This is a genomic window from Rhodococcus sp. SBT000017 (assembly GCF_003688915.1).
Classification (GTDB): domain Bacteria; phylum Actinomycetota; class Actinomycetes; order Mycobacteriales; family Mycobacteriaceae; genus Rhodococcoides.
Genome location: NZ_REFU01000001.1, coordinates 2,297,746 through 2,410,066, shown reverse-complemented (window position 1 = coordinate 2,410,066; position 112,321 = coordinate 2,297,746). Strand labels below are relative to the sequence as shown.

118 protein-coding genes, 4 tRNA genes, 1 pseudogene and 1 riboswitch (2 of these 124 running past the window's edge) are annotated in these 112,321 nt (G+C 64.9%); of the genes and pseudogenes, 63 read left to right on the top strand and 60 right to left on the bottom strand.

The window, feature by feature from the left end:
- Together AYK61_RS11035 and AYK61_RS11030 are read right to left on the bottom strand one after the other, a co-directional pair.
- Window positions 1-218, bottom strand: partial view of a CG0192-related protein gene (locus tag AYK61_RS11035; RefSeq protein ID WP_121870823.1) — the start only. It extends 349 nt beyond the left edge of the window; the window shows 218 of its 567 coding nt (coding positions 1-218); its start codon is at window positions 216-218; its stop codon lies off the left edge, out of view.
- Between the two features lie 25 nt (window positions 219-243).
- Entirely contained in the window at window positions 244-1,656 is a 1,413-nt protein-coding gene (locus tag AYK61_RS11030; protein WP_121872666.1) for an MDR family MFS transporter, read from the bottom strand.
- Window positions 1,657-1,718: 62 nt separating this feature from the next.
- Between AYK61_RS11030 and AYK61_RS11025 the strand changes: the two genes are divergently transcribed.
- Together AYK61_RS11025 and AYK61_RS11020 are read left to right on the top strand one after the other, a co-directional pair.
- Window positions 1,719-2,603 carry a phosphoribosylaminoimidazolesuccinocarboxamide synthase gene (locus AYK61_RS11025; RefSeq protein ID WP_121872665.1) on the top strand — a complete coding sequence of 295 codons (885 nt, stop codon included), beginning with the start codon at window positions 1,719-1,721 and terminating at the stop codon, window positions 2,601-2,603.
- Window positions 2,600-4,729 (top strand): S9 family peptidase, encoded by a 2,130-nt coding sequence (locus tag AYK61_RS11020; RefSeq protein WP_121870822.1) that lies wholly within the window; start codon window positions 2,600-2,602, stop codon window positions 4,727-4,729. The genes AYK61_RS11025 and AYK61_RS11020 overlap by 4 nt, the downstream gene beginning before the upstream one ends.
- A gap of 40 nt (window positions 4,730-4,769) precedes the next feature.
- On the opposite strand, the gene AYK61_RS11015 is transcribed toward AYK61_RS11020, so the two are convergent.
- On the bottom strand, window positions 4,770-5,444 hold the full coding sequence (locus tag AYK61_RS11015; protein ID WP_121870821.1) for a response regulator: 675 nt from the start codon (window positions 5,442-5,444) through the stop codon (window positions 4,770-4,772).
- The gene (locus AYK61_RS11010; RefSeq protein ID WP_259468010.1) at window positions 5,441-6,994 is read right to left on the bottom strand and encodes a sensor histidine kinase; all 1,554 of its coding nucleotides are present in this window, start codon (window positions 6,992-6,994) and stop codon (window positions 5,441-5,443) included. Before AYK61_RS11010 ends, AYK61_RS11015 begins: the two co-directional genes overlap by 4 nt.
- A 176-nt stretch (window positions 6,995-7,170) precedes the next feature.
- On the opposite strand from AYK61_RS11010, the gene AYK61_RS11005 reads away from it, so the two are divergent.
- The 5 genes from AYK61_RS11005 (at window position 7,171) to AYK61_RS10985 (ending at window position 11,659) form a co-directional block, all read left to right on the top strand.
- Window positions 7,171-8,568: a cation:dicarboxylate symporter family transporter gene (locus AYK61_RS11005; RefSeq protein WP_121870820.1), complete on the top strand. Its 1,398-nt coding sequence runs from the start codon at window positions 7,171-7,173 to the stop codon at window positions 8,566-8,568.
- 130 nt (window positions 8,569-8,698) lie between these two features.
- Complete coding sequence (locus tag AYK61_RS11000) at window positions 8,699-9,208, top strand: glutathione peroxidase (RefSeq protein ID WP_374700635.1); 510 nt, start codon at window positions 8,699-8,701, stop codon at window positions 9,206-9,208.
- A 55-nt stretch (window positions 9,209-9,263) separates the two neighbouring features.
- The gene (locus tag AYK61_RS10995; RefSeq protein ID WP_121870818.1) at window positions 9,264-9,965 is read left to right on the top strand and encodes a DUF2334 domain-containing protein; all 702 of its coding nucleotides are present in this window, start codon (window positions 9,264-9,266) and stop codon (window positions 9,963-9,965) included.
- A 173-nt stretch (window positions 9,966-10,138) separates the two neighbouring features.
- Window positions 10,139-10,957: a hydroxyethylthiazole kinase gene (thiM, locus tag AYK61_RS10990; RefSeq protein WP_121870817.1), complete on the top strand. Its 819-nt coding sequence runs from the start codon at window positions 10,139-10,141 to the stop codon at window positions 10,955-10,957.
- A 231-nt stretch (window positions 10,958-11,188) separates the two neighbouring features.
- Window positions 11,189-11,659: an LppP/LprE family lipoprotein gene (locus AYK61_RS10985; protein ID WP_237669468.1), complete on the top strand. Its 471-nt coding sequence runs from the start codon at window positions 11,189-11,191 to the stop codon at window positions 11,657-11,659.
- Window positions 11,660-11,687: 28 nt separating this feature from the next.
- Here the strand turns inward: AYK61_RS10985 and AYK61_RS10980 are convergent, their stop codons facing one another.
- Window positions 11,688-12,326, bottom strand: coding sequence for an MBL fold metallo-hydrolase (locus tag AYK61_RS10980; RefSeq protein WP_121870816.1), 639 nt, complete (start codon window positions 12,324-12,326; stop codon window positions 11,688-11,690).
- A 100-nt stretch (window positions 12,327-12,426) separates the two neighbouring features.
- On the opposite strand from AYK61_RS10980, the gene purS reads away from it, so the two are divergent.
- From purS to AYK61_RS27265, 5 genes are read left to right on the top strand one after another with little or no spacing between them, the layout of a single operon-like run.
- Window positions 12,427-12,678, top strand: a complete 252-nt coding sequence (gene purS, locus AYK61_RS10975) for a phosphoribosylformylglycinamidine synthase subunit PurS (protein WP_121870815.1) — start codon at window positions 12,427-12,429, stop codon at window positions 12,676-12,678.
- Complete coding sequence (gene purQ, locus AYK61_RS10970) at window positions 12,675-13,352, top strand: phosphoribosylformylglycinamidine synthase subunit PurQ (RefSeq protein WP_121870814.1); 678 nt, start codon at window positions 12,675-12,677, stop codon at window positions 13,350-13,352. Before purS ends, purQ begins: the two co-directional genes overlap by 4 nt.
- 36 nt (window positions 13,353-13,388) lie before the next feature.
- Window positions 13,389-13,739, top strand: coding sequence for a VOC family protein (locus AYK61_RS10965; RefSeq protein WP_121870813.1), 351 nt, complete (start codon window positions 13,389-13,391; stop codon window positions 13,737-13,739).
- Window positions 13,740-13,746: 7 nt separating this feature from the next.
- A complete protein-coding gene (locus AYK61_RS10960; RefSeq protein WP_121870812.1) occupies window positions 13,747-14,076 on the top strand; it encodes a hypothetical protein in 330 nt (109 codons plus the stop codon).
- Complete coding sequence (locus tag AYK61_RS27265) at window positions 14,073-14,246, top strand: hypothetical protein (protein ID WP_183130237.1); 174 nt, start codon at window positions 14,073-14,075, stop codon at window positions 14,244-14,246. The genes AYK61_RS10960 and AYK61_RS27265 overlap by 4 nt, the downstream gene beginning before the upstream one ends.
- Before the next feature lie 164 nt (window positions 14,247-14,410).
- On the opposite strand, the gene AYK61_RS10955 is transcribed toward AYK61_RS27265, so the two are convergent.
- From AYK61_RS10955 to AYK61_RS10945, 3 genes are all read right to left on the bottom strand, one after another.
- Entirely contained in the window at window positions 14,411-15,160 is a 750-nt protein-coding gene (locus AYK61_RS10955; RefSeq protein WP_121870811.1) for a hypothetical protein, read from the bottom strand.
- Between the two features lie 25 nt (window positions 15,161-15,185).
- Window positions 15,186-15,404, bottom strand: coding sequence for a hypothetical protein (locus tag AYK61_RS10950; protein ID WP_147458310.1), 219 nt, complete (start codon window positions 15,402-15,404; stop codon window positions 15,186-15,188).
- Window positions 15,405-15,472: 68 nt separating this feature from the next.
- Complete coding sequence (locus AYK61_RS10945) at window positions 15,473-15,679, bottom strand: hypothetical protein (protein WP_121870809.1); 207 nt, start codon at window positions 15,677-15,679, stop codon at window positions 15,473-15,475.
- A 701-nt stretch (window positions 15,680-16,380) separates the two neighbouring features.
- Between AYK61_RS10945 and AYK61_RS10935 the strand changes: the two genes are divergently transcribed.
- Together AYK61_RS10935 and AYK61_RS10930 are read left to right on the top strand one after the other, a co-directional pair.
- Window positions 16,381-16,617 carry a hypothetical protein gene (locus AYK61_RS10935; RefSeq protein WP_121870807.1) on the top strand — a complete coding sequence of 79 codons (237 nt, stop codon included), beginning with the start codon at window positions 16,381-16,383 and terminating at the stop codon, window positions 16,615-16,617.
- Window positions 16,618-16,670: 53 nt separating this feature from the next.
- Complete coding sequence (locus AYK61_RS10930) at window positions 16,671-16,970, top strand: hypothetical protein (protein ID WP_121870806.1); 300 nt, start codon at window positions 16,671-16,673, stop codon at window positions 16,968-16,970.
- 38 nt (window positions 16,971-17,008) lie between these two features.
- Here the strand turns inward: AYK61_RS10930 and AYK61_RS27805 are convergent, their stop codons facing one another.
- The gene (locus AYK61_RS27805; protein WP_259468009.1) at window positions 17,009-17,143 is read right to left on the bottom strand and encodes a hypothetical protein; all 135 of its coding nucleotides are present in this window, start codon (window positions 17,141-17,143) and stop codon (window positions 17,009-17,011) included.
- 227 nt (window positions 17,144-17,370) lie between these two features.
- On the opposite strand from AYK61_RS27805, the gene AYK61_RS27260 reads away from it, so the two are divergent.
- Window positions 17,371-17,532, top strand: coding sequence for a hypothetical protein (locus AYK61_RS27260; RefSeq protein WP_179273649.1), 162 nt, complete (start codon window positions 17,371-17,373; stop codon window positions 17,530-17,532).
- Between the two features lie 275 nt (window positions 17,533-17,807).
- Here AYK61_RS27260 and AYK61_RS27800 read toward each other — a convergent pair whose 3' ends face one another.
- Window positions 17,808-17,930, bottom strand: a complete 123-nt coding sequence (locus AYK61_RS27800; RefSeq protein ID WP_259468008.1) for a hypothetical protein — start codon at window positions 17,928-17,930, stop codon at window positions 17,808-17,810.
- Between the two features lie 271 nt (window positions 17,931-18,201).
- On the opposite strand from AYK61_RS27800, the gene AYK61_RS10920 reads away from it, so the two are divergent.
- Window positions 18,202-18,642, top strand: coding sequence for a glycosyltransferase (locus AYK61_RS10920; protein ID WP_183130236.1), 441 nt, complete (start codon window positions 18,202-18,204; stop codon window positions 18,640-18,642).
- A gap of 30 nt (window positions 18,643-18,672) precedes the next feature.
- On the opposite strand, the gene AYK61_RS10915 is transcribed toward AYK61_RS10920, so the two are convergent.
- Window positions 18,673-19,581, bottom strand: a complete 909-nt coding sequence (locus AYK61_RS10915; RefSeq protein WP_183130235.1) for a hypothetical protein — start codon at window positions 19,579-19,581, stop codon at window positions 18,673-18,675.
- 67 nt (window positions 19,582-19,648) lie between these two features.
- On the opposite strand from AYK61_RS10915, the gene AYK61_RS10910 reads away from it, so the two are divergent.
- Window positions 19,649-20,914, top strand: a complete 1,266-nt coding sequence (locus AYK61_RS10910) for a M18 family aminopeptidase (RefSeq protein ID WP_183130431.1) — start codon at window positions 19,649-19,651, stop codon at window positions 20,912-20,914.
- 339 nt (window positions 20,915-21,253) lie between these two features.
- Here AYK61_RS10910 and AYK61_RS10905 read toward each other — a convergent pair whose 3' ends face one another.
- Window positions 21,254-22,018, bottom strand: a complete 765-nt coding sequence (locus tag AYK61_RS10905; RefSeq protein WP_237669113.1) for a nucleoside phosphorylase — start codon at window positions 22,016-22,018, stop codon at window positions 21,254-21,256.
- Window positions 22,019-22,120: 102 nt separating this feature from the next.
- On the opposite strand from AYK61_RS10905, the gene purL reads away from it, so the two are divergent.
- The 10 genes from purL to purM all read left to right on the top strand — a co-directional run bounded on the left by purL (window position 22,121) and on the right by purM (window position 35,629).
- Window positions 22,121-24,412 carry a phosphoribosylformylglycinamidine synthase subunit PurL gene (purL, locus tag AYK61_RS10900; protein ID WP_121870802.1) on the top strand — a complete coding sequence of 764 codons (2,292 nt, stop codon included), beginning with the start codon at window positions 22,121-22,123 and terminating at the stop codon, window positions 24,410-24,412.
- A gap of 101 nt (window positions 24,413-24,513) precedes the next feature.
- Entirely contained in the window at window positions 24,514-26,241 is a 1,728-nt protein-coding gene (locus tag AYK61_RS10895) for an alpha/beta-hydrolase family protein (RefSeq protein ID WP_237669116.1), read from the top strand.
- The gene (locus tag AYK61_RS10890) at window positions 26,238-26,831 is read left to right on the top strand and encodes a CPBP family intramembrane glutamic endopeptidase (RefSeq protein ID WP_121870800.1); all 594 of its coding nucleotides are present in this window, start codon (window positions 26,238-26,240) and stop codon (window positions 26,829-26,831) included. Before AYK61_RS10895 ends, AYK61_RS10890 begins: the two co-directional genes overlap by 4 nt.
- A gap of 2 nt (window positions 26,832-26,833) precedes the next feature.
- The gene (locus tag AYK61_RS10885) at window positions 26,834-27,220 is read left to right on the top strand and encodes a sterol carrier family protein (protein WP_121870799.1); all 387 of its coding nucleotides are present in this window, start codon (window positions 26,834-26,836) and stop codon (window positions 27,218-27,220) included.
- A gap of 126 nt (window positions 27,221-27,346) precedes the next feature.
- The gene (gene purF / locus AYK61_RS10880) at window positions 27,347-28,927 is read left to right on the top strand and encodes an amidophosphoribosyltransferase (RefSeq protein ID WP_121872661.1); all 1,581 of its coding nucleotides are present in this window, start codon (window positions 27,347-27,349) and stop codon (window positions 28,925-28,927) included.
- A gap of 141 nt (window positions 28,928-29,068) precedes the next feature.
- On the top strand, window positions 29,069-30,712 hold the full coding sequence (locus tag AYK61_RS10875) for an ABC transporter substrate-binding protein (RefSeq protein ID WP_121872660.1): 1,644 nt from the start codon (window positions 29,069-29,071) through the stop codon (window positions 30,710-30,712).
- Window positions 30,713-30,808: 96 nt separating this feature from the next.
- The gene (locus tag AYK61_RS10870) at window positions 30,809-31,804 is read left to right on the top strand and encodes an ABC transporter permease (protein ID WP_183130429.1); all 996 of its coding nucleotides are present in this window, start codon (window positions 30,809-30,811) and stop codon (window positions 31,802-31,804) included.
- Entirely contained in the window at window positions 31,804-32,772 is a 969-nt protein-coding gene (locus tag AYK61_RS10865; protein ID WP_183130234.1) for an ABC transporter permease, read from the top strand. Before AYK61_RS10870 ends, AYK61_RS10865 begins: the two co-directional genes overlap by 1 nt.
- Entirely contained in the window at window positions 32,769-34,436 is a 1,668-nt protein-coding gene (locus AYK61_RS28160) for an ABC transporter ATP-binding protein (RefSeq protein ID WP_121870797.1), read from the top strand. The genes AYK61_RS10865 and AYK61_RS28160 overlap by 4 nt, the downstream gene beginning before the upstream one ends.
- Before the next feature lie 92 nt (window positions 34,437-34,528).
- Entirely contained in the window at window positions 34,529-35,629 is a 1,101-nt protein-coding gene (gene purM / locus AYK61_RS10855; RefSeq protein WP_032376541.1) for a phosphoribosylformylglycinamidine cyclo-ligase, read from the top strand.
- An 88-nt stretch (window positions 35,630-35,717) separates the two neighbouring features.
- Here purM and AYK61_RS10850 read toward each other — a convergent pair whose 3' ends face one another.
- From AYK61_RS10850 to AYK61_RS10840, 3 genes are all read right to left on the bottom strand, one after another.
- Window positions 35,718-35,912: a DUF3073 domain-containing protein gene (locus tag AYK61_RS10850; protein WP_008719426.1), complete on the bottom strand. Its 195-nt coding sequence runs from the start codon at window positions 35,910-35,912 to the stop codon at window positions 35,718-35,720.
- 247 nt (window positions 35,913-36,159) lie between these two features.
- Window positions 36,160-36,834, bottom strand: coding sequence for an MOSC domain-containing protein (locus AYK61_RS10845; protein ID WP_121870796.1), 675 nt, complete (start codon window positions 36,832-36,834; stop codon window positions 36,160-36,162).
- The gene (locus tag AYK61_RS10840; RefSeq protein WP_121870795.1) at window positions 36,831-37,961 is read right to left on the bottom strand and encodes a folate-binding protein YgfZ; all 1,131 of its coding nucleotides are present in this window, start codon (window positions 37,959-37,961) and stop codon (window positions 36,831-36,833) included. The genes AYK61_RS10845 and AYK61_RS10840 overlap by 4 nt, the downstream gene beginning before the upstream one ends.
- A 102-nt stretch (window positions 37,962-38,063) precedes the next feature.
- On the opposite strand from AYK61_RS10840, the gene AYK61_RS10835 reads away from it, so the two are divergent.
- The 6 genes from AYK61_RS10835 (at window position 38,064) to AYK61_RS10810 (ending at window position 46,217) form a co-directional block, all read left to right on the top strand.
- A complete protein-coding gene (locus AYK61_RS10835; RefSeq protein WP_121870794.1) occupies window positions 38,064-39,362 on the top strand; it encodes a dicarboxylate/amino acid:cation symporter in 1,299 nt (432 codons plus the stop codon).
- Window positions 39,363-39,396: 34 nt separating this feature from the next.
- Window positions 39,397-40,263, top strand: a complete 867-nt coding sequence (locus tag AYK61_RS10830) for an aminodeoxychorismate lyase (protein WP_121870793.1) — start codon at window positions 39,397-39,399, stop codon at window positions 40,261-40,263.
- Between the two features lie 131 nt (window positions 40,264-40,394).
- Window positions 40,395-41,906, top strand: coding sequence for a cytochrome ubiquinol oxidase subunit I (locus AYK61_RS10825; protein ID WP_121872658.1), 1,512 nt, complete (start codon window positions 40,395-40,397; stop codon window positions 41,904-41,906).
- A 9-nt stretch (window positions 41,907-41,915) separates the two neighbouring features.
- Window positions 41,916-42,953 (top strand): cytochrome d ubiquinol oxidase subunit II, encoded by a 1,038-nt coding sequence (gene cydB, locus AYK61_RS10820; RefSeq protein ID WP_121870792.1) that lies wholly within the window; start codon window positions 41,916-41,918, stop codon window positions 42,951-42,953.
- Window positions 42,950-44,638, top strand: coding sequence for a thiol reductant ABC exporter subunit CydD (cydD, locus tag AYK61_RS10815; RefSeq protein ID WP_121870791.1), 1,689 nt, complete (start codon window positions 42,950-42,952; stop codon window positions 44,636-44,638). Before cydB ends, cydD begins: the two co-directional genes overlap by 4 nt.
- Window positions 44,631-46,217, top strand: coding sequence for an ATP-binding cassette domain-containing protein (locus tag AYK61_RS10810; protein ID WP_121870790.1), 1,587 nt, complete (start codon window positions 44,631-44,633; stop codon window positions 46,215-46,217). The genes cydD and AYK61_RS10810 overlap by 8 nt, the downstream gene beginning before the upstream one ends.
- A gap of 193 nt (window positions 46,218-46,410) precedes the next feature.
- Here AYK61_RS10810 and AYK61_RS10805 read toward each other — a convergent pair whose 3' ends face one another.
- Window positions 46,411-47,052, bottom strand: coding sequence for an FABP family protein (locus AYK61_RS10805; protein WP_121872657.1), 642 nt, complete (start codon window positions 47,050-47,052; stop codon window positions 46,411-46,413).
- A 384-nt stretch (window positions 47,053-47,436) separates the two neighbouring features.
- On the opposite strand from AYK61_RS10805, the gene AYK61_RS10800 reads away from it, so the two are divergent.
- On the top strand, window positions 47,437-48,942 hold the full coding sequence (locus AYK61_RS10800; RefSeq protein WP_121870789.1) for a cutinase family protein: 1,506 nt from the start codon (window positions 47,437-47,439) through the stop codon (window positions 48,940-48,942).
- 78 nt (window positions 48,943-49,020) lie between these two features.
- On the opposite strand, the gene AYK61_RS10795 is transcribed toward AYK61_RS10800, so the two are convergent.
- The 5 genes and pseudogenes from AYK61_RS10795 to AYK61_RS10775 form a co-directional block, all read right to left on the bottom strand.
- A complete protein-coding gene (locus AYK61_RS10795) occupies window positions 49,021-49,326 on the bottom strand; it encodes a DUF1416 domain-containing protein (protein ID WP_121870788.1) in 306 nt (101 codons plus the stop codon).
- A gap of 1 nt (window position 49,327) precedes the next feature.
- Entirely contained in the window at window positions 49,328-50,164 is an 837-nt protein-coding gene (locus tag AYK61_RS10790; protein ID WP_068049880.1) for a sulfurtransferase, read from the bottom strand.
- 38 nt (window positions 50,165-50,202) lie between these two features.
- On the bottom strand, window positions 50,203-50,679 hold the full coding sequence (locus AYK61_RS10785; RefSeq protein WP_121872656.1) for a DUF4395 domain-containing protein: 477 nt from the start codon (window positions 50,677-50,679) through the stop codon (window positions 50,203-50,205).
- Between the two features lie 253 nt (window positions 50,680-50,932).
- Entirely contained in the window at window positions 50,933-51,352 is a 420-nt protein-coding gene (locus AYK61_RS10780) for a thioredoxin family protein (RefSeq protein WP_121870787.1), read from the bottom strand.
- Window positions 51,349-52,127, bottom strand: a pseudogene (locus AYK61_RS10775) (LmeA family phospholipid-binding protein). The gene AYK61_RS10780 and the pseudogene AYK61_RS10775 overlap by 4 nt, the downstream one beginning before the upstream one ends.
- Window positions 52,128-52,257: 130 nt before the next feature.
- On the opposite strand from AYK61_RS10775, the gene AYK61_RS10770 reads away from it, so the two are divergent.
- The 6 genes from AYK61_RS10770 (at window position 52,258) to pstB (ending at window position 58,077) form a co-directional block, all read left to right on the top strand.
- Window positions 52,258-53,019: a response regulator transcription factor gene (locus AYK61_RS10770; protein ID WP_121870786.1), complete on the top strand. Its 762-nt coding sequence runs from the start codon at window positions 52,258-52,260 to the stop codon at window positions 53,017-53,019.
- On the top strand, window positions 53,020-53,925 hold the full coding sequence (gene mshD / locus AYK61_RS10765; protein WP_121870785.1) for a mycothiol synthase: 906 nt from the start codon (window positions 53,020-53,022) through the stop codon (window positions 53,923-53,925). It abuts the gene before it with no gap.
- A gap of 203 nt (window positions 53,926-54,128) precedes the next feature.
- The gene (gene pstS / locus AYK61_RS10760; RefSeq protein WP_121870784.1) at window positions 54,129-55,226 is read left to right on the top strand and encodes a phosphate ABC transporter substrate-binding protein PstS; all 1,098 of its coding nucleotides are present in this window, start codon (window positions 54,129-54,131) and stop codon (window positions 55,224-55,226) included.
- 87 nt (window positions 55,227-55,313) lie between these two features.
- Window positions 55,314-56,351 (top strand): phosphate ABC transporter permease subunit PstC, encoded by a 1,038-nt coding sequence (pstC, locus tag AYK61_RS10755; protein WP_121870783.1) that lies wholly within the window; start codon window positions 55,314-55,316, stop codon window positions 56,349-56,351.
- Window positions 56,352-56,354: 3 nt separating this feature from the next.
- Window positions 56,355-57,263, top strand: coding sequence for a phosphate ABC transporter permease PstA (gene pstA / locus AYK61_RS10750; protein WP_121870782.1), 909 nt, complete (start codon window positions 56,355-56,357; stop codon window positions 57,261-57,263).
- A gap of 37 nt (window positions 57,264-57,300) precedes the next feature.
- The gene (gene pstB / locus AYK61_RS10745) at window positions 57,301-58,077 is read left to right on the top strand and encodes a phosphate ABC transporter ATP-binding protein PstB (protein WP_121870781.1); all 777 of its coding nucleotides are present in this window, start codon (window positions 57,301-57,303) and stop codon (window positions 58,075-58,077) included.
- A 154-nt stretch (window positions 58,078-58,231) separates the two neighbouring features.
- On the opposite strand, the gene phoU is transcribed toward pstB, so the two are convergent.
- The 5 genes from phoU to AYK61_RS10720 form a co-directional block, all read right to left on the bottom strand.
- The gene (gene phoU / locus AYK61_RS10740; RefSeq protein ID WP_121870780.1) at window positions 58,232-58,906 is read right to left on the bottom strand and encodes a phosphate signaling complex protein PhoU; all 675 of its coding nucleotides are present in this window, start codon (window positions 58,904-58,906) and stop codon (window positions 58,232-58,234) included.
- Window positions 58,907-58,972: 66 nt separating this feature from the next.
- Window positions 58,973-60,895 (bottom strand): LCP family protein, encoded by a 1,923-nt coding sequence (locus AYK61_RS10735; protein WP_121870779.1) that lies wholly within the window; start codon window positions 60,893-60,895, stop codon window positions 58,973-58,975.
- 118 nt (window positions 60,896-61,013) lie between these two features.
- Window positions 61,014-62,153, bottom strand: a complete 1,140-nt coding sequence (dusB, locus tag AYK61_RS10730; protein ID WP_121870778.1) for a tRNA dihydrouridine synthase DusB — start codon at window positions 62,151-62,153, stop codon at window positions 61,014-61,016.
- 94 nt (window positions 62,154-62,247) lie between these two features.
- Window positions 62,248-63,204, bottom strand: coding sequence for an acyl-ACP desaturase (locus tag AYK61_RS10725; protein WP_121870777.1), 957 nt, complete (start codon window positions 63,202-63,204; stop codon window positions 62,248-62,250).
- Between the two features lie 543 nt (window positions 63,205-63,747).
- The gene (locus AYK61_RS10720; RefSeq protein ID WP_121870776.1) at window positions 63,748-63,981 is read right to left on the bottom strand and encodes a hypothetical protein; all 234 of its coding nucleotides are present in this window, start codon (window positions 63,979-63,981) and stop codon (window positions 63,748-63,750) included.
- 226 nt (window positions 63,982-64,207) lie between these two features.
- On the opposite strand from AYK61_RS10720, the gene AYK61_RS10715 reads away from it, so the two are divergent.
- Entirely contained in the window at window positions 64,208-64,516 is a 309-nt protein-coding gene (locus AYK61_RS10715) for a hypothetical protein (protein ID WP_121870775.1), read from the top strand.
- Window positions 64,517-64,537: 21 nt separating this feature from the next.
- Here AYK61_RS10715 and AYK61_RS10710 read toward each other — a convergent pair whose 3' ends face one another.
- The 3 genes from AYK61_RS10710 to AYK61_RS10700 all read right to left on the bottom strand — a co-directional run bounded on the left by AYK61_RS10710 (window position 64,538) and on the right by AYK61_RS10700 (window position 66,903).
- Complete coding sequence (locus tag AYK61_RS10710) at window positions 64,538-65,281, bottom strand: DUF2335 domain-containing protein (protein ID WP_121870774.1); 744 nt, start codon at window positions 65,279-65,281, stop codon at window positions 64,538-64,540.
- Window positions 65,282-65,506: 225 nt separating this feature from the next.
- A tRNA-Lys gene (locus tag AYK61_RS10705) sits at window positions 65,507-65,582 on the bottom strand.
- 67 nt (window positions 65,583-65,649) lie between these two features.
- Window positions 65,650-66,903 carry a lipase family protein gene (locus AYK61_RS10700; protein WP_121870773.1) on the bottom strand — a complete coding sequence of 418 codons (1,254 nt, stop codon included), beginning with the start codon at window positions 66,901-66,903 and terminating at the stop codon, window positions 65,650-65,652.
- A 665-nt stretch (window positions 66,904-67,568) separates the two neighbouring features.
- Between AYK61_RS10700 and AYK61_RS10695 the strand changes: the two genes are divergently transcribed.
- The 6 genes from AYK61_RS10695 to AYK61_RS27610 all read left to right on the top strand — a co-directional run bounded on the left by AYK61_RS10695 (window position 67,569) and on the right by AYK61_RS27610 (window position 69,761).
- Entirely contained in the window at window positions 67,569-68,237 is a 669-nt protein-coding gene (locus AYK61_RS10695; RefSeq protein WP_121870772.1) for a TetR/AcrR family transcriptional regulator, read from the top strand.
- A gap of 79 nt (window positions 68,238-68,316) precedes the next feature.
- Window positions 68,317-68,389: transfer RNA gene (locus tag AYK61_RS10690), tRNA-Glu, on the top strand.
- A gap of 124 nt (window positions 68,390-68,513) precedes the next feature.
- Window positions 68,514-68,587 (top strand) — tRNA-Asp (locus AYK61_RS10685).
- 56 nt (window positions 68,588-68,643) lie between these two features.
- Window positions 68,644-68,720, top strand: a tRNA-Phe gene (locus AYK61_RS10680).
- 84 nt (window positions 68,721-68,804) lie between these two features.
- Entirely contained in the window at window positions 68,805-69,374 is a 570-nt protein-coding gene (locus AYK61_RS10675; RefSeq protein ID WP_121870771.1) for a DUF6584 family protein, read from the top strand.
- Window positions 69,375-69,458: 84 nt separating this feature from the next.
- Window positions 69,459-69,761, top strand: a complete 303-nt coding sequence (locus tag AYK61_RS27610; protein WP_220709110.1) for a hypothetical protein — start codon at window positions 69,459-69,461, stop codon at window positions 69,759-69,761.
- A gap of 30 nt (window positions 69,762-69,791) precedes the next feature.
- Here AYK61_RS27610 and AYK61_RS10665 read toward each other — a convergent pair whose 3' ends face one another.
- Together AYK61_RS10665 and AYK61_RS10660 are read right to left on the bottom strand one after the other, a co-directional pair.
- A complete protein-coding gene (locus AYK61_RS10665) occupies window positions 69,792-70,091 on the bottom strand; it encodes an ANTAR domain-containing protein (RefSeq protein WP_121870770.1) in 300 nt (99 codons plus the stop codon).
- Between the two features lie 90 nt (window positions 70,092-70,181).
- Entirely contained in the window at window positions 70,182-70,766 is a 585-nt protein-coding gene (locus AYK61_RS10660) for a helix-turn-helix domain-containing protein (protein WP_121870769.1), read from the bottom strand.
- Between the two features lie 99 nt (window positions 70,767-70,865).
- Between AYK61_RS10660 and AYK61_RS10655 the strand changes: the two genes are divergently transcribed.
- Entirely contained in the window at window positions 70,866-71,984 is a 1,119-nt protein-coding gene (locus tag AYK61_RS10655; protein ID WP_259468005.1) for a hypothetical protein, read from the top strand.
- On the opposite strand, the gene AYK61_RS10650 is transcribed toward AYK61_RS10655, so the two are convergent.
- From AYK61_RS10650 to AYK61_RS10630, 5 genes are all read right to left on the bottom strand, one after another.
- Window positions 71,911-72,861 (bottom strand): pseudouridine synthase, encoded by a 951-nt coding sequence (locus tag AYK61_RS10650; RefSeq protein WP_121870768.1) that lies wholly within the window; start codon window positions 72,859-72,861, stop codon window positions 71,911-71,913. The genes AYK61_RS10655 and AYK61_RS10650 overlap by 74 nt on opposite strands.
- A 90-nt stretch (window positions 72,862-72,951) precedes the next feature.
- Entirely contained in the window at window positions 72,952-73,947 is a 996-nt protein-coding gene (locus tag AYK61_RS10645; RefSeq protein WP_121870767.1) for an NADP-dependent oxidoreductase, read from the bottom strand.
- A gap of 10 nt (window positions 73,948-73,957) precedes the next feature.
- Window positions 73,958-74,383, bottom strand: coding sequence for an organic hydroperoxide resistance protein (locus tag AYK61_RS10640; protein ID WP_037187450.1), 426 nt, complete (start codon window positions 74,381-74,383; stop codon window positions 73,958-73,960).
- A complete protein-coding gene (locus AYK61_RS10635; protein WP_121870766.1) occupies window positions 74,380-74,838 on the bottom strand; it encodes a MarR family winged helix-turn-helix transcriptional regulator in 459 nt (152 codons plus the stop codon). Before AYK61_RS10635 ends, AYK61_RS10640 begins: the two co-directional genes overlap by 4 nt.
- A gap of 99 nt (window positions 74,839-74,937) precedes the next feature.
- The gene (locus AYK61_RS10630; protein WP_121872654.1) at window positions 74,938-76,002 is read right to left on the bottom strand and encodes an iron-siderophore ABC transporter substrate-binding protein; all 1,065 of its coding nucleotides are present in this window, start codon (window positions 76,000-76,002) and stop codon (window positions 74,938-74,940) included.
- 251 nt (window positions 76,003-76,253) lie between these two features.
- Here AYK61_RS10630 and AYK61_RS10625 point away from each other — a divergent pair, with 251 nt between their 5' ends.
- Window positions 76,254-77,345 (top strand): 3-deoxy-7-phosphoheptulonate synthase, encoded by a 1,092-nt coding sequence (locus AYK61_RS10625; RefSeq protein WP_121872653.1) that lies wholly within the window; start codon window positions 76,254-76,256, stop codon window positions 77,343-77,345.
- On the opposite strand, the gene AYK61_RS10620 is transcribed toward AYK61_RS10625, so the two are convergent.
- On the bottom strand, window positions 77,342-77,962 hold the full coding sequence (locus AYK61_RS10620) for an alpha-ketoglutarate-dependent dioxygenase AlkB (RefSeq protein ID WP_121870765.1): 621 nt from the start codon (window positions 77,960-77,962) through the stop codon (window positions 77,342-77,344). The two genes, AYK61_RS10625 and AYK61_RS10620, sit on opposite strands and share 4 nt — an antisense overlap.
- A gap of 59 nt (window positions 77,963-78,021) precedes the next feature.
- On the opposite strand from AYK61_RS10620, the gene AYK61_RS10615 reads away from it, so the two are divergent.
- Window positions 78,022-78,447, top strand: coding sequence for a VOC family protein (locus AYK61_RS10615; protein WP_121870764.1), 426 nt, complete (start codon window positions 78,022-78,024; stop codon window positions 78,445-78,447).
- On the opposite strand, the gene AYK61_RS10610 is transcribed toward AYK61_RS10615, so the two are convergent.
- Window positions 78,440-79,465 (bottom strand): AraC family transcriptional regulator, encoded by a 1,026-nt coding sequence (locus AYK61_RS10610; protein WP_121870763.1) that lies wholly within the window; start codon window positions 79,463-79,465, stop codon window positions 78,440-78,442. The two genes, AYK61_RS10615 and AYK61_RS10610, sit on opposite strands and share 8 nt — an antisense overlap.
- Window positions 79,462-80,634, bottom strand: a complete 1,173-nt coding sequence (locus AYK61_RS10605; RefSeq protein ID WP_121872652.1) for a pyridoxal phosphate-dependent aminotransferase — start codon at window positions 80,632-80,634, stop codon at window positions 79,462-79,464. The genes AYK61_RS10610 and AYK61_RS10605 overlap by 4 nt, the downstream gene beginning before the upstream one ends.
- A 62-nt stretch (window positions 80,635-80,696) precedes the next feature.
- On the opposite strand from AYK61_RS10605, the gene AYK61_RS10600 reads away from it, so the two are divergent.
- On the top strand, window positions 80,697-81,683 hold the full coding sequence (locus AYK61_RS10600; protein WP_121870762.1) for an LLM class F420-dependent oxidoreductase: 987 nt from the start codon (window positions 80,697-80,699) through the stop codon (window positions 81,681-81,683).
- A 16-nt stretch (window positions 81,684-81,699) separates the two neighbouring features.
- Here AYK61_RS10600 and AYK61_RS10595 read toward each other — a convergent pair whose 3' ends face one another.
- From AYK61_RS10595 to AYK61_RS10585, 3 genes are all read right to left on the bottom strand, one after another.
- Complete coding sequence (locus AYK61_RS10595) at window positions 81,700-82,368, bottom strand: DUF3239 domain-containing protein (RefSeq protein ID WP_121870761.1); 669 nt, start codon at window positions 82,366-82,368, stop codon at window positions 81,700-81,702.
- A gap of 39 nt (window positions 82,369-82,407) precedes the next feature.
- Entirely contained in the window at window positions 82,408-84,063 is a 1,656-nt protein-coding gene (locus tag AYK61_RS10590; protein ID WP_094639782.1) for a DNA repair helicase XPB, read from the bottom strand.
- Between the two features lie 88 nt (window positions 84,064-84,151).
- Entirely contained in the window at window positions 84,152-86,443 is a 2,292-nt protein-coding gene (locus AYK61_RS10585) for a helicase-associated domain-containing protein (protein ID WP_121870760.1), read from the bottom strand.
- 61 nt (window positions 86,444-86,504) lie between these two features.
- Here AYK61_RS10585 and AYK61_RS10580 point away from each other — a divergent pair, with 61 nt between their 5' ends.
- Window positions 86,505-86,693, top strand: coding sequence for a hypothetical protein (locus AYK61_RS10580; protein ID WP_008719333.1), 189 nt, complete (start codon window positions 86,505-86,507; stop codon window positions 86,691-86,693).
- A gap of 77 nt (window positions 86,694-86,770) precedes the next feature.
- On the opposite strand, the gene AYK61_RS10575 is transcribed toward AYK61_RS10580, so the two are convergent.
- The 3 genes from AYK61_RS10575 to AYK61_RS10565 all read right to left on the bottom strand — a co-directional run bounded on the left by AYK61_RS10575 (window position 86,771) and on the right by AYK61_RS10565 (window position 88,463).
- Window positions 86,771-87,382 carry a resuscitation-promoting factor Rpf1 domain-containing protein gene (locus AYK61_RS10575; RefSeq protein WP_121870759.1) on the bottom strand — a complete coding sequence of 204 codons (612 nt, stop codon included), beginning with the start codon at window positions 87,380-87,382 and terminating at the stop codon, window positions 86,771-86,773.
- An 8-nt stretch (window positions 87,383-87,390) separates the two neighbouring features.
- Window positions 87,391-87,598, bottom strand: a riboswitch (cyclic di-AMP (ydaO/yuaA leader).
- 269 nt (window positions 87,599-87,867) lie between these two features.
- A complete protein-coding gene (locus AYK61_RS10570) occupies window positions 87,868-88,242 on the bottom strand; it encodes a YccF domain-containing protein (protein WP_037187421.1) in 375 nt (124 codons plus the stop codon).
- 2 nt (window positions 88,243-88,244) lie between these two features.
- Complete coding sequence (locus AYK61_RS10565; RefSeq protein WP_037188795.1) at window positions 88,245-88,463, bottom strand: hypothetical protein; 219 nt, start codon at window positions 88,461-88,463, stop codon at window positions 88,245-88,247.
- Window positions 88,464-88,661: 198 nt separating this feature from the next.
- Between AYK61_RS10565 and AYK61_RS10560 the strand changes: the two genes are divergently transcribed.
- Window positions 88,662-89,078, top strand: coding sequence for a cold-shock protein (locus AYK61_RS10560; RefSeq protein ID WP_008719325.1), 417 nt, complete (start codon window positions 88,662-88,664; stop codon window positions 89,076-89,078).
- Between the two features lie 13 nt (window positions 89,079-89,091).
- On the opposite strand, the gene AYK61_RS10555 is transcribed toward AYK61_RS10560, so the two are convergent.
- Genes AYK61_RS10555 through AYK61_RS10545 form a run of 3 tightly spaced genes read right to left on the bottom strand, consistent with a single transcriptional unit; the run spans window position 89,092 to window position 92,172 of the window.
- On the bottom strand, window positions 89,092-89,604 hold the full coding sequence (locus AYK61_RS10555) for a DUF2771 domain-containing protein (RefSeq protein ID WP_121870758.1): 513 nt from the start codon (window positions 89,602-89,604) through the stop codon (window positions 89,092-89,094).
- The gene (locus tag AYK61_RS10550; RefSeq protein WP_183130232.1) at window positions 89,601-91,337 is read right to left on the bottom strand and encodes an MFS transporter; all 1,737 of its coding nucleotides are present in this window, start codon (window positions 91,335-91,337) and stop codon (window positions 89,601-89,603) included. The genes AYK61_RS10555 and AYK61_RS10550 overlap by 4 nt, the downstream gene beginning before the upstream one ends.
- A gap of 4 nt (window positions 91,338-91,341) precedes the next feature.
- A complete protein-coding gene (locus AYK61_RS10545) occupies window positions 91,342-92,172 on the bottom strand; it encodes a glutaminyl-peptide cyclotransferase (protein ID WP_237669815.1) in 831 nt (276 codons plus the stop codon).
- Between the two features lie 41 nt (window positions 92,173-92,213).
- Here AYK61_RS10545 and AYK61_RS10540 point away from each other — a divergent pair, with 41 nt between their 5' ends.
- From AYK61_RS10540 to AYK61_RS10530, 3 genes are read left to right on the top strand one after another with little or no spacing between them, the layout of a single operon-like run.
- Entirely contained in the window at window positions 92,214-93,194 is a 981-nt protein-coding gene (locus AYK61_RS10540) for a DUF3027 domain-containing protein (protein ID WP_121872650.1), read from the top strand.
- Window positions 93,195-93,217: 23 nt separating this feature from the next.
- Window positions 93,218-95,920, top strand: coding sequence for a sacsin N-terminal ATP-binding-like domain-containing protein (locus AYK61_RS10535; protein WP_259468004.1), 2,703 nt, complete (start codon window positions 93,218-93,220; stop codon window positions 95,918-95,920).
- Window positions 95,910-96,461 (top strand): phosphatase PAP2 family protein, encoded by a 552-nt coding sequence (locus AYK61_RS10530; protein WP_237669561.1) that lies wholly within the window; start codon window positions 95,910-95,912, stop codon window positions 96,459-96,461. Before AYK61_RS10535 ends, AYK61_RS10530 begins: the two co-directional genes overlap by 11 nt.
- On the opposite strand, the gene AYK61_RS27020 is transcribed toward AYK61_RS10530, so the two are convergent.
- Both AYK61_RS27020 and AYK61_RS10525 read right to left on the bottom strand, forming a co-directional pair.
- Entirely contained in the window at window positions 96,430-96,621 is a 192-nt protein-coding gene (locus tag AYK61_RS27020) for a hypothetical protein (RefSeq protein WP_128646438.1), read from the bottom strand. The two genes, AYK61_RS10530 and AYK61_RS27020, sit on opposite strands and share 32 nt — an antisense overlap.
- Window positions 96,622-96,714: 93 nt before the next feature.
- On the bottom strand, window positions 96,715-96,954 hold the full coding sequence (locus AYK61_RS10525) for a DUF2530 domain-containing protein (protein WP_374700643.1): 240 nt from the start codon (window positions 96,952-96,954) through the stop codon (window positions 96,715-96,717).
- 106 nt (window positions 96,955-97,060) lie between these two features.
- On the opposite strand from AYK61_RS10525, the gene AYK61_RS10520 reads away from it, so the two are divergent.
- Genes AYK61_RS10520 through AYK61_RS10510 form a run of 3 tightly spaced genes read left to right on the top strand, consistent with a single transcriptional unit; the run spans window position 97,061 to window position 100,322 of the window.
- Window positions 97,061-98,512: an NCS2 family permease gene (locus tag AYK61_RS10520; RefSeq protein ID WP_121870755.1), complete on the top strand. Its 1,452-nt coding sequence runs from the start codon at window positions 97,061-97,063 to the stop codon at window positions 98,510-98,512.
- A 52-nt stretch (window positions 98,513-98,564) separates the two neighbouring features.
- Window positions 98,565-98,993: a MarR family winged helix-turn-helix transcriptional regulator gene (locus AYK61_RS10515; RefSeq protein WP_037188786.1), complete on the top strand. Its 429-nt coding sequence runs from the start codon at window positions 98,565-98,567 to the stop codon at window positions 98,991-98,993.
- Window positions 98,994-99,050: 57 nt separating this feature from the next.
- Entirely contained in the window at window positions 99,051-100,322 is a 1,272-nt protein-coding gene (locus AYK61_RS10510; RefSeq protein ID WP_121870754.1) for an MFS transporter, read from the top strand.
- Between the two features lie 7 nt (window positions 100,323-100,329).
- On the opposite strand, the gene AYK61_RS10505 is transcribed toward AYK61_RS10510, so the two are convergent.
- The 5 genes from AYK61_RS10505 to AYK61_RS10485 are packed head-to-tail and all read right to left on the bottom strand — an operon-like array spanning window position 100,330 to window position 104,030.
- Window positions 100,330-100,935, bottom strand: coding sequence for a response regulator transcription factor (locus AYK61_RS10505; RefSeq protein ID WP_121870753.1), 606 nt, complete (start codon window positions 100,933-100,935; stop codon window positions 100,330-100,332).
- A complete protein-coding gene (locus AYK61_RS10500) occupies window positions 100,932-102,062 on the bottom strand; it encodes a sensor histidine kinase (protein ID WP_121872647.1) in 1,131 nt (376 codons plus the stop codon). The genes AYK61_RS10505 and AYK61_RS10500 overlap by 4 nt, the downstream gene beginning before the upstream one ends.
- Window positions 102,063-102,100: 38 nt before the next feature.
- Complete coding sequence (locus AYK61_RS10495; RefSeq protein WP_121870752.1) at window positions 102,101-102,874, bottom strand: ABC transporter permease; 774 nt, start codon at window positions 102,872-102,874, stop codon at window positions 102,101-102,103.
- The gene (locus AYK61_RS10490) at window positions 102,871-103,806 is read right to left on the bottom strand and encodes an ABC transporter ATP-binding protein (protein WP_121870751.1); all 936 of its coding nucleotides are present in this window, start codon (window positions 103,804-103,806) and stop codon (window positions 102,871-102,873) included. Before AYK61_RS10490 ends, AYK61_RS10495 begins: the two co-directional genes overlap by 4 nt.
- Window positions 103,803-104,030, bottom strand: a complete 228-nt coding sequence (locus AYK61_RS10485) for a hypothetical protein (protein ID WP_183130231.1) — start codon at window positions 104,028-104,030, stop codon at window positions 103,803-103,805. Before AYK61_RS10485 ends, AYK61_RS10490 begins: the two co-directional genes overlap by 4 nt.
- Before the next feature lie 432 nt (window positions 104,031-104,462).
- Between AYK61_RS10485 and AYK61_RS10480 the strand changes: the two genes are divergently transcribed.
- Window positions 104,463-104,960 carry a hypothetical protein gene (locus AYK61_RS10480; RefSeq protein WP_128644874.1) on the top strand — a complete coding sequence of 166 codons (498 nt, stop codon included), beginning with the start codon at window positions 104,463-104,465 and terminating at the stop codon, window positions 104,958-104,960.
- A 74-nt stretch (window positions 104,961-105,034) separates the two neighbouring features.
- The gene (locus tag AYK61_RS10475; protein ID WP_128644873.1) at window positions 105,035-106,162 is read left to right on the top strand and encodes a hypothetical protein; all 1,128 of its coding nucleotides are present in this window, start codon (window positions 105,035-105,037) and stop codon (window positions 106,160-106,162) included.
- Between the two features lie 57 nt (window positions 106,163-106,219).
- Here AYK61_RS10475 and AYK61_RS10470 read toward each other — a convergent pair whose 3' ends face one another.
- The gene (locus AYK61_RS10470) at window positions 106,220-107,419 is read right to left on the bottom strand and encodes a GNAT family N-acetyltransferase (RefSeq protein WP_121870748.1); all 1,200 of its coding nucleotides are present in this window, start codon (window positions 107,417-107,419) and stop codon (window positions 106,220-106,222) included.
- 76 nt (window positions 107,420-107,495) lie between these two features.
- Here AYK61_RS10470 and AYK61_RS10465 point away from each other — a divergent pair, with 76 nt between their 5' ends.
- Window positions 107,496-108,299 carry an RNA methyltransferase gene (locus tag AYK61_RS10465; protein WP_121870747.1) on the top strand — a complete coding sequence of 268 codons (804 nt, stop codon included), beginning with the start codon at window positions 107,496-107,498 and terminating at the stop codon, window positions 108,297-108,299.
- Window positions 108,296-108,565: a DUF2537 domain-containing protein gene (locus AYK61_RS10460; RefSeq protein WP_121870746.1), complete on the top strand. Its 270-nt coding sequence runs from the start codon at window positions 108,296-108,298 to the stop codon at window positions 108,563-108,565. Before AYK61_RS10465 ends, AYK61_RS10460 begins: the two co-directional genes overlap by 4 nt.
- Before the next feature lie 104 nt (window positions 108,566-108,669).
- Here the strand turns inward: AYK61_RS10460 and AYK61_RS10455 are convergent, their stop codons facing one another.
- The 4 genes from AYK61_RS10455 to serC all read right to left on the bottom strand — a co-directional run.
- Window positions 108,670-109,422 (bottom strand): DUF6928 family protein, encoded by a 753-nt coding sequence (locus AYK61_RS10455; RefSeq protein WP_237668992.1) that lies wholly within the window; start codon window positions 109,420-109,422, stop codon window positions 108,670-108,672.
- 92 nt (window positions 109,423-109,514) lie between these two features.
- The gene (sepH, locus tag AYK61_RS10450; RefSeq protein ID WP_121870744.1) at window positions 109,515-110,414 is read right to left on the bottom strand and encodes a septation protein SepH; all 900 of its coding nucleotides are present in this window, start codon (window positions 110,412-110,414) and stop codon (window positions 109,515-109,517) included.
- Between the two features lie 112 nt (window positions 110,415-110,526).
- A complete protein-coding gene (locus tag AYK61_RS10445; protein WP_121870743.1) occupies window positions 110,527-111,198 on the bottom strand; it encodes a rhomboid-like protein in 672 nt (223 codons plus the stop codon).
- 91 nt (window positions 111,199-111,289) lie between these two features.
- A protein-coding gene (serC, locus tag AYK61_RS10440) for a phosphoserine transaminase (protein ID WP_121870742.1) crosses the window boundary here: on the bottom strand, window positions 111,290-112,321 show its 3' portion. The gene runs 90 nt beyond the window's last position; 1,032 of the gene's 1,122 nt are visible here — the last part of the coding sequence; its start codon lies off the right edge, out of view; it ends in the stop codon at window positions 111,290-111,292.

Genomic DNA, 112,321 nt, shown 5'->3' with positions numbered 1-112,321 from the left:
CTGCGGTACGTCAGGGGTACCTGAAACACGGTGCCCGACGTCGAACGCAGGAGATGTGTCTCGATACCGACCTCGCCGTCGGGATCGTCGAATCGATACGTAGCCACGGCCTCGAGTCCGGTGATGTCCCGACGGGCAGACCACTCCTGAGTCGGAAGCCACGCTGCGATGGCGTCCAGTTTCGATGGAACGAGCGTCGCCTGATGAATGAGGGCCATGCCGCAAAAGCTACCGAAAGGGACGCTATCGGGTCGGTTCCGCTCCACGCTTGGGCATGAACAGTGCCGCGACGGCCATCACCGCTGCCGCCGCCAGGACACCCAGAAAGACCGGATGGATGGCGTCGGACAGTTGTTCGGGGCTCGGGTCGTCGGAGATGCGTGAGTTGACGATGGCACCGAACACCGCGACCCCGACTGCGCTGCCGATGGAGCGGGCGAACATGTTGGTCGAGGTCGCGACGCCGCGCTCGGACCACTCGACGCTCGACTGGGCGGCGATGAGAGTGGGGCTGGCGATCAGGCCCATACCGAGGCCGATCACGAAGCACACCGCGCCCACCTGCCACACCTGTGAACCGGCACCGAGGCCGGTGGCGAATGCCGCTCCGACGACCGCGATGGAGGCACCGATGAGCGCCGTGGTGCGGAAACCGAACCGGAGGTACACCCGTCCGGAGAGGGATGCTGCGATGGGCCAGCCGAGCGTGAGGGTGGACAGCGCGAAGCCGGCAACGATCGCGCCGGTGCCGAGCACGCCCTGCACGAACGTCGGAACGTACGAGGTCAAGCCGAGGATCAGAGCGCCGACGAGCAGCGAAATGGTACTGCTGACCACCAGGACCCGACGCGTGAACACCCACAGCGGCAGGATCGGCTCCTCGACTTTGGTCTGAACCACTGCAAAAGCGGCCAGCAAGGAGACTCCGGCGGCGAAGATAGCGATGCTGACGGGGGAGTTCCATGCCCAGGACTGTCCGCCCTCGAGCAGCCCGAGCAGCACCATCGCTGCGCCCACCGTCAGCAGGCCGGCACCGAGGTAGTCGATCTTGGGTTTGGTGCGTTCGACAGCTCCCTCGTCGAACTTGCGCCACAGCATCACCGCGGCCAGCGCGCACAGCGGGATGTTGACGAAGAAGATCCAGCGCCACGTCAGGAACTCGGAGAAGACACCGCCGAGTGCCGGGCCCAGTACCGAGGACATCGCCCAAACGCTGGCCAGGTAGCCCTGCACCTTGGCGCGCTCGGCCAGGGTGTAGATATCGCCGGCGATGGTGATGGCCATCGGCTGCACGGCACCAGCACCGAGGCCCTGGACCGCCCGGAAGGCGATCAGGGCGGGCATGCTCCAGGCCAGGCCGCACAGGATGGAGCCGAGCAGAAACACCGCGATGCCGAACAGCATGATCTTCTTGCGGCCGAACAGGTCTGCCAGTTTGCCGTACAGCGGCACCGATACCGCCTGCGCCAGAAGATAGATGGAGAACAGCCACGGAAACTGCGTGAACCCGCCCAGGTCGTCGACGATGGACAGCACCGCCGTGGCGATGATGGTCGCATCGAGGGCGACCAGAGACGTGCTGAGCATCAGCGCAACCAGTATCGGTCCGCGTTCGGAGCGGAATCCGACATCCGACGTCGTGTTGTTCGTTGCCACGGCTACCAGTCTGATGCCTGCCGGCACCCTCGCGGCCACCGGCCCAGATAGTGTTGAACACCGTGCGACCATCACTGAGTAGCTACGAGCATCTGGCCGGCGGCAAGGTCCGCGATCTGTACACGATCGACGACGCGCATCTGTTGCTCGTCGCGAGCGACCGAATCTCGGCCTACGACCACATCCTCGACACCCCGATTCCGGACAAGGGGCGCGTGTTGACGGCCATGAGCGTGTTCTTCTTCGAGGAACTCGGCGGCGTCAACCATCTGGCCGGCGATCCGCTCGACGAACGCATTCCCGCCGAACTACTCGGCCGCGCCCTGGTGGTGAAGAAGCTGAACATGGTGCCGATCGAATGCGTCGCGCGCGGCTACCTCACCGGATCCGGGTTGGCGGACTACAACGCGACCGGAGCTGTGTGCGGCGTGCAGCTTCCCTCCGGGCTCGTGGAATCCAGCAAGCTCGGCGAGGCGATCTTCACCCCCGCGTCCAAGGCCGAACTGGGCTATCACGACGAGAACATCACCTTCGACCAGGCCGTCGAGCAGGTCGGTGCCGAACTCGCGTTCAAGTTGCGCGAGGACACCATCGAGATCTACTCGCGCGCAGCCAACTTCGCTCTGGAACGCGGAATCATTCTCGCGGACACAAAGTTCGAGTTCGGTACCGATGCCGACGGCAACCTCGTCCTCGCCGACGAGGTTCTCACCCCTGATTCCTCACGCTACTGGCCTGCCGATTCGTACCAGGAAGGTCGCGTCCAGCCCAGCTTCGACAAGCAGTTCGTCCGCGACTGGTTGACGGGCGAATCCGGCTGGGATCGCAGCTCCGACACTCCACCGCCACCGTTGCCCGACGACATCGTCGCCGCAACCCGCAGCCGCTACATCGAGGCCTACGAGCGCATCTCGGGCCTGAACTTCGACGATTGGGTCACGCCATGACGATCACCCCACCCGTTGCCAAGAAGGTGCCGCACGAGCGCACCCATCACGGCGACACGTTCATCGACAACTACGAGTGGTTGCGCGCCAAGGAAGATCCCGAGGTGATCGCCTACCTCGAAGCCGAGAACGCCTACACCGAGCAGCAGACTGCAGGTCTGGAGTCGTTACGCGACAAGATCTTCGACGAGATCAAGTCGCGAACCCAGGAGACCGACCTGTCCGTGCCGACGCGGATGGGGCAGTGGTGGTACTACTCGCGCACCGTAGAGGGACAGTCCTACGGGCTTCAATGCCGTTGCCCCGTCGACTCTGCCGACGACTGGACTCCGCCCACGCTCTCGTCCGATGTGGAGGTTCCCGGTGAGCAGATCCTGCTCGACGCCAACGAAGAAGCGAAGGGCCACGACTTCTTCTCCCTCGGCGCGTTCTCGATCAGCCTCGACGGCACGCTGCTGGCGTATTCCACCGACACCGAGGGCGACGAGCGCTACACGCTGCGCTTCAAGAACCTCGAGACCGGCGAGCTGCTCGCCGACACCATCGAGAACGTCGCGCCCGGAGCTACCTGGACGGCCGACGCCACCCACGTGTTCTACCTGACGGTCGACGAATCCTGGCGTCCCGATACCGTTTGGCGGCACACCCTCGGCAAGTCGGGTGATGTCAAGGTCTTCCACGAGCCAGACGAAAGTTACTGGGTCGGTTTCGGTTCCACCCGTAGCGAGAAGTACCTGATGATCTGGGTCGGCTCGAAGATCACCTCCGAGTGCCTCGTGCTCGAATCCACCGATCCCGAGGGCGAGTTCCGCGTCGTACTGCCGCGTACGGACGGTATCGAGTACAGCATCGAACACGCTGTCGTGGCCGGCGAGGATCGCTTCCTCATCACCCATAACGGCTCGGTCAACGGCTGGGGTACCGAGGGGGAGAAGGCCGAGAACTTCCTGCTCGCCGAGGCCCCGGTCTCCGACCCTCTCGATCAGCGCATTCTGGTTCCGCATCGCGCCGACGTTCGGGTCGAGGACATCGACGCGTTCGCCGGTCACCTGATCTTCACGTATCGGCGAGAAGCCTTGACCCGCATGGCGATCTGGCCCTTGACCGGCGAGGGGTACGGCGAGTACCGCGAGCTCGAGTTCGACGAGGAGCTCTACTCCGTCGGGGCCGGCTCGAACCCCGAATGGGATCAGCCGCTGCTGCGGATGGTCTACACCTCGTTCATCACTCCCGGGCAGGTCTACGACCTCGACATCGCCAGTGGCGAACTGCTGCTCCGCAAGTCGCAGCCGGTTCTGGGGAAGTTCGACGCCGCGGACTATGTGCAGCATCGTGAGTGGGCCACTGCGCCGGACGGAACTCAGGTCCCGCTGTCGGTGATCCGGCGCAAAGACGTGCCCGACGGCCCCGCGCCGACGCTCCTCTACGGCTACGGATCGTACGAGGCCTCGATGGATCCGTCGTTCTCGGTCGCTCGGTTGTCGTTGCTCGACCGCGGCATCGTCTTCGTCGTCGCACACGTGCGCGGCGGTGGTGAAATGGGTCGGCACTGGTACGACAACGGCAAGACGCTGAAGAAGAAGAACACCTTCACCGACTTCATCGCTGCCGCACAGCATCTCATCGACACCGGACGGACCTCACCGAAACACCTGGTCGCCGACGGCGGCAGTGCTGGCGGACTGCTGATGGGAGCGGTGGCCAACATGGCACCGGAGCTGTTCAACGGCATCCTCGCCAACGTTCCGTTCGTCGATCCGCTCACCTCCATCCTCGACCCGTCACTGCCGCTGACGGTCATCGAATGGGACGAATGGGGAAACCCGTTGGCCAGCAAGGAGGTGTACGACTACATGAAGTCGTACAGCCCTTACGAGAACGTCGAGGCCAAGGACTACCCGTCGATCCTGGCGATCACGTCCATCAACGACACCCGCGTTCTGTACGTCGAGCCCGCGAAATGGGTTGCTGCACTGCGAGCAACGAAGACCGGTGACTCGGACCTGTTGCTCAAGACCGAAATGAGCGCCGGACACGGCGGAGTCAGCGGACGCTACGAGAAATGGAAAGAGGCGGCCTTCGAGTACGCCTGGATCGTGAGAGCGGCTGGCGCCGCAGTGGCGTGATCAGGTGCCCTCTGGGGCACTTGACCGCACCACTGGCGCGTCAGCGCCACACGTAGCGGACCTGCGGTCGCCCGGCCTTACCGTATTCGGTGTGCCGGGTGACCAGTCCGTCGTCGGCCAGTCGTTCGAGGTAGCGCCACGCCGTCACTCGGGACACTCCGACGACCTTGGCGGCCTCGGATGCATTGAGTCCGTCGGCCGCCTCCTTGATGCTCGCGGTGATGCCGTCCATCGTCTGCGGGGCAATGCCCTTGGGTGTCGAGACGCGTTCGTCGGCCGTGCGTAGATGCGCCATGGCACGGTCGATGTCGCGCTGACTGGAAGCGTTCTCGCCGGCAGGCAACGCGGCATGGAATTCGCGATAGCGCTCGAGCTTGTCGCGGAACGCAGCGAACGTGAAGGGCTTGAGCAGATACAGCACGATGCCGTGTGCCACTGCCGAACGCACCACCGACAGGTCCCGCTCGGAGGTGATGGCGATGACGTCGAGGCTCGGCCGCAGACCGCCGAGCGCGGCGGCCACGTCGATGCCGCTGGCGTCGGGCAGGCCGATGTCGAGCAACACCAGATCGACGGCCTCGGTACTGGCGAAGCGCATGGCCGAAGCGCCGGTATGCGCCACCCCGGCCACCTCGAAGCCTGGGGTGCGCTCGACGTACGTCTTGTGGGCCTCGGCGATCAGCGGTTCGTCGTCGACGATCAGCACCCGGATCACGAGGCAGCTCCCGGAATGGTCGCAACCAGGACCGATCCGTACGTCACTTCCGAGGTCAAGGTGCCTCGATGGCGCGTGATCACCTGGGTCACCAGGGCGAGGCCGAGCCCGCGGGAGCCGGACTTGGTCGAGTAGCCGCGCCGCAGAGCAGCTTTGAGCGTTTCGGGCGGCATTCCCGGACCGCTGTCGGCGACCCGGACGACGAGTTCACCATCGGCGTCGCGGACCGTCACTTCGACCCAGGGCTGGTCGGATTCTTTCGAGGCATCGATGGCATTGTCTATCAGATTGCCTACCAGCGTGACCAATTCACGTGCCGTGAGCACACCCTCGTGCTCCATCGCCGTGTCGTCGGTGATCGTCAGTTCCACGCCCTGCTCGGCGGCCTGACTGACCTTGCCCAGCAGCAGCGCAGCGAGCGCAGGTTCGCTCACCGCGTTCATCAGACGATCGATGAGGGCCTGCGAGAGTTCCAGATCGGCCGTCGCGAATTCGACTGCCTCCTCGGGTCGGCCGAGCTCGACCATGGTGATGACGGTGTGCAGCCTGTTCGCCGACTCGTGAGCCTGCGAACGCAGCGACTCCGCGAAGCTGCGCACCGAGTCCAATTCACCCATCAACGAACGCAATTCGGTCTGATCGCGAATCGTCAGCACATTGCCCAGGCGTCGGCCCTCCCACATCACCGGATCCTGATTGACGACGAGTACGCGATCCTTCGTCAGATGCAATTCGCCGCGCACGATGCCGGTGTCCATCTGCTGCATCGACTCCGGCAACGACGCGAACGAGACCGGGCCCTCGGGTAGATCGAGGAGCCGTCGGGCCTCGTCGTTGACCAGCTCCGCTTCGTCGCCGCGGCCGAACACCAACAAGCCTTCACCGATCGAATGCAGCACCGCGTCGTGATGCTCGTACATCGTGCGCAGTTCCGCCGGTGCCATTCCCAGTGTCTGACGCCTGAGCCGGCGGCTGAGCAGCGTCGATCCCGCTGCGGCGACGACGAAGGCGGCGAGCACGACCCCGATGATGAGAGGGAGGCCCTGGATGAACTGATCACTGATCTTCTGGCGAGTGACGCCGGCGGAGACGAGGCCGACGATCTCACCTTCCGTATCTGTGACCGGGGTGACCGACCGGATCGACGGCCCGAGTGAACCCACGTACGTCTCGGTGAACGTCTCGCCCAACAAGGCGCGATCGATGTTGCCGCTGAACGGTTTACCGATCAGGTCGACGGTCGTGTGCGTGAAACGGGTCCGATCCGGTGCCATGACGACGATGAAATCGACACCCGTGACCTGACGGATCTTCTCCGTTTCCGGCTGCAGACGCGACGTCGGATCGTCGGATTCGATCGCAAGAGGCGTCGACGGTTCGTTGGCGATGCTCACGGCCACTGCCGTGACTTCGCGTCGGGTCGCGTCGTCGCTGTTGGACCGTTCGTTGAGCACCGTCAGGATGCCGCCGGCGAACACGACGACGCCGATGACGACGAGCTGCAACACCAATACCTGGCCGGCGACACTCAGCGGACGTTTGGCGGACAACGGATTCCTTTCGCGCAAGAACAGTCGGTGTGAACGAAATGAACGTATAGGTGACTCCAGTCACGGCGTCGAGCAACATCATCTCTCAGCAGGCGTGATCCACCTCACTCCACTCCCAGTAGTCACGAAGTCAGCCAATTCGACTCGCGCTTCACCAGAAACCAGAAGGAACATTCATGACAACCATCGATGCCGAGCGGTTCGACAATCCGCCCACCGAGCCCAAGAAGAAGCGCGACAAGACTCACTGGCTCTACATCGCCGTGATCATTGCCGTGATCGCAGGTGTGGCCGTCGGCCTGCTGTGGAAGGACTTCGGCGTCGAGCTGGCAGTTCTCGGCACTCTGTTCGTCAGCCTGATCAAGATGATGATCAGCCCGGTCATCTTCTGCACCATTGTCCTCGGCATCGGATCGGTCCGCGCCGCAGCCAGCGTCGGCCGAGTCGGCGGACTGGCACTGGCGTACTTCCTCACCATGTCGACCATCGCGCTCGGCATCGGCATGGTCGTCGGCAACCTGATCCAGCCCGGTGACGGCCTGAACATCCCCGTTGCGGGCGCAGGTTCGGAGTATGCGGCCGACGCCGAAGCCGCGGGCGGCACGATGGACTTCATCGCCGGCATCATTCCGACGTCGCTGTTGTCCTCGCTCACCGCAGGTTCGGTTCTGCAGACACTCTTCGTCGCCATCCTGGTCGGCTTCGCGTTGCAGGCCATGGGCAAGAGCGGCGAAGGCATCCTCAAGGGCATCGGCGCAGTACAGAAGCTCGTCTTCCGCATCCTGACCATGATCCTCTGGCTCGCCCCGATCGGTGCGTTCGGTGCCATCGCCGGTGTCGTCGGCAAGACCGGCTTCGACGCCGTCATCCAGCTCGGCACCCTGATGCTGGCGTTCTACATCACCTGCTTCATCTTCGTCTTCTTCTTCCTCGGCCTGATCCTGAAGTTCGTCTCCGGATTCTCGATCTTCAAGCTGGTCAAGTACTTGGCCCGTGAGTACCTGCTCATCGTCGCCACCAGCTCGTCCGAGTCGGCCCTGCCGCGTCTGATCGCCAAGATGGAGCACGTCGGAGTCGAGCGCACCACCGTCGGCATCGTCGTCCCCACCGGCTACTCGTTCAACCTCGACGGAACCGCGATCTACCTGACGATGGCCTCGATCTTCATCGCCGACGCCATGAACCTGCCTCTCTCGCTCCCCGAGCAGTTCTCGCTCCTACTCTTCATGATCATCGCCTCGAAGGGTGCGGCAGGAGTCTCGGGAGCAGGTCTGGCCACGCTGGCCGGAGGTCTGGAAAGCCACGCGCCTCAGCTCCTCGACGGCGTCCCGATCATCGTCGGAATCGACCGCTTCATGTCCGAGGCCCGCGCAGTGACCAACTTCTCCGGCAACGCCGTCGCCACGCTGCTGGTCGGCACCTGGACCAAGACCATCGACAACGATCGGGTCAACACCGTTCTCGACGGCAAGCTGCCGTTCGACGAGGAGACCATGGTCGACGACCACCTCCCCGAGGACGATCGACCTGCCGACAAGCAGGTCATCATCGAAAAGTCCGCCGCCAAGGCGTAATACCTGCCGGGCGCCGCGCATCCCCCCGTCGCCCGGTTCGGAAGAACGCAAGTACGACCCCGCCACCAGCGGGGTCGTACTTGCTTTTGTACGTCGGTTCCATTCTGTCGGTACTCACAGGTAAGTTCGGGTGATGACTGAAGTTCAGAACATCGGCATCAACACGCTGGGTGGTGCGCCCACCTCGCTCGACGAGTACGCCGGACGGGCCGTGCTCGTGGTCAATGTCGCATCCAAGTGTGGACTGACCCCGCAGTACGAAAAGCTCGAGAAGCTCGCCAACGACTACTCCTCTCGCGGCCTTTCGGTCGTCGGAGTGCCCTGCAACCAATTCGGTGGCCAGGAACCCGGTACCGCAGAGGAGATCGAAACCTTCTGCTCCACCACGTACGGCGTCACCTTCGCGATGACCGAGAAGGTCGACGTCAACGGTGACAACCAGCACCCGTTGTACGCCGAGCTGACCAAGACCGAAGACGCCGAAGGCAAGTCCGGAGACGTCCAGTGGAACTTCGAGAAGTTCCTGATCTCGCCCGACGGCGTCGTCACCAACCGTTTCCGTCCGCGCACCGAGCCGGACGCCCCCGAGGTGCTCGCAGCGATCGACAAGATCCTGCCGAAGGAAACGATGTCCGTTTAGCTTCTGTCTGCATCGACTTCGAGCCTCGTTCACGCTGGTGTGCGAGGCTCGAGTCATGTCTGGACGCCTGATCGTGTCGGTGAGCGGTATCAAGAACGACACCTACGAGCACGCCGCCGAATTCGCGCGGATCCTGGACGGACGAGGCGTCCCGCTGTCCCTGCTCGTCGCGCCTCGGTTGAAGGACAAATACCGTCTCGCAGCGGACGTGCCCACCCAGGAATGGCTGCGGACGCGACGCGACGGAGGCGACGCGATCGTTCTGCACGGCTACGACCAGGCCGCAACGAAGCGTCGCCGCTCCGAGTTCTCCGCACTGCCGCGTCACGAAGCCCGACTTCGACTGATGGCCGCGGACCGCGTCATGGAACAGACCGGCCTGCGCACCCGGGTGTTCGCCGCTCCGCGCTGGATTGCCTCACCCGGTGCGGTCGAGGCACTTCCAGACGCGGGATTCCGAATGTTGGCTGCGTTGAACGGTATTCACGACCTCGACCGTGACGGCACCGTTCGCGCCCGGGTATGGGGAATCGGCGAAGGATTCAAAGCCGAGCCCTGGTGGTTCAAGGCACTGGTACTCGGCGCAGGCCGCACCGCCCGCCGTGATGGAGTGGTGCGTCTGGCCATCAGTGCCAAGCAACTCGGACGGCCCGGACCGCGACAGGCAATCCTCGATGCCATCGACCTCTCCCTGCACCACGGAGCCGAGGCCGGGGTGTACGAATGGACCCCACGATCCAAAGCCCGCGTGGCATAGCGGACCGCTTCGCTCGCTCTCGCGTCAATGGACCCTTGCACGGTCCAGACGTATGCAAAGTGCCATCCACGCGGACCTCGTAGGTGTGTGAATGGCACTTTGCAGCGCCCAGACGTGTGCAGTGGTCCATTGACGCGAACGGGGTGGGGGCGGGCGGTCGTAGACTCGGTTCGATGAGTGCCATGAGCGTGACCCTGGATGACATCGCCGACGCACATCGACGTCTGCGCGATCGCAATCCGCTGGTCCAGTGTCTGACCAACACCGTGTCGGTTCAGTTCGTCGCGAACGCACTGTTGGCCGCAGGCGCGGCTCCGGCGATGGTGGACAACCCCGAGGAAGCGGCGGGCTTCGCCGAGATCGCCGACGCGGTGCTGATCAACCTCGGAACGCCGACGGCCGCCCAGGTGGAAAGTGCTCACCTGGCGTCGGCCGCAGCGAGGGCAGCGGGGAAGCCATGGGTGCTCGATCCGGTGGGAGCGGGCGGTCTGCCGTGGCGAACCCAGGTGGCCGTAGAGCTACTTACCAACCGGCCCAGCGTCATTCGCGCGAACGCGTCCGAGGTCATGGGACTGGCGGGCGCTGAGGGTGGATCGCGAGGGGTGGATTCGTCTGCACACGTGGCAGATTCGGTCGATGCGGCCCGGTCGCTGCTCGATCGATCGGACGTGGTGGCGGCATCGGGGGAGACTGATCACATTCTCGGCCCGGATGTCATGGTGAAGGTCGGCGGCGGAAGTGCACTGCTGCAGCGGGTTACCGCAACCGGTTGCGCGCTCGGTGCGCTCGCTGCCGCCTACTGCTCGGTCTCGCCGAATGCGCTGATCGGTGCAGTCGCGGCGCACGCGCATGTCGCGGTGGCGTCGGAGATCGCTGCGCGGTCGACATCGCGGCCGGGGTCCTTCGCTGCCGCATTCCTCGACGGACTGGACTCGGTCGACGAGTCGACATTGCGTGAATTGGTTCGGCTCGACATCGGCTGGCCTGAATGACGCGCGCTCCAGTGTGCAACTGGTGCTCCACTGTGCCGAAATTTCCGCGGGAATGTCGCGAAATGTGCGCGTAGTGGTGCGAAAAATGCTGATCGCCTGGATGTAACGGCGAAACGACTTCTACTCCTCGTAGTCAGTGCAACAGCCCTCGTCGCGTGCGGCGGAGCGGAGCAAGGAACCCCGTCGGCAGCACCGTCCTCGGCCGTTCCGGCAACCACCCAGGCGAGTCCGGTGCCGGTGACACCCGACCCGGCCCCCGTCACCGAAGGAACGCAGCCGCAGCGGACGCCACCAGAGGAGGCCAGCGACCTGATTCCCATGGGTACGTCGGAAGCCGAGCCACTGTGCCTGGATCTGACGTGGGGGCAGGTACCGCAGGCCGTGGACTCGCTCCCGCTCGTGTTCGCAGATTCACCGTGGGTCGCTACCGACATGGGCGATCCCTGTGCGTCGTTCACCTGGGTCGAAGCTCTGCCGTACGGCGCGACGGTCAGCTCACCGACACATCTGCTGTTCTTCCACGACGCTGAGTACCTCGGCACTGCGACGTCGGAGCCGTACGGGTTCACGTCGGTGGCGGCCCAGTCCGCCGACACGATCACAGTGAGTTACCGCTGGCCACTCGCCGCTGACGCCAATGCGAACCCGACCGGCGGACCGGCCACGATCGACTACCGCTGGGACGGGACGCAGGTGACATGATCGGCACTCTCCCGCCTGAGGTCACCGGTTAGATCGAGACGGACGATTCCTCGGGAAGCTCGCGGATTTCGGCGTCGGACATCTCCTTGAAGCGGCCGTAGTAGATGCCCCTGGCCTGCTCCGCGACGATGGCCTGGTGGATGGGAAATGCCATCCTCGGGGCCACTGCGCGCAGAAATTCGACGGTCTCGGAGATTTTCGACCACGGCGCGGCTGCGGGAAGCGCGAGTACCTCGACCTGCTGCTCGGGGACGAACAGCGAGTCGCCCGGGTGGAACAGCTGACCTGGATTCTCCGGCGTGCCGAGCAGGTAGCCGGTGTTGTCGATCTCCGGCAGTTCGGGGTGGATGACGGCATGGGTGCCGCCGACGCCGGTGACCGTGATGCCGCCGACGGCGAAGGCTTTGCCTGCGGGAGCCGGCGTCCACTGGCCACCGAGTTGGCCCGCGGTCATCGGATCGGCGTGCAGTGCCGCTCGCGGATTCGCCTTGACGAGCGCGGGAAGTCGTTGCAGGTCAACGTGATCCGGGTGCTGATGGGTGACGAGGATCGCGTCGAGTCCGGTGATGCCCTCGAACCCGTGCGAGAACGTGCCGGGATCGAACAGCACGGTGGTGCCGTTGAGTTCGACGAGAACGCAGGAATGTCCGAAGTGTGTCAGCCGCATGGACCCCACAGTAAGCGCGGTTTCGCGCCTCCCGCCAGGGCTGCGTAGACTCCCACCTGCCGGTAACTGTCTTGCTGTACGTATTTCAAGGAGCGCTTTCGTGGCCCGAGTCGTTGTCGATGTCATGCCCAAGGCCGAGATTCTCGATCCGCAGGGTCAGGCGATCGCAGGAGCGCTCGGCCGTCTGGGGATCTCCGGCGTGTCCGACGTCCGCCAGGGCAAGCGTTTCGAACTCGAGGTCGACGATTCCGTCGACGACGCCGAGCTCGAGAAGATCGCAGAATCACTGCTGGCCAACACCGTCATCGAGGACTGGACGGTCACTCGGGTGTCGGTCGAGCCCGTCGCATGAGCGCCCGCGTAGGTGTCATCACCTTCCCCGGAACCCTCGACGACGTCGACGCCTCCCGCGCGGTCACCCTCGCCGGTGGCGAAGCCGTCAGCCTGTGGCACGCCGACGCGGACCTGAAGAACGTCGACGCGATCGTCGTTCCCGGCGGATTCTCGTACGGCGACTACCTCCGGGCCGGCGCTATCGCGCGTTTCGCCCCCGTGATGGAGTCCGTCGTCAAGGCGGCCGAAGGTGGAATGCCGATCCTCGGCATCTGCAACGGTTTTCAGGTGCTCTGCGAAGTGGGCCTGCTGCCCGGCGCTCTGACCCGCAACGAGGGCCTGCATTTCGTGTGCCGCGATCAGTGGCTGAAGGTGGAGAATTCCGATACCGCGTGGTCGTCGCGATACGAGCCCGGTGCCGAGATCCTGATTCCGGTGAAAAATGCCGAGGGTCGGTTCCAGGCACCGCAGGATGTGCTCGACGAGCTCGAGGGTGAGGGCCGGGTGGTCTTCCGCTACAGCGGCAGCAACCCGAACGGATCGCAGCGCGGGATCGCTGGCATCTCTTCGGCAAACGGTCGGGTCGTCGGTTTGATGCCGCACCCCGAACACGCCACCGAGCCGCTGACCGGACCGAGCGACGACGGCCTTGGCATCTTCTACTCGGCGCTGGACACGATCGTCAACGCCTGACCCGAACTTGTCGGTGGCGGCGGTTACTGTGCCGCCATGACACTGACCTTGGGCATGATCACGTTCGACACCACCGATCCGGAACCGCTCGCACACTGGTGGGCGGCGCAGGTCGACGGCACGATCGTGGAGGAGAACGACGGCTGGTTCTTCGTCGTCGAACTCGCTGCGGCACCGTACCGAATGGCGTTTCAGAAGATCGACGACCCGACGCCCGGCAAGAATCGCGTCCACCTCGACATGACCACCGCTGACCTCGATGTCGAGGTCGCGCGCCTGGTCGAGGCGGGTGCGAGTGAAGTTGCGCAGCACACCATGGGCGACTTTCGCTGGGTGACGCTGAGCGACCCCGACGGCAACGTGTTCTGCGTGTCCGGGTCGCACTGAGCATCGAATGCCGGCCCAGGCATGGGTGACTCTGGTGGTGGGCGTCCTCGCCGTCGTCGGAGTCGCTCTCACCATTCGTCAGCGCACCGTCGCCGACAAACGAGCGCAGGCATGGTCAAGGATCACCTGGTGCCTCGAGCGCACCACCAGCGCCGACCCCGCCGAAGCCGAACTCGGATGGGATATCTACGCCACCGTCACCGACTCACCGCTCATCACCACCACCGAGCAAGACGTCCTCGTCGCCGTGGCCGACCGATCCACCCGGCGTGCACTGGCGGAACCCGACGAAACCGAGGACACTGACAACCAGAACGAGCTGGAGGACCCACGATGACCACCGCTGAAACCCGCAAGACCTGGACCGCGACCGAACGGCGCAGTGTCGCTGCCGCAGCAGCCCGCGCCTCGATCGCACTCCGTGAACGCAGCGGCCGCGAGGTACCCCAGTGGATCCGCGACGCCGCCGAAGGACGCCCGACCACCCCTCCGGCCGAGCAGCCCTGACACCGGCCACAGCCGCAGACCGATAAGGCCCGCACCCCGATAGACACGGGGTGCGGGCCTTCTTCATCGCCCAGGATCGGGAAAGCGTGAGGGAGCAGGGCCGGGCCACCCTGCGGGCGTCCCCGAAGCGAACTCAGCGCTGCCGTGCTGAACACGGCATACGGTCAACCCTTGTCGAGTTCCCACAACGCGGGCTGTAGTTCGACAAGGCCGTCCGGCTGGTCTTGCAGCCACCGCTCGAGCTCGTCGGTCACTGCCAGCGGTTCGGCGACAATATGATTCTGTCCGTCGGCGTCGGGTGACTCACCGAATCCGAACAAGATGTCCGCCCACGGGGAACTGTCGTCGATGAGCGCACGCATCGTTTCCCGCTGTTTATCCGCAGTCCATCGAGTCGGCGCGACGCATATGGAGTTCGCGTCATAGAGTCGATGGAGCACTGCCGTTGCGGCGCTACGATCCGTTACCAGAAACACGAAAACATAACTGCCATCTTCTATTTCGACGGACCTTCTCGAAACGAGAACGCCCGAACTGCGCAGCTCCTTCTCTTCGTCCGTCCACGCCCTCCGCGGATCCGGATACCCGACCCACCCACCGGAAGGGGGATCGCACGGTACCACCGGGCGGTCAACAGACTCGCCCGGTGCCGGCGACCGATCGAGGAGCTCCACGTCGCTCAGTTCTATTGCTCGACCCTGCCAGCGACCACGAATCGCCACCCAAGGGCTCGCGGGGTCCACCTGCGTCACTAGGTCCTCCGCAGTCGAACCCGTCAACGCAATTGCGGTATCCGACAGCCCTTCTGGCGGCTCGAAGCCCGCACCCATGAAATAGGGCTTACCATCATCGATGGCAACAGCGCCGTGTCCCGCAATCTCGACACCATCACCGAAGAGCTGCCGGTCCAACATGACGATCTCCTCGCACCTCGGTCGATCAGTTCGCTACCCGGTCCGTAATCCCGTCGTCCGCATACAAAACGAAGGTGTTCGGCCCCTCCTGCTTGCAGGTGTAGTAGATCGACCCGCTTGCCTCACCAGCGTAGACGCAGGTCCGTAGCTCCGAGAAGGTTCCCATCTTCACCACGGATGCCGAAGCCGAACCTGCACCCACCGTCGCCGACAGCGCTCCCGCCATCACGATTCCGGTGACCACAGCCATAATCTTCTTACGCACAATCCTTGTTCCCCTCTGTTCGAGATCTGTCGTCGGCCCCAGGGGCCCTATTCGTTGATGTACAGGTGCCACAGTCCATTCCGCTCGCCCCTGCATGAGTACTGGTTGGTCGCCCCCTCATCGATCAAAGCCAGGCCCGCCTCGGCGCACGCCAGCGATGACGGGTAGTAGGCGTACGGCAGCATCACCGCGTTAGCGACGCCGGTGCCGATGCCGAACATTGCAGCGATCGTCACAGCGACCGCAGCCACCATGCTTCGAACTCGAGTGAACATCGAAATACCTCCGGGTTGAACGCGTTTCGTGACACGGTCCCAGGTCGATCACCGATCCGGACAGCTGCTCGACGGAGCGGGCTCGTGCTTCGGATGGAAAGTGAATCGTTACTGATGCTAAGACAGTAACGATCGGTCTGTCTAGTCTTCGTAGAAGAAACGTTTACGAAACATTTGTCCATCGATGTCGCACCATGCAGTGCTTTCGCGATGTGCCAACGACTTCCAGCGCTACCGCGACACTGAACGTGGTCGGTCTGCGTCGCTCCCGCACAATCACCCGCCGAGCTCCACAACCGGGAGGTGGCCAGATCCGAAGGTCGACGAGCGATCGGTGCTCCGCCTGTCGGCGGTGCCGGCCACCCTGCGGGCGTCCCCGAACCGAACTCCGCTGCGCTCCGCACCGTGAAAAGACATCGAATTTCTTGTCGCACATCTGGCTCCCGGCGATACTGCATCACCCGTGCCCGCCGCCTCAACCCCTCGCTCCGCTCCGCTACGGCCAAGGCTCCGAACACTTTTCGTCCCGCAGTCGCTGCGCTCCCGCGAAAACTGTCCGAGACGAGGGGTTGCCCCGTCGTCCCCGTGCACTGCCTTCTCTCCTCACGCCAGAAACGGCGAAAAAACGTGGGGAGGACGCAAGACCGACCCGTCACCAGTTCCGAAGGGCAGCAACAGTTATGACCGAGACCACGAACACCGAGACCGTTACCTGCATCGCGGACGGCCCCAACTGCACCGGTGACGTCGAATACCGGGACGCACTGTCCGGAACCGGGGTCGCGCACCCGAGATGCGACAAGCACTGGCAAGACCGCCTCGACCTCGAGGACGATCTCCGACGCCGCTACCCGGCCCACGCACCCGCCGACTTCGACCCCACCTACGCAGGCGAGCACCGGGACGAGGACTACTGACCCGGCCCGCTCACCACCCCCAATCCGACCGACCCGACCGAGGAGTACAAGCCATGACCACCAACGACAACGACGACTACTGGACCATCTACGACAAGGCCCTCGACGCGGCCGCCGACTGCCGGAGCGTCGAATCCCTGATCGACACCCTGAACCGCTACTACCCGCCCTCGTCCGGAGTCGCGTTCTTCCCCAACGGAGCCGACCGCGACCTACTCGGCACCCTCACCGACGCCGGACACTTCGATACCGTCTGGGTCCAAGCGGACTACCACTTCGCACTCCGTGACGGCCGCGGAGACGGGTTCACCTACATCGAAGGCGACATCATCCGCGGAAGCTCACGCCGGTAACCGACCGCCCCGGTGCCATATCCCGGCACCGGGGCCACCTACCCCGCCCCACCTGGAAGGAACGCCCCTGATGCCCGCTCAAGCAGTGGGTCACCCTGATCGTCGGTGCCCTCGCCGTCGTCGGCGTCGCCCTGACCGTCCGCCAACGCACCGTGGCGGACAAACGCGCGCAAGCCTGGCAGCGGATCACCTGGTGCCTCGACCACACAGTCAGCACGGACGACGCCGAAGCTGCCCTGGGGTGGGATATCTACGGGGCGGTCACAGATTCGCCACTCATATCCAGAACAGAACAGGACGTTCTCGTTGCCGTTGCCGATCGCGCCCTCCGACGCGCACTGGCGCAACCCTCTGAATACGAGGACACTGACAATCGAGTCGATGAGCTGGAGGAACCGCGATGACCACCACCGAGGAACGCAAGATCAAAGCCGGGCGTCCGGAAGTCGCCGCGGCCGCCGCTCGCGCATCGATCGCAATCCGTGAACGCAACGGGCGTGAGGTACCTCAGTGGATTCGCGACGCCGCAGCGGGACGACCCACCGTCCCGCCGCCCGAATAGCGCGGCCTCTCGACACTCGAACGCTCGCACTCCCCTCGCGGAAGTGCGGGCGTTCGTCGTTGATTGTCCGTTTCGGCACCGCCCGCCCAATTGTCGGGTGGTCCACTTCCGCGTGTTTGCTCCCATCGCTCTACCCCGTCAGTCGTCGCCATAGAGCTGCGCACGCCTACCTGCCGCTACCGATCCCCTTGCCCGACCACCTTCGATCCCTGCCACCGGCGCACCCCGAGTTTCGAAGCGATACTTCGACACCTTCGCGCTGCGCTCCATGTCGATCACACCGAGCGATTCCCGATCCCGAGGCGCTCGCGCGGGTTGCCCCAGACGGTCGTCTCGCCGACGTCCTCGAGTATCACGAAGTCGTCCTCGCCGTCGACGGCATGAGCTGCATCGGGCATCGAAGCAGATTCCGGTCCGGAACCTCCGGCGTCCGGTCCGGATAGTCGAACTCGCCTCTGATCAGCGGTTTCGTGTTGACGGGGGTGGTGGTGTGCGGCCGTAGATGGCTGACTCGAGTTGCAACCCGACACCGGGGGCATCATCCGATTCAGAAAGGCCTGACATGGACAACACCACGAATCACTCGACCGCCCCGGCCGTCGGGCGCACTACTGGTTGACCGATCCGGCGGGACCGATCCGTAACCACCTGTGCGACGGACCACCCCGGGTGCCGATCCATCGTGGGTTCAGCGACAGTTCCGCTGATCTCTACGCCGCCGCCGATCTCGTGGTGCTGCCGTCGTCGTGGGAAGGTTGGGGGCTGCCGGTACTCGAGGCCGCCGCGGCCGGGAAGCCGATTGCGGCGGGGCCCTATCCGGTGCTGAGCGAGATCCGCGAACTCGGCGTGACGGTGTTCGATCCCTCCGACATCGCATCGATTCGGGCATTGCTCGACGACCCCGATGCGCTGCGCGCGATGGCAGCCCGCAACGTCACGGCCGCCTCGGCCCGCTCGACCGCGACCCTCCCCGCCGTACTGTCGGACCTCATCGGTGGCGCGCGAGCCTTGATGCGTACGCGGCGGCCCGAGGAACCCTGCGCAGTCGCCGCCGCGACAACGCGGACGGACACGACGGACGTCGATGTCCAACTCCGCCGGAGCTCTTGATCCCGAATACGTATCAGCAGGTGATCTACGTCAGGCCGCACACTCTCGCAGCTCGTTCACAGTCGACGCAAAGATGCCGGTGGGTTCGATCGAGATCCCGTCGAACACCTGGCAGTACTCGTCGTCTCGCCAGAAGAACACCGAGCGCGACAGTGGGCTCGGTGTGTCGCGCGAGAACACGTCGGCCAGTTCGGCGAGCTCGGCTGCTGCCGCGAGCGCCACGTCGGCGTTGCGCGGCCGGTGGAAAACGAACTCGTAGGCATTGGGAACGACGAACAATACGCCGTACAGACATTCGCCGAGGTGCGCGGAGGTCAGCTTGGTCATATCGGCAACCTTCGACGCGAGGTAGATCGAATCACCGCTGAGGACCTCGATGTCGATGCTGTTTCTGCTGAGAATTCGGCCGTCCTCGAACTTCAGCGCTGCGGTGTTCCTTCGGCCGGCTGCCCAGGCGGCGTTCAGGTCTCGGCCGACGAGATGCCGATCTGCCAGTGTCACAGCGCGATTCGGAGAAGACAGGTTCAGTACCCGTCGCGGTGCGCCCGGCACGTCGAGTAGTGGGACGGAATACTCGTACTCGCACTCACCCATAGCCGCCAGGGCGGACGGAGCGATGACGCGCTCGCGCAGCCTCGAGTGGAATTCGTCGTCCGACAATCCGGTGAAGAACGTGGGATCCGCCTCACGCATCGTCTCGATCATGAGGTCGACATGGCCGGCGATGATGCCGTCCCACGCCGATCGACTCACCCCGGAGCACCGGGCGAACAAATTGTTCAGTGACATGCGAACGCCCGAGCCCACCGCCAAAGTTGTCGCGTCCTCGCGGTGAACCACCACCCCACGCTTGCGAAATGCTTCGATCGTCTTCATCCGCACGATGGCGAATGTGGTCGCATGAACTGCGCCGTAGTCAGGCAAAGAATGAAATTTCATGAAGTCGTCCCCCCGGTCGGTGTGTGCTCTCGAGGTGTTCGACGCGGCGGCTGCCACAATGGTTCCCATGCCGTCCAACGCTTCTGCAACCGGTCTCTGTAACTTCGTCGACGTCTCGCCGTCCCCGTTTCACGTGTGTCGGACGGTGTCGGTGCAGCTCGAGGACGCCGGTTTCGTACGCCTCGAGGAGGCCGATGCCTGGCCGACGGAGCCAGGCCGCTACTACCTCGTTCGAGGCGGATCACTCGTCGCGTGGAGTACCGAGCAGGACGGTCCCTTCCGCATTGTCGGCGGGCACACCGACAGCCCCAACCTCCGCGTGAAGCAGCATCCCGATCTGCAATCAGCGGGCTGGCAGATGGTGGGCCTCGAACCGTACGGCGGTGCCTGGCTCAACTCCTGGCTCGATCGCGATCTGGGTATCTCCGGTCGGTTGAGTGTGCGCGACGGCAACACGGCCCGCGAGGTACTGGTGAAGGTAGACGAGCCCATTCTGCGAGTTCCGCAGCTGGCAATCCACCTGTCCGAGGATCGCAAGGGCGTCACCCTCGATCCGCAGCGACACGTCAATGCCATTTGGGGCGTGGGCAATTCACCGCAGTCGTTCATCGCCTACGTTGCCGTGCGAGAAGGCGTCGACCCGCATTCGGTACTGGGTTGGGAGTTGATGACGCACGACCTCGCGCCCAGTGCCGTCGTGGGCGTCGAATCCGAACTGGTCAGTGCGCCCCGTCTGGACAACCAAGGAACCTGCTACGCCGGAACCCAGGCTTTGCTTGCCGCAGTGGACAATCCGACCGCCGTCACTCCGGTGCTGGCACTGTTCGACCACGAGGAAGTCGGCAGCATGTCCGACCGTGGCGCATTCTCGGATCTGCTGAACACAGTGCTCGAGCGCATCGTGCTGGGACGAGGCGGTGGGCGTGAGGAGTTCCTGCGCACGATGGCCGGATCCATCTGTGCATCAGGCGATATGGCGCACGCGACGCATCCCAACTACCCGGATCGGCACGAGCCCGCACACCGCATCGAACTCGGTGGGGGACCGGTGCTCAAGGTCAACCAGAACCTGCGCTACGCAACGGATTCCGCGGGTGCGGGTGCCTTCGCGCTCGCCTGCGATCAGGCCGGAGTTCCGTTGCAGCGCTACGTACATCGCGCCGATCTGCCGTGCGGATCGACCATCGGACCCATCACCGCGTCGCGCACCGGCCTGTCGACGGTGGACGTCGGCGCAGCTCAGCTGGCCATGCACTCATCGCGAGAATTGATGGGAGCTGCCGACGTGAAGTCCTACGCCGACGCGCTGGCAGCATTCCTCGCCCCTGCCTGAGCTCGATCGGCGGCGCAAACGCGCGCGCATTCGTCAGGTGCGCGCGGATTCGTGACCCGTGCGGTGGCGATTACGCGCGCGTTCGGCAAACGCGCGCGCGTTTGCGGGGGTGGGGGCCGGAGGGTGTGGGCGGAAGCTGAATACTGCGGCGCGACCCCGTTCCCCGTTCCCCGTTCCCCGTTTCTCGTTCGGCGGCGCAAACGCGCGCGCATTCGTCAGGTGCGCGCGGATTCGTGACCCGCGCGGTGGCGATTACGCGCGCGTTCGGCAAACGCGCGCGCGTTTGCGGGGGCCGGGGGGTGGGCAAGGGGTGAGCCAGCGACCCGACGCCCCGAAGACCTAGACCGGGCTCAATTGCAGGCACGCATCCGCCGCGAGCCAGAACAATTGCTCGCGCACCGTCGTTGCCTTGGTCCAGCCGCGGTGATCCCAGTCTGCGGCGAGGGAATCACCCGCGTACAGCAGTTGGGCGAATCGCACTCCGCGGAATCGGGCAACCGCGCAGAAGGCCGAGGCCTCCATGTCGACCGTTCGGCAGCCCTCCTCGACGCGGCGCGACACGCGGGCACGGGTCTCGCGGTAGAGCGCATCGGTGGTCCAGGATCGGCCGGTGACGAAGTCGACTCCGGCGTCGGTGAGCACGGATTGCAGCACGGCGACGCCTTCGGGATCGGCGTCGACCACACGGCCCGGTGGCAGGTAGTGGAACGAGGTGCCCTCGTCGCGGACGGCACTGTCGACCACCATCACGTGTCCCATGCCCAGGTCGTCGGACAATGCTCCCGCGCCGCCGACGGCCACGAACTGGGTGCACCCCATCGCGATGGCTTCTTCGAGGAACAGCGCGGCCAACGGAGCGCCGACGCCGGGGTGGAAGACGGCAAGTTTCTCCCCGTTCCGTTCGATCTCGTAGACGGGGTGTTCGCCGTGCTCGGAGCGCATGATCGAGACGACTCGGGCGTCGCCTTTCGCGCAGATGCTCTCGATCACCTCGGAGAAGAAACAGACGACGGCTTTCGGCGGGACGTCGACTCCCTTGGCCACCATCGACGGGTCGATGACGCCCGTTTCGTCCAGATCGTCCTCGGTCAGTGCGATGTCCATCCGGTGATGTTCGCACGACGGCCAACACTCGATGAGAACCCCGGCCCCTGCGCCCGATAGACTCTCCCTGGCATTTCGCTCCATCGAAGGGACCTATTCCTCGTGTCCGCTAGCTCTGTACCCACAGACACCGTCTCCAACGCCGTCGCCACCCCCGACGTTGCGCAGCCGTACAAAGAACTCGGACTCAAGGACGACGAATACGTCCGCATCAAGGAAATCCTCGGCCGTCGGCCCACCGACGCCGAATTGGCGATGTATTCCGTCATGTGGAGCGAGCACTGCTCGTACAAGTCCTCGAAGGTGCACCTGAAGTACTTCGGCGAGACCACCACCGACGAGATGCGTAAGCCCATGCTCGCCGGTATCGGTGAGAACGCGGGCGTCGTCGACGTCGGCGACGGCTGGGCCGTCACGTTCAAGGTCGAGAGCCATAACCACCCGTCGTACGTCGAGCCCTACCAGGGTGCGGCGACGGGCGTCGGTGGCATCGTCCGCGACATCATGGCCATGGGCGCTCGCCCGATCGCCGTCATGGACCAGCTGCGATTCGGTGCTGCCGATGCACCCGATACGCGCCGCGTCCTGAGCGGAATCGTCGCAGGCGTCGGCGGTTACGGTAACTCCCTCGGCCTGCCGAACATCGGCGGCGAGACGGTGTTCGACGCCTCCTACGCCGGTAACCCCCTGCTCAACGCTCTGTGTGCCGGCGTCATGCGCGTCGAGGACATGCATCTTGCGTTCGCGTCGGGCCTGGGCAACAAGATCATTCTGTTCGGCGCACGAACCGGTCTCGACGGCATCGGCGGCGTGTCCGTGCTGGCCTCGGAGACTTTCGATGGCGATGAGACCGGTGGGGGCCGCAAGAAGCTCCCCGCGGTCCAGGTCGGCGATCCGTTCACCGAGAAGGTGCTCATCGAAGCCTGCCTCGAGCTGTACTCGAACAAGCTGGTCGTCGGCATCCAGGATCTCGGCGGTGCCGGGTTGTCCTGCGCCACTTCGGAACTGGCATCCGCGGGCAGCGGTGGCATGCACATCGAGCTCGACAAGGTGCCGATGCGCGCCACCGGTATGACCCCGGCCGAGGTGCTCTCGAGCGAATCACAGGAGCGCATGTGCGCGGTGGTCACGCCCGACAATGTCGACGCGTTCATGGCCGTCTGCCGCAAGTGGGACGTACTCGCCACCGTCATCGGTGAAGTGACCGACGGTGACAACCTGCAGATCACCTGGCACGGAGATACCGTTGTCGACGTTCCGCCGAAGACCGTCGCGCACGAGGGCCCGGTGTACAACCGTCCCGTGCAGCGGCCGGCAGGCCAGGACGATCTGGTCGCGAACACAACGGCGTCGCTGCAGCGTCCGGAAACCGGTGACGAGCTGAAGGCGACGTTGCTGAAGATGATCGGCTCGCCGCAGCTGTGCAGCCGTCGTTTCATCACCGAGCAGTACGACCGCTACGTGCGCGGCAACACCGTCCTCGCCGAGAACGCCGACGCCGGCGTCATCCGCATCGACGAGAAGACCGGCCGCGGAATCGCTTTGGCCACCGACGCGTCGGGCCGCTACACAGCACTGGACCCGTATCAGGGTGCGCAGCTCGCGTTGGCCGAGGCGTTCCGCAACGTCGCCGTCACCGGCTCGACTCCCATGGCCGTCACCAACTGCCTGAACTTCGGCTCGCCCGAGGACCCCGGCGTCATGTGGCAGTTCCAGCAGGCCGTACGCGGACTGGCGGACGGCTGCGTCACCCTCGGCATTCCCGTGACCGGCGGCAACGTCAGCTTCTACAACCAGACCGGTGCCGAGCCGATCCTGCCGACGCCCGTCGTCGGTGTTCTCGGCGTCATCGACGACGTGCATCGCCGCATCCCCACCGGCCTCGGCCTCGAGCCCGGTGAGACGCTGATCCTGCTCGGTGATACCTACGACGAGTTCGACGGGTCCATCTGGGCTCAGGTCGAGCACGATCACCTCGGTGGCGTACCACCCAAGGTCGATCTCGCCCGCGAGCAGCTGCTCGCAGACATCCTGCTCTCGTCCTCGCGTGACGGACTGGTTTCGGCGGCACACGATCTGTCCGAGGGTGGCCTCGCGCAGGCCGTCGTCGAAGCCGCACTGGCCGGTGAAACCGGTTGCCGCATCATCCTTCCCGAGGGTGCCGATCCGTTCGTGACGCTGTTCTCCGAGTCCTCGGGCCGCGTACTGGTCGCTGTACCGCGCACGGAAGAAACTCGCTTCACCGGCATGTGCACCGCCCGTGGTCTGCCGTGGGCGCGCATCGGCGTCGTCGACGAAGGCTCGGATTCGATCGAGGTGCAAGGGCAGTTCTCCGTCCCGATGACGGAGCTGCGCGAGACGTTCGAGAGCACTCTTCCCAGACTCTTCGGCTGACCGAGGTGGGGGGACGCACATCGGTCGGGGACAACACATCGGAGCAGGGCCTGACCGAGCCCGACGCGGCACTCGAGCAGGACCAGCATCACCGTTACCACCTGCCCTCGGTCGAGTTCTCCGTCCCCTCACCCGCCGAGCACCCGTTCGTCATGTGGGCCTGGGGCCTGCTGCGCCTGGACTTCACCGGAATTGCGTTCAGCGCGTTGTTCTTCTGCTGGTCGTTGACTCCGTCTCTGCTCCCGCGTGGATGGTTGTTCCAGGGCATCATCGGCGGTATCAATGCGGCCATCGGCTACGCGTTCGGCGTGGCGGTGGGATGGGCCGTGACCCGTTGGTGGCTCTCGTCCCGATCGTGGTGGCCGCTGCCGCGCAAGGTCGAGCTGGCCGTCAAGGTCGCCGTCCCCGTCGTGGCGATCGCGGCATCGATGATCATGCTGGCGATCTCGGCGGAATGGCAGCGTGAACTGGCCGCACTGATGAACGCGGAGGGAACCACCACAACGGGGTACCTCCGCACCGGGGCTCTCAGTATCGCCATTGCAGCGGCGTTGATTTCGTTGTGGCGGGTGCTGCGTGACCTCGTTCGACTGCTCGCTCGTCAGATCAATCGCATCGTGAAGATGCCACGCGAAGTGGCCAATGCGCTCGGGGTCGTCGTCCTCGTCGTGCTGTCCGTCGCACTGGTTCAGGGTGTTCTGCTGCGCGCGGTCTCCGAGGTCACCAACTCCGCGTTCAGTCTGCAGAACGACGAAACCCGTGACGGCGCAGAACAACCCGTGGCCGACGAACGCTCCGGCAGCCCGAATTCGTTGGCGCCGTGGGACACCCTCGGATTCGAGGGTCGCAACTTCGTCTCCAGCGGGCTGCGCGCCGACGAGATGGAGCGGGCCACGGGCCGTCCCAGCCTCGAGCCGATCAGGGCATACGCAGGCCTGGAAACCGCAGAGACCCAGGACGAGCGACTGAACATCGTGGTCGCCGAACTCGAACGCACCGGGGCATTCCAGCGCGCGGCTCTCGTCGTCGTTCCGACCACCGGAACCGGATGGGTCAATCCCACCGCCATCGAAGCCGAAGAGCTCATGTTCGACGGCGATGTCGCCACCGTCGCATCCCAGTACTCGTACCTGCCGAGTTGGATCTCGTTCATCGCCGAGGGAGACAAGGCCGCGCAGGCGGGCAAAGCTCTGATCGACAAGGTGCACGACCGCTGGCTGCAGGAACCGGAGGCCACGCGCCCCAAGTTCTACGTCTACGGCGAGAGCCTCGGTACCCAGGCGGGGGAGGGCGCGTTCGACGGTCTGGCCGACATCCGGGCCACCACCGACGGCGTCCTGTGGGTTGGACCGCCGAACAACAACCGCATCTGGAGTCAGTTCGTCAGCCGACGCGACCCGGGAAGCCCGGAGGTCCGGCCGGTCTACTCCGAGGGACTGACGGTCCGATTCGCCGACAACTCGTCGGGCATCCCGCCGGAGGATCAGCCATGGTTCGAGCCACGGATCCTCTACGTCCAGCACGCGTCGGATCCGGTGGTCTGGTGGTCGCCTGACCTGCTGTTCGAGCGTCCCGACTGGCTGTCCGAGCCACCCGGGCCGGACCGCTTGCCGAGCATGCGGTGGTTCCCGGTCGTCACCTTCTGGCAGGTGGCCGCCGACCTGACCAATGCCGCAGGCGTTCCCGACGGTCACGGCCACAACTACGGAACCCTCGTGCTCGACGGCTGGGTGGCCGTCGCCGCGCCCGAGGGCTGGACCGACCGTGACACCGAGCGAGTTCGCGGTGTCATGGAGCAATTCGCCGGCCGAGACGGTCCCGAGAAGTGAGCACCGAGGCGTTGGCGATCGGCTCCGCCACGACGGCATGGAGTACCTACCTCCTTCCCGCGCTCGGTCTCGATGCCCGTGCGAGGGCGGTGGCCAATGCCTCGTTCGCAGTGGCCGTTTCGGCGGTCTCGGGCCGTAGCGCCGCGCAACTGGGTGTGCGCAATACTGCTGCCGGACTGAAGTGGGGCGCTGCGGCGTCGGCGATTCCGGTTCTCGGATCTGCCGTCGTCGCTGCGATTCCGGCGTTGCGACGCCGCGTCCGACCGTCGCAGGACGAGCTTGCCGAGTGGGTCCTGTTCAGGATTCCGGTGGGGACGGTCCTCACCGAGGAGTTGCTCTTTCGCGGAGTGCTCGACGCCGCGTCGCCTGCCCTGTCGCCGATCTTCTTCGGGCTCTGGCATATTCACCCCGCTCGTGCGGCAGGTGACACCGTGGTGGGGACGGTCGTCGCGACGGCCGCGGCCGGGGTGGTGTTCTCGTGGCTGCGAGCCCGCAGCGGCAGCGTCCTCGCGCCGGCCTTGCTGCACTATTTCCTCAACGCCAGCGGCGCCGTTCTGGCGCATCTCGCTGCGAACGACAGGAGTCGGTAGCAGTGCCACCACACAAGGAAGTCGGCCCAGCCGAGGTGCGCGACGCCGTTCTGGCCGTCGAGGACTGGATCAAGGGCGAGGCGGACAAGCCTGCGCGGGCGCAGATCGCCGCCGCGGTGCGCACCACTGCCAGAACTCTGGGCCAGAATGCGCCGGGGTCCTCGGTGGAGGTGCGGGTGCCGCCGTTCGTCGCGGTGCAGTGCATCGTGGGGCCGCGACACACACGGGGAACTCCGCCGAACGTGGTCGAAACCGACGCGCTGACGTGGCTGCAGGTGGTCACCGGGGTCCGGGATTTCGCCGACGCTCTCGCCGACGGTTCGATCGATGCGTCGGGCAGTAGAGCGGCCGAAGTGGGTCGCTGGCTGCCACTGTTGTCCATCAGGTGATTCGCTCTGATCGGACACGCGTTCACCTGCTGGGAATCTCCCGTACACACGATGCGTTGACTGAGGGCGTGTGCCCGTAGACTCGGGTACGGCCCCCCGCCCCGTACCCCCAAGGGAGCAATGCCCGTGACCAACGCCGATTTGTCGGTCGACAGTCCGAATCTTCTGGTAGGACCGAGTTCTCCAGCAGTAGCGCCCATCGACGAACCGGAGAACGAGCCGCGCGAGGAGTGCGGAGTGTTCGGAGTGTGGGCACCGGGCGAGGATGTGGCCAAGCTCTCGTATTACGGCCTCTATGCGCTGCAGCACCGTGGCCAGGAAGCTGCCGGAATCGCCGTATCCGACGGCTCCCAGGTGTTGGTGTTCAAGGATCTCGGTCTGGTCAGCCAGGTGTTCGACGAGCAGACGCTCGGGGCCATGCCCGGGCACGTCGCCATCGGACACTGCCGTTACTCCACCAGTGGCTCGGTGACGTGGGAGAACGCGCAGCCGATCTTCCGCACCACCACTGCGGGGACCGGGATCGCGCTCGGTCACAACGGAAATCTGGTGAACTTCGCCGAGCTCGCCACCAAGGCGCGCGACGCCGGGCTGATCAGTGATCGGCTGCAGGGCAACGGCACCTCGGATTCCGACGTGGTGACCGCGCTGCTGGCGCACAAGGCCGCCGACTGCACCATCGAGCAGGCGGCGATGGTACTGCTGCCCTTGCTCAAGGGTGCCTTCTGTCTGACGTTCATGGACGAGCACACTCTCTACGCTGCGCGCGACCCGCACGGCGTGCGCCCGTTGTGCCTCGGCCGTCTCGATCGTGGCTGGGTAGTGGCCAGTGAGACCGCAGCACTCGACATCGTCGGTGCTGCGTTCGTCCGCGACATCGAGCCCGGTGAACTGCTCGCGATCGATGCCGACGGTGTTCGGTCCTCGCGATTCGCGGCACCCGAGCCCAAGGGTTGCGTGTTCGAGTACGTGTACCTCGCTCGACCCGACAGCGTCATCGGCGGTCGTTCGGTGCACTCGACGCGAGTCGAGATCGGACGGCGCCTCGCGAAGGAGCATCCGGCCGAGGGCGACCTGGTGATTCCCGTGCCGGAGAGCGGAACTCCCGCTGCGGTCGGTTTTGCGCAGGGCTCCGGTATTCCCTACGGCCAGGGCTTGATGAAGAACGCCTATGTGGGCCGCACGTTCATTCAGCCGTCGCAGACCATTCGCCAGCTCGGCATCCGGCTCAAACTGAATCCTCTCAAAGAGGTCATACGGGGCAAAAGGCTGGTGGTGGTGGACGATTCGATCGTTCGCGGCAATACTCAGCGCGCCCTGATCAGGATGCTGCGCGAGGCCGGTGCGCTGGAGATTCACGTGCGTATCGCGTCGCCGCCGGTGCGCTGGCCCTGTTTCTACGGCATCGACTTCGCTTCTCCCGCAGAGCTGATCGCCAACGGTGTCGACTCCGAGGACGGGATTCTCGAGGGCGTTCGGCAGGCGATCGGTGCCGATTCGCTGGGGTACATCTCCATCGACGGCATGATCGCTGCCTCCGAGCAGCCTGAATCTCGCTTGTGTGCAGCATGTTTCACCGGCAAGTACCCGATCGATCTGCCCGCCGACAATTCGCTCGGCAAGCACGTTCTCGAGGGTCTGCTGGCCTCGGCCGCCGGGCAGCCGGTGGACAACGACGCGAATGTGAGTGCTCTGAGTCGTCCGTGAGCTGGGCGTTCCTGCAAGGGAACAGCAGGGTTTTCTCAATGCCACATATTGGAAACAGTCCATCGGTACTGTCCCGAGTTACATAGGACACACCGAATTGGATAGAGGCATCAGATGACCCTGTCGCCCGACGACGGACGCATGCAGCGCTACAGCGCCGCATCCAGAACAGCAGTACGCAAGCACGGCAAGAAGACCGCAGCAGTAGCAGCACTGTCGGTACTCGCATTGACGGCCGCAGCTTGTGGCTCGGGCCGCACCGACGAAGCCGGTGGATCCGGCGACGGCGGCGGCGAGACGATCACGGTCGGCACCACCGACCAGGTGACGTCGCTCGACCCGGCCGGCTCGTACGACAACGGCTCGTTCATGGTGATGAACCAGACGTATCCCTTCCTGATGAACTTCGCGCCCGGTAGCTCCGAGCTCGAGCCCGACGCGGCCGAGAGCTGCGACTTCGCCGAGCCGACCGTCTACACCTGCACGCTGAAGGACGACCTGACGTTCGCGAACGGCAACCCGCTGACGAGCGAGAGCGTCAAGTACTCCTTCGATCGAATCGTCGCGATCAACGATCCCAACGGGCCCGCGTCGTTGCTGACCAACCTCGACAGCATCGCCACGCCGGACGAGAAGACCGTCGAGTTCACCCTGAAGGCCGCGAACGACCAGACCTTCCCGCAGATTCTGGCGACCCCGGCAGGCCCGATCGTCGATCAGACCGTCTTCCCTGCCGATTCGATTCTCGACGACGACGCCATCGTGGCGGGTACGCCGTTCGCCGGACCGTACTCGATCGCGAGCTACGCCAAGAACTCCCTCGTCAGCTTCACCGCGAACGGTGGCTACAACGGCATTCTCGGAACACCGAAGACGTCGTCGGTCAACGTCAAGTACTACACCAGCTCCGACAACCTCAAGCTCGACGTGCAGAACAAGGCCATCGACGTCGCGTGGCGTTCGCTGACGCCGACGGACGTCGAATCGCTCGGCAGCGTCGACGGTCTGACGGTGCACGAGGGACCCGGCGGTGAATCGCGGTACCTGGTGTTCAACATGAACACGATGCCCGGTGACACCCCGGAGCAGAAGTTGGCCGTGCGCAAGGCAATTGCGTCCTCGGTCGATCGTCAGGCGTTGTCCGACGGCGTCTACAAGGGCACCTACACCCCGCTGTACTCCGTGGTCCCCACCGGCCTGGCCGGCGCGAACACCGCCTTCGGCGACGTCTACGGCACCACGCCCAATCGTGACGAGGCAGCCGGATTCCTCTCTGCCGCAGGCATTGCCACTCCCGTTCAGCTCAACCTGCAGTACAACCCGGACCACTACGGTTCGAGCTCGAGCGAGGAATACGCCGCGATCAAGAGCCAGCTCGACGCGACGGGCCTGTTCGAGGTGAACCTGCAGTCCACCGAGTGGAGCACGTACACCAAGGAACGCGTCGCCGACGCGTACCCGGTGTACCAGCTGGGCTGGTTCCCGGATTACCCGGATGCAGACAACTACCTGACGCCGTTCTTCGCACCGGACAACTTCCTGCAGTCGCACTTCGAGAGCCCGGAGATCACCTCGCTGCTCGATCTCGAACGCACGACCGCCGACGAGAATGCGCGGATGCAGATCATCGGTCAGATTCAGACCGAGCTCGCGACGAACTACCTGCCGACGCTTCCGCTGTTGGAGGGCAAGCAGATCGCCGTCGCCACCGACGAGATCAGCGGTGTGGACGAGACTCTCGACGCCTCGTTCAAGTTCCGTTTCGTCACTCTCGCCAAGAGCTGACCGGTGCCCACTACCGCGGACACGCCGGTAGGGGAGAAGCAAGCGAAGCAGGCGAGCGCGCCGTCACGATACGGCGCGCTCGCCCGCTATCTCGGGATCAGATTTCTGCTGATCATTCCGACTGCCTGGATTCTCGTCACCGTCGTCTTCTTTCTCATGCGGGTGATCGGTGATCCGATCACCGCCGCCCTCGGCGGCCGCCTACCCGCCGAACAGATCGCCCAGCGCAAGGCCGAAGCCGGATACGACCGGCCGATCCTGACGCAGTACTGGGAGTACCTGACCGGATTGCTGCGCGGCGACTTCGGTCGCTCGGCCACCGACAATCGCGCGATCAGCGACGTTCTTCTCGTCAACGGTGCTGCCACACTGGAATTGGCGTTCTGGGCACTGCTGGTCGCGTTTGCGGTAGGCATCCCGCTCGGCTTCTTCGCCGCCACCCATCGGGACAGATTCGGCGACGCCTCGCTGCGGATCTTCGCGATCCTGGCGTACGCGGCTCCGGTGTTCTTCGTCGGCATGCTGCTCAAGCTGCTGTTCGCAGTCAAGCTCGGCTGGCTGCCGGTGGCCGGACGAGCCAGCACCAATGTGGAACTGGCACTGCAGAACGTCTCGCCCAAGACCAACATTCTGATCGTCGATTCGTTCCTCTACGGCGACTCGGGCTACACCATCGACGTGCTCGAGCATGCCGTACTTCCCGCTCTCGCCCTCGGTCTGTTGACGGCCGGAGTGTTCCTGAGACTGGTGCGCGTCAACCTGATTCAGACCCTGCAGGCACCCTTCGTCGACGCCGCGCGCGCTCGCGGATTGAGCGAGGGCACGGTGACGCGGCGGCATGCGTTCCGCAACGCCATGATTCCCATCGTGACCGTCATCGGCCTGCAGATCGCCGTACTGCTCGGCGGAGCGGTGTTGACCGAGACGACCTTCGAGTGGCAGGGCCTGGGCTACGAACTCGCCCGGTACCTGCAGGCCCGCGATTTCGTTGCGGTGCAGGGCATCGTGACGTTCCTGGCCGTAGTGGTCGCCGTCGTCAGCTTCGTCACCGACGCGATCGTCGCACTCATCGACCCGAGAGTGAGGTTCTGATGAGCACCGAAGTCGTGCTGTCCGACGTCCCTCCCACCCGTCAACACCGTCGAGGATTCCCCGGCGTCGCGTTCGTCAGGTCCACGTCGGGGTTGCAACGCGTCACCCTGATCGTCGGGTTGGTCCTGATGGTGGGCTTCGTGTTCGCCGCAGTGTTCGCTCCGCTTCTCGCGCCGTACGGGTTCTCGCAGACCAGCGACGCCGGGCAGGATTTCACCCGCCAGGCAGCCCCGTCCGCGCAGCATTGGTTCGGTACGTCGGTCCGCGGTGAGGACGTGTTCTCCCGCGTGATCTACGGTGCGAGAACAGCATTGATGGTGATCGCATCGTCGTTGGTGCTCTCGCTGATCATCGGTGTTCCGCTCGGCCTGGCCTCGGGCTACATCGGCCGTTGGTTCGACCGTGTGCTCGTGTTGTTCATGGACGCGATGTACGCGTTTCCATCGCTGCTCCTCGCGGTCGTCATCTCGATCGTCGTCGCAGGCGGACAGTCGTCCAGTTTCGGCGGTATCGCGTCCGCAGCAATCGCCATCACGGCGATCTTCGTGCCGCAGTACTTCCGCGTGGTACGCAACGCCACGGTGGCGGTCAAGACCGAACCTTACGTCGACGCCGCTCGGGTCACCGGGGCCGGCACTCCGCGAATCCTGTTCCGCCATATCCTCGCCAACGTGGTGCAGACGCTGCCGGTCATCATCACCCTCAACGGTGCCGAGGCCATCCTGACCCTCGCCGGACTCGGCTTTCTCGGATTCGGCATCGAGCCCACCTCCGCCTCGGAGTGGGGCTACGACATCAACAAGGCGCTGCCCGACATCTCCAACGGCATCTGGTGGACGTCGGTGTTCCCGGGCCTCGGCATCGTGCTGGTGGTGCTCGGTCTGACCATGGTGGGCGAAAGCGCAAGCGAGACACTCAATCCGCTGCTTCGTACCCGCAAGAAGTTCAAGAAGGCGGTGAAGGTATGACCTCGAGTGGCCCAACCCCACAGGAGTCCGCGCTGTCGGTGCAGTCGTTGTCCGTGACGTTCCTCACCGATGCCGGTGAGGTCGATGCCGTCACCGAGGTCTCGTTCGAGGTGTTCCCCGGTGAAGTCCTGGCCGTGGTGGGCGAGTCCGGATCGGGTAAATCCGTCAGCGTCAGATCCGCCATCGGACTGCTGCCCGACACCGCACGCGTGGAGGGCCACGTGGTGCTCGGTGGCCAGGACGTGACGACGCTGAGCAACAAGGCATGGGCGCAGTTGCGCGGCAACAAGATTTCGATGGTGTTCCAGGAACCGGGCAGCGCCCTCGATCCGCTGTTCACCATCGGATATCAGATCGTCGAAGCGCTGCGAGCGCATCCCAGGAGTGGAGCCGGCGGAGCGACCAGTGGTGGTAGCGACGGTAAACGGATGTCGGCCAAAGATGCCAAGGCGCGAGCCATCGAACTGTTGACGATGGTGGGTCTGCCCAGCCCCGAGCAGCGGTTCTCGTACTACCCACACGAGCTCTCGGGTGGCCAGAAGCAACGTGTCATGATCGCGATCGCCATCTCGTGCGAGGCGAAGGTCATCATCGCCGACGAGCCGACCACTGCCCTCGACGTCACGGTGCAGGCCGAAATCCTGGAGTTGCTACGCGATCTCAAGGACCGACTCGGCTGTGCCGTCGTGCTCATCACCCACAGCATGGGCGTGGTCTCGGATCTGGCGGACCGCGTCGTCGTCATGCAGAACGGTCGCGTCGTCGAGGAAGCTCCGGTGGCGCAGCTCTTCGACGCACCCGCAGACGACTACACCAAGAAGCTGTTGGCCGCGGTGCCCACACTCGCCGCGGTGGAGTCCGACAAGACGGTCGACACCTCGGGTGAACCGGTACTCGACGTCTCGCGTCTGGTGGTGCAGTTCTCCGGTGGTGTCGGCTCACCTGCGTTCCGGGCGGTCGACGACGTCTCGCTCACCATCCATCGCGGCGAAACCCTTGGCCTGGTGGGCGAATCGGGCTCGGGAAAGTCCACGATCGGTAGATGTGTTGCAGCACTGCAGAAGCCGACGAGTGGCAGCGTGACGGTGATGGGGCAGAACATCGCAGGCGTGAGCGAACGCAAGCTCAAGCCGCTGCGCAAGCGATTCGGGTTCGTCTTCCAGGACCCGTCGGCATCACTGAACCCCCGGCTGACCGTCGGGCAGTGCATTGCCGAGCCGATGATCGTGCACAAGTACGGCTCCAAGGACGCGATCGCCGCGAGGACCACCGAACTGCTCGACGCCGTGCAACTGCCGTCGGGCACCGACAAGCGCTACCCACACGAGCTCTCCGGTGGGCAGCGGCAACGCGTCAGCCTGGCGCGGGCACTGGTGCTGGGACCGGATCTGGTGGTCGCGGACGAACCGACCAGCGCTCTGGACGTTTCGGTGCAGGCAGCCGTGCTTGACCTGTTCGAGGCACTGCAGCAGGAATTCGGCTTCGCGTGTCTGTTCATCAGTCACGACCTCGCGGTGGTCGACCGCGTCGCGCATCGCGTGGTGGTGCTGCGCAACGGGGCGATCGTGGAAGAGGGAACACCGTGGAAGATCCTGCGATCGCCGGAGGCGGACTACACCAAGAAGCTGTTGGCAGCGATCCCGGGCAAGCGCCTGCACACGTGAATTCTTCTCACCACCGGGCACTCCGGTACCGTTAGGGCGCTATCTGTGCCGGTATGGGCGCTGACATGATCGAGTACACAGGCTGGAGCCGAATGACCGAGGAATCCCAACCCACGAGCGCAACTCACTCGGGCGGTGCCTCCTACGCGGCGGCCGGGGTCGACATCGCCGCAGGAGATCGAGCAGTGCAACTGTTCGCGCCGCTCGCCAAGAAGGCCAGCAGGCCCGAGGTCATGGGCGGTCTCGGTGGTTTCGCCGGTCTCTTCGCGCTCAAGGGCGACTACCGCGAGCCCGTCCTGGCAGCCTCGACCGACGGCGTCGGCACCAAGGTGGCCGTGGCGCAGGCCCTCGGCAAGCACGACACCCTCGGCCTCGACCTGGTCGCAATGGTCGTCGACGATCTCGTCGTCTGTGGTGCCGAGCCGCTGTTCCTGCAGGACTACATCGCCGTAGGCCGCGTGGTTCCCGAGCAGGTCGCCGAACTGGTCAAGGGCATCGCAGAAGGCTGCATCATCGCCGGCTGCGCATTGCTCGGCGGCGAGACGGCCGAGCACCCGGGACTGATGGCCGACGGCGATTACGACCTCTCGGCCACCGGTATCGGCGTCGTCGAGGCGGATTCGATCCTCGGACCCGAGCGGGTGCGTCCCGGTGACGTCGTCATCGGCATGGGATCGTCGGGTCTGCACTCCAACGGCTACTCCCTCGCTCGCAAGGTGCTTCTGGAGATCAACCACATGGATCTCGGCGGACACGTCGAGGAGTTCGGTCGCACCCTCGGTGAGGAACTGCTCGAACCCACCAAGATCTACGCCAAGGACTGCCTCGCGCTCGCTGCGGAAACCGACGTCCGCACGTTCTGCCACGTGACCGGCGGCGGATTGGCGAACAACCTCTCCCGGGTCATGCCCGAGGGTCTGGTCGCCGAACTCGACCGCACCACGTGGAGCCCGGCTCCGATCTTCTCGCTGATCGCTCAGCGCGGCCGCGTCGAGCGGGCCGAGATGGAGCAGACGTTCAACATGGGTGTCGGCATGGTGGCCATCGTGGCACCTGAGGACGTCGACCGAGCACTCGCAGTGCTGACCGCACGCCACATCGACTGCTGGACGCTGGGCACGGTGAAGAAGGCGACCGGTAAGGACGTCGCCGACGAGCGTGCGCTACTGCTGGGTAACCACCCGCGGTTCTGAACGGCAAGGTTCTGATCGCCCGATCACCGGGCAAACAAGTGAGGGGGAGCCGCACCGCGGCTCCCCCTCAGTCGTTCAGTGCACAAAACTAGCGTCGCCAGTCCTCGTACTCGTCTTCCTCGACTCGGGAATGCACATCCGAGTCAGAGTGGATGCCACGATGGGAGTTGGACGAACCACCGGAGAGTTCTTTCTGCAGACTCTCCAAGTCCGTTGTCGGCGAGCTGTACTTGAGCTCACGAGCGACCTTTGTCTGCTTTGCCTTAGCCCTGCCTCGGCCCATGGCGGTGCCCCCTCGCGGACTTGCGGGGCGGCCTGGGGAAATTTGGCGGCCCCGTTAGAGTTGGTATTTCTTCCTGGCACACACTCTAGCGCGCGAATCGCCGCGATGCGTAGACGGCGCCACGTGTCGGTGGCAGGCGAACGGGCGCGACACGCCCGGGGCAGGGGTCGGCGCTGCCTGTACCTGCACATATCCGTGCACAGGCAAACTATCTTTGTTCTGCGACACGAGAACTACGTGCTGCGCGTCATGGCCTCCGTAGCGATTTCAGTGCCGCGGCAGCGTCGCGGTGCACCTTCGGTGCCACATCGGGCTCGTCGAGCAGAGTGGCCATCGCGGTCGCGTCGGTACCTCGGAACAAGTCGCGAACCGTCACCCCGTGCGGCGGCACCGACTCGACGGCCACCGCGTCGCCGCTGCGAAACACGCCGGGCTCGACGACCCGGAAGTACGCACCCACATCACCTCGATCGGTGAAGCGACGGATCCACCGAGGCTCGTCCATCCACCTCGCAAAGGTCGCACAGGGCTTGCGGGCGATCGTCACCTCCAGGGTCACCGTTCCGACGCGCCACCTGGATCCGATCACCGCATCGGTCACCGGAACACCGGTGGTCCGCAGGTTCTCGCCGAATCGACCCGGCGGAACCGGCACCCCGAGCTCGCCGGCCCAGTACTGGGCTTCCGCCTCGTCGTAGGCGTAGACGGCCTGATCGAGCCCGCCGTGGAACTTCGTGTCCCGGCAGTGATCGCCGCCGATACCGAGCTCGTGGACGTCCACCCGTGTCGAGGTCGTTCCGCAGGCTCCACTCCCGGCCGGCCCATCGACGGGCCGTTTGTCGATGCCGCTGTGGACCACCGCGCGGCGTCCGAACGGAACATCGGCGTGCACGACGCAGACTGCCAGAACGGTTCCGGTCACCGGCCGCGCAGGCGGTCCACCGCAGCGCGACCGGCCTGGACGTCGTCGTAGGACGGGATGGAATCAGGATCGATGGATGCCGCGCACGGACCCGCCTCCAGCGCGGTGTCGACCGGAATCGTCCGCTTGAGCAGAGCCAACGCGATCGGGCCGAGCTCGAAGTGGTCGATGACGGTACCCAGACGCCCCACCGTGCGGCCGCCTGCGGTGACCGCATCGCCGGTGCTGGGCCTGCCGTCCGCCGAACCGTCGAGATGAAGCAACACCAGGTGCCGCGGCGGACGACCGAGATTGTGAACGCGCGAGACCGTCTCCTGGCCGCGATAGCAGCCCTTCTCCAGATGCACCGCGCCGAACTCGGCGGCGCTACCGATCCACCGAACCTCGTGCGGGATGGTCTTCTCGTCGGTGTCCACGCCCACGCGCGGACGCAACGATTCCACTCGCAAGGCGTCGAACGCCCAGGTTCCGGCCGGGGCGGCCCCGGCGTCGCGCAGTCGGAGGAACCAGTCGCTCGCGTTCGCGCGGGGAATCACCACGTCGTACGAATTCTTGCCCGGCCAGGGCATCCGTCGAACGAAACCGCCGCCGTCGATCGGCGAGGCACCGTAGATCTCGCCCGGAGCCGGCAGGCCGGCCTTCTCGAGCACCGACACCGCGTCGGATCCGAGGACGGTGAGAACTGCGAGTTCGTCGGCCTGACGGGGTTCGGCCTTGGCCCAGAACACCATCTTCTTCAGGAACGAGAGCAGATTCGGGCCGGCAGTGCGCTCGGTGTCGATGTAGGTGACGCCGGCCAGGTCGGTCTGCACGAAGTGATGCTCGATGCGGCCGTTGACATCCAGGCTCAGGTTCTCGGCGGAGCTGCCGTCGGTCAGGTTCGAGACGAGTTGGCTCGAGATCGTGTTCAACCAACTCAGGCGTTCGTCTCCGCTGATGGCGAGCACGAAACGGTGGGACCTATCGATGACGGCAGCGCCGCTGACCGCGTCTCGTTGTTCACCGAACGGATTGCCGTAGTGCCAGGCCACCCCGGCATCGACGCTGTCGTCGGGGGAGGGCACTGCGCCGGGAAGTGTCAGAAGTGGGCTCGGGCTGATCGTGACTGTGTCGGACACATCGTCCATAGTAGGAGCCCATCGGCGCAGCAACTCGGTGACCGGTCCCTTTACACCCTCGAAACGGCGACGACACGGCACCGCGACGACGCGGACCTAGCGTTTCGATCCATGAAGAAACTGGCGCATCCGGCCGCGCAGATCGGCCTCGCCGCGATCGGCGGCATCGTGTTCGGGTTGGTGGTCGGTGAGTGGGCCGCGAACCTGAAGTTCATCGGCGATCTGTTCATCCGACTGATCCAGATGTCGATCGTCCCGCTGGTGATGGCCTCGGTCATCGTCGCCACCGGATCGATGGCCGGGGCGGGAACCGGCAAGATCGCCTTCCGCACCTTCAAGTGGATGATCGGTTTCTCGGTCGTCGCTGCCGTGCTGGCCTGGGTGCTGAGCAGCGTCATTCGCCCGGGCGCGGGCATGGTGTTCACCCAGCAGCTCGATCCGTCGCTCGAGGAATCGGCGAGCGAGGCGCTCGGCTGGCAGGACACGCTGCTCAACTTCGTCAGCACCAACGTGTTCGACGCCATGTCGACCGCGACGATGGTGCCGATCATAATCTTCTCGCTGCTCTTCGGTATCGCGCTGCGCAGTCACATCACCAAGACCGGGAACACCCAGGTGCTCTCGTTCATGGACCAGATTCAGCAGATCGTCCTGACGATGATCCGGCTGGTCATGGTCATCGCCCCGGTCGGTGTGTTCTGCCTGCTCGCCGCGCTCGCCGGGGACGTCGGCTTCTCCGTGGTGTCCACCGCGCTGAGCTACCTCGGTACGACACTGCTCGGAGTGTTGATCCTGTTCGCACTCTTCGTCGTGGTCGTGACGATGCGGACCCGATTGAACCCGTGGAAGCTGCCCAGCAAGCTCACCGAACAGACCGCCGTCGCGGTGACGACCACGAGCTCGGCCGTCACGTTCCCCACGGTGCTGCGCAACACGGTCGAGAAGGTCGGCGTCAGTCAGAAAGTCGCCAACTTCACGCTGTCGATCGGGTTGACGATGGGCTCCTACGGTGCCGTTCTCAACTACATGATCGTGGTGATGTTCCTCGCGCAGGCAGGCAACATCGATCTGAGTCTCGGGCAGATCGTGCTGGGCATGGGCCTGGCGGTTCTGCTCAACATGGGCACCATCACCGTGCCCGGCGGATTCCCCGTCGTCGCGATGTTCCTCGCGACCTCGCTCGACCTCCCCTTCGAGGCCGTCGGCCTGCTGATCGCCGTGGACTGGTTCGCCGGGATCTTCCGCACTTTCCTCAACGTGAACGGAGACACGTTCGTCGCGATGCTCGTCGCCAACGCCGACGACGAGATCGACCGCGAGGTCTACAACGGCACCAAGGTCGTCGTCGCCGAGGATCTCGACCTCGACGAGTACGCCGACGCGATGGCGACGGCCGACCGAGCGGATTGATCGACCGCGTCCGCGCCCCTCTAGGGTGACGGGCATGTCGGAGTCGGTAGTGGTGATGTTGGACGGCCGAGTGCACGACGCGAATCGGCCGTTGCTGTTCGCCGACGATCTGGCCGTGGTGCGCGGCGACGGGGTCTTCGAGACGCTGCTCGTGCGCGGCGGCGCGGCCTGTGCGGTCGAGTTGCATCTGGCCCGGCTGGTGGCGTCGGCGAAGGCACTGAACCTGCCCGCTCCCGATCTCGAACAGTGGCGCACCGTCGTCGAACAGTCCGTCGGTCTATGGGCGCGTGAGTCTCAGGACGAGGCGGTTCTCCGGCTGGTCCTCAGCCGCGGACGCGAGAGCGGTGGTGACCCCACCGGGTACGTCACGGTCGGGCCGCTGCCCGAGCGAGTGCGAGCAGCGCGCACCGACGGGGTATCGGTGATCACCCTCGATCGCGGCTACTCGGTGGATTTCTCGTCGGGAGCGCCGTGGCAGCTCGCGGGGGCCAAGACGTTGTCGTATGCGACCAACATGGCCGCGCTGCGGCACGCCGCCGCTCAGGGTGCCGACGATGTGATCTATCTCAGCAGTGAGGGGCGGGTGCTCGAAGGTCCTCGCTCGACGGTGGTGCTCGCGCGCGGTAAGACTCTCGTCACACCGTCGGTCGAACAGGGCATCCTGGCCGGCACCACGGTCGCCGGACTGTTCTCCGTGGCAGAGTCTGCCGGTTGGACATGTGAACACGGGCACCTGTATCCGGCGGATCTCATTGCAGCAGATGGTGTTTGGCTGGTCTCGAGTGTCACTCTCGCTGCGCGGGTCACGGCGATGAACGGCGTTCCTCTTGGCACGCAGATGCTCGCCGACGATGTCCGATCGATGGTCGATGCCGCCGTGGAGACGGTCGAAACTCGGTAGGGGTCCAACGACCCTGCCGAAAGACTCTTCCCTACTACTACCCGTAGTAGTACTGTCGAATTCGTCGCGGGCCAACGCCCTGACCTGCGGTGTTGCCCGTCACAGCACGGGTGGAAGAGTTCGGAGCTTTGATGGACGCCTTGGATGTCTCACGATGGCAGTTCGGTATCACCACCGTCTACCACTTCATACTCGTTCCCCTCACCATCGGTCTCGCTCCGATGGTGGCTGCCATGCAGACGATGTGGGTGATCACCGGCAAGGACTCCTGGTACCGACTGACCAAGTTCTTCGGCAAGCTGTTCCTCATCAACTTCGCCCTCGGCGTCGCCACCGGAATCGTCCAGGAGTTCCAGTTCGGCATGAACTGGAGCGAATACTCCCGCTTCGTCGGTGACGTGTTCGGCGCTCCTCTCGCACTCGAAGGCCTCGTCGCCTTCTTCCTCGAGTCCACATTCCTCGGGCTGTGGATATTCGGCTGGAGCAGACTCCCCAAACTCGTTCACCTGGCCACGATCTGGCTCGTCGCCATCGGAGTCAACGCCTCGGCGTACTTCATCATCGCGGCCAATTCCTGGATGCAGCATCCCGTCGGCGCGATCTACAACGAAGAGACCGGCCGCGCCGAACTGACCGACATCTGGGCACTGCTCACCAACAACACTGCGCTGGCGGCATTTCCACACGCCGTGGCCGGAGCGTTCCTCACTGCCGCCACCTTCGTCGCAGGCATCTCCGGTTGGTGGATGGTGCGCGAGGCTCGCAAGAACAAGGCTGCGCAGGCTACGCTGTCCGAGAACGGGGTCGCTACGCAGGCTACGCTCCCGGCCACCGACTCGCGTCCGATGTTCAGGTCGGCAGCACGCATGTCCTTCGTCATCATGATCGTCGCCGGTGGTGCGCTGGCCATCACCGGAGATATCCAGGGCAAGCTCATGTTCGAGCAGCAGCCGATGAAGATGGCATCCGCAGAATCGTTGTGCGACACAGAGACCGGAGCCAGCTTCTCGCTCCTGACCGTGGGTACCCACAACAACTGCGAATCCGTGGTGCACCTCATCTCGATACCCGGCCTCACCTCGTTCCTGGCGGAGAACGATTTCGGTGCCACCGTGCAGGGCGTCAACCAACTGCAGGAGCAGTACGAGCAGCAGTTCGGCCCGGGTAACTACAAGCCGAACCTGTTCGTCACCTACTGGGCATTCCGGATGATGATCGGACTGGCCGCAGGCTCGGCACTGCTCGCGATCGCGGGTCTGTGGGTCACTCGGGGTGGCCGGATTCCCGACCAGAAGTGGTTCTCGTGGTTGTCGCTGTTGGCGATCCCGACACCGTTCCTGGCCAACAGCGCCGGTTGGATCTTCACCGAAATGGGCCGTCAGCCATGGGTTGTGGCACCGAACCTCTCGGGTGTCGATCAGATCCGGCTCACCGTCGATCAGGGAGTTTCCGACCATCCCGTCGGCCTCGTCGTCGCCTCACTGGTGACGTTCACACTGCTCTACGCCGCTCTCGGTGGTGTGTGGTTCTACCTGCTTCGGCGCTACGTCGTCGAAGGGCCTCTCGACCACGACGCGCATCCGCACGTCGACCCACCGGAATCGGAAGACGAAGAGCCCAAACAGCTCTCGTTCGCCTACTAGGGGATAGCAATGTCACTGCCCGAATTCTGGTTCTTCATCATCGCCTTCTTCTTCGTCGGCTACTTCGTGCTCGAAGGGTTCGACTTCGGCGTCGGAATGCTCATGCCCATCCTGGGCAGGCACCCCGACGCTGCGACGGGGGAGAAGCGCAGGCGGGCCGTCCTCAATACGATCGGCCCGGTCTGGGACGGCAACGAAGTCTGGCTCATCACCGCAGGCGGTGCCCTGTTCGCAGCGTTCCCCGAGTGGTACGCAACACTTTTCTCGGGCTTCTACCTGCCGCTGCTGCTCATTCTGGTGGCTCTGATCCTGCGCATCTGCGCTATCGAATGGCGCGGCAAGATCGACGACCCGGTGTGGCGCAAACGCTGCGACATCGGCATCGGCATCGGCTCGTGGGTTCCGGCGGTGCTGTGGGGCGTCGCCTTCGCCAACATCGTGCGCGGCGTCGCCATCGACGAGAACAAGAAGGTCACAGCCGGCTTCTTCGATCTGCTCAACCCGTATGCATTGCTCGGCGGAGCCACGATGGCGCTGGTGTTCGCGTTGCACGGCGCGGTGTTCATCGCACTCAAAACCTCCGGCGACGTGCACGAGGACTCGGTGAAAATCGCAGCGCGACTCGCGATTCCGGCAGTTCTCGTCGGCGGAACATTCGCTCTGTGGACCCAACTCGCCCACGGCAAGACGTGGACCTGGGTACTGGTCGGCGTGGCCGCGGTCGCCCTGCTGCTCGTCGTCGCGCTGACAGCGAGAGTGCGTGAAGGCTGGGCCTTCGTGTTCACCAGCATCGCCATCGTTGCGGTTGTGGTGCTGCTGTTCGCCTCCCTGTTCCCCAATGTCATGCCGTCCAGTACGGATGCCGCGTTCGATCTCACCATCGCGAACGCGTCGTCCAGCCCGTACACGCTGAAGGTGATGACCTGGGCTGCAGCCTTCGCCGCCCCTGTTGTCCTCGGATATCAGGCCTGGACGTACTGGGTGTTCCGCCAGCGCATTTCGAGTGCCCAGATCCCGGACTCGATCGGACTGACGGTGAAATCGTGACCGCGCCCGCTCGCTCGCGGGGACCGGTCGATCCCCGCCTGTGGAAATACTCTCGATCTGCGCGGGGCTACCTGATCGTCACTGTCGCTCTGTCGACCGTGGTCACGCTCTGCATCATCGTGGGCGCGTTGACGATAGGACGGGTGCTGGCAGGGGTCATCACCGATCCGACCGCCAGGTCGCTGTCCGCTTGGACGACGGAACTGGCCGTGCTGGCGGGCGCAGTGGCCGTCCGAGTGCTCGCCACCGGAGCTCAGTCTCGGTACGCGCACCGGTCGGCGTCACGTGTGGTGGCCGAGCTCGAAGTCGAGGTGCTCACGGCAGCAACCCGATTCGACCCCCGCGAGCTCGACCGCGAACGGGAAGAACTGGCCGTCGTCGTGACCCGAGCCATCGGGGGTCTGCGCGCGTACCTGACCGGTTACCTGCCGGCGCTGGTGTCCGCGGTCATCGTCACTCCGCTCGTTCTGGTCGTCATCGTCACTCAGGACATGACTTCGGCCGTGGTCATCGCGGTGACTTTGCCGCTCATCCCGATCTTCATGATTCTGATCGGGTTGCTGACCAAGGGTCGAGCCGCAGCGACGCTCACCACGATGACCAGGTTGTCTGCGCAGTTGCTCGATCTACTGGCCGGTCTGCCGACCTTGCGCGCGCTTCGCCGCGAACACGGACCGGCCGCTCGCATCCGCGCACTGGGCGACGCCCATCGACGAACCACCATGCGCGCGTTGAAGGTTGCCTTCCTCTCCTCGATGGTGCTCGAGTTGCTCGCGACCCTGTGTGTCGCGCTGGTGGCCGTCGGCATCGGATTGCGCTTGGTCTTCGGGGAGATGACGCTCGAAGCAGGCATCATCGCGTTGATCCTCGCCCCCGAGGTGTACTTCCCGCTGCGCGCGGTGGGCACCCAGTTCCACGCGGCAGAGGACGGCGTCGAGGCCGCGGACCGGGCATTCCGAGTCCTGGATCGGCGTACGACACAGCCGATCGGCGGCCGGACCGTCGACGCCGCGACCGCGGACATCGAACTCGTCGGACTCACCGTCGGCAGCCGGGACGGCGACGCTCCGGCAGCACTGAGTGCGCTATGCCGAACGGGCACCATCACGGTACTCACCGGCCCCAACGGCTCGGGTAAATCTACTGCGCTGCAAGCGGTTCTGGGACTCACGACGCCGACGAGCGGTGCGGTTCTCGTCGGCGGCGTGCCCGTGGTCGATCTCGATCTCGACCGGTGGTGGGCTCAGGTCGCCTGGCTCCCGCAGCGGCCGGTGCTGCTTCCCGGCACGCTCTACGAGAACGTCACCCTCCACGGCGTGCCCGACGCCGCTGCCCTGGACGCAGCCTGCCGCGCTGCGGGATTCGATGCCGTGCTGCGAGACCATCCGAACGGCTGGACCACCCGCGTCGGGCAGGGCGGAGTGGGTCTGTCCCTCGGCGAACTGCAACGCCTGGCCCTGACCCGAACATTCGTCTCCGACGCTCCGGTGATGGTGCTGGACGAGCCGACGGCGCACCTGGATGCGGCGAGCGAAAAGACTGTCCTGCAGGCCATTCGAGATGCGGCTGACCGAGGCGTCACCGTGGTGATGGTCGGTCATCGACGCGCGGTGCTGCACGCCGCAGATCGCGTCGTCGAGGTGCGAAGCAGCTCGACGGTGGCACGGGAGTTCGATCATGTCTGACCTACGACGCACACTGGCCCTGTTCGAGCTCTCCCCGCGGCGGGTGGCACTGGCGGTGGCGGCCGGCGTGGCAACCCTCGGCAGCGCACTGGCTCTCGCCGCACTGTCGGCATGGTTGATAACCCGAGCCTGGCAGATGCCTCCGGTGATGGACCTGACCGTCGCAGTGGTAGCCGTTCGGGCGCTGGGCATTTCCCGCGGCGTGTTTCGCTACCTCGAACGATTGACCACGCACGACGCGGCCCTGCGCGGTACGACGGCAGCGCGCACGAGGATCTACGAGCAGCTGGCGAACGGCGACGGCGCGCTCGCTCTGCGGCGCGGTGACGTCCTGGCTCGCACCGGGGCGGACGTCGACGTGCTCGGCGACGTCGTCGTACGCGCGATCGTCCCCATCTGCGTCAGCGTCGTGATGATGCTCGCAGCCGTGGGACTGCTCGCCGGGATCTCGCCCGCTGCCGCGTCGATCCTGGCGGTGACGTTGCTGATCGCCGGGGTGGGCGCACCGATCCTGGCGGCGCGGTCGGCACGGATCGCCGAGGAGGCCGGAGCCGACGCGGACGCACGGTTCGCCGAGACCGCCGTCCGGGCACTCGATCACGCCGCAGAACTGCGGGTCGCCGGACGACTCGACGCGACGCTCGCCGAAGCCCGCGGGGCAGCACAGGATTCGGTGGTCGCGCGCGACCGGGCGGCGCGGCCCTCGGCGCTGGCCGATGCCGCCGGGCCGTTGTCCATCGGGGCATCGGTGATCGGGTCCTTGCTCGCCGGCATCGGGCTGTACGGACCGACCGGAGGCACCGCGGGCGGTATGACACCGATGGCCCTTGCGATCATCGTGTTGGTTCCGCTGGCCGCCTTCGAGGCAACAGCGGCACTCCCCGGAGCGGCAATCGCCCTGATGCGTGGCCGAATCGCGGCAACTCGAATCCTCGCCATGCTCGATGCGGCTCCGCCGCAGTGGCGTGGTTACGTGCCCTCTGGGGCACTCAACCGCACCACTGCGCGGAGCGCACTCATCGGACCGAGCGGATCGGGCAAGACCACGATGCTGCGGGAGTTCGCCGAGGAATGCGGTTCGGACGCAGCGCTGTTCGCCGAGGATGCGCATCTGTTCGACACCTCGATTCTGGAGAACCTGCGGGTGGTGCGCGGCGACGTCGACGAAGAACAGGCATCGGAGGCGCTGCGACGCGTGGGCCTGGGTTCATGGCTCGACGCTCTGCCTCTCGGCGTTCACACCACCCTGGTCGGCGGCGCGCAGGCCGTCTCGGGGGGAGAGCGCCGCAGACTGCTGCTGGCGCGCGCCCTGCTCAGTACGGCACCGATCGTGTTGCTCGATGAGCCGACCGAGCATCTGGACCGAGTCTCCGGCGAATCGATACTGCGCCAGCTGCTCACCACCGACGGAGGGCTGTTCGGAGCCGACCGAACCGTGGTGGTCGTCACCCATCAACTGCCCGAGAACACCGACGCCGACCAGGTGATCGACCTCGGCCCGGACCGCGCGAAAAAACACTTTGCCGACTCGGAAACTCGGGCGTACGTTGTGAAGTACACGAGAGAGGAGGTGGTCTGAAGTTGATGAACTCTAGGACGCGTGAGGTGGCTGTCAGCTAGCCGCAATCGCTGACGGATTCACTGCGAAGACCGCGCGAGCGGCAGGCGAATCCCAGGCAGCTACCCGGCCCCCGAGCCCCCGACCTGTCCGGTCGGGACCTGAAAGCAGGTACGGCTCGGGGGCCGTTCGCGTGCAGTGGGTAGTGAGAGAGTCAGCCGATGTAGCGAGTCAGGCGCGCGGACAACCGCGGTGCCAGTGGGCCGTCGGCGACGACGCGCTCCTCGACGTATGCAAGGTCTCCGCCGTCGACGATGCCGTAGAGCCGCCTGGCCCCGCCGACCAACGCACCCGAAGTGCTTCGAATGACGACATCGGTGGCCAGTTCCCAGGACGACTGGGTGAGCGCATGGCCGTAATACAGTTCGACGACGCCGGTGCTGTGCGTCAGCAGTAGCTCGACGACCTCTTCGTTGTCGGAACCCTTGACGCCGTCGCCTCCGCTCATGCGCCAGAATCCGGTTTCACGGAGATCGGGGTGTGCGAAGTTGCCGTCGGAATCGAGTCGCCACGAACGCGATTCCCAGCTGAGGTAGCTGCCGCCGTCGTGAGTGACGACGATCTGCTGACCGAAGGGGTAGTCGGTACCGGACTCGGGGTCGTGGCCCTCGCCCTCGCCACGCCACACGCCGACGAGCGGCAACAGAGCGAGCATCGTCGGGTGCAGATCGGGACCGAGACGAAGATTGGCCGTGTCGTCGGGATGCGGGATGTCCGGCAGGACCGGAACGTTGCGCGTCGACGCGTCGGCGAATTTCTGTTCGGCAGCCGCTATTGCTTCGTCGCCACTGGCGATGGGGGCGTCGAGCCCCTCGTCAGCACTGCCGGGTTGCCCCGCGACCGGTTCCGTCACGACTCGTCGTTGACCAGTCGGTAGACGACGTAGAGCGAGAACGCGATGATGGCTATTGCCGCAAGCACCAGCAACAACTCGAAGAAGATGACCACGAGTGCGAGTTTAACCCGCAGCGATCCTGATCGAGAACAGCGGCCCGAATCTGCACTGTGTCCTTGGTGACATCTAACCGAATTGGGGGTCATCAGTGCGGTGGATCACTCGTAACGGTGGAGAAACGGCGTCGAGCAGGTACCTTCTTCGGGGGGCGTCGGGCGCTCGAGGGTGAATTTCCGACGTTGTTCACTGTGTTCTGTCACGAAGGCTGGGGAGGTCTCCGCAATAATGCTGCGTCGTAAACGGGCTCTGACATCGTCGTTCGGATCCGTGTTGTTCAGGTCCGCGGTGGTGACTCTGGCGTTGGCGCTAGCCGCTCCCGCAGCTGCGCTCGCCGCTCCGGACTCGGGATCGGCAGAGTCGGGATCGTCCGACTCCGGATCGTCCGACTTCGGGTCTTCGCAGGGCCCGAACATCGACCCCAACAACTATGCGCAGGACTGCCCGGACGTGTTGATGTTGGCCGTGTCCGGTGCCACCGACTCGGATTCGGGTCGCAACCCTCTCAACGAGGAATCGCAGACCGTCGCATCCAACTGGGTCGGGAACGTCACCGTTCCCACCGGTGAGGTGAACGCAGGCACCCCCGGCACGGTCGGCTGGCTGTACGTCCCCTACACATCGACCTACGGTGTCGGCTTCCTGGACGACGTGGCCACGTATCAGGAGTCGATCAGGGACGGCGTCGCGTCGACCAATCGGCTGCTGGACGAGTACAAGACCAAGTGCGGTGACCGCACGAAGTTCGTTCTCGTCGGCTACAGCGTCGGCGGAGAGGTCCTCGACCGGCTGGCCGTCGACATCGGCCGACGCGACCCCGGCGCGCTGATCAGCGGCGACGACATCGCAGGCGTGATGATGATCGGCTCGCCCTATCGTCCGGCCGGTGTGCCGAACTTCGGGGACGAGCCCGGTGAATCGCTCGGCGGGTTCATGGACCAGTCCCCCCGGGACTACGGCACGCTGACCGACAAGGTCAGCTGGTCGTGCCGGCCCTACGATCTGTCGTGCGACGCTCCGGCCGACATCGAGCTCGCGCAGTTGGCACTCGAGATCATCTCGCAGATGCGGATGACGCTGGTCAACCCGGTGCAGACCGTGGCCGACTTCGCGCGGGCAGTGTCGACCATCGCCACCCGCGCGATCATCGACATCGCAACCAACAAGGCCTGGCTCGAATCCGACGAAACACTGCTGCAGGTTCTGGTGAAGGTCGCGGACGTGGACTACACGGTCGCCGATCAGCAGGCGGTCGACGCTCTCACGCCGGAGCAGCTCCTCGCCGATCTCAACTGGGCGATGGGGCCCGGTGCCGAGACCGTGGAAGCCAAGCTCCGTGCCGAGGCCACAGGGTTCGAGGAGAACAACAAGGGCATCGCCGATGTCGTGCTCGGGCCCTACCTGGCGATCGGATTCCTGCAGCATCTGTCGTACTGGTACAACGATCCCAACGACGGCTACGAGTGGGAAAGTGAGAAGGTGGTGGCCTGGGTCACCGATCTCGCGCGCACCGAACGCGAGAAGAAGAACGCGCCCGAGGCAGTCATACCGGAAGCCCCCGCTCCCGAGGCTGCACCCGAACCCCGACTGCTCCCGGTGCCGGGAACGCAGACGAGGGTCAGCGATCTCGGAGCGTTCCTCGAATCTCAGGGGATTCCAGTGCCGGAAGGGATGTTCCCGCCGCAGTACTCGACGGTTCCCGACCCGGCGGCCTCTGCACCCGTTCCCAACTAGAACCTCCGCTGGACCGAAAGAACCCCGCACCTGCTCGCAGGTGCGGGGTTCTTTTCTCGTTCGGTACGAGCGGTGGGATCAGACTCCGACGGTGACGTTCGCCGAGTGCACGCCTGCGCCCTCGGGAGCGATCACGGTGTCGCCGTTGCCCGATGCCGACAGTGCACGCAGCGTCCACTGTCCGGGAGCGGCGAAGAACCGGAAGTCTCCGGTGCCCGACGCGACGACCTCTGCGGTGAATTCGCCGCTGCCGTCGAGCAGCCGGACGAACGCGCCTGCTACGGGCTCACCGTCGCCTGCGAGGACGCGGCCGGTGATGACCGTTTCCTTCTCGACGTCGACGCCTGCGGGGATGGTCTGGCCCTGTAAGGGTGCTCCACACATATCAGTGAACCTCCAACTCGATGGGTGCTCCGACGAGGGAGCCGTATTCGACCCAGCTGCCGTCGTAGTTCTTGACGTCTTCCTTGCCCAGAAGCTCCTTGAGGACGAACCAGGTGTGGCTCGAACGCTCACCGATGCGGCAGTAGGCGATGGTGGCCTTGCTGTCGTCGTAGCCCTTGGTCTTGTACAGCTCTTCGAGCGCCTCGTCGGACTTGAACGTGCCGTCCTCGTTGGCGGTCGTGCTCCACGGGATGTTGATCGCGGACGGCACGTGGCCACGCTGCTGAGCCTGCTCCTGCGGAAGGTGAGCCGGGGCGAGGATCTTGCCCGAGAACTCGTCGGGCGAACGCACGTCGATCAGGTTCTTGTTGCCGATGGCGTCGATGACCTCGTCGCGGAACGCACGGATCGACAGGTCGGGTGCCTCGGCGCGGTACTGAGTGGTCTCGCGGCTGACGACGTCCTTGGACAGCGCCCGGCCGTCGAGTTCCCACTTCTTGCGTCCACCGTCGATGAGCTTGACGTCCTTGTGGCCGTAAAGCTTGAAGTACCAGTAGGCGTAGGCAGCGAACCAGTTGTTGTTTCCGCCGTACAGGACAATGGTGTCGTCGTTGCTGATGCCCTTGGCCGACAGCAGATCCGAGAACTGCTCCTGATTGAGGAAGTCGCGGCGAACCGGGTCCTGCAGGTCCTTGCGCCAGTCGAGCTTGACCGCACCTTCGATGTGTCCGCCGTCGTAGGCGCTTGCGTCTTCGTCGACCTCGACGAAGACGGTCTTCGGTGCGTTCAGGTTCTGCTCGGCCCAGTCGGCAGAGACCAGGACGTCGGAGCGAGCCATGGTGTTCCTTTCGGTCTTTCTTTACGGATCGGTGAGGGTCAAGCAGTGGTGCGCAGTCGCGCGGCGAGGGGGTAGATCATGCAGCCGAGGCACACCGCGAACGCGGCATTGAGGAAGGCCGCGAACAACGCGAAGCCTGCCGCCACGGTGCCGACGACGGGAGCGCCGAGCGCGAAGCCGAGAACTCCCACGGCGGCGAACACGAAGCCCACCAGTTGAGCGAACTTCAACGGTGCGACCGGCTCACGTTCGCTGGTGGGGGAGAGCCGCGGTGCGACGAATGTCGCGAAGATCGTGCCGTACGGACTGCGCTTGGGTCCGCGGACGGCTCCGATTCCGAACACGATCGCCTGTAGCCCGAGCAGGATTGCCGCCGCGGGGACCGAGAACGTGGTCAGGAGGAGAACGACGACCAGAACGGCGGTGGTGATCCACGCTGCGAAGCGCGGACCGCGAACGTCCACCTGGTCGATCGTGGCAGTGGGGATGGTGGTCCGGGTGTCGGGTGTCGACATCGAGAGGTACTCCTGTGCGAGGCCGGGGCACGCCGCATCGGCAGTGCTCGGACGTGGATTTCGATCATCGGGCCGTACATCACGCATGGGCGTGGCGGCAGAAGGAAATCAGCAGCAGCGACAGCAACAACCGCCCAGTCGGCACAGATCAACTGTGCGACGACTGGTGAGCATCAGCTCGCGGCGGGAGAACACGAAGAGCATCGTACCCGCTACCAGCGGCGCGTCCTACCGCCGGCCCGAAGAGGCGAGGTCACAGTGCGTCGAGCGCCGACCGTAGTGCCGCCGCAGACGGCACCCCCGCGATTCTGGAGCGCCGTTGCAAGGTGGTGTCGAGGACGAACGTCGTGGGCAGTGACAGCACGCCCAGTTCACGAGCGAGGATCGGATGGGCGTCGATGTCGAGTTCGAGTTCCCGGGCATCGCTTCGATCGTCCAACACCTGCTGGACGACGCGTCGCACGGCTGCGCACGGTCCGCACCAGTCCGCCGAGAAGTGCAGCACGGTCGCGGAGTCGGTCGTGGCGCCCGCGTCGAGCAGGAGTGGGTACAGAGTGTCGGTCTCGGAGTCGGTGTTCCGCACTGCCCGCACCGCACCCGATCGGCTGCGGAGGAACAATCCGGTAGCGACGGCAAGGATCGCCACGACGGCCAGGACTGTGATCCCTGTCACGGCTTTTCGATCTCGTTGAGGTCGATGGTCACGTTCTCGCCCGATCCTTCGACGACTATCTGTGAGCCCTCCGCGTAGACGTCGGTCGGCAGGAGTCCGAAGGGCAGGCTCTGACGCTCGATGGTCTTGGTGAACAGTCCGAGGACCGTGGGCTTGGCGAACTCGGGAATCGAGAAGTCTGCCTGACCCTCCGGGCCGAAGTAGAAGTCCGTCGCGACGATGGCGACGCTGTCACCCTCGAGCAACAGGTCGGCCTGGACGCTCACCGTCGTCTCGAGGGGCCGACCGGAACCGTTCCGGTCAGCACGACGCCCCCGGTCGTGGTCTTGCCCGACCCACCGGAACCGCCGGTGCCGTCCGACTTGTCGGCCGGAGGTGCGGAAACCTGCAGGTCGACGATGCCGAGGAACTGGCCGAGGTCCGTGGCCTCGATACGGACGCGGCCGTCGAGCTCGTCCACCGGGATCGCCCGCACGTTGTTGTCGACCAGGTCGGGCAGTGCGATGTGCACGCCGCGGAGATTGGCCTCGATCGTCGTCGAGCCGACGTACTCGGTCGGAACGTCCTGCGCTCGAATCTCGATGTTCTCGTAGTGGCCGTCCGCCGCCTGGGTGAGGAACGGGAAGCCGTGCACGATCACCTGAGGGTCCGAGGTGAGCTCACCGCCGGCGCGGATTGCGCGGGAGACTCGGTACTCCGAGTAGGCCGCAGCGCCGAAATCCACCACGAGCGCGAGGGCCAGCAGGCTGGCGAGTCCGATGAGAAGTGTGCGCACGGGTCCATTGTGACCGACGAATCGCGCACCGCCCTCTTCGGCCGGTTGTACGGACAAGCTAGTCTGTGTCCTTGACGATCACTCAAGTCCAGCCTGGGCTGGACCGGCCAGCAGTAAGAATGGAGACGCAGTGGAGCTCCTACTACTGACCTCCGATCCCAATCCGGAGGGCGTTCTGCCGTCCCTTGCTCTCCTGGCGCATCACATCCGTCCGGTGCCCACCGAGGTGTCCTCGCTTCTCGAAGCAGGTTCGGCAGACATCGCACTGGTGGACGCTCGCACCGATCTGGCTGCCGCTCGCGGACTGTGTCGCCTCTTGGGAAGTACCGGATCTGCCATCCCCGTCGTCGCTGTCCTCACCGAAGGCGGCCTCGTGGCGGTGAACTCCGATTGGGGCCTCGACGACATCCTGCTCCCCGGTACCGGTCCCGCCGAACTGGACGCTCGACTGCGGTTGCTGGTCGGCCGTAGCGGAGGAGTCGCCAGCCCCGAGACCTCGGGCAAGATCACGCTCGGCGAGCTCGTCATCGACGAGGGCACCTACACGGCGCGACTGCGAGGTCGTCCACTCGATCTGACGTACAAGGAATTCGAGCTGCTGAAGTATCTGGCTCAGCACGCGGGCCGGGTCTTCACCCGCGCCCAGCTCCTGCAGGAAGTGTGGGGCTACGACTTCTTCGGTGGCACGCGCACCGTCGACGTCCATGTTCGACGCCTCCGTGCCAAGCTCGGTACCGAGTACGAGTCGCTCATCGGTACGGTGCGCAACGTCGGATACAAGGCCGTTCGTCCGGCGCGCAACGCCAAGGGCGGACCGGTGGCATCGGACGCTGCCGACGGCGATTCCGACGATGCGAATTTCGAGTTCGAGCAAGAGAGTACTCTCTCGTAGATGAATTCGGATTCTGCCTTCGACGTCCATTCGATCGACGGCGGCGCACCGTCTTCCCGTGTGTCCTACGAGATTCATCGAATCCTTTCCCGCGCAACGGAAGTCGACGGCACCGCGCCCTTGTCGGAGCATGCCGTCAAGGCCGTCGACGACGGTGACGAGGTGGTTCGTTTCGTCTCCACCGAGGGTGATCGTGTCGTCGGCTACGTCGGAATCGCCGACGGGATGGCCGAGGCCGTCGTGGATCCTCCGGCCCGCGGTCGCGGCATCGGACGTGAATTGATTTCTCGCGCACTCGATATCGGCTCCGACACGCGAATCTGGGCACACGGCAACCTGCCCGCTGCGCAGTCCGTTGCGGCGCGGCTCGAGTTGCAGGTGGTTCGCGAGCTGCTGCAGATGCGTCGCGCGTCCGCGCACCCCGACCTGCCGGATGTCGTTGTGCCGGAGGGTATCTCACTTCGAACCTATCGAGGGCATCAGGACGATGCCGAGCTGCTGCGTGTGAACAACGCGGCATTCTCCTGGCATCCCGAACAGGGTGGCTGGACCGATCGCGACATCGACGCACGACGAGAAGAATCGTGGTTCGATCCGGCCGGCCTGTTCCTGGCGTTCGAGGAGGGCAGTGACCGCCTCCTCGGTTTCCATTGGACGAAGGTCCACCGGGCCGAAGGTGTGGAACCGGCCACCGGCGAGGTGTACGTGGTCGGCATCGACCCGCAGTCGCAGGGGCGTGGTCTGGGTCGAGTGCTCACGCTGGCCGGCCTGCACTACCTACGCAGCAGAGAGCTGGGACAGATCATGCTCTACGTCGAGGCCGACAACACCGCTGCCGTGCACACGTACACCAAGCTGGGTTTCGAGAACTACCACGTGGACGCCGCATACGCGCGCAGCGTCTGAAACGGACATATCAACTGCGGTGTTCATCTTCCGTTCACCCACGCGGGGGTAAACGTCTACCACCTGCCCCTACCTTTCTCCATGGGCGGCAACCTACGCCGCCTGGTGCGAGGTTCTCTTCTCGAGCCGGCACCCACACAGTCACAGCGCGGCCGATCAGGTCCGAGCCGTGGACACGGCCCAAGATTCCTCGGAGGAAACAGGTGAACCTCAAGCGCAACGGTGCTCTCATGAGTGCAGTGGCCATCAGCGCCATGTTGCTGACCGCATGCGGTAGCGACGCGAACGTCGAAACCGTCGGCGCGGATGATTCTTCCGCCTCGTGCGAGGGCAAGTCTCCGCTCACAGGCGAAGGATCGTCTGCTCAGCAGAACGCGATGTCCAACTTCACCTCGGTCTACTCGAGCGTCTGCTCCGGCAAGTCCGTCGAGTACACCACCAGCGGCTCGGGCAACGGTCGTACCCAGTTCGTCGCCGGTCTGGTCGACTTCGCCGGATCCGACTCCGCGATCAAGGACGAGCAGGCAGCCGAAGCGGCCACTCGCTGCGACAGCAACCCGGCATGGAACCTGCCCCTGGTCTTCGGGCCGGTCGCAGTGGCCTACAACCTCGACGGCGTCGACAGCCTGGTACTCACGCCCGATGTCACCGCACGGATGTTCACCGGCCAGATCACCACCTGGAACGATCCCGCGATCGCCGCCCTCAACGAAGGCGTCGACCTGCCCGCCACCCCGGTCACCCCGGTCTACCGCTCCGATTCCTCGGGCACCAGCGACAACTTCCAGCGTTTCCTGAGCGATGCTGCTCCCGAGGCGTGGACCCTCGATCACAGCTCCGACTGGGCCGGCGGCGTCGGCGAAGGTGCCAACGGCTCCTCGGGCGTCGCCCAGGCCGTTTCCGGGACTCCCGGCTCGGTCACGTACGTCGAGTTCGGCTTCGTCGAGCAGGAAGGCCTCAGCGCCGCGAACATCGACTTCGGCAACGGACCGGTCGAGCTGAGCAACGAGACGGCGGCCGCAGCCATCGACGCCGTGACCTTCTCGGGTGAGGGCAACGACCTGGTGCTCGATCTCGACACGTTGTACGCCAGCAACGAGGCCGACACCTACCCGTTGGTGCTCGCCACCTACGAGATCGTCTGCTCGGCGGGCTACGACGCCGACACCTCGGCAGCAGTCAAGTCGTTCCTGCTCAGCGCCGCGAACGAGGGCCAGCAGGGCCTCGAAGAAGCCGGCTACGTGCCGCTGCCGGACCGCTTCAAGGAGCGCCTGATCTCCGCTATCGAAGCAATCGCCTGATTCAATGAGACGTAATCCTGCTTCGGCTCGGGAAAACGCGAGCCGAAGCAGGACCGTCCTCGACCTCCACACGAGACAGTGAGCGGTATGAGCGACACCCACTCGATGACCGGCGTTCCCTCCGCGGCCACCACTCCCTCCGCGGGTGCCGCGCACAAACCGGAAGAACCACAATTGTCAACGAAGAAAAAATCGGGGACCGTCACCCGCCCCGGTGACAGGATCTTCTCCGGCCTCGCCACGGGCTCGGGTATCTTCATCATCGCCCTGATCGCCGCCGTCGGCATCTTCCTGATCTGGCGCGCGATCCCCTCGCTGTCGAACAACACGGTCAACTTCCTGACCTACAACGGTGCCTGGGACACGACCAACACCTCGGCCATGGTGTTCGGTGTTCTCGATCTGTTCCTCGTCACCGTCACGGTGTCGCTGTTCGCACTGATCCTCGCGATGCCTGTCGCACTCGGCATCGCCATCTACCTGACGAACTACGCACCCAAGCGAGTTGCGGGACCGCTCGGTTACGTCATCGACCTGCTGGCCGCAGTCCCGTCGATCGTCTTCGGTCTCTGGGGCCTGTACGTCCTCGCGCCGGTGATCAGCCCGTTCGCCGAGTGGCTGAACACCAACCTGGGTTGGTTCCCGCTCTTCGGTACCGGGTCGGTCTCCATCGCCGGCGGTGGCACCATCTTCACCGGTGGCATCGTGCTCGCCGTCATGATCCTGCCGATCATCGCCGCCGTCACTCGCGAGGTGTTCATGCAGACGCCGAAGGGGCAGATCGAAGCCGCTCTCGCACTCGGGGCCACCCGCTGGGAGGTCGTCCGCACCACGGTCATTCCGTTCGGAAAGTCCGGTTACGTCAGTGGCTCCATGCTCGGTCTCGGTCGTGCACTCGGTGAGACCATCGCGCTCTACATCATCATTCGCAGCACTCAGTCGACTTTCGGCGGAACGTTGTTCGACGGCGGTTCCACCTTCGCCACGAAGATCGCGCTGGCCGCGGGCGAGTTCAACAACCCGCTCCAAGCCGGTGCCTACATCGCCGCGGGTCTGGTGCTCTTCCTCCTGACCTTCGTCGTCAACGCCGGTGCTCGCGCCGCCATCGCCGGAAAGAAGGACTGACCCATGACCGCAACCATGGACAAGCCCGTCAAGGAACCCACCTTCCAGGGCGTCAGCGCTCGGCGTAAGGCGTCCAACCTGTCGGCGACGATCCTCGTCAGCCTCTCGGTGCTGGTGGCTCTCGTCCCCTTGATCTGGGTGCTCTACACGGTGATCTCCCGCGGACTGTCCGCGGTCGTGTCGCCCACCTGGTGGCAGAACTCGCAGGCCGGCGTCACCCAGTTCATCGCAGGTGGCGGTGCTTACCACGCCATCGTCGGCACACTCCTGCAAGGACTGTTCTGCGCCATCATCTCCATCCCGATCGGCATCTTCGTCGCCATCTACCTCGTCGAATACGGTGTGGGCGCGCGGCTGGCCCGAGTCACCACCTTCATGGTCGACATCCTCACCGGAGTGCCGTCCATCGTCGCGGCCCTGTTCATCTACGCGCTGTGGATCGCCACCTTCGGATTCCAGCGATCCGGTGTTGCCGTCGCATTCGCCCTCGTTCTGCTGATGATCCCCGTGATCGTGCGGTCGGCCGAGGAAATGCTGCGCATCGTTCCTCAGGATCTGCGCGAGGCGTCTTACGCGCTCGGCGTGCCGAAGTGGAAGACCATCGCCAAGATCGTCATCCCCACGGCCCTGTCCGGCATCGTCACCGGAATCATGCTCGCCCTGGCCCGCGTGATGGGTGAGACGGCACCGGTGCTGATCCTGGTGGGATCGGCCACCGCCATCAACTTCAACATCTTCGAGGGGCCGCAGACGTCTCTGCCGCTCATGATGGTCGACCTGCAGAAAGCAGGAACCGGCGTGCTCACCGCTGAGCGCATGTGGGGAGCAGCCCTGACGCTGATCCTGATCGTCGCAATACTCAACATCGGCGCGAAGTTGGTCTCGAAGTTCTTCTCGCCCAAGAACTTCTGACCCACCCGACTCCAGCGAATCCTAAGGAACGAAGAACATGGCAAAGCGTCTCGATCTCAAAGACGTCAACATCTACTACGGCAAGTTCCATGCCGTCTCCGACGTCACTCTGGCCGTACCGCCGCGCAGCGTCACCGCGTTCATCGGACCGTCCGGCTGCGGTAAGTCGACCGTCCTTCGTTCGCTCAACCGCATGCACGAGGTCACCCCCGGTGCCCGCGTCGAAGGTTCGGTGCTGCTCGACGGCGAGGACATCTACGGCGGCGGCGTCGACCCAGTGGGTGTGCGTCGCACCATCGGCATGGTCTTCCAGCGCCCCAACCCCTTCCCGACGATGTCGATCCGGGACAACGTCGTTGCCGGCCTGAAGTTGCAGGGCGGCCGCGGCAAGAAGGAACTCGACGAGATCGCCGAGCGCTCGCTCAAGGGTGCCAACCTCTGGACCGAGGTCAAGGATCGCCTCGACAAGCCAGGCGGCGGCCTCTCCGGCGGTCAGCAGCAGCGTCTGTGCATCGCTCGCGCGATCGCCGTCTCGCCCGACGTTCTGCTGATGGACGAGCCGTGCTCGGCTCTCGACCCCATCTCCACCCTTGCCATCGAGGACCTGATCCAGGAACTCAAGCAGGACTTCACGATCGTGATCGTCACGCACAACATGCAGCAGGCCGCACGTGTGAGCGATCAGACCGGCTTCTTCAACCTCGAGGCGACCGGCAAGCCCGGCAAGCTCATCGAGATCGACGACACCGAGAAGATCTTCTCCAACCCGACGCAGAAGGCCACTGAGGACTACATCTCCGGCCGCTTCGGATAACCGCACACGAACGCCAGAACCCCCGTCGAGCGAAAGCTCGGCGGGGGTTCTTCGTGCGTGTCTACGATCGTTGGTCCGATGCGGCTGGCTACTCCGCTACGAAAGCCGAGTAGCGCTGCAGCGCAGCGCCACTCGGTCTCGACGAGGGTGGGTATTACGAGGTGGGAATGTTGTTGTGGCTCAGGTCGAGGGGCAGTTCGCCCGTCACCAGGAAGATCACTCGACGGCCGACCTCGACGGCGTGATCGGCGAACCGCTCGTAGAAGCGGCCCAGCAGGGTCACGTCGACTGCAGCGGCGACGCCGTGGCTCCACTCGCGGTCCATCAACACCGTGAAGAGGTGACGGTGCAGGTCGTCCATTGCCTCGTCCTCCTCCTGCAGCTTCGCAGCGCGCTCGGGATCGCGGGTCTCGAGGACCTCACGGGCCGAAGCGCCGATCTGAACGGCGAGGCGACCCATCTCGGCGAAGTACCCGTTGACCACCTCGGGGAGGGCGTGGTTCGGGTGCCTGCGACGGGTGATCTTGGCGACGTGGAGTGCGAGTGCGCCCATACGGTCGATGTCGGCGACGATCTGAATGCCGGCCACCACCGAACGGAGATCGCCTGCGACCGGAGCCTGCAGGGCGAGAAGCGTGAAGGCCTTCTCCTCGCACACCGCGCTGAGCTCGGTGATCCTGTCGTGTTCGGAAATGACCTGCTCGGCGAGCACCAGGTCTGCTTGAAGGAGGGACTGAGTGGCCTTTTCCATGGCCGTACCAGCCAGGCTCGCCATCTCTCCGAGGAGATCGGCAAGCTCGTTCATCTGTTCGTTGTAGGCGACGCGCATGAGCGAAGTTTAGTAGGTCACTCCGACCAGTTCTCTGTCCCGAGGGTTAACGGAGCATGAATGAAGTCAGGCGCACGTGTCGTCGGCGGCGTTGGTGTACGAGAGATCCTCCGGAAGGGGCGCACTCTGGGTGGTGCCTTCCACCTGAGTGGGATCGATTTCGGTGCCGAATGCCGTCGGGTACTGGGTGTATCCGGGATAGTTCGAGCCGAGGACGACCTCGACGACATTGTTCAGGCTCGGTGCCAGCTCGATGGCAGCGCCGGGGATCGCCGATGCGACCGTCGCCGCAGCCGCCTCCTGATCCTGCGAGTGGCGCACCACGGTCTGGGCGGCGGTGCCCGAGAAGTTGCCGACCGTCAGGATCTGGAATCCGTAGACCGCGAGTTCGTCCGACGCCGTCTGAGCCATCCCGGCGATGTCGGATGCGTTGGACACCTGCAAAGAGACGGTTCCCGGATCGACGGCCAACAGCGGCGCGTCGGGTGCGGCGGCAGGTGCGGGCGCTTCGGGTGTGACCGGCTCCGCGCGGTCCTCACCGGGCAGAGGAGCGTCGTCGATGATGGCCTGGAAGATCGCACCGATCGCGTCGTCGTTGGGGATCTCGTTGCCGTAGTCGTTGGTGCCGGTGGTGGGGATGGTCAGGAAGGTGACCGCACCGGCGTCCACGTTCTGCAGCGAGCGTCCCAGTGTCACCAGGTCCTGAGTCCTGACGTTCTCGACGAAGGTGTCCGAGGTGAACGCGTTGACGAACCCGTTGAGCTTGCCTGGATCGAGCAGCACGTTGTTCGAGAGAGCAGACCGGAGCAGTGACGACAGAAAACGCTGCTGTCGCTTGATGCGGCCGTAATCGCCGTTGCCCTCGGACTCGACGTTGCGCGCCCGAACGTAGTTCAGTGCGGTTCGGCCATCGATGCGCTGTGTTCCGACGTCGGGAAGGACATTTCCGAGTTCGTAGTCGAACAGGGGTTGCGCCGTGCAGACCTCGACACCACCGACCTCGTCGACCATGGACTCGAACCCGGCGAAGTCCATCCCTACGAAGTGTCCGATGCGCAGGCCCGAGATCTTCTGGATTGTCTTGACCAGACACTTCGGGCCGCCGAGGGCATAGGTGGCGTTGAGCTTGTCGCCGTAGGCCTCGGGGAACATCTCCCCGGTGTAGGTATTGGTGACGTTGTCGAACTGCTCGCACTCCGGCCGTGTCACGTCGAGGTCGCGGGGGAAGGACACCGCGACGACGCGACTGCGGTCGGCGGGGATGTTGACCAACATGACGGTGTCCGAGCGCGATCCTTCGGCGTCGGCGACGGTACCGGCTCCCACCTCACCGCTGGCACCGGCGCGGGTGTCGGTGCCCACGATCAGGTATGTCTCGTCGCCGTATTGGCCTGCAGCGTCGACGACGTCGGTCGAATCGGGGTCGAGCGCGGCGACCTGGAGAAATCCTTGATCGGTATTGCGTAGGTATCCCCACACCACTCCGGTCAGGGCCACCGCCAGGATCGCGACGAGGGAGACCAGGCTTCGGCCGATCATCCGCACCCGACGGCGTCGACGCACTCGGCTCATCGCCAATCGCGTCAGAGCCGGGCGATCCGCTGCGGGCGATCCCACCGGTTCCGGTGCCGCATGCGGGGGCGGAGTCGGCGGCACTGCTCGGGCGGGCGGGGGAGTGGAATCGGTGATGGGGGCGATGACCTCGGTCGGCTCCTCGACTTCGGGACGTTCGGCCGGCACCCGCCGCATCGATCCCGAGCGCGACATCTTGTCCACCAACTCGGCCACCGAGACGGTGTCGGCGTTACGCGGTGATCGTTTGCCGAGCCTGCCGCTGTCTCCGGGCTGAGGCGGTTGCTCCGCGTCCGGTGTTGCAGGGCGGTCGGAGCGAGGTGGGCGCTGTCCGGAACGTCCGATCGATGACAGCGGGCGCTCCCACGGGGCGCGACCCTCGGGCACGGACGGGCCCGACTCTCGATCGTCTCCCACGAATTCGAACCTGGCCTTCCATCACACGCACGCGCCGTCAACTCGGCAATCCCAGCCATAGTACTGACTCGAGCGGCATGGTCCACTCGTGCGAGGTGGGCGGCTGGTCAGCTGCGAATCAGCCGCCGGAATGCATCAGGTCGGCACCGGCGGGGACGCAGACGTCCTCCGGATCGTCGAGCCAACCGTCGGGCAGCGACACCGCGCCCGGCGAGCCCTGCCGACCACGAGGACCTTCGGCGTCCTTGGGAAACGGAACGGTCGGATCGAGTTGTGCCAGAAGGTCGTCCAGTTCGGCGAGAGTGGACACCAACGCCATCGAGACCCGCAGGTCCGATCCCGCCGGAAACCCGCGGAGGTACCACGACACGTGCTTGCGCAGCTCACGCAGACCCTTGCTCTCGCCGTGATGCTGAGCAAGCAGCTCGGCATGTCGAGCGATGATGGTGGCCACCTCGCCGAGGGTGGGTGGAGTGGGCTCGGGCCTGCCGTTCAGTCGGGCACTGAGTTCTGCGAACAGCCAGGGCCGACCGAGGCAACCACGCCCGACGACGACGCCGTCGCACCCGGTCTCCGCCATCATGCGGACCGCGTCGGACGCCGAGAAGATGTCACCGTTGCCCAGTACCGGGATGCCGGAGACATGTTCCTTGAGTCGAGCGATCTCGTTCCAGTCGGCGGTGCCGGAGTAACGCTGCGAGGCAGTTCTGGCGTGCAACGCCACTGCCGCCGCGCCCTCGTCGGCGGCGATTCGACCTGCATCGAGATGGGTGTGGTGGTTCTCGTCGATGCCCACACGGAACTTGACGGTGACAGGAATGTCGGTGCCCTCGGTCGCCTTGACGGCAGCAGCGACGATGCGGCCGAACAGGTTCCGCTTGTACGGCAGTGCGGCACCGCCGCCCTTTCGGGTGACCTTCGGAACCGGGCAGCCGAAGTTCATGTCTATGTGGTCGGCCAGATCGTCGTCGACGATCATCTTCGCCGCGGCGTACGTGGTGTCCGGATCGACGGTGTAGAGCTGCAGTGACCGCGGGGTTTCGGTGGGGCCGAAGGTCGTCATGTGCATCGTGGCCGGCTGCCGTTCGACGAGCGCGCGTGCTGTGACCATCTCGCACACGTACAGGCCCGAGGTGCTGCCTGCCCGCTTCAACTCCTGCTCCCTGCACAGGGTGCGGAACGCCACATTGGTGACGCCGGCCATCGGTGCGAGGACGACGGGGCTGCGCAACTCGAGTGAGCCGATCTGCAATGTCATGGAACACAAGCCTTTGGAACGGAGGGAGAACTGTCAGGAGAAAAAAGGGTGCCCGGTACCGAGGTCGGTACCGGGCACACCAGTCGATCCGAGCTTACGACGCGCGTGCTTCGGCCTTCGCGCGTTCGCGGGCGAGGGAGCGATCGCGCATCTCCTCGAACTTGGTGGCCTGACGTTCGAGGTCTTCGAGGAACGCGGCGAGTTCTTCGCGCTTGTTCTCACCGCGTGCGGTGAAGTCGTTGCGCTCGAAGACGCTCCACTTGCGCAGCACCGGCCAGACGACGTCCTCGAGGTGCTGACGCAGGTCGTAGATGCCGTGCTTGGCCATCAGCACACCGTTGCGGCGGAAGTTCGGCATCCCGGCACCGGGCATGACGAAGTTCGTCACGATGTCGGAGACCGCGTCGAGAGTCTGGTCGGGCGAGATGTCCATCGCCGCGCCGGTGATGTTGCGGTAGAAGATCATGTGCAGGTTCTCGTCGGCCGCAATGCGCTGGAGCATGCGGTCGGCGATGGGATCGTCGCAGACCTTGCCGGTGTTGCGGTGCGAGACGCGGGTGGCGAGTTCCTGGAAGGTCACGTACGCGACCGAGTGCAGCAGACCAACACCTGCCCCGGCGGGCGAGACGTAGCCGTTGGTCATGTGGATCATGCGGGCTTCTTCGAGGGCGACGGGATCGACGCCGCGGGTGACGACGAGGTAGTCGCGCATGACGATGCCGTGGCGGTTCTCCTCGGCGGTCCAGCGACCGACCCAGGTTCCCCAGGCACCGTCCTGGGAGAAGTTCTCGGCTATCTCACGGTGGTAGGACGGCAGGTTGTCCTCGGTGAGCAGGTTGGTGATCATCGCGGCCTGTGCGACGTCGGAGAGCTTGGACTGCTCCGGGTCGTAGTCCTGGCCGCCGAGTGCGGCGAAGTTACGGCCTTCGTCCCACGGAACGTAGTCGTGAGGGTGCCACTCCCGCGCCATCGAAATGTGACGGTTCACATTGTCCTCGGCAGTGGGCACCAGCTCTTGCAGAAGCTCGAGCTGTGTCAGATCCCTCGCCATTAGATCGCCTCCATAGATTGCGTACGACCGGTCCAGCTTACGGCACCGTAGGTTCGGTGTGAACCTCGTCGCGCCTGTTCACTTGCTGTTCCGGCGGTCGTGATGTTTCGGTGTCGATCGGCGGAAGTGCCCCCGGAGCGCCGATCTTCCGGCCGGCCTTCGCGAGTTCACGACCGCTGCAGTTCCCCCTGCACGTCGCTCGGTCTCGGCCGATCGTTACTCCCGAGTGTACGTTCCGGACAGGTGTGATCACTGTTACCCGGACGGTGTGTGGTGCCCCCAGTAGGACTCGAACCTACGACCTGCGGATCAAAAGTCGGAACGAGTCCGTGACACCTGATGACGGTGAAACCCGGTGAGTGACAGTTGGAACTGGTCGCCGGACCTCCATGCCGCCAGTTGGGGATGGGTGGTCACGTGGTCACACGGATTGTCTGCGACCACTTTGAAGCCACCCGAAACCTGCCTTCGACAGCGAAGCACCCCGCATCGAAATGCGGGGTGCTCGGAAGGTTGATGGTTGGTTTGACTAATTGCCTGTGACTAAATCTCGCGCGTGACGACGTCAGATTCGTCGGCGATGAAGGAATCGACCGCAGCAACTGCTTCGGGATTCCTATGAAATCTTGCTTCGGTCTCTGTCATGACGACCGCGCGCTCGAGAATGACTGTTCCATTTTCATCCTCGCGCGCCAAGAATCGGGCGTTCTTGCCGAACTTGCTCAGGTTGGCTCGACCTCTCGCGTCGGTCTCGACCAGGATGCTTGCACTGGACATTCAATCTCCTCTGGGAAGTGCACAAACCCCACACCTGGGGCTGAGGTGCGCTCATCTTGGATTCGTGCCTGTGGTGGTTTTCTTGGTCAGTCGGATGCCACGGTTCCACTCCGGTGTTCCGGCCTACCGGACCAGAATGCCACATCGTAACCAGGCACTCAACCTCGATTGGGTAACAACCAAATGTTGCAAGCGGGGTAATGGGGCAATGGGGTAATGTGCACGCATGGCAGAAATCACCCACACGCCCAACGCGGCGAAGACCCTCGACGACCTATCGATGTACGTAGAAAGCCTGTGCCCGCTCGACTCGGAGTACATCGAGTCCGAGATCAAACGAGTTGTTCAGCTGATCGCCAGCAGTCCGAACCATCCTGAGTTGCGTCGAGCGAAGTTCGAGCGGGCGGGGCGGCCGTTCTACGTGGAGGTGATCAAAACGTCTTCGTATGTCGACCACGATGTAGCGATCCTGTGGGCAATGTCCGCAGAAGAGCAGCCGGTAATCCTGCACTACCAGCTGCAATACCTACGGTGATTGCATAGCGGCGAATGGCTGCTACTGGGGCGAGGGGGTATCTGACTCAGGGTCGCCAGACGCGCCTGCTTCGTCGCTGCCGTCGTGGTGTTGCTTGATCGACGTGTTATGACCGTCAGACACTGTGCGGACCAGGGTCGAAGCAATATGAGCAAGTGGAACCGCAAACCCAACGGCAGCCCAGGGGGTGAGGAAGAGGCCTGCGAAAGCCAGTGCGGACACAAACGCCGACACTGTGGTTGCGAGGTACTGGCCGCGCTTCAGCGAGTCTCTGTCCGCCTCGGCGATGGTGACTTCGACCTTGACCTGGCCATCGACTGCAGCACGCACAGTTTCTTGTCGCGCTTCGTGTATGCCCACGTGCCGCTCCGCCATAGCCAGAACGCGATGAGCCGCACCAGGAAGGACTCGCTCGTAAGCGGCCAATGCGGCCGGAGGTGGAAGGGGTGCTTCCCAAATCTGCTCGTGGATACGCTCCGACAATTCGGAGTCGGTCAGTTCGCCTTCGAGAATTTCCTCGACGACGTCGACGACGTTTTCGTCGGCTACTTGATTCGGACTCCGCTGACTGCCTTGGTCGCCTTCCTGGCTATCGACTGCGCCGACACCGCTTGGCGGCGTTGAGTGGTTAGCATCCGTCGTGGCTGAATGGCCATCGTGTCCACCCCCCGAGCCCGGGCGCGTTGGGTCGCTGCCTTGGCGCTGGTGGTCCGCTTCATCACTCAAAGGTACCTCTTTCTTGCTGGGAGGGCTCAGGAAATACATTGCGGCTACCGGACAACAAACTAGAGGCGCAAAACCACGGAGTCCAGCGGGTTGCCCGATTGAGCTCGGGGGTTCTCGCCGTCGACATTTCCGTCATGGTGGCTTGGTGCCTCGCGCGGGCCGTGACCAGGCGCTTCGTGATAGCTCTCGAGACCATTCGGTGACCACTTCGACCGATTCGGAGACCGCAGATACCGCGTCTGACCAGGAAATACCTGGTCAAGATGGTGCCCCCAGTAGGACTCGAACCTACGACCTGCGGATTAAAAGTCCGTAGCTCTACCAACTGAGCTATAGGGGCGCGGCTCGAAAGTGTAATGGGCCGCGCAGCACCGACGGGCAGTACCCCCGGCACCGGTGCCGACCGGTCAGCGTCCGAAGCTGCTGCATCCTTGCGGCACCGGAATGCCGGCCAGCCGGTCGTCGATCCAGGCGTACGCGCCGGGAATGCCGCTGAAGGCAACGATCAGGTGCTCGCCGAGATACTCCTCGAGTCTGACGTTCGCACCCTGAGCGCACCATTCGTCGTAGAGGGTCTCGGCTCCCTGCCGAGGAATCCAGAACTCCTGTTGGCCCTGGTAGATCATGGTGGGGATGGTGGGCGCGAGGTCGCCGCCGAGACGGGTCGCGGCGATGACGCTCTCGGCGATCTCGGTGCGATCGACATTCGGGATGTCCGAGAGCGCCTGCGCCGGGATCGGGGCCACCACTCCACCGGGGGCGAGCAGGCTGACGCACATGTCCTTGGCGATCGTGGCCAGACGCAGTCCGTTGGCGTTCATGAGCGAGAACAGTTCGGGGTACTCGCGGGCCACCCCGAGTGCTGCGGACAGGAAGAGCGTCGACGCGGCCGTTCCGTTCATCGACGTCAGCAGAATCCGGTAATCGGTCGGTGGACCACCGAACGCCGCGCCCACCAGATTGACGTCGGGCGCGTACGTGGGGGCCAATTGTGAGGCCCATCCTGTGGCGATCGCCCCACCCGAATACCCCGTCACAGCGATCGGAGACGACGCGGGCAAACCGAGCTCGGGCAGTCGGACCATGGCTCGGAGGGCGTCGAGCACCGCGTGCCCGGCTATGCGTCCGGCCGCGTAGGCCTGTCGTGGCCCCTCGTGATCGGTGACGACTACGGCGTAGTTCTTGGCCAGGAAGGCCTGAACAGCGGGGATCTCCCGCGCGAGCCCGCGGGGGAGCAGCCAGGACGGCGCGCATGTGTTGCCGAGTGAGTTGATGGCCATGTTGTATGCCACGACGGGTCGGGTCCCGGCACCGGTCCACGGTGCGACCGGCACGATCACGGTGGTGGCCGCAGCGACGGGACGGTCCTTGGAATCGGTGGTGCGAAACAGGATCTGGGTCGAAGTGACCGGCGTGAACAGCGGTCCGACGGTCACCTGTCGGGTTGCCAGCACCGACCCGGGAGGTTGTTGTTCGTAGCCTGCGGGGGGATCGAACCAGGGCTCGCCCAGTGGGGTGGGTAGATAGAGAGCCGGGTCGGGGACGGGAGCGATGAAGTTGCCCAGGGGGTCTGCAGCCGCCGTGCCGGTTGTCGACAGAGCGAGCACGGCCACCGCGAACAGAGTTGTGATGGAACGAAATGGGCGGATCGATACCTTCATGGCATTCACTCGTTTCCGATCGGCCGAACTCCCCATATGGTGCATGTCACAGTAAGTCAGCGCGGGCGTGAGCTCGGCGCTTGACCTTCGAACGTGTCGAAAACGTTACCGACCGGTCTTTCTCATATCGATTACCGTGCAATGGATTTGACGATTGGTAGTAGCGGTGCCTGCGTATTCGATTGGTGGGCAATAGATTTGAAATGCTAACGAGCAATGCGAAGCTTCCCGGGCTCGAGATCCCTTACCGTCAAATGTAATTCGGTTTTCAACCGAAATCGGTTCGTAGGCCCGACAGCGGCGCGGGCGATGTGTCGACCATTCGGTTCGCGAAACTCGGATGTGCCTCGAATGTGCCCCGAATGCCGCCGAGGGAGAGTCGGTCGGGGTGTGATTCGGCGCAGGAAAGTTCTGAGTAGTGCTGCGTTGCCGACGGTTGTGGACCACGTCGAGAAGCGGCTCGAGTGCGCACCCCCTGCAGCGCACTCGAGCCGCGCAGATCATACCATCCGGCTTGTTTCGGTTGCCTAACCGATTTTTCTGTCGGGTGTGTGTGTCGAAGCGAACCGTAGGTGAGTCGACTCGCGTGTCGTTCGGGTGAAGTACTCTCTATCTGTACTACCTGCGGATACGCAGGGCGCTTGGGGCTCGGAGGCACGGAATAAATGGCACAACAAGAGCGCGCACGGCGGACCCGGGCTGCCATCGTGGAGGCGGCGGCGGCGGAATTCGCCAAGCGTGGATACGCAGCGGCATCCGTCAACACCATCTTGGAGGGCTCCAATGCCACCAAGGGTGCGATGTATTTCCACTTCCAGTCGAAGGAAGATCTGGCCCGAGCTGTGCTCGGGGCCGGACTGGATCGGTACGTCGCCATCACGGAGAAGTGGGCCGACACCACTGCACATCCGTTCTATGTCATCCGCGGGATCGTGGACGACATAGCGCAGAACTTCCAGAACGACGTGATCGTGCGTGCCGAGTTTCGGCTGATAGTCGAGCCGGAGTTCTACGCGGAAGTTCATTCGGGTGGCGGTCGAGTCTGGGGCGCTCAGGGGCACGCGCAGGCCGAGCGGGCGCTGGCGATGGGTGACCTGAAACCGGAGTTCGACGCGACCAAGTTCGTACGAGTGCTCGCCGCGTCGATGGCGGGTCAGCGGTACATGTCGGATCTGGTGGCAGACAACGCAGATCTGCGCGAGCGGTTCGAGGAGTCCGTCGAGGTCGTGCTGCTTGCGATGGCGTCGGAGCGTTGGCTCGCGGAATTCAAGTTGCACGGGTGGGAGCATTACGGCGAAAACTGCGCGAAAACCACCTCTGACCTGCCAGTTTGAGATTTACAACAAAAGTGTCCTAAGCTATCCCAGCTCCCAACGGAACGCCGTTGAGGGTAACGTCGAAGCAGTTCGGCGGGCCCCCTTCGTCTAGCGGCCTAGGACGCCGCCCTTTCAAGGCGGTAGCGCGGGTTCGAATCCCGTAGGGGGTACGTAGGAAGAGATCGGATTGACAACCCGGTCGGCAGTACAGCATTCTTCGTCTCGCTTCCCGCGAGATGCGGATTTGCAGTTCGGAGAGTTGCTGCGCTAGAAATAGCGCGGCAACAACAGCAAGGCCCTGTGGCGCAGTTGGTTAGCGCGCCGCCCTGTCACGGCGGAGGTCGCGGGTTCGAGTCCCGTCAGGGTCGCAACATCGGTACGAAAGTATCGACATTGCGATGGCATTGTTTTACCGGTGCCGCCCGGCCAGGTAGCTCAGTTGGTACGAGCGTCCGCCTGAAAAGCGGAAGGTCGCCGGTTCGATCCCGGCCCTGGCCACCACGGTGTTGGATCGACAAGCACGATGAAAGCCCCTTCCGGTTGTCCGGCAGGGGCTTTTTCGTGTGCACGAGTTATTGTCGACGCGTGGACGTGATCGATCGAGCGCAGGAGGATCTGGCGCGCGGAGACAGCATCGCTGCTCGCGATCGGCTGGTCGGCGCATTGGTTCGGAACCCTACGTCGCCCGGCATTCTCGAATTGCTCGCGTACACGTATCTGGTGCTCGGCGATCGTGCGGCGGCCGGAGCGGCATGGTTCCTCACCGACAAGTCCGACGACGATCCGACGGCGTCCGCTGCGTTCGCCGCACTGGAGAAGCAGTACAGGTCGCCTCTGATGATGGCGCGGGCTCTGCCCATCCACGCGCCCTCCGACTGGTATCCCACCCGCGCTCGGATACGGCTGGAACGGCTCGGAGCCGCTATCGAAGCCAACGGTCAGCAATGGGTGCCGCCGCGAGACGTCGTCTACTTCGACGAGGACGGGCTGAACTCGGACGACTTCTACGGAACGGACGGCGATCAGGACGACTCCGAGTACGACCGCGCAGGGTCCAGTTACCGAACGGTGCGGCAGCGTGCGATCGCGGCGACCATTGTCATCGCCATTGCTGCCACCTCGGCATCTGTCGTCCTGGCGCTCGTCTTCGGGTGACCCCGGTTCACGGACGAAGCGTTCGGTGCCGAGCGTAGAGTCGCGAAAGAATTTCCGGCCGACGATCGAGGGTGACGAGTTTTCATGGGCACAGCGAACGGCGCGGCGTCACCGGCTCCGCGAGACGACAACTATGCCGTCAACCTCGAGCAGGCGAGGGTGTTCGCGAGAGGACTGGCCGAACACATCGAGACGTGTTCGGCGTCCATCGAACAGGCACAGTCCAAGGCGTTTCGTGCTCGCGCGGATCGCGCCGAATCCCGGGCCCGAGCGTTCGAGTCCGAGGCGTCGAAGCTCCGGACCGAGCTTTACGAAATGTACCGACACATCGATGCGATGACGGCACGATTTCCGGAGCTACGCAGCGATCCATCCGTTCGCGGCTAGCTTCCCGGTTCGATCGGACCGCTGGTTCGATCAGATCGCTGCGGAATCGGTGACCAAGCCGAAGGTCGTCTCTGCGCCTCGACGGCCGAGTGCCGAGCCCCACACCTCGTACACCGCATCGGTGGCCGAGGATCGCTCGATATCGCGGCCCTCCGCGACGGTGATGAGCGTGCGAGAGAGCTCGAACAGACTGACCCGGTGATTTCTCGCGGTCGTGAACAGCTCGTCGATGGCGTCGGCAACGGATCCACCGCGGATCCCGACGAGCACTCCGGTTGCGATGTCCACGTGAGTGCGAGATGCAGGCGATTCGGGCAGTCTGTCGGTCATCTTTTTCCTCGAGATGTTGTGGTCGGTGCGGATGACCGAAGCGGATCCTGGCGTCGAGCGGGCTTCACTGTCTCACACGGACATGACATTTCATACCGTCGGTTTTGCCCGCACGTGCATCCGCTCGCCCTGGGGTCCGAACAGGCTCAGAAGCTCCACCGGCCGGTTGCCGACGGCACCGAACCAGTGCGGCACACGAGTATCGAATTCGGCTGCCTCACCGGCCTTCATCGTCAGATCGTGCTCGCCGAGAATCAGGCGGAGGGTGCCGTCGAGGACGTAGAACCACTCGTACCCCTCGTGGGTCCGGGGCCGCGGCTCCGAGCTCTCCGGGCGGATCAGGAGCTTGTACGCCTGCAGGCCGCCCGGGCGCAGCGTCAGGGGAAGGATCGTCACGTTTTCGCGAACGGTGGCCGTGGTGCGCACCCGAGGGTCCGCCACGGGCGGCGCAGTCACCAGATCGTCGAGTTTCATCTGGTGGGCCCGAGCGATGGGCCACAGCAATTCGAGGCTGGGCTTGCGGTCACCGGACTCGAGTCGCGACAGTGTGCTGATCGAAATTCCCGTGGTGTCCGACAGTGATGCCAGTGTCGTGTTCTTCTCCATCCTGATGCGCTTGAGGCGGGGGCCGAGGCCCGCGATGACCTCGTCCAGGCCGGTGTTCGACTCTTCCATGACACCATTGCAGTTTCGGCAATCAGATTTGTCAACCCAGGAAACTTCAGACGTGCGAAAACGGCCCCCGGGCGACGGCAGGCGGCACATACTCGATCGATGACCGGTCGTCCGGGGACCACATATCGCGGTGGCATGATTCGCGATGCCTACGGAAGCCCCGCATCCGAGGCATTCATGGTCGTCGCCATCGCGACCATTCTGATCACCAGGGCTTACCTGGAGTTGACCCACTATCCCCAGGTAGGCGGCAAGTCGCTCCACATCGCTCATGCCCTGTACGGCGGCGCGGCGATGATGTTCGCGTTGCTGATCGGGTGGATGTTCATCGGGTTCGGCGTTCGGGTGTTCACCGTGCTGCTCGGCGGGATCGGATTCGGGCTCTTCCTCGACGAAGTCGGCAAATTCGTGACCAAGGACAACGACTATTTCTACGGACCCTCGTCGGAGATCATGTACGTCCTGGTGGTCCTGCTGTTGGTGTTCAGTAGGATCGTCCGGGAGTTCCGCCGGCCCTCGGTCGACGAATCGCTGGCCAACGCGGCTGCGATCGCCGCCGACGGCGTCGCGCACGGCCTCCCCGAGCATCGCCGCGAGTGGGCGCTACGGATGGTCACGCGGGCCGAGGCCGAGGGCGCCGACGCGGACACCGTGGCCGGAATCAGACTGTTGCTCGGTCGCTGCCGTCTGTCGACGTCGCGGACCCACTCGCTGCGCAACTTCGTTCCCCGTTTGATTCCCGCGTTCTTCACCAGTCCCCGGTGGATTCCCGTCGTCGGCTGGGGGTTGGTTCTGCTCTCCGGGGCCGGGGTGGTGTTCGGAATCGTCGAACTCGTCATCGGTGAGCTGCACATCGATCGGCGCGACCTGACGATCGACATCGATGGAATGGGGATTGCCAGCGGGATCCTGTTCGTCAGTGCCTGCCTCACCTTCGCCACGGCGCTGCCGGCGATGCTGTGGTTACGCGCTGGAGGACCGCTCTGGCCTCTGCGCACCCTCCGCGTGTCCGCGTTGATCTTCACGCTGCTCAACGCCCTCGTGGACTTCGCTCAGGAAGGATTCGCTGCGCTGGTGAACGTTGCGATCGGACTGTTCGCGCTCGCAGTCATCTCGCATCGCATCACGGTGCGCACAGCTGAGCTCATGGAGAACTCTGTTGTGCTGCAGGTGGATCGAGTCTCCGATTGCTCTCGAACCGTCGAACCAGGCCGCTGAGTGGATCGACGAATTCGATCGAACGCGCCAGCAAGCGAAGCGGGTCGGAGTAGTCGTCGTCGGCGACATCGCGGAACGAGGGGTAGAAGTTGTCGCCGACGATGGGAATTCCCAACGAGCACAGATGAACCCGCAGTTGATGCGTCTTGCCGGTTCGCGGATGCAATCGGTACAGGCCGTGGGCCCCGAGCGTGTCGACGAGCTCGACGCGTGTTTCCGCGTTGGGCTCGCCGGGTACCTCACGGGCCTGAAGTACGCCGCGCTCCTTGATGATTCGGCTGCGTACCGTCAGCGGGAGGTCCAGATCGGGAGTGGAGCCCGCGGAACGACCCGTGATATCGGCCGCGAGAGGGGCAATCGCGTCGTACTGCTTGGTGATCGTACGTTGAGCGAAGAGCTCCTGGTACGGCCGGCGAGCCTGCGCCCTGACGGTGAACACCAGTACCCCGGCGGTGAGTCGGTCCAGGCGATGCGCTGGACTCAGCTCGGGCAGGTCGAATCGGCGCCTCAGCAGAACGAGTGCAGACCGCGCGACGTAGGCACCGCGTGGGGTGGTGGCCAGAAAGTGCGGCTTGTCGACGACGAGCAGGTTCTCGTCGCGATGGAGGACGTCGAGGGAGAACGGCACCGTCGGCTCCACCGGTGGGTCGCGGTAGAGGTAGATGTCCGCTCGCGGTTTCGCGACCGTCGTCGAATCGACGGGTACGCCTGCCGCGTCGACGATCTCGCCGCCGTCGACCTTCTCGGTCAGCCTGGCCGCGTCCTGGGGGAATCGGGCGCACAGGTAGTCGAGCACCGTCGCTCCGGTCGCGACGTCGGGCATCCGCACCCGAGTGGGGTCGAGACCGTCGCGCAACGGCAAGGGAGCGGCGGGCATGTACCGACTGTAATCGGTGGGGCATGGAAACACCCCGGTCGGAAATTTCCGACCGGGGTGTGGACTGCGGTAGAACCGTTCGGGTCCGACTCAGATGGTGACGACCATCTTGCCGGTGTTCTCGCCCTTCATCAGTCCGATGAACGCCGAGGGAGCGTTGTCGAGACCGTCGACGACCGTTTCGTCGAATTCGATTGCGCCGCTGGCGAGCCACTGGGTCATCTTGGTGCGGAATTCCTCGGTGAGGTGCGCGTAGGAGCCGACGATGAAGCCCTCGAGCGTCAATTCCTTGCCGATGGCCAGGGCGAGGTTGCGCGGTGCGGGAGTCGGCTCGGTGGAGTTGTACTGAGCGATGGCTCCGCACATGGCAATTCGGCCGTGCTTGTTCATCGACCCGATGGCGGCCTCGAGATGTTCGCCGCCGACGTTGTCGAAGTACACGTCGATGCCGTCCGGTGCTGCCTGTCGCAGCTGCTCGGCAACAGGGCCGTCGTGGTAATCGAACGCCGCGTCGAAGCCGAGCTCGAGCAAGCGAGCAACTTTGGCGGGGGAGCCCGCACTGCCGATCACCCGGGATGCGCCGAGCGCCTTGGCGATCTGCCCGACGAGCGACCCGACTGCGCCGGCTGCGCCGGACACGAACACGACGTCACCTTCCTTGAACGACGCAACGTCGGTCAGGCCTGCATACGCTGTGGTGCCGGTCATTCCGAGCGCGCCCAGGTACGCCGAGGCCTTGGCTGCGCCGAGATCGACCTTGCTCGCACCCCTGGCCGGGACGATGGCGAGATCTCGCCACCCCTGGCCGTGTACGACCGCGTCGCCGACAGAGAAACCCTCGGCCTTGGATTCGATGATCTCGCCGACGGCGCCGCCGTCGAGCGGTGCGTCGATCTGGAACGGCGGGACGTACGACTTCACGTCGTTCATTCGGCCGCGCATGTACGGATCGACCGACATCACGATGTTGCGGACGAGGATCTGCCCGTCGGCGAGTTCGGGAAGGTCGACGACCTCCGCACGAAAGTTGTCTTCCGTCGGCCAGCCTTCTGGGCGGGACGCGAGGTGAATTTCGTGTGCCTTCACTGTATTTCCCTTACTCGTCTTCGGTGACTGTGACGGTGACGTCGATGTTGCCGCGGGTGGCGTTGGAGTACGGGCACACCTGGTGGGCCTTGTCGGCCAGGGCCTGGGCGTCCTCGCGACTCAGGTTCGGCAGCGTCACCTCGAGGGTGACGGCGAGCTGGAAGCCGCCCGCGTCGTTGGGGCCGATGTCCACGCGTGCGCCGACGGCCGAATCGGTGACGTCGGCCTTGTCCTGACGGGCCACCATCTGCAGTGCGGAGTGGAAGCACGCGGCGTAGCCGGCGGCGAAGAGCTGCTCGGGGTTGGTGCCGTTGCCGCTGCCGCCCATGGCCTCGGGGATGGCGAGGTCGAGATCGAGCCGTCCGTCGGAAGTGCGGGCGTGTCCGTTTCGGCCTTCACCGGTGGCCAGTGCTTCGGCGGTGTAGATGGTCTTCATGATTCTCCTTCTGTCGTGCTCGAATCGGTGTGATGCAAAGCGCTCGTCAATGCGTCGAGCGACTCTTTGAGCTTGACGAGATCGTCGACATTCATGCCGGTCTTCTCGGCCAGCTTGCGTGGAATGTCGAGTGCCTTTGCGCGCATGGCACTTCCGGTCTCGGTGAGGTGGATCTCGACGCGGCGTTCGTCGGTGCTGAGGCGTCGGCGCTCGATGAAACCGAGACCTTCGAGCCGCTTGAGCATCGGCGACAGAGTGCCGGTGTCGAGATCGAGTTCGGCGCAGATGTCCTTGACGCCGCGCCCGTCCTGTTCCCACAGCACCAGCAGTACGAGGTACTGCGGGTACGTGACACCGAGCTCGTCGAGCATCGGGCGATACACCGCGGTGGTAGCCCGCGATGCGGAGTACAGCGCGAAGCACACCTGACGGTCGAGTGCGAGTTCGTTGGTCACTCCAAGAACAGTAGTGCACGGTTAAGTTGTGCGCAACCTATAGATCCGTCGTGCGCGTATTGCGTACTCCTGAGCGCGTAAAACGCGCACGACGAGGGATCAGCTCTGCAGGGCGTTCCTCAGGCCGTCGAGCACGATGGTTGCCGCCGTCGGACCGGCGTTGAGGTACCACGGGTCGTCGTCGACTCGGACGATGTGATTCTCGGTTGCCGCGCTCATTCCGGCCCACAGCGGGTTGGTGGTGTACGACGCGGCGCTCGAATCGGCTCCGGCGTCCTGGCTGGAGACGAACACCCAGTCCGCGTTCGCCAGTTGAATTTCTTCCTCGCTGAAGTCCTGTGAGGTCTTGTCGAACTGCTGGCTTTCCGGGCGGGCCAGGCCGGCGTCCCATGCGATGTACCCCGCGAACGACGGGATGCCGAACACGCGTGCCCGATCGGCGGTGAAGCGGACGAAGGAGACCGTGGGCGTGCCGCCATCGGCAACCGAATCACCCAGTGCCGCAGCGTCGGAGGTGTAGGTGTCGAGGAAGCTCTGCGCTTGCTCGGTGCGGCCCAGCGCGTCGCCGAGGAGGAGGAAGTCCTGCTTCCAGTTCACTCCGGTGCCCTCGGTGAGTACGGTCGGCGCGATGGTCGACAGCGTCGAATAGATGTCCTCGGAGCCTGCCTTGTTCGCCAGGATGAGGTCCGGTTCGATGGCGGCGATCGCCTCGATGTCGACTTCCTGCCGGTTGCCGACATCGACGAACTGCGCCATGCGATCCGCGTACTGCGGAAACGAGAAGCCGATGTAATCCGGTACCAGTGCGGCGCCGTCTCCGTAGGCGACTCCGGTGGGTACGACGCCCAGAGTGAGAGCCGCGTCGAGCTGACCGGTGGCGATCACGACGATCTTCGTCGGTTCGGCGGGGAGTTCGGTGGAGCCGCCGAAGTGGCCGACCGTGCGGGGGAACACTCCGTCCGCGGCCCCCGAACCCATGCCGTCGGGGATGCCGGTGGGGCCGGGTGCGTCCGTAGCAGCGTCGTCAGGGCCAGTGTCGTCGGAGGAGGTGGCCGACGCCGTACTGGTGGAGGGAGTGGCCGTCTGCTCGGCGGTACCGCCACAGGCAACGGTGGTCAGTGCGGTGACCGCGGCGATCGCGGTGGCCAGGAGTAGACGTTTCACTTCGTTCTCTTTCACAGATCGGGCGTAGGCAGGTAACCCTAGCCTAAACCTGGTTGGGTCGATGTCCGCGATTCATTCATCTGCTACGGTGCTTTTCATGCAGCGCACGTATTTCTGGTTTAGCAGGCCGGCCCCGGGTGGGTCAGCCAGCGACGCCATGCGCTGACCCTCCACCCCACGAGCCGGATACAGACCGGCTCGAAGTGCATGTGGAGCATGAAGAGTCGGCCTGGGAACAGGAACGCCCTCTCATGACACTTTCTCTCGACACCCCACCTCTCGACGATCAGCGGACCATCAGCATCAGCCCGCTGGTTGCCCCGTCGGTGCTGCGCCGCGAACATGCTGTGGACGACGCGATCTCGGCCACCGTCAGAACCGGGCGCGCCGGCGTGGTCGACGTGCTGGACGGCCGCGACGATCGGCTGATCGTCGTCGTCGGCCCGTGCTCGGTGCACGACACCGACGCGGCCCTCGACTACGCTCGACGCCTCGCGGCCAAGGCATCCGAACTGGGCGATCGCCTGCACATCGTCATGCGGGTCTACTTCGAGAAGCCGCGAACGACGCTGGGCTGGAAGGGTCTGATCAACGATCCGCACCTCGACGGCAGCTTCGACATCAATGCCGGTCTGCGCGTGGGACGTCAGCTGCTGCTCGACATTTCCTCGCTCGGTCTGCCGGTCGGGTGCGAGTTCCTCGACCCGATCACCCCGCAGTACATCGCGGACCTGGTCAGCTACGGCGCAATCGGTGCGCGGACGGCGGCCAGTCAGGTGCATCGCCAGCTGTGCAGTGCGTTGTCGATGCCGGTGGGGATCAAGAACTCCACGGAGGGCGACATCCAGGTCGCGGTCGACGGCACCCGCGCTGCTGCAGCGAGCCACGTCTTCCCCGGCACCGATCTCGACGGCCAGGCGGCGCTGATCCGCACCGTCGGAAACCCGGACTGCCACGTCATTCTGCGCGGCGGCGTCGACGGACCGAACTACGACGCCGAATCGGTCGCCGATACCGTTGCGCGACTGCGTAAGTCGGGCCTACCGGAGCGAGTGATCATCGACGCCAGCCACGGCAACAGCCGCAAGGACCACAACAAACAGGTCGACGTGGTCACCGACGTGGCAGCGCGGGTCGCGGCAGGCGAACACGGCATCGTCGGTCTGATGCTCGAGAGCTTCCTGGTCGCGGGGCGTCAGGATCTCGAACTCGGCCGCCGTGACGATCTGGTGTACGGGCAGTCGATCACCGACGCCTGCCTCGATTGGGACACCACGGCAACGCAATTGGACACGTTGGCCGCAGCGGTCGAGGGGCGCCGTAGCGCGATCACCGCTCGTTAACGGACGCCGCGCGGTCGGAACTGGACGCTGATGCGTGGGCCGATCGCGCGGGTGGACTTGGGAATCGCATGCTCCCAGGTCCGTTGACACGAGCCACCCATCACCACCAGGTCTCCGTGACCGAGCGTGAACTTCAGCGACGTTCCGCCGCCGCGCGGTCGGAGCATGAGTTGCCTTGTGGCACCGAGCGATACGATCGCGACCATGGTGTTCTCGGTTGCGCCTCGACCGATGTTGTCGCCGTGCCAGGCCACGCTGTCCGATCCGTCGCGGTAGTAGCACAGTCCGGCGGTGGCGAAGGATTCGCCGAGTTCGGTGCGGTAGTGATCGTCGAGGGCATCGCGTGCGCCGTACAGTGCTGCGTCGGGCCACCGCTCGCGCTCGGCGTAGAACCGAACCACGCGCGGCACATCGACCACGCGGTCGTACATCTGCCTGCGCTCGGCTCGCCAGTCGACGGCGTCCACCAACGAATCGAACAGGTGGGTATCGGTCAACCAGCCCGGGCGAACGTCGACCCACGCCCCGCGTGTGAGTTCGCGACGGGTGACGGACTCGAGCGACCCGACGCCACCGTCGGCGTCACCGAACAACGAGCCCTGCATGGCGAGCGACATGACCGTCACTGTATCGAACGTGTGTTCCCATTTCCAGTGAACGGCGGTACCGTGCCGTCATGGGATACACATTTCAGGTCGTCGTCGACAGTGCCAACGCCCATTCACTGGCGAAGTGGTGGGCGCAGACTCTGGGCTGGAAGGTAGAACCCAGCAACGAGGACTTCATTCGTGAGATGGTCGCCGCTGGACACGCCCGCGAAGAGGACACGATCACGTTCGAGGGCGTTCTCGTGTGGCAGGCGGGCGCGGGAATCGTCGATCCCGAGTCGCCCGGCAGCCCGCGGGTGTTGTTCCAGTCGATCGCCGAGCCGAAATCGGTGAAGAATCGGTTGCACCTCGACATCCGCGTCGGCGACGAGCGCGAGACGGTGGTCGCCCAACTCGAGGAACGGGGTGCGTCGGTACTGCATCGAGGACATCAGGGGCCCAGTATCTGGATCACCATGACCGATCCCGAGGGCAACGAGTTCTGCGTCAGTTGAGTCGGTAAGCGCCGGGGGTCTGGCCGGTCCACCGCTTGAAGGCCCGGCGGAAGGCGCTGGGCTCGGAGAACCCCAATCGGGTCGAGATGTCGTCGACGCTGTCGCCGCGGCTCAGCCCGGAGATCGCCGCATCGCGCAGTACTTCTTCGCGCAGTTGGTTGATGGAGGTGCCTTCCTGTCGAAGAGTGCGCCGCAGGTGCGGTGGGCTGATGTTCAGCATTGCGGCGATTTCCTCGGTTCCCGGTGCGCCACCTTTGAATCCGGTTTCCAGGGCGCGGCGAACCTGGCTCGACGCAGTGCTGTCGTAATCTCGGGACGAGAACAGTAGATTGGGCGACTCCGCGAGATACTCCGCCAGGGTCGCCTCGGTCTGCACGATCGGTGCCCGCATCACCGCGCTGTCGAATTCCAGTGTGGCGAGGTCGGTTCCGAACTCCACGTGGGTTCCGAAGATGGCGTCGTACATCTTTCCCGCTTCGGGTCCCGGCAGTGGGTAGGGCAGTTGCACCGACAGAAGTTTGACCCGGTTACCGATGAGCCAGGCCGCGAATCGGTGCAGCAGAATCAACAGGAAGTCGGTCAGCAGTCGCTCGGCGAGTTCGTTGCCTTCCGGGCTCAGGTGAGTGGTGGGAGTGACGTGCACGGTCAACACCGTGGATTCCTCGGTTCGCTCCATAGTCATGGGGCGCACCGGAATCAGCACCCGCATGGTCTCGGACATCCGAACCAGCGCAGCCCACAGGTTCTCGGTGTGTATGAGTGTCTGACACACCACGCGAAAGCTCCCGCGCCGCACCGGTACTGCGGCGAGACCGAACAATTCGTCGCCGGTCATCGCCCAGACCGCCTGGGTGAACGCGGTGACCTGCCGGGTGGTCAGCCGCTCCGCCGGGTTGTCGAGGATGGTGGAACCGATGCCGGCCATCGACAGCGGGTACGTCAAGTCCACCCCGCTCTTCGTCGCGAGGTCGACGGCCTGCCTGACGAAGTACGCCGGGATCGTCGGTTGCGCAGTCACAACTTCCGTAGCCTCTCGGCGGCGTCGGCGAGCACCTCGTCCTGCTTGCAGAAAGCGAAGCGCACCAACGACTTCCACGGAGCAGGCTCGTCGACGAACGCCGTCACCGGAACCGCCGCGACGCCGACCAGGTCCGGCAGGGCACCGCAGAACTCGTAGGCGTCACCCCGCCCGATCGGGGCGATGTCGGCACAGACGAAATACGTTCCGGCGCTGTACTTCACATCCGCTCCTGCGGCGTTGAGTGCGGCCGAGAGCGTGTCCCGCTTGCGTTGCAGGCCGTCGCGCATGGCCGCTATCCACGCCTGTTCGTGCTCGAGTGCGTAGGCCACAGCCGGTTGGAAGGGAGTGCCGCCGACGAAGCTCATGAACTGTTTGGCGGCGCGGACGGCATCGATCAGTTCGGCAGGCCCCAGCGCCCAGCCCGTCTTCCATCCGGTGGCGTTGAAGGTCTTCGCGGCACTCGACACGGTGACGGTTCGCTCGAACATCCCGGGCAGGGTCGCGATCGGCGTGTGTACGCGGCCGTCGAAGACGAGGTGCTCGTAGACCTCGTCGGTGAGGACCAGCAGATCGTGTGTCACCGCGATGTCGGCGATGCGGATCATGGTGTCGCGGTCGAAGACCGTGCCGGTGGGGTTGTGCGGAGAATTGACGATCAGCATGCGCGTGCGCGGCCCGATGGCGCGTTCGAGGGCGTCGGTGTCGACGGTCCACCCGTTACCGTCGGCTACCAGCGACACGGCGGTTCGGGTGGCACCGGCGAGAGCGATGGCGGCCGCGTAGGAGTCGTAGAACGGTTCGATCAGCAGGACGTCGTCGCCCGGCTCGATCAGACCGAGGAGGGACGCCGAGATCGCCTCGGTGGCACCGACGGTGACGAGTATCTGCGAATCGGGGTCGTAGCGCAGACCGAATCGGGCCGACCTGTCGTCGGCGATGGCAGCGCGCAGCACCGGCATGCCAGGGCCGGGGGAGTACTGGTTCAGGCCGCTCGCGATGGCCTCACGCGCGGCCTCGAGCATGGCGGGTGGGCCGTCGGTGTCGGGAAAGCCCTGCCCGAGGTTGACGGCCTTCTTCTGGACGGCGAGTGCGGTCATCTCGGCGAAGATCGTCGATGCGAACGGGCGCAACCGTGCCACTGTGCGCGAGGGGTACAACTCGGACATTCCTGCAGCGTAGTTCACAGACGGCAGCCGGTCGTTCGCCCTGCGTCTGTACTGTGCCTGTCATGCGATTCGGATTGTTCGTGCCACAGGGGTGGCGTCTCGATCTCGTCGGTATCGACCCTGCCCGGCAGTGGAGTGCGATGCGCGATCACGCGCTCGCCGCCGAGGCCGGTCCATGGGAATCGCTGTGGGTCTACGACCACTTCCACACCGTTCCCACCGCGACCGACGAGGCGACGCACGAGGCATGGTCGCTGATGTCCGCTCTGGCCGCAACCACCTCGCGGATCAGGCTCGGCCAGATGTGCACGGCGATGGCGTACCGCAACCCGGCGTACCTCGCCAAAGTTGCTGCCACCGTGGACATCGTTTCCGGCGGCCGCGTCGAGATGGGCATCGGCGGCGGCTGGCACGAGCACGAGTTCCGTGCCTATGGCTACGGGTTCCCCTCTGCCGGAGAACGATTGGGCAGGCTCGACGAGGGCGTGCAGATCTTCAAGCAGGCATGGACGGCCGGGGAGGTGTTCCTCGACGGCAAGTACTACGAGATCGACGGTGCCGTGGTGCGACCCCTACCGTTGCAGGAGGGCGGCATCCCGCTGTGGATCGCGGGCGGCGGCGAGAAGGTCACTCTGAAGATCGCCGCGAAGTACGCGAACTACACCAACTTCGACGGAACCCCCACCGGATTCGCCGGCAAATCTGCTCTGCTGCGCGAGCATTGTGCAACCGTGGGTACCGATTTCGATGCCATCGTCCGCTCGGCGAACTACAACGTCGCGATCGGCGCAACCGAGGCCGAGGTGGAAGACAGACTGCGCGCGCTCGAGAGTCGGCTGACCGAGTACGTGGGTGCCGAGAAGGCGCACAGTGCACTCGACGCGTACCGCGGCATGCCCGCAGTGGGTACTCCGGAGCAGATCGTCGAAAACTTGACGGCGCTGCAGGAGCAGGGGATGACGTACGGCATCTTCTACTTCCCCGAAGCGGCCTACGACCGCTCCGGCATCGAACTCTTCGAGCGGGAAGTCATACCCGCACTGGCCTAGGTCGTCGGTGCAGGCTCTAGCGCAGGTCGTCGGGAAGATCCGCAGGATCGATGAGCAACTGTTGGTTCTTGGCCGTGCGGACCTTCTCCGACAGGCCGATGTTGGCGTGCAGCAACGCCCACTCGCCCTCGGTGATCTCCCGGGCGGCGCGCGCGAGGACCGTCGGGTCGGTGGTTCCCCATGCGATGGGCATCGCCGAGGCCAACTGCCACGTTCGCCCGCCGGTGTTTCGGCCGCGGTCGGCGAGAACCGACACCGCAGGCACCTGTGCGCCCCGCTCGACGGCGTGGCCGGGAAGCGCCCGTACGACGCGGGTGATCAACACGTAGTGCGGATCGTCCACCTCCGGCTTCGCGATGTCGACCAGGGCCAGCAGTATCGCTCCACCCGGTAGCTTCTCGGCCACCACCGCCGGCACGAGATCGCCTGCGGCATATTGCGATTCGATGGAACCCATCTTTCTGGGTGCCCACAGCATCACCCAGAGCGAGGTGACCGCGCCGATCAGGAACACCGCGCCGAGGATGTACGACCACGGGGCCGCGATCCAGATGAACCAGGCACCCAGCGCGATGAGGAACACGGCGGTGAGCGCGGCAGAAGAACGCAGCCGACGAAGCTCGGTGAACGTCTCGTTGACCGACTTCGCGTGGGCTACGTCTACGGGGAACTCGAACTTGCGCACAGAGGTATTCCTAGCACGGCGCGGAGTCGACCCGAAGTCTCAGATCGCCGGACCGAGCAGATCGTCCGCGTCGGTGATGCGGTAGGCGTAGCCCTGTTCGGCGAGGAAGCGCTGACGGTGGGCTGCGTACTCGGCGTCGAGGGTGTCGCGGGAGACCACCGAGTAGAAGTGCGCCTGACCGCCGTCGTGCTTCGGCCGGAGCAATCGGCCGAGGCGCTGCGCCTCTTCCTGCCTCGAGCCGAACGTTCCCGAAACCTGCACTGCGACGGAGGCTTCCGGAAGGTCGATCGAGAAGTTCGCCACCTTGCTCACCACGAGCGTCTGGATCTCGCCTTTGCGGAACGCGTCGAACAGCACTTCACGTTCCTTGTTCTTGGTCGAGCCCTGAATGACCGGAGCGTTCAGCGCTTCACCGAGCTCGTTCAACTGGTCGAGGTACGCGCCGATGACCAACGTCGGAGCGTCCTGGTGTTTGGCGAGGATCGATTTCACGACGGCGATCTTGGTGTGCGCCGTCGAGCACAGCTTGTAGCGCTCTTCGGGCTCGGCGACCGCGTACGACATGCGCTCGGCATCGGTGAGGGTGACGCGAACCTCGATGCACTCGGCCGGCGCGATCCAGCCCTGTGCCTCGATGTCCTTCCACGGTGCGTCGTACCGCTTGGGTCCGATCAGCGAGAAGACGTCGCCCTCGCGACCGTCCTCGCGGACGAGGGTCGCGGTGAGGCCGAGGCGTCGACGCGACTGCAGATCGGCTGTCATGCGGAACACCGGCGCGGGGAGCAGATGCACCTCGTCGTAGATCACCAATCCCCAGTCGCGGGAATCGAAGAGTTCGAGGTGCTTGTACTCACCCTTGGTGCGACGCGTGATCACCTGGTACGTGGCGATTGTCACAGGGCGAATCTCTTTGCGCTCTCCCGAATACTCGCCGATCTCCTCCTCGGTGAGCGAGGTTCGTGCGATGAGTTCGCGCTTCCACTGCCGACCGGCGACGGTGTTGGTGACCAGAATCAGCGTGGTCGCCTTGGCTCTGGCCATCGCGGCTGCGCCGACCATCGTCTTGCCCGCGCCACAGGGCAGCACGACGACGCCCGAGCCGCCGGCCCAGAACGAATCGGCCGCCATCTCCTGGTAGTCGCGCAGTGTCCAGTTGCCGCCCTCGGTGTCGAGCTCGATGGGGTGGGCTTCGCCGTCGACGTAGCCGGCGAGGTCCTCGGCAGGCCAGCCGATCTTGAGCAACATCTGCTTCACGTGGCCGCGTTCGGACGGATGCACGATCACTGTGTCCTCGTCGACCATCGCGCCGAGCATGGGCGCAATCTTCTTGTGGCGCATCACCTCTGTGAGCACCGCGCGGTCCAGACTGATGAGTACCAGACCGTGCACCGGGCTCTTGACCAACTGCAACCGGCCGTAGCGCGCCATGGTGTCGACGATGTCGACCAGCAGCGGCTGCGGTACCGCGTAACGCGAGAAATTCACCAGCGCGTCGACCACCTGCTCGGCGTCGTGGCCTGCGGCACGTGCGTTCCACAGCGCCAGCGGGGTGATGCGATAGGTGTGCACGTGCTCGGGGGCACGTTCGAGCTCCGCGAACGGTGCGATGGCCGCCCGCGCTGCGCCCGCGAGTTCGTGATCGACCTCGAGCAACAGCGTTTTGTCGGACTGGACGATCAGCGGGCCGTCGGTCACGGTTCCTCCTAGAGACATCTGCTGCGCCCGAAAGAGCGCAACTTCTCCATTGTCCACAGGTAGGGGCGTGCGTGCACGTGAGCCCGGTCTACTCGACCAATGCGACCGAGGTGATCCGATGCAGGGTGAAGCGCCTCACCCCACCGGTTGCGGGGTCGAACGCGTCGAGTTGGCCGCCGCCGATACTGATCGGATCGACGATGCGATGGGTTGCCACGCCCTGGGCGTCGACGTAGCCGATGCTCACGCTCCGTTTGACCTTCGCCGCGGTCTGCAGCAGCGTCATCGTCGCGGTGCTGCTGGCCCTTGATCCGTCGGCGCGCACCACTGCGCCGCCGTTGCCTGCTGCTCTGTCGGCAGCGCGCATTCCGCGCACCAACGAACCCAACTGCTCCTCGGTGGGGACGGCCGGGGTGCGGAACGCCTGGCGTGGCCGCCTCGCCGATACCCTCGATCCGCGGGCACGCAGATCGACGATGGTGCCGGACGAGTCCTCGCCCGCAGGCGCGAACCCCGCTCCGGCCAGGACCGTGAGCACCTCGGCGAGCGGGGCCTGCGAGATCGCGACGGTCGGAGCCAGTGCTCTCAGAGCCAGCGATTCGGCTGCCGGGGACGCCATCACCTCGGCCAGCAAGGCCGGGTCCTCGCACCGAACGAACGACGCGGCGACGCCTGCTCGTAGGCGGCCGTGCCGACGAGCCACGTCGTCGATAAGGTAGGTCAGGGCCTGCGGCACCGGGGTTCGCGAGTGAGTGGCGAACAACGAGTGCAGCTCGGAGGCGGTCAGTCCCACATCGAGAGCGCGGCGCAGGCTGGTGTCGCTGATCCGGTACATCGTGGCTGCGCCCGCGGACTCCACATCGGCGACCAGTTCGATTCGATCCTGCAGGTCCGGTTCGAGCGGGCCCGGTGCCACCAGCGTGAGGTCGGCCTGCACCAGGACGTAGTCGATGGGCTCGGGCAGGGCCGCACGCATGTCTGCCTCGGCATTGCCGTCGTGCAGCAGGGAGCGGCCCGGGGTCGAGATCGCCCCACGGGCGACGATGCCGAGAGCCGTTGCTTCGGCGAGAACATGTCCGACGGGCGTGACGCCGAAGCGCCCGGACCATCGGGGTCGACGCCACGCCAGGGTGCGGGCCAGGTCGGCGGGCTGCGCTGCGTGTCCGCTGCCGAGTTCGGCGAGCAATTCCAGGATCATCCGTCGATCCCGCGGTGCGGCCGGAGAGCGAACTTCCTCGGACAGGGCGGCGATGGGTTTGTCGTTGGGGTCACGCATCCCGATGACCCACGGTGCTCGCGGCACTTCGAGCCAGGCGGCGGCGAGGGTGTGCCAGCGGGCCGCCGGGGCTGCGGTGAGCCATGCGTCGACTGCAGGGGTCGGTGCCCAGTAGTCGTCGCCGTTGTCGGACGCAGGCACCGGGTCCGGTGTTCCGCTCGAGATGAGGTGGGCGGCGGCCAGCAACTCGACCAGGATGCTCACTCGATCGTCGTCGAGGCCGGTGGCCTTGGTGATCTTGCGGAGCTCGCGCACGCCCAGGCCACCGGCCTTGAGGGCGGGTGCAGGCGAGACCGACAACGCCTCGATCACGGCGACGCAGTGTCGGCCCAGCTCGAGTGCCTCTCCTGCGGCAGCGGCGTCCACATCGGCGAGCGAGTACGTGCCGGTGGCGAGCTTGGGTTCGGCGAGCGAGCGCGGGTCCGACATCGGTTCGCCGCGCAGGATCTGCCCCACCTGGACGGGAAGCTCGACGGTTTGCTCGTCCAACCAGATCAGCAGCCCTGCGGCGAGCAGCTTCTGGACGGGTCGATCCGGCGGCGTGCCCGGTGCGGCGTCTCGGGTGCGGCCGGTCGGGGACGATCTGGCGAGGGTGTCGAGAAGGCTGCGTTCGCCGTCGCCGAGTTCGGCCAGGGCGGCGGTGATGTGTGATTCGGTGAGGTTGTCCACCGAGTCGAGTGCGCGGCCGATGCGCCACGGCACCGCGTCCGCTGCTGTGGCGCTGATCCGGAAGCCGGCTGCGTCGCCCCACACCAGCAAGCGTTCGCGCAGCTGGGCCAGTGCCTTGTCCACACTCTTGGCCGGTGCGCGTCTGGCGATCACTGCCAGTAGCGCGGCGCGGGTGACGGGTCGCTCGTACGCCTCTTCGATGGCGAGGATCTCGAGCACCGTCAGAGCGAGGGTGTCGAGGGTGTCCGCGGTGTGCAGGATCGACCGGCGCTGCTCGGCCCGTCCGGCCAGCACGGCCAGGGATGCGGGCGGCGGCGCGGTCAGATCCGGACGCAGCGACATGGCCTTGATCAGCTCGGCGTCGCTGCGAGCTGCGATCCACTGAGGCAGATCAGGGGGCGTGTCGGTGTGTCGGTGCGCAGTCGTGTCGGTCATCGTCTATCAGATTAGAGACCTGGGCTGGTGCTTGCCGCAGGGCAGGTGTCAAAATGGGCGCATGGTGAACAAGTCGAAGAAGCCCTATGTCGATCCAGGCTGGCCGGAAACCGCTCGCGGTGACCACGCGGTGACCGAACTCTCGTCCGCTCGATCGGGTGGCTTGTCACCCTTCGGTGAGGACACCGAGTTCCCGCTGCCCGTCGAAGACCTGCCCTACGCCCATCCGGTGACCGTGGTCAATCGCTAGCTGCGGCCCTCGACCACGAAAAAGCCCCCGACGTTCGTCGGGGGCTTTTTTCGTACGAGCTGAACCGTCGCGGGCGCTTACTGGGGCAGGAATGCCTTGTTGGCCTGGTAGAAGTTCACGATCTGCGGATCGAGCTGGATGCCCTGGGCCGCGTTCTGCACGAACGAGGCGATCTGCGGATCGTTGGTGATGTTCTGGACGGCGGTGACGATGCCCTCGACGACCTCGGCCGAGTTGTCGACTGCCGGGATGGACGCCAGGTCGGGCAGTGCGGGAACTTCCGGTGCCTTGGGGGTGACCGGAACGCTGCGCTCGGTGGGCGCGCTGTTCAGTCCGAGGCTCGAGGAGCAGGACGGCCATGCGCCCCAGCCCTGCGAGTCGAGGACCTTCTCTGCGACTGCGATCTGCTCTTCGCGGCTGGCCTGGTTGGCCGTGGCCGCGTACTGCTGGCCGCCGTGCGCGTTCCAGGTGCTGGGGGAGAACTGCAACCCGCCCTGGTAGCCGTTGCCGGTGTTGATGCCCCAGTTGCCGCCGGCTTCACACTGTGCCAGACGGTCCCAGTCGGAATCCGGTGCCGCGTTGGCGGTACCGGTGAAGGCGATGCTTGCGGTGCCCATGATGGCTCCGGTGACTGCGACCTTTGCGACGGTCTTGCCAGTGGTGCTCGGCTTACGATGACGTCCGCTCATACGAGTTGAAATCCTCTCCACACGCGCCTGCGAGGTCAGCTGTCGGGTTCGGGCTGAGAGGTAGCCCGGCCTTTTCGCTCACTCCTGCGAGTGGGCAATTGGGCTTCACCCCAAGGGAAGTCGGTGCGGCTTCGTGAGTCGCTACAACTTCCCGGTTGTCCGTGGAGGACGTGGGTCCCCCGTCCTCGTCCCCTGGGTGATCGTCGAGGGTGTTCCGGTTCCCGCGGGACGAGGTTTGGCGCTGCGGGCCGGAATTCGGCCGAACTTTCCGGCCGCTGCTGACCGTACTGAAATTCCCGCCTTACGTCACTATTTGGTAACTGTCGATTTCGGGGCGTCGCCGAGAGCACATTTTGTACCTCTTTCGGGTCTCTCGAGTCGGCCCAGCTAGTGGACGTGCCGGGCATTGAACCCCTGTCCGTTGCCTGTCCGTTACCGGAGTGTGATGTGATGGAAGTCACATCAGCTGAAACTGGTTCGGGAGGTCACCGAACGGCAACGATGTCCTTGCCGAGGGGCATCAGGGATACGGGAATCATCTTCAGGTTCGCGATCGCCAACGGAATGCCGATGATGGTGATCGCCATCGCGACGGCAGTGACCACGTGAGTCAGGGCCAGCCACCAACCGGCCAGAATAAGCCAGAGCACGTTCCCGACGAGCGCGCCGGATCCGGACCCCGGCTTGTCGACGATCGTCGACCCGAACGGCCACAGCGCGTAGACGCCGATGCGGAACGACGCGATGCCGAACGGGATGGTCACGATCAGGATGCACAGCAGCAGTCCGGCGAGGAAGTAGCCCAGCGCCAGCCACAGGCCGCCGAAGACCAGCCAGATGACGTTCAGTATCAATCGCATGGTCAGCGCGCCCGTCTTCCGGATGCCAACGCGTACACCAGGGCCAACACGAAACCGGTCGGCGCGGAGAACATGGCCGTCAGGTACAGCCCGAGTGGGGGCTTGGCGTCGGAGAAGATCGGAAACATCAGGATCGCGACGATGGCGACGAGGCCGATCGCGAACAGGGCCAGCGCGATGCGCAGCAGAGCGGTGCTGCTCTTACGGGTCGTTGTGTCCACGTAGACCACGGTAGTGCGAAGCGGGGCACTGTGAAGAGCGCGGTGCGGGGAACAACTCGAATGCTCTATCCGGGCCCACCGCGCTAGACTGACGTATTCGCGTCCTACGTTCTCGTGGGGCGCGAAACTCGTGCGGGCCGAACATCGGTCACACGAACAACGCAACTGACGACAGCAACAGATGAACGGGTGAGCTCAGTGCCGACCGGCAAGGTGAAGTGGTACGACGTCGACAAGGGATTCGGATTCCTCTCGCAGGAGGAAGGCGAGGACGTCTACGTGCGTTCCTCGGCGCTGCCCGAGGGCGTCGAGGGCCTCAAAGCCGGTCAGCGAGTCGAGTTCGGAATGGCTGCGGGCCGTCGCGGACCTCAGGCACTGAGCCTGAAGGTGCTCGAGCCGGCACCGTCGGTGCGTCAGAACACCGGCAGCACCCGCCGCGAACCCGTCGAGCGCAAGCACACACCCGACGAGCTGCACGGGATGGTCGAGGACATGATCACGCTGCTCGAAGCGACCGTGCAGCCCGAGCTCCGCAAGGGCAAGTACCCGGACCGCAAGATCGCGCAGCGCATCTCCGAGGTGGTCCGGGCCGTCGCCCGCGAGCTCGACAGCTGATCGCTCGGCCGACCTACGGGCGCGTGCCGATCGACCAGATGGCGTGGCTGACGAAGCCCTCCTGATTGGTATCGGTGTCGATGATGCCGGTGGGCAGACGAACTTCGATCCCCAGCAGGGTCCGGTCGCTGTCGTCCGTGGTGGGCACCGTGACGCTGAGCCTGGTTCCGGGTTCGTTGAACTCGCTGTTCTCGACGACGTTCCCGCCGTCGTCGCCGTAGATCAGGGCGAGTACCCACGGCGCCGAGTAGACGGCCTCGGGGAGTGAGAGCTGCACCGTCGGGGCCTTGCCGACCCGAATCTCGGTGGTCTCTCCCACGTTGGTGCACAACGGGTCGTTGACGGCGCAGTACAGGTACGGCTCGACGTCGACGGCCCGGCCGTTGGAGTACGCGGCGACGGTCGGCTCCTTCTCCGGTGCGTTTCCGATCAGCAGGGCGAGCACCGCTACGAACGCAACGGCGACGACGAGCAGACCCGCGGCGGTCAGGGCGGCGATCTTCTTGGTGCGGGGAGCGAGATTCACTTGGTCACGTTTTCGCCGAAGGAACCGTCGGACACTTCTTGTTCGACGTGGTCGGGGCGGTTGCCGCCGAATCCGGGTAGGAGCGATCTGCCGCGGTAGGTGAGGAATGTCTGCACGAGCCCGATCGTAAGCAACACCGAGACCACGGTGAAACCGAGCCAGTACTCGGTGGGGAGCAGGACGCCGAGCGTGCCGCCGAGGACCCAGCACAGCTGCATGACGGTTTCCGATCGGCCGAATCCCGACGCGATCGACTCCGGCGGCAAATCGGCCTGTAGGGACGCGTCGAGGGAGACCTTGGCGAGTGCGCTGGCGCTCGACGCGACGAGCGCGGCCGCCGCTGCGGTGAGCAGGCTGTCGGTGACCGCGGCGACGACGGCCACCACCGTGACTGCGAGGGTGCAGCGAAGAACGACGAGGGACGGCCGGCCGAGCTTGATCCTGGCACCGAGCGCGTTGCCCGAGAAGTTGCCGAGACCGGCGGCGGCTCCGACGAGTCCGAGCATCGCGGCCTGCTGAAGCGGCTCGTGTTCGGTACGGGATTTGGCGACGAACGCGATGTAGAGCGTCAGGAAGCCGGTGAGAATGCGGATGGTGCCATTGCCCCACAGGCCGACGATGACCGCTCGACCCAGGGGCTGTCTGCGGTTCTTGGTGCTGCTCGACGTCGGCGGCGACGTGGCCGTGCGGCGGAGGTTCTCGGTCGGGGCACCGCTTCCGGCGTAATCGCGTCCACCGTGCTGATCGGCGTGGTAGCTCAGCGTCGCAGGCACTTCACCCTCGGTGATTTCCACCCAGGACGGAATCCGCATGCTCAGATAGGCACCGAGCACGGTGATCGCGGCGACGAACCACAGGGCTCCCGGCGAGCCCGCGACAAACGCGATGCCGCCGGCGAGCGCACCGGCCGCGATGGTGCCGCCGAGCAGACCGAACACCGTCAGACGTGAATTGACGCGCACGAGGTCGATCTCCGGCGGCAGTACTCGCGGGGTCACCGCGCTCTTGAGTACCGCAAAGGACTTGCTGAGGACGAGCATGCCGAGCGCGGCCGGATACAACACCCAGCTGTCGAAGTTGAACACCAGCACCACCGCCAGCACGGTGCGCAACCCGAATGAGGTGGCGAGCGCGATGCGTCGGCCTTGCTGCAACCGGTCGAGCAGCGGTCCGATGAGCGGCGCGATCAACGCGAACGGCGCGATGGTGATGACGAGATACAGCGCGACCTTGGTCTTGTCCTCACCGGTGGCGGCCGAGAAGAAGAGCGTGTTGGCCAATGCGATCGCCAGCGCGGCATCCGAGGCGAAGTTGGCCATGGTCGCGTAGGTGAGTGCCGTCAGACCGGACTTGTCGGCACCGTCGGCCTTCGCGGCTCGCTGGAACGATGCGATGCCCTTGCCGGTCAGTTCGCGTCCGCGCATGGCGGCGACGCGGGTGACGGTCAGCTTCTTGGGCATCGGCGGCGGCTTGCGTTGGCCGGACTTGCCGCGCGCCGCAGTGATCTGCTCGCTCCGCGGCGGGTGCAACGGCGGCAAGGGCTGACGCCGGCTCGGAACGTGCGTGGACGCAGGAGGAACAGCGGTCGGGTAATTCGCCAGACCGGGGTGCTCGAGCGGGTCAGGAGCGGAGCCTGCGGAGTGACCGGTTGGGTCAGGAGCGGAGCCTGCGGAGTGATCCTGTTCTGAATCGTCCGCACCCGGTGGGGTGTGGGGGAGACGTGGATCGGTCACGGGGTCAATTCTGTCCTACCGGCGCGGTATCGGTGAATCGCACCTCGAAGATCTTGGGCCAGTATTTGCCGGTCACGAGGAACCGGTCGGTGCCGGGGATCTGCGCGATGCCGTTGAACACGTCGGCCCCGCCTCGTTCGGAGGCCGACATCGAATTCCACAGTGGGGTGCCGTCGATGACTGCGGTCACCGCGCCGGTGGCCGGGTCGATGCGCATGATGTCGAACGTCTGCCACACGTTGGCGTACACCGATCCGTCGTCGGCGCATTCGAGTTCGTTGAGCCGCTCGACCGGATTGCCGTCGAGGGTGACGTCGACGGTGTTCTCGGCATCGAACGACGTGGGGTCGCGGAAGGTGATGGTGGACGAGCCGTCGCTCATCACGAGGCGGTCGTCCGGCGTCTGCGTGCACAGCCCCCAGCCTTCGCCGTCGTAGTTCACCCGGCGTCGTTCGGCGAGGGTGTTCGGGTCTCGGGCTATTGCGACGCCGTCCTGCCAGGTGATCTGCCACAGGGTGTCGCCGTCGACGGTGATGCCTTCGCCGAACAGGTCGGCCGGCAGATCCACGCGATCGAGTTCGGTCATGTTCTCGAGCGATGTCCGCCTGACGAACGAGGAGCCTTCCAGTCCGGTGCCCTCGTAGAGCACGTCGCCGTCGATCTCGAAGCCCTGGGTGAATGCGTCGTTGCTCCGGTCGTATTCGCGCACGATCTCGGTGGTCAGTGTCGGAACCGAGTCGGACGTCACCGGGGTCGGCTGCGTCGTCGACGAGCAGGCGGACACAGCGAGCAGCGAGGTCGCGAGGGCAGCGCAGGTGCGAGCACGGACGGTCATTGCACCCATGATGGCAGCCCGAACTGGGCGTCACCGTGTCGATGCGGCAAACTGGATGTGTGAGTTTCGTATCTTCCCCAGAGCTCGATTCCATCCGCCCCGTCTTGGCCGATGCCGTGGACCTCGCGCGGCAGGCTCTGCTCGACCTGGGAGAGGGCGGTATCGGCGAGTACCTCGGGGTCACCGCCGAAGACTCCAGCGCGGCCACCCACCGGTTCGCCAGCGATCTCGAGGGGTACCGCGGATGGCAGTGGGCCGTCGTGGTCGCCGCACCGGAGGACGCGGACCACGCCACGGTCAGTGAGCTTGTTCTGCTTCCGGGCCCCGATGCTCTCGTGGCACCGACCTGGGTGCCCTGGGACGAGCGCATCCGTCCCGGCGACCTGGGACCCGGCGATCTGCTGTCTCCGCGCCAGGACGATCCGCGGCTCGTGCCCGGGTACGTCGGATCCGGTGACCCTGCCATCGACGAGGTTGCGGGCGAGATCGGTCTCGGCCGAACCAAGGTCACCAGCCTCGAAGGACGCCTCGACGCCGCCCAGCGCTGGCACGACGGCGACTTCGGTCCCGATACCGAGATGGCCAAGGCGGCGCCGTCGACCTGCGGGCTGTGTGGTTTCTACCTCCCCCTCGCCGGTTCACTCTCCGTCGCATTCGGGGTGTGCGGCAACGAATTCGCGGCCGACGGACACGTGGTGCATGCCGAGTACGGCTGCGGAGCGCATTCCGACACCGAACTCCCCACCGGAGCAGGATCGCCGCAATTCGAGCCGTACGACGACGCTGCACTCGACGTCGTCGCATCGCCGGTGGCCCCGGTCGAGCCGGCTGCAGTTGCCGAGACAGCCGACAGCGTCGAGACCGTCGACACGACCGACACCGTCGAAACCACGGGAGAGGCCCCGGAAGAGTCGGGGGCTGCCGACATCGTTGCGGCCGACAACGCCGAACCTGCCGTAGATGATGCGTCGAACACCACCGATCTTGCTGCGCAGGAAGAAGCTTCGGCATCTCCGAGCTGATCGATCCGTTCGATACCGGGTCGTTGCGGGAGTCGATTCTCGCGGCGTGGGGCTCTTCTCCCACCCGGCTTCGGGAGGATTCGGCGTCCGAGTCCGATCTGGTGCGCGGGGGCTACCGCGATCGTCTGCTCACCGAGTTGGCGCAGAACGCAGCCGACGCCGCTCAGCGAGCCGGGGTCCCGGGTCGGCTGGCCGTGTGGACCGATGAGTTCGGTGCTCTGCATGTTGCCAATACCGGTGCAGCGCTGGATATCTCCGGTGTGCACGCGTTGACCGCCTTGAGGGCGTCGGGCAAGACTGCTGCGGGTTCGGGCGTCGGACAGTTTGGAGTCGGGTTCACCGCCGTGCGTTCGGTATCCGACGAGATCGAGGTGCGATCCCGCGGCGTCGGCGTGGCGTTCAGCGCGCGGCGCACGCTCGAGGCGCTGCGTGAGCGAGACATGCGCGCGCCCGATACCGGCGTTCCGGTGCTGCGGCTCGCATGGCCGGTCACCGCCCCGCCCGCCGATGGGTTCGATACCGAGATCGTGTTGACATTGCGAGCCGACGTGGCGGCAAATTCTTTCGCCGCAGGCTTTGCAGACGAGGCGGTCGACCTGCTTCTCGAACTGGAGGCGTTGAACTCCATCGAGATCGACGGTGTCGTGATCGACTGCACCAGAACGGAACTCGACGACAGCAGCGCCGAGATCGCGATCGGACCGCGAACCTGGCGGCAGTTCGTCACCCCGGCTGCCCGCTGGCTCGCTCCGGTCGTCGACGGTCTGCCCGTTCCTGCGCCGCCCGATGTGCTGCGCGCTCCGACTCGCTCGGACGAGCTGATGTCGTTGCCCGCGTTGGTCATTGCCGATGTGCCGATGCAACCCGATCGACGGCGCGTGTTGCCCGGTGTCTCGTTCGACGCGGTAGCGCACGGGTACGCGGACTTCGTGGCCTCGCTGCCCGCGGCATCCAGGGTATTGTTCGTGCCCGAGGTCGGATTCGCTCGCAGTGAGGTCGACGGCGCACTGCGTGAGCTGATCTTCCGTCGATTGTCCAGTGCACCTTGGCTTCCCGGTGCCGACGGACGCGACCTCGTGCCCGAGCGGGCGAACGTCGTCGCCGACGCCACCGAGGAACTCGTCTCGGCGTTGGTCGATGTCGTTCCGAATCAGCTCGACGCGTCACTGTCGGGTGGGCGGCACGCGTCGGCGCTCGCGGCAGTGGGTGTGCACCGGATCGGGTTGGCGAGGCTGGCGGAGATGGTCGGTGGGCTCGATCGCGAGCCGAGTTGGTGGCGTCGACTGTTCGACGCGTTGGTCCCACTCGTGGTCGACGGTGTGGCTGCGGAAGAGCTTGCTGCGCTGCCTGTTCCGCTCGCAGACGGTCGTACGGTGACCGGTCCACGGACGACGGTGATCGGCTCCGACGCCTCCGCTGCGGTCACCTGGGTGCGGTTGGTTCACCCGGATGCGGTGAGTCCGCTGCTGGCGCGGCTGGGCGCCCGTGAGGCGACTGCGACCGAATTGCTCACCGACCCGGCGCTCGAGGCGGCTCTGGACGATCTCGACTGGGACGAGAGCGAGGAGGCCGACGAACTGGTCGCCGCCGTGCTCGCGCTGGCGGGAGAGGCGGGCGAATTACCGGGTTGGCTGGGCGGCCTGCCCCTCGCGGACCACGAGGGCGAATTGCGCAGCGCCGACGAATTGTTGCTTCCCGGAGCGCCGTTGGCGGACCTGCTGATCGATGATTCGCCGTTCGGCGTCCTCGCGACTGCGGTGGTGGACAGGTTCGGTGAGCGGGCGCTGCGAGCAGTGGGCGTCGGGTGGGGTTTCTCGGTGGTGCGTGACGAACTGCCGACTGGGCCGGATCACGATCTCGACGACGAGTCGGCGTGGTGGTCGAGTCTGGCCGAGGAGCCGGAGACGCTCCTCGCGGTCCGGGATCTCGACCTCGTCCGATCGGACGGATGGTCCGAGGCGATGGCCGTGTTACTGGACGATCCGAGCACCCGTGCGGCACTGATCGACCGTGACGGCTACACCGCGTGGTGGATCGGACGGCATGCGCGAGTGCACGGTTCGCGTCCGATGGAATTCCGGGCACCGTCGGACGAGACGTTCGCCGGGTTGCTCGATCCACTGGATCATCCACGTGCCGACGAACTGCAGGCGGTGCTCAGCGCGCCGATCTGCGAGAACGCCCAGACTGCTCGTGTGCTGCTGGCAGCGCTGTCGGATCCACAGCGGAGTCCGACCCCTGCGGTGATCGCGCGCACCCACACGCTCATCGCCACCGCTGTTGCAGAGCGGCGCATCGAGGTCTCGGACATCGATCCACCGGATCGTGTCCGCACGCTCGGCGGCGCGGTGGTGGACGCGTCGGATGCGCTCGTGATCGACGCTCCGTGGCTGGCGAGCGTGGTTCCACCGGAAATCGCCGTGCTCTCGGACATGGCCACCGCTGCGGCACTGGCCGATGTTCTCGACATCAGGCACGCATCGGAGGCGATCAGCGGAGAAGTGCTCGGAACCGGACGCGTCAGCTCCTGGGATCGCGAACCCGGAGCCGTGTCGGCCTGTGCCGTACTGGGATTGCCGCTGCCATCAGGAGGGGTGGTGGTGCATCGCGAACTCGTGGTGCGGCTGTCCGGTGAGGTGAGCGGAGACAAAGCAGTCCCGTGGTGGGTGACCGCCGACGGAACGGTCCACTGCACGGAGAGTTGGGAGCGACCTCGTGGGGCTTGACGGTGTGATCCTGGACTGGATGGTCGAGCACCGAGTCGGGTGGGTCACGACGATGTTCTGGATCATCACCACGGTGGGCAACACGTTCATGATGTTCGTGTTGTCGACGGCGGCGTGGGCTGCGTTGCTGACATCCAAGAGGACAGTCGACGCATGGATGGTCGCGGGCTCGATGCTGACCGGGTGGGGTCCGATGAATGCGCTCAAGTTCGCGTTCGCGCGGGAGCGGCCACCGATTCCGGAACGGCTGGTGGATATTGCGAGCCATTCGTTTCCGTCGGGCCACGCGATGATGTCGATGGTGCTTGCCACGGTGGCGATCGCGGTGATGCTGCGATCGCCGAATCCGTGGCTGCATCGGCCGGTATTGCTCGTGCTACCTGTGGTCGCGTCCCTGCTGATCGGATTCTCTCGGATCTACCTGGGTGCGCATTGGACCACGGACGTGCTGGCCGGCTGGGTGTTCGGTGCCCTGTGGGGGCTGGGGTGGATCTATGCCGTCAGGCTGATCAGCGCGAGAAATCAGAGCGCTGGGCGATGACGAGCAGCTCGTCGCGCATGGCCGGGCTGGAGACAGCGTTGGCGCGTGCGTAGAGGGCGCGGAGCGAGCGGACGTGGTTACGGCGATTGCGGTACTGAGCGACGAACTTCATGGCCTGGCTTTCGTGGATCGAGAGGTTATCTGAACTGACATAACCCATGGTCCACGTTAACTTTGTGTTACTCAACCGGCTGGCGGGTTAGTTTGCCCACGTCAGGGGGCCTGCGGTGATCGAGCTAACGTGATCCTGATCTCAATCGAGGCCGCGTTGGGCGGTTTTGCTCCCGCGACGTGACGCCGCTCTCTGTATCAGGAAGATTCCGAACCCTACGGCACCCACGGCGATACCGGACCAACACGTCGCCAGTGCGTCGCCGCCCCGATCTCCGGTGGCCGTGAACACCACCAGCGCGATGATCCAGCCGAGGATGCCGATCGCCAACACCGGCACCGGATCGGTGAGGCTGCGCGGAATCTGGGGGAGGTCGGCCACGAAATTCAAGCTACGCCACTGTGTCGTTCTCGGCTGCGCCGCTGTGTCGGTCTCGGCTGCGCCGCTGCGGTTACCCAACTGCTTCGGTGTGCTTTATCGTTCGCTCATGCAATTGTCGTCGCGGCTACTCGACAACTACTTCAAGATCACCGAACGCGGCTCGACGGTCGGATCCGAGGTTCGAGGAGGCGTGGTCACCTTCGTGGCCATGGCTTACATCGTCGTCCTCAATCCGCTGATCCTGGGCAGCTTCTCCGCCGACGACGCAGCGGCCAAGACCGACGTGCTCGGCAACATTCTGCCGGTCGCCCAGGTCGCCGCCGTGACCGCGCTGGTGGCCGGATTCATGAGCATCGCCTTCGGCATCGTCGCCAACTATCCCTTCGGCATCGCGGCAGGCCTGGGCATCAACACCCTGCTCGCCGTCACGATCGCACCGCAGGTGACGTGGCCCGAGGCGATGGGACTCGTCGTCATCGACGGCATCATCATCGTGTTGCTGGCGGTGAGCGGATTCCGCACGGCGGTGTTCAACGCGATCCCGGCCGAGCTCAAGGCTGCGATCGCCGCCGGTATCGGCGCGTTCATCGCCTTCATCGGGCTGGTCGACTCCGGCTTCGTGCGCCGCATCCCCGACGCCGCGGGCACGACGGTTCCCGTCGGGCTCGGCATCGACGGGTCCATCGCGTCGTGGCCGACGGTGATCTTCGTGTTCGGGTTGTTGCTGATGGGTGTGCTGGTGGTGCGCAAGGTGCGTGGCGGTCTGCTGATCGGCATCGTGGTCACGACGGTGCTGGCGGCGATCGTCGAGGCCGTCACCGACGTGGGTCCGTCGAACGGCGTCGACCCCAAGGGCTGGAACCTCTCGGTCCCGCAGCTGCCAACCGAGTTGATTCAGTCTCCTGATCTGTCCCTGGTGGGCGAGGTCGACCTGTTCGGAGCGTTCACTCGCATCGGCGTGCTCGCAGCGAGCCTGCTGGTGTTCACGCTCGTACTCGCGAATTTCTTCGACGCGATGGGCACGATGACGGGTCTGGGCAAGGAAGCGAAGCTGGACAAGGACGGAAAATTGCCGAACATCGGCAAGGCGCTGGTCGTCGAGGGGGCCGGAGCCATCGTCGGAGGCGGTGCGTCGGCGTCGTCGAACACCGTGTTCGTGGAATCGGCTTCCGGAATCGCCGAGGGTGCGCGTACCGGACTGGCCAACGTCGTCACCGGACTGCTCTTCCTGCTGGCCATGTTCTTCACCCCGCTCACGGCCGTCGTTCCGATCGAAGCGGCTGCTCCGGCACTGGTCGTGGTGGGTGCGTTGATGATCGGGCAGGTTCTCGACATCGACTTCCGCCGCTTCGATTACGCGCTGCCTGCCTTCCTGACCATCGTGGTGATGCCCTTCACGTACTCCATCGCCAACGGGATCGGCGTCGGTTTCATCACCTGGGTCCTACTCGCGGTCGGGTCCGGTCGGGCGAAGTCGGTCCATCCCCTGTTGTGGATCGTCGCGTTGTTGTTCGTCGCATATTTCGCCGTCGGACCCATCACCGAGGCGGTTACATGACGCGTGGTCGGTACCAGGGCGTATTCTCTGCGCTGTGACGTCGGGAAATGGTGTGAAGGACAATCGGGAATTGGCAAGCGACCTGTCGCTTGCGGTGGTGAGGCTGACTCGCCACCTTCGGGGTAGGCGAGTGGACTCGCAAGTCTCGCTCACTCAGCTGTCGGCTCTGGCCACGCTGAGTCGGGAGGGCGACATGACGCCGGGTGCATTGGCCGCGCGAGAGAAGGTCCAGCCGCCGTCGATGACGCGGGTGATCGCATCGTTGGCCGAACTCGGTCTGGTGGCGCGCACCCCGCATCCCACCGACGGGCGGCAGGTGATCGTCTCGCTCTCACCGGCCGGTCGAGAACTGATCGCCGACGAGGCCAGTGCCCGCGAAGCGTGGATGACCGCGCAGCTAGCAGGCCTCGGGCCCGAGCAGCTCGACACACTCCGTGACGCGGTGACGATCATCGGGGCCCTCGTCAGCGACTCCGAGTAGTTACCTAGGTTTATTATTTGAACGGTGGCCCCTGCTTCCCGTACCTCCGGCTCGACGATGTTCGCCGCACTGAAGACTCGCAACTACCGATTGTGGGCGTCAGGGCAGATCGTCTCGCTGGTCGGCACGTGGATGCAGCGGGTTGCCCAGGACTGGCTCGTTCTGACGCTGTCCGGCGGCAACGGCTTCGCCGTCGGCATCGTCATGGCCCTGCAGTTCGGGCCGACGCTGTTCCTCTCGGTCTGGGGTGGGGTCCTGGCAGACCGCTACGACAAGCGCAAGCTACTCATGATCACCCAGGTCTTCGCCGCGGTATGCGGTCTGGTGCTCGGCGTGCTCGACGTCGGGGGGATGGTCGAGCTGTGGCACGTCTACGTCATCGCATTCATCCTCGGCTGCTCGTCCGCGATCGACGCACCGGTGCGGCAATCGTTCACCATCGAGATGGTCGGCAAAGAGACCCTCGCCAATGCGATCGCGTTGAACTCGATGACCTTCAACATGGCGCGCATCGTCGGCCCTGCCGTGTCCGGAGTGCTCATCACCCTCGTCGGCACCGGCTGGGTGTTTCTCATCAATGCCGTGTCGTTCGCGGCGGTCTTCGGTGCCCTCGTGGCGATGAACGTCGGTCAGCTCTTCCGCGTCGAACCGGCCCCACGCGCCAAAGGGCAGGTGCGGGAGGGCTTTCGGTACGTCTGGGGGCGCGGTGACCTACGAGTACTGCTGGCCACGGTCTTCATGGTCTCGACGTTCGGCCTCAACTTCCCGCTGAGTCTGTCGGTGTTGGCGCGCAACACGTTCGGTAGCGGAGCAGACGCCTACGGTCTGCTCTCGACCACCCTGGCAGTCGGAACGTTGGCCGGAGCGACTCTGGCTGCGCGGCGGGCGAGCGCGCCGCGCCTGCGGCTGTTCATCGGTGCCGTCATCGCCTTCGGAGCCTTCGAGCTGATCGTCGGATTGATGCCCAACTACCTGCTCGTCGCACTTCTGCTGATACCCACCGGTGCCCTGACGTTGACGTTCACGACGTCGGCGATGAACATTCTGCAGATGTCGGTGCCGTCCGACATGCGCGGACGCGTGATGGGCATCTACATGCTGTGCTTCCTCGGCGGCACTCCGCTGGGCAGTCCGGTTCTCGGTTGGCTCGCCGACGCCCTCGATCCGCGGGCACCGTTGCTGTTCGGCGGGGTCATCTCCCTGGCGACCGGCCTCTTCGCGGCCGTGTATCTGCTGCGGCACAACAATTTGCGGATCACCGTTGTACCACCCGCAAACGGTCACCGGCTCCCCACCCTCGACACCGTCGCCGTGAGCACGAAGGTGTGACGGTGGGTCAGATCCAGCCGTGGCGTCGAGCGAGAGCGCAGGCCTCGTGCCGGTTCGCTGCACCCAGTTTGGCTGCTGCCGCGGACAGGTAGTTGCGGGTGGTGCCGGGCGAAAGATGGGCCCGCTGTGCGATCTCCGCGATCGACGCGCCGTCGGCGGCGAACTCGAGCACATCGGCCTCGCGCGGTGTGAGCGGCGAGTCGCCGGCTCCGATCGCTTCCGCGGCCAGCGTCGGGTCGACGTAGCGCCCGCCGCCGTGCACGGTGCGCACCACCTCTGCCAGGGTGGCAGCCGAGGTGGTCTTGGGGAGGAACCCGCGCACGCCCGCTTCGAGCGCCTTCTTGAGGTAGCCCGGCCGACCATGGCTGGTGACGATGATCGACGCGCAGGTGGGTAGCGTCTCGGCGATCTTCTGGGCCGTCTCGATGCCGTCGATCCCGCCCATCTGCAGGTCCAGCACTGCCACGTCGGGGGCGAGCGAGGCTGCGACGGTCAGCGCCTTCTCGCCGGAGTCGGCCTGCCCGACGATCTCGATGTCGTCCTCGAGATCGAGCATGGTCGCCAGCGCAGCACGAATGAGATTCTCGTCGTCGGCCAGCAGAACTCGAATCATGATGTCGTCCTAGGGTTCTCGGTCGGTAGCGCCGCCGTGAGGGTGAATTCCTCGGAGGTCTTCTCGACATTCAGGGTGCCGCCGACAGCAACCAATCGTTCGCGCAACCCGCTCAGGCCCGTGCCGTCGTCGCGGCCGGACGATGCACTGGGACGATCGTTGGTCAAGCGAATGCTGCCGGCGCTCAGCTCGATCCGGCAGTAGGTTGCCGCGGAGTGCCGCAGAATGTTCGTCACACCCTCACGGACCACCCAGGCGGCGGCCTCGGCCGCGCGTTCGTTCAGGATCGAGGTTTCACCGACCAGTTCGGTGGCAATGCCTGCGGCGGACAGCAGGGATCGAGCGCCGTCGAGTTCCGAGGCCACATCGACCGATCGGTACCCCCGCACCAGTTTTCGAGCGTCGGTCATCGATTCCTGGGCGAGTGCGCGAACCTCGTCCATCTGGCCCGCCGCTCGATCGTCACCCCGGCGAGCCAGTGTCGCGGCGAGTTCGCTCTTGACTGCAATGGCGGACAGTGCGCGGCCGACGACGTCGTGCAGATCCCGGGAGAACCGCAATCGCTCCTCGGCGACCGACAGTGCTGCTGCGGCGTCGCGCGTGGCGTCGAGTTCGGTGACGATGCGCAGCAGCCATGCCGACAGTTGCAGCGTGACGGCCAGAAATGCGATGAAGAGACCGAGCACGACCGCTTCGACCGCAGGGCGTCCCAGCGCCGCCGCAAGCACTGCGGCGGCCACGGCGGCCGCCAGGCACCACCGCAACGGAATGAGGGCTGCCACGGCAGTGGTGGCGAGGGCGGCGGCCCAGAGCATATTGTTCGAGTCTCCGCTGAACGCCACCACGACGGCGGAGACGGCCATGACCCCCAGGGGTACGCGCGGACTTGCCTTCGACTCGCCACCGATAGCGGGAGTGCGCTGCACGATCACGAAAGTAGCCGCGGCGCAGACCGCCTCCGCCGCCATCGACAGATAGTCGTCGTACTGCAGAGATGTGAGCATCGCGGCGACGGCGACGGCGACGGCGAGCGTCAGGAACGACTGGCGGGTGTAGACGCGCACCTTCTCCACGTCACTGCTGTCTTTCCAGCCGTGCAGTGGGTTGAGGTACTCGTGCAGCTTCATGATCTCCACCCTTGCAGACGGTCGACGAAAGGTGCGATCTAGGACCGCGGTTCCCAGCGGAAGTGCGTGCGGGCGATCAGCAGGCTGCCGACGATCCAGGCGAGCATCACCACCAGCGGCATTCCGGCTTCGGTGAAGGTTCCAGCGAAGCCGATCGACGCGTCTCCGGGAGTGGTGGTGCCGAACCAGCCCAGGTTGAGCAGGTCCGAGACCGCGGCCATCGGGGTCAGGTCGATCACCCTGCTGAACGAATCCGGGAGGGCGTCACGGAGCAGTGAGGAACCGGCCATGGCGACCAGGATCACCGGCAAACTGGTGATCTGCGCGGCCTCTGCGTTGCGGGTGAACGCCGACGTGATCAGCGCCAGGGCAGCGAACAGTGCAGCACCGCCGAACAGGGCGGCCACGACCAGTAGCGCGTTGGTGGGAACGGGTCCGCCGAAGGCCAGCACCACTGCGCCGACGATCAGGCCGAGGACGACGGTGAGAATCAGCGAGGGAATCGCCGGTCCGAGCAGAATCTGCACGTCCGAACTCTCTCCGGTGCGAAGTCGCTTCAGCACCAACTCGTCTCGTCGCGTGGCATAGACCGAGAGCATGTTGTAGTACACCATGAACACGAGCAGGAACAGTGCGAAGATCTCGAGTGCAGCTCCTACGCCTGCATCGGTCAATCCGTCGTCACTGCGGCTACCGATGATCAGCAGCGCGATGGGGAAGATCAACGGCATGACGATCGCGTTGAACAGTAGTACTCGGTTGCGTCCGAGCAGTGTGAACTCTGCTCGTGACAGTGCGGTCATCGTGCTCATGCGCTCATCACCTTCGTGTGTGTGAAGTCCGGATTGTCGAATTCGTCTGCGATGGAGAGGAATACGGTTTCGAGCGATGCTGCTCGGGCGTCGAGGCCGTGCAGGGTCACTCCGTTGGTGCGGGCCCACACGAGCAGGTCGGTGAGCGTGTCCTGTACCGAGGACGTCTGGATCGAGATGGTGTCTCCCGAGACGTCGATCGCGGTACCGGGCAGTGTCGGCAACGCCGTACCGGGGGCCTTCAGTTCGATCTTCGCGGGGTGGTCGGCAACCACCTCGTCGACCGTTCCACTGCGAACGACTGTGCCGCGGTGCATGATCGCCAGCCGATCGCACAGTGACTCGGCCTCGTCCAGGTAGTGCGTCGTGAGCATGATCGTCACACCGGAGTTCTTCAGCTCCTGGATCAAACGCCATGTGTTGCGGCGACTTTCGGGATCGAGTCCGGTGGTCGGTTCGTCCAGGAACAGCACTCGCGGACGGCTGATGATGGCGCACGCCAGATCCAACCTGCGCTGCTCGCCGCCCGAGAGGAACTTCACCCGGGTATCGGCGCGGTCGGCCAGGTCTACACGCTCGAGCACCTCCGCGGTCGGCAGCGGGTTGCTGCACGTGCCCGCCCACATCCGCAGGCTCTCCGCGGTGGTCAGGTCCTGGGGCAGGCCGCCCTTCTGCAGCATGATGCCCAGAGACGGCCGAACCTTGCGGCGATCGGACACCGGATCCATTCCCATGATCCGCACCGTGCCCTCGCTGGGCCGTGAAAGTCCCTGAATCACTTCGAGAGTGGACGTCTTGCCGGCACCGTTGGTGCCCAGCAGACCGAACAGCTCACCCTCCGCGACATGCAGATCGAGTGCCTTCACGGCCTCGAAAGCGTTCTTGCCCGAACCGTAGCGGCGAGTCATACCATTGACTTCGATGATGGTCATGATTGCTTCTCCCAGTGGCGGAGTCCGATGACGAACCGCACGCCCATGAAGGCGACGATGACGCCGAGTGCGACGAACGCCGGAACCGACGTACCGACGATCGCGAACAGCACGGCGACAATGGCGATGCTGATGACGATGACGACGATCTCACGCGCCATCGTCGGAGCCGGCCCGAGCTCCATGAGATCGGTGAACAGGTTTCCTTCGTCTGGTTGCTTCATGACTACGAGTCTGCTGCGCCCGGACCACCGAAAACAGTGCAGCGCATCATGACCTGAGGTGACACCGTCATGACCGAACCATGACAAAAGTCATGCGGTAGGACGACAGCCGACACAGTCGGTAGTTCACAGGCGGCGATGGGCGTGGAGGATTCGAGCGCGAACGTGCGATGCGGTGCGGTTCAGGTCCACGCGTCGGAGGCGAGAAACAAAAAATTTCAAATCATTGCACATTGAACTGCGGAATGCAGTCAGCCAATTGAAGCACATTGTCTGAGTGACATCGTGCGAGGGCATCGGTAATGTGCACACCTCAGTGCTGCGCATTACCGCGGTGCACGATGCGTTGTGGTAATTCGGTTGTGAGGCTTCGATATCGCTTGTCGGAGATCTGGTCTCGCCTGTCAATGTTTTTACGATGGAGGGACGACCTTGAACGCAAAAAAGGGGGCAGCGGTCTTGATTGCTGGTGCCGTTCTGGCGGCTACGGGGGCTTGCTCGGAAGAGCAGGGCGACAGTGCCGAAGTATCCACACGAGTGGTCGAACTCCAGCCCGGTGTGAACGGCCCCGTGGCGGCGGTGCAGGTAGACGACGCCGACTCGTGGTTGTTCACGGAGGCCTCTGACGTGGTGGTGGCATGCGCCCGCGAATATGAACCGATCGAATTGAATGTGATGGGTACGGAACCGGAATCACTTACCGTCGCGGGGAAGTCTGTTGAATACAGCACATTCATCAGTCCTGAGGGTGGTGCTGGATTCACCTTTTCTTCAGGGGATCTTCCGGGTGTCGAGGCGATAATCCTGACCTCCGGTGGAATTGTCGCGCGCGAGGAGACGGCCGTCGTTTGGCCTCAGACGACTGACAAACTGGAGATTTTTGTTGCAGAGCGTGGATGGATCAGTAGCGCAGTGCTGTGTATGCGTTAGGCAATCATGGACGACGAATCGCAACTTCTGAAATGTCGACCAGTAGCTTTCATTGTATTGTTCAGCCCGCAGTGATGAGTGATCGCCTCCTTGCGGTCATCGACCTGATAAGGAGGTGCACAGGTATGCGCTCCAAGAAACTCGAACCCACTCGCCGCTTCGGCGCGTGTGCGGCCTCGCTCTTTTTCGTCATGGTGGTCGGCCCACTGGCTGCATGTGGAAGTCAGGAGGCGGAGCGACCACTCGAGTTGGCCGAGAGGCCGATGTACTTCGGCGGTATCGGCGACATCGTCGTAGGAATGAGCGAGGCTGACCTCCCGCAGCATGGCGTCAGAACCAGCCCGATAATGAGCCCCAGCGACGACTGCAGCCGATACGAGGAATCCGCGTACGGACGTAGCGTCAGTGTGTATGTCAAGGACGATGTCGTCATCGGAATCGCTGGTCAGTTTGCAATCCCGGATTTGAGCGGTGGAAGTACAGTCAACGATATCAAGTCGGCATTTCCCGATGCTGTTTTCGATGTGACCACGAACGACACGGTGAGCGAGGTGGTTGTGAGTGAGGCCGATAGCCCGACCCGCTACTTGGCCTTCACCGTCCGTTCGGACTCCGGTCGAATAGCTGACTCGGATGAGGTGTCCACGATCAGAAGCGGGGGCGAAGAATTCGCGAAGCGAGGCACCACTGCGTGCGTTGAGGAAGACACCTCGTCTACTGAGACGTCCTCGGAGGCTCCTGTTGCGAACAGTGTCATGTCCTGGGACACAATCACCTTCGGAGGTATCGGTGAGATCGTGATCGGTACCGGTCGAGCTGAGCTGGATGCAAGCGGCATCCCGTTCGGAAGCGCACTGAAGAACAGCGACTCCTGCATCATGTACCCGTTTTCCGGAGCGCGGTCCGGCGCGATTTGGCTGGAGAACGAGGCAGTCATCGGCGCGGTCGGATCGAACAGCATCAACGGCGTCAGATCGGGCATGACGGCGGCCGAGGTCAAAGGTGCCCTTGCAGGGTATGAACTGGTCGAAATCACGGGTCTCGCAGCACCCCTGATCGCGAGAGACCCTCTGAAGCCCGAAATGTACATCGGTTTTCTCTTTGAGAACGAGGTCGAATCACTTTCGGACAACTCGACGGTAACGTCCATCCGTGGTGGCACACAGGCATTCGTCAGCACCTTTCTGGGAGGTTGCCCGTGAGCGCACTCGGACATCGCATGGGTGCTTCGAGTGTTGTCAGCCACCAAAGCGTCTGCTTTAGAAACCCCAACCCATGACGGCCGGGCGCGCAGTTCCGAACGTCAGGTCGAGTGCGTGCAGTGACGCGTCGTTGCGCGCGGTGAGGCGGTTGGCCGCGGCGAACAAGCGGGCTCGGTGGGTGCCGAAGTAGATGCTTGCGAGCACGTCGATGTCGAGTTCGATGTCCGGTTCGGATTCCACCCGGGTGCAGGTGGCGCGGCCGTCGGTCACGGTCAGCGAGTAGGTGCCGCCCGCATCGAGGAAGGGATCTCGCACAGCGATGATCAGCGAGGTGTCGAGAGCGTAGGTGCGAGCCTCCAGCGCTGCCTCGACATGCATGATGCGGCCCCACAGAGCGTCGTGGTGAGCCGTGACCTTCGGTAGCCGATTGTTGGTCAGCAGGAACGGCAGTGCTTCGTCCCGTGCCTGCCGTACCTCGATGGTGTCGACCAGGTCCACTCCGACGAGAATCTGCCACAGCGCGGCGTACGCGTCGTCGGTCACCGCGATGAATTCCTCCACCACCACCCGACTCGGGTTCTGTCCGCGTCGGTAGGCGACGTATCCGTCGGGATGAACGACGAAGAACAGAGCCGTCAGTCCGCCGCGCCGGTTCTCGCGGTCGGCGAAGAACCGCTCCCAGCGGATCGGCGGCTTGGGCTGAGCGCCTGCGGTCTGCTGCTGCCAGCGGTGGTAGATGTCGGGGAGCAGTTCGGTGGCCTCGGCCGATTCGATCAGCCGCACACCGGTGGCCGGGGGAGTGTCCTTGCGGAACTGCGCGAATCGACGGTCGATCGAGACACTGATCTCCTCGGTCAACGGCCCGTATCCGAAGCGTCCGTAGATCGTCGCCTCGCTGGCTGTGAGCAGGGAGAGCGGTGCGCCCGCGTCGTTCAGGGCGCGGTGCTGCTGGGTGAACATCGATCGCAGGATGCCGCGTCGACGATGCGTCGGCGCAACCGAGACCCAGGAGACTCCGGACGCCTCGACCTGCGCACCACCGGGAACGGTGACCGACATAGGGAAGTGCATGGCCACACCCACCGGGGTCTCGCCGTCCCACGCCAGGTACACGTGCTCGGACTGAGTCAGGATCTGCGTCTCGGCCAGGTCCTCGGCGTTCTGGTGCTCGCCGAATGCGTGGGCGTCGAGCAGCGCGACGGCATCCCAGTCGTCGTCGGTGGCGGTACGGATGGTGATCGATTCGTCGGTAGTCATCGCTCTTTACTTTTCCATACAGATGTAGGCCTTCGCCGACGGAGTCTCGAAATCGGTCGGGTGACAAGATGAGCACGTGGTGCATGTAATCGACATCGACGACCCATCGGACCCGCGACTGGACGATTTTCGCGATCTCAACTCGTCGGATCGGCGGCCCGACCTGCCCGAGGGCAAGGGCCTGGTGATCGCCGAGGGTGTGTTGGTTGCGCAGCGCCTGCTGACCTCGCGGTTTCCGATGATCAGCCTGCTGGGCGTGGATCGACGGCTCGACGCCTTGCGCGACGATCTCGTCGATTCGGACGTTCCGTTCTACCGGACGTCCGCAGAGGTGATGGCCGAGGTCGTCGGCTTTCATCTCAATCGAGGGGTGTTGGCGGCGGCGAACAGGCCGCAGGCCCTCGATCTCGACGAGGTGTTGGCCGGAGCGAAGACGGTGGCGATTCTCGAGGGCGTCAACGATCACGAGAATCTCGGGTCGATGTTCCGCAACGCGGCAGGCCTCGGAGTGGATGCGGTGCTGTTCGGGGCCGCGTGCGCGGATCCGCTCTATCGACGGTCGGTGCGGGTATCGATGGGGCATGTGCTGCGGGTGCCCTTCGCGAAGGTGCCCGAGTGGCCGCGCGGCCTCGATCGCGTTCGCGCGCATGGCTTTCAGCTGATCTCGCTGACACCCAATCCGGCGGCGGTGTCGCTGGCGGCGGCGATGACGGGGGAGAAGGTCGCGTTGTTGCTCGGCGCGGAGGGACCGGGGTTGACCGAACATGCCATGCGCGCCACGGACATTCGCGCGCGCATTCCGATGGCTCCCGGCACCGATTCACTCAATGTGGCCACGGCCGCTGCGATGGGGTTCTACGAACGCGTGCGCCTGACGTGAACGACCACGACCCGGGCGTCCGCTGGACCGGAATCCCGATCGCCGCGATCTCGGCGGCGCTCGTGGGTGTTGCACTGACGACCTTCGGTCTGGAACTGGCCAGAATTCATCCGCTGCTCGCGATCGGTCTGAACATCATCGTCGTTGCGGGTGCGGCACCGACGGTCATGCGGTGGCTCGCGATACCGGTGTGGCGTTGGGCCGTCTACGGAGCCGGTATCGGTTCGATCCTGAGCTTCGTGGCACTGGCGGCGCTGGCGTTCTGACGTTCGCCGGGCACCGGGTGCGGGCAGGGTTGCGCACTACCGGCGACCATCGGCGGAAACCCGTCGACCGGCGGTTGTTGCGCGCAACGGTGCCCACCCTGCCGCTATTTGCGCGAGAACCAACGCTTCTTCGGTCGCGGTGCCTGTTCGTCGGGGGCGTCGGGCATCGGTTCCTGCGCGGCGCGGCCGTTCGGGCTCTGGTTCGGCGGCGGCGGCTCCTGCCCCGGAACGTACATCGTGAAGCCGCAGACCGGCAGGGTGTTCGGATCGAATTCGTCCGCGTGCGGTGCGCCGGTGTAGCGGAATCCGAGCCACTCGGCGTTGGCGGCCTCGGCGAATTCCTGTGGGTGGAACGGCAGCGATTGTGGATCGGGCATCACGCCGGGGGGATAGATCAGCGGATGCTCACCGGCCCAGAACGATCGCTCCCACACCAGTGGCAGTCCCGCGTCCTCGTAGATGTACACCGGGGTGGCGCTGAAGGACCGGCGGAATTCACCGCGCTCCCAGTACGCGAACGCACCCCAGGCGTGTTGGGGATCCGAGGCGACGAGGTAGGTGTGCTCGGACGCCAGAGGGCGAGTGAAGGATTCGGGAAGCGTCGACGGTGTGGGCACCGCGAGATTGGATCCGCACACCACGGTGACGCCCGGGTAGCAACCGATGAAGACGTGATCGTCGTCCACGCCCGCAGAGGTCGATATGGGGCCCTGTCCGAGGGGCACTGCCGTCAGGTGGGGGTACAGACGTCCGACGAGTGCGCTCGCAGCATTCCAGTCCGAGGTGGTGGCCTCTCGGAGTACAGAAATGGGATCCGGTGCGTCCACGTACCAGATCGTTGATGCTTTGGCCCCCACTACCGGCACCTCTCTCTCCGTTACCTCCTGGGAAGCCTACGGTGTGAGCGTCGGCGGTTCTGCACCGCGCGGCACATCGGTCACATCAGAACTCAGTTGTGACCGCTGCTGCGAACGCCGAGCAGGACGTCCTCCCACGACGGCATGGCCGGCTTGCCGCGCTTGTCCTTGCCGCTGGTGTGACCGGCGGCAGGCTTCGGTGCGGGCCTGGGCTCCCTGGCCACCGGTTCGCGTGGCTGCTCGGGCTCGGGAGTCGGCGCATCGTCCACCTCGACCTCGATGGTCCCGGCGTCGATCTCGCTGTCGGCGGTGGTGCCGTAGTACTCGTCGAAGCTCTGCTGCGAGGCCTCGTCGTCGGAATCCTCGGCGGACGTCAGTGCGCGCACCGGTGCCAGACCGCGCAGTTGGCGTCCGAAGTCGGGATCGATCAGTTCGTGTGCGGTGTCGTCGAGTGGCGCGATGGTGCCGCCGTGCCCGTCGGGCAGGAACTGCCAGTGCGCCTTGTTGGTGGTACGGCCCGCCTGCCACTTCAGCTGCGCGACCCACTTGTTGTCCTCGTCGCGCCAGGCGTCCCACGCCGCGTCGTCGAGATTGTGGCCGCGGGCGCGGAAGGCGAGGGTGACGATCTCGAGCAGGGTCTGCACGGCAGGGCCGTCGTGGCGCAGCGGATGACCGGCCTGAGCCATCGACGCGGCCTGCGAGCGTTCGAGCAGCACCGGGTGCGCGAACACCTCGACGCGACTGATGGCCATTCCGGAGTCGGCGGCAACCTGTTCGATGGTCGCTCCGCTGCGGATACGGGCCTGAATTTCTTTCGGCCGAAGCAAGCTGTCCATTTCGATCTCAATCTGTCCTAGTCGAGCGATGTCACCGCGTGAGGCCGCGCGGAGCTTGTCGTCGGCTGGAAGCCGGAATCTGTCGCCGGTCTTGGGATCTGCGCACACGACGAACTTTCCGTCGGCCTCGAGACCCACCACACGTAAGTCTCGCACCTTGACCTCCTCATCGCGCCGGCTCGCGATACCGTCGAATTCGAGCCTAGTTCACCTGCCGTATTCGGCGGGTGTTCGACACGCATCGCTTCTGCCGACGATCGTTTCCCTATCAGAGGGTAGACAGCTGCGGGCTCGGCTGCACCCATTCGGTCGATGTTCCGCCAATTACTTTGTGGGACAACGCCGATGCGTCTCTGCGAAGGTAGAGTGCACCCAGGCCGAAGCCGATGGTCAGGGCAATCGCATGCCCGACGGCGGTGAAGGACGGGTCCGACACTCCACTGATCGTGACGACACCGATCCACAGTGCGGCCCAGCCTGCACGCCACGGCATCGGCAGGTACCGAATCATCGACCCTGCGACCGCTGCTGCTGCGTAGCTGACACCGACGTCGACGGCCATCGCCAGCGAGTCCGCGAGCCAATCGTTGTGAATGCCGATGAGCAGTCCGACGGCAACCAACGCCGTCGCACCGAGGTGTCCGGCGCTGAAGGTCAGCAGGAAGCGTCGCCAGCCGGAGATCCACTCGGCGACGGCGAACAGCAGGGCGACCGCGGCCAACCACAGCCAGTTCACCCGTCCTTCGGTGAGAAAGATGCTCGTGACGAGGGTGGCGAGGTGGCCGTCGGTCAGATTGTGCAGGTTGGTGCTCGCCGCGTGCAGCACGTGCCACCGATCGTGCGGGCCGATCTGTCCGAGCGCGACGGTTCCCGCCACCGCGAGTGCGCAGTACACCAGAGTCACACGAATCCGTAGCGCCGATGCCAGGAGCCTGTACATACGAGCGCTCCCTCCGAGGTCGTTACGCTTGCTTACTTGATAGCAAGTGTAGGCCTCGAAGGGAGCGCTGGAGCTGTGAGCTTGCTGCCAACTAGCTCAGTGTGGACACGACCCAGTCGATGCTCTTGGTCAGTGCGGTGATGTCGTCAGGCTCGATGGCCGGGAACATACCGACACGCAGCTGGTTGCGGCCGAGCTTGCGGTACGGCTCGGTGTCGACGACGCCGTTGGCGCGCAGGATCTTCGCAACCTGGGCTGCGTCGACCTTCTCGTCGAAGTCGATGGTGCCGACGACCTGGCTGCGGTGATCCGGGTTCGTCACGAACGGCGTTGCGAACTCGCTCTTCTCGGCCCAGTCGTACAGGCGTGAGGACGAATCGGCGGTGCGCTTGGTGGCCCAATCGAGGCCGCCCTGCGCGTTCAGCCACTCGATCTGGTCCGCGAACATCAGCAGTGTCGCCACGGCCGGGGTGTTGTACGTCTGGTTCTTGCTGCTGTTGTCGACGGCGATCGGCAGCGACAGGAAGTCCGGGACCCACCGATCCGTGGCGGCGATTTCGCTGACGCGCTCGAGTGCGGCCGGGCTCATCAGCGCGACCCACAGGCCACCGTCGGCGGCGAAGCACTTCTGCGGAGCGAAGTAGTAGACGTCCGAGTCGGCGACGTTCACCGGCAGACCGCCTGCACCGGAGGTGGCGTCGATCGCGATGAGGGCGTTCTCGGAGCCGGCCGGACGGCTGACCGGGATGGCCACGCCCGTCGAGGTCTCGTTGTGCGCCCAACCGATGAGGTCGACGGACGGGTCGGAGGTGGGCTCGGGCGCGCTGCCCGGCTCGGCCTTGACGACGATCGGATCACCGATGAACGGGTTGTTCTTGGCCACCGAGGCGAACTTCGAGCTGAACTCGCCGTTGGTCAGGTGCAGCGACTTCTCGCGAATCAGGCCGAACGCGGCAGCGTCCCAGAATGCGGTGGTACCGCCGTTGCCGAGGACGACCTCGTAGCCCTCGGGGAGGGAGAACAGATCCTTCAGACCACTGCGCACGCGTCCGACGACGTCCTTGACGGGCTTCTGCCGGTGGCTGGTGCCGAACACGGAAGCGCCGACGTCGACCAGGGATTG

Excerpts from the sequence above, each read along its gene's own strand:
- AYK61_RS10905 (WP_237669113.1), bottom strand. The coding sequence starts at position 22,018 with ATGGACATCGCACTGACCGAGGACGATCTGGACGAAACGGGCGTCATC.
- AYK61_RS10910 (WP_183130431.1), top strand. The coding sequence starts at position 19,649 with ATGCCGTCCAACGCTTCTGCAACCGGTCTCTGTAACTTCGTCGACGTC.
- AYK61_RS10795 (WP_121870788.1), bottom strand. The coding sequence starts at position 49,326 with ATGTGTGGAGCACCCTTACAGGGCCAGACCATCCCCGCAGGCGTCGAC.
- AYK61_RS10995 (WP_121870818.1), top strand. The coding sequence starts at position 9,264 with ATGTCTGGACGCCTGATCGTGTCGGTGAGCGGTATCAAGAACGACACC.
- AYK61_RS10615 (WP_121870764.1), top strand. The coding sequence starts at position 78,022 with ATGGGATACACATTTCAGGTCGTCGTCGACAGTGCCAACGCCCATTCA.
- AYK61_RS11005 (WP_121870820.1), top strand. The coding sequence starts at position 7,171 with ATGACAACCATCGATGCCGAGCGGTTCGACAATCCGCCCACCGAGCCC.
- AYK61_RS10965 (WP_121870813.1), top strand. The coding sequence starts at position 13,389 with ATGACACTGACCTTGGGCATGATCACGTTCGACACCACCGATCCGGAA.
- AYK61_RS10825 (WP_121872658.1), top strand. The coding sequence starts at position 40,395 with ATGGACGCCTTGGATGTCTCACGATGGCAGTTCGGTATCACCACCGTC.
- mshD (WP_121870785.1), top strand. The coding sequence starts at position 53,020 with ATGAATTCGGATTCTGCCTTCGACGTCCATTCGATCGACGGCGGCGCA.
- AYK61_RS10945 (WP_121870809.1), bottom strand. The coding sequence starts at position 15,679 with ATGGTGGCTGCGGTCGCTGTGACGATCGCTGCAATGTTCGGCATCGGC.
- AYK61_RS10585 (WP_121870760.1), bottom strand. The coding sequence starts at position 86,443 with ATGACCGACACGACTGCGCACCGACACACCGACACGCCCCCTGATCTG.
- AYK61_RS10640 (WP_037187450.1), bottom strand. The coding sequence starts at position 74,383 with ATGAAGACCATCTACACCGCCGAAGCACTGGCCACCGGTGAAGGCCGA.
- AYK61_RS10935 (WP_121870807.1), top strand. The coding sequence starts at position 16,381 with ATGACCGAGACCACGAACACCGAGACCGTTACCTGCATCGCGGACGGC.
- AYK61_RS10505 (WP_121870753.1), bottom strand. The coding sequence starts at position 100,935 with ATGATTCGAGTTCTGCTGGCCGACGACGAGAATCTCATTCGTGCTGCG.
- purM (WP_032376541.1), top strand. The coding sequence starts at position 34,529 with ATGACCGAGGAATCCCAACCCACGAGCGCAACTCACTCGGGCGGTGCC.
- AYK61_RS10625 (WP_121872653.1), top strand. The coding sequence starts at position 76,254 with ATGACACTTTCTCTCGACACCCCACCTCTCGACGATCAGCGGACCATC.
- thiM (WP_121870817.1), top strand. The coding sequence starts at position 10,139 with ATGAGTGCCATGAGCGTGACCCTGGATGACATCGCCGACGCACATCGA.
- AYK61_RS10660 (WP_121870769.1), bottom strand. The coding sequence starts at position 70,766 with ATGGAAGAGTCGAACACCGGCCTGGACGAGGTCATCGCGGGCCTCGGC.
- AYK61_RS10715 (WP_121870775.1), top strand. The coding sequence starts at position 64,208 with ATGGCAGAAATCACCCACACGCCCAACGCGGCGAAGACCCTCGACGAC.
- AYK61_RS10655 (WP_259468005.1), top strand. The coding sequence starts at position 70,866 with ATGACCGGTCGTCCGGGGACCACATATCGCGGTGGCATGATTCGCGAT.
- AYK61_RS27800 (WP_259468008.1), bottom strand. The coding sequence starts at position 17,930 with ATGCCCGATGCAGCTCATGCCGTCGACGGCGAGGACGACTTCGTGATA.
- AYK61_RS10490 (WP_121870751.1), bottom strand. The coding sequence starts at position 103,806 with ATGACCATCATCGAAGTCAATGGTATGACTCGCCGCTACGGTTCGGGC.
- AYK61_RS10475 (WP_128644873.1), top strand. The coding sequence starts at position 105,035 with ATGAGTGATCGCCTCCTTGCGGTCATCGACCTGATAAGGAGGTGCACA.
- AYK61_RS10485 (WP_183130231.1), bottom strand. The coding sequence starts at position 104,030 with ATGAAGCAACCAGACGAAGGAAACCTGTTCACCGATCTCATGGAGCTC.
- AYK61_RS10600 (WP_121870762.1), top strand. The coding sequence starts at position 80,697 with ATGCGATTCGGATTGTTCGTGCCACAGGGGTGGCGTCTCGATCTCGTC.
- AYK61_RS10800 (WP_121870789.1), top strand. The coding sequence starts at position 47,437 with ATGCTGCGTCGTAAACGGGCTCTGACATCGTCGTTCGGATCCGTGTTG.
- AYK61_RS10830 (WP_121870793.1), top strand. The coding sequence starts at position 39,397 with ATGTCGGAGTCGGTAGTGGTGATGTTGGACGGCCGAGTGCACGACGCG.
- AYK61_RS27020 (WP_128646438.1), bottom strand. The coding sequence starts at position 96,621 with ATGGGTTATGTCAGTTCAGATAACCTCTCGATCCACGAAAGCCAGGCC.
- AYK61_RS10955 (WP_121870811.1), bottom strand. The coding sequence starts at position 15,160 with ATGTTGGACCGGCAGCTCTTCGGTGATGGTGTCGAGATTGCGGGACAC.
- AYK61_RS10960 (WP_121870812.1), top strand. The coding sequence starts at position 13,747 with ATGCCGGCCCAGGCATGGGTGACTCTGGTGGTGGGCGTCCTCGCCGTC.
- AYK61_RS10840 (WP_121870795.1), bottom strand. The coding sequence starts at position 37,961 with ATGGACGATGTGTCCGACACAGTCACGATCAGCCCGAGCCCACTTCTG.
- AYK61_RS10580 (WP_008719333.1), top strand. The coding sequence starts at position 86,505 with ATGGTGAACAAGTCGAAGAAGCCCTATGTCGATCCAGGCTGGCCGGAA.
- AYK61_RS10650 (WP_121870768.1), bottom strand. The coding sequence starts at position 72,861 with ATGCCCGCCGCTCCCTTGCCGTTGCGCGACGGTCTCGACCCCACTCGG.
- AYK61_RS27265 (WP_183130237.1), top strand. The coding sequence starts at position 14,073 with ATGACCACCGCTGAAACCCGCAAGACCTGGACCGCGACCGAACGGCGC.
- AYK61_RS10810 (WP_121870790.1), top strand. The coding sequence starts at position 44,631 with ATGTCTGACCTACGACGCACACTGGCCCTGTTCGAGCTCTCCCCGCGG.
- AYK61_RS11020 (WP_121870822.1), top strand. The coding sequence starts at position 2,600 with ATGACGATCACCCCACCCGTTGCCAAGAAGGTGCCGCACGAGCGCACC.
- AYK61_RS10725 (WP_121870777.1), bottom strand. The coding sequence starts at position 63,204 with ATGGCGAGGGATCTGACACAGCTCGAGCTTCTGCAAGAGCTGGTGCCC.
- AYK61_RS10570 (WP_037187421.1), bottom strand. The coding sequence starts at position 88,242 with ATGCGATTGATACTGAACGTCATCTGGCTGGTCTTCGGCGGCCTGTGG.
- AYK61_RS10710 (WP_121870774.1), bottom strand. The coding sequence starts at position 65,281 with ATGTATTTCCTGAGCCCTCCCAGCAAGAAAGAGGTACCTTTGAGTGAT.
- AYK61_RS10520 (WP_121870755.1), top strand. The coding sequence starts at position 97,061 with ATGCAATTGTCGTCGCGGCTACTCGACAACTACTTCAAGATCACCGAA.
- AYK61_RS10915 (WP_183130235.1), bottom strand. The coding sequence starts at position 19,581 with ATGAAATTTCATTCTTTGCCTGACTACGGCGCAGTTCATGCGACCACA.
- AYK61_RS10470 (WP_121870748.1), bottom strand. The coding sequence starts at position 107,419 with ATGACTACCGACGAATCGATCACCATCCGTACCGCCACCGACGACGAC.
- cydB (WP_121870792.1), top strand. The coding sequence starts at position 41,916 with ATGTCACTGCCCGAATTCTGGTTCTTCATCATCGCCTTCTTCTTCGTC.
- AYK61_RS10445 (WP_121870743.1), bottom strand. The coding sequence starts at position 111,198 with ATGTACAGGCTCCTGGCATCGGCGCTACGGATTCGTGTGACTCTGGTG.
- AYK61_RS10700 (WP_121870773.1), bottom strand. The coding sequence starts at position 66,903 with ATGAAGGTATCGATCCGCCCATTTCGTTCCATCACAACTCTGTTCGCG.
- AYK61_RS10495 (WP_121870752.1), bottom strand. The coding sequence starts at position 102,874 with ATGAGCACGATGACCGCACTGTCACGAGCAGAGTTCACACTGCTCGGA.
- AYK61_RS27610 (WP_220709110.1), top strand. The coding sequence starts at position 69,459 with ATGGGCACAGCGAACGGCGCGGCGTCACCGGCTCCGCGAGACGACAAC.
- pstB (WP_121870781.1), top strand. The coding sequence starts at position 57,301 with ATGGCAAAGCGTCTCGATCTCAAAGACGTCAACATCTACTACGGCAAG.
- AYK61_RS10835 (WP_121870794.1), top strand. The coding sequence starts at position 38,064 with ATGAAGAAACTGGCGCATCCGGCCGCGCAGATCGGCCTCGCCGCGATC.
- dusB (WP_121870778.1), bottom strand. The coding sequence starts at position 62,153 with ATGACATTGCAGATCGGCTCACTCGAGTTGCGCAGCCCCGTCGTCCTC.
- AYK61_RS28160 (WP_121870797.1), top strand. The coding sequence starts at position 32,769 with ATGACCTCGAGTGGCCCAACCCCACAGGAGTCCGCGCTGTCGGTGCAG.
- AYK61_RS10785 (WP_121872656.1), bottom strand. The coding sequence starts at position 50,679 with ATGTCGACACCCGACACCCGGACCACCATCCCCACTGCCACGATCGAC.
- AYK61_RS10665 (WP_121870770.1), bottom strand. The coding sequence starts at position 70,091 with ATGACCGACAGACTGCCCGAATCGCCTGCATCTCGCACTCACGTGGAC.
- AYK61_RS10545 (WP_237669815.1), bottom strand. The coding sequence starts at position 92,172 with ATGACCGTCCGTGCTCGCACCTGCGCTGCCCTCGCGACCTCGCTGCTC.
- AYK61_RS27260 (WP_179273649.1), top strand. The coding sequence starts at position 17,371 with ATGACCACCACCGAGGAACGCAAGATCAAAGCCGGGCGTCCGGAAGTC.
- AYK61_RS10865 (WP_183130234.1), top strand. The coding sequence starts at position 31,804 with ATGAGCACCGAAGTCGTGCTGTCCGACGTCCCTCCCACCCGTCAACAC.
- AYK61_RS10575 (WP_121870759.1), bottom strand. The coding sequence starts at position 87,382 with ATGAGCGGACGTCATCGTAAGCCGAGCACCACTGGCAAGACCGTCGCA.
- AYK61_RS10695 (WP_121870772.1), top strand. The coding sequence starts at position 67,569 with ATGGCACAACAAGAGCGCGCACGGCGGACCCGGGCTGCCATCGTGGAG.
- AYK61_RS10605 (WP_121872652.1), bottom strand. The coding sequence starts at position 80,634 with ATGTCCGAGTTGTACCCCTCGCGCACAGTGGCACGGTTGCGCCCGTTC.
- pstC (WP_121870783.1), top strand. The coding sequence starts at position 55,314 with ATGAGCGACACCCACTCGATGACCGGCGTTCCCTCCGCGGCCACCACT.
- AYK61_RS10980 (WP_121870816.1), bottom strand. The coding sequence starts at position 12,326 with ATGCGGCTGACACACTTCGGACATTCCTGCGTTCTCGTCGAACTCAAC.
- AYK61_RS10720 (WP_121870776.1), bottom strand. The coding sequence starts at position 63,981 with ATGTCCAGTGCAAGCATCCTGGTCGAGACCGACGCGAGAGGTCGAGCC.
- AYK61_RS10930 (WP_121870806.1), top strand. The coding sequence starts at position 16,671 with ATGACCACCAACGACAACGACGACTACTGGACCATCTACGACAAGGCC.
- pstA (WP_121870782.1), top strand. The coding sequence starts at position 56,355 with ATGACCGCAACCATGGACAAGCCCGTCAAGGAACCCACCTTCCAGGGC.
- purQ (WP_121870814.1), top strand. The coding sequence starts at position 12,675 with ATGAGCGCCCGCGTAGGTGTCATCACCTTCCCCGGAACCCTCGACGAC.
- AYK61_RS10510 (WP_121870754.1), top strand. The coding sequence starts at position 99,051 with ATGTTCGCCGCACTGAAGACTCGCAACTACCGATTGTGGGCGTCAGGG.
- AYK61_RS10540 (WP_121872650.1), top strand. The coding sequence starts at position 92,214 with ATGCGGCAAACTGGATGTGTGAGTTTCGTATCTTCCCCAGAGCTCGAT.
- AYK61_RS10500 (WP_121872647.1), bottom strand. The coding sequence starts at position 102,062 with ATGAAGCTGCACGAGTACCTCAACCCACTGCACGGCTGGAAAGACAGC.
- phoU (WP_121870780.1), bottom strand. The coding sequence starts at position 58,906 with ATGCGCGTCGCCTACAACGAACAGATGAACGAGCTTGCCGATCTCCTC.
- AYK61_RS10850 (WP_008719426.1), bottom strand. The coding sequence starts at position 35,912 with ATGGGCCGAGGCAGGGCTAAGGCAAAGCAGACAAAGGTCGCTCGTGAG.
- AYK61_RS10875 (WP_121872660.1), top strand. The coding sequence starts at position 29,069 with ATGCAGCGCTACAGCGCCGCATCCAGAACAGCAGTACGCAAGCACGGC.
- AYK61_RS10620 (WP_121870765.1), bottom strand. The coding sequence starts at position 77,962 with ATGTCGCTCGCCATGCAGGGCTCGTTGTTCGGTGACGCCGACGGTGGC.
- AYK61_RS10790 (WP_068049880.1), bottom strand. The coding sequence starts at position 50,164 with ATGGCTCGCTCCGACGTCCTGGTCTCTGCCGACTGGGCCGAGCAGAAC.